At 39.0% G+C, this 115,343-nt stretch carries 107 protein-coding genes, 1 tRNA gene and 2 riboswitches (2 of these 110 running past the window's edge); of the genes, 22 read left to right on the top strand and 86 right to left on the bottom strand.

Features of this window, described 5'->3' with window-relative positions:
• The 16 genes from menE to E7L28_RS04070 all read right to left on the bottom strand — a co-directional run.
• Positions 1-695: the start of an o-succinylbenzoate--CoA ligase gene (menE, locus tag E7L28_RS04145; RefSeq protein WP_316691984.1), read on the bottom strand. 790 nt of this gene lie to the left of the window's left edge; only the first 695 of its 1,485 coding nucleotides appear in the window; its start codon is at positions 693-695; its stop codon lies beyond the left edge, outside the window.
• A gap of 213 nt (positions 696-908) precedes the next feature.
• Positions 909-1,751 (bottom strand): 1,4-dihydroxy-2-naphthoyl-CoA synthase, encoded by an 843-nt coding sequence (gene menB, locus E7L28_RS04140; RefSeq protein ID WP_316589062.1) that lies wholly within the window; start codon positions 1,749-1,751, stop codon positions 909-911.
• Positions 1,752-1,755: 4 nt separating this feature from the next.
• Positions 1,756-2,616 (bottom strand): 2-succinyl-6-hydroxy-2,4-cyclohexadiene-1-carboxylate synthase, encoded by an 861-nt coding sequence (menH, locus tag E7L28_RS04135; protein WP_316691985.1) that lies wholly within the window; start codon positions 2,614-2,616, stop codon positions 1,756-1,758.
• Positions 2,613-4,466 carry a 2-succinyl-5-enolpyruvyl-6-hydroxy-3-cyclohexene-1-carboxylic-acid synthase gene (gene menD, locus E7L28_RS04130; protein ID WP_316691986.1) on the bottom strand — a complete coding sequence of 618 codons (1,854 nt, stop codon included), beginning with the start codon at positions 4,464-4,466 and terminating at the stop codon, positions 2,613-2,615. Before menD ends, menH begins: the two co-directional genes overlap by 4 nt.
• A 40-nt stretch (positions 4,467-4,506) precedes the next feature.
• A complete protein-coding gene (locus E7L28_RS04125) occupies positions 4,507-5,649 on the bottom strand; it encodes an isochorismate synthase (RefSeq protein WP_316691987.1) in 1,143 nt (380 codons plus the stop codon).
• A gap of 263 nt (positions 5,650-5,912) precedes the next feature.
• Positions 5,913-7,175, bottom strand: a complete 1,263-nt coding sequence (gene purD / locus E7L28_RS04120; RefSeq protein WP_316691988.1) for a phosphoribosylamine--glycine ligase — start codon at positions 7,173-7,175, stop codon at positions 5,913-5,915.
• A gap of 146 nt (positions 7,176-7,321) precedes the next feature.
• Positions 7,322-8,851 carry a bifunctional phosphoribosylaminoimidazolecarboxamide formyltransferase/IMP cyclohydrolase gene (gene purH, locus E7L28_RS04115; RefSeq protein ID WP_316711453.1) on the bottom strand — a complete coding sequence of 510 codons (1,530 nt, stop codon included), beginning with the start codon at positions 8,849-8,851 and terminating at the stop codon, positions 7,322-7,324.
• Positions 8,852-8,877: 26 nt separating this feature from the next.
• Positions 8,878-9,501, bottom strand: a complete 624-nt coding sequence (gene purN, locus E7L28_RS04110; RefSeq protein ID WP_316692389.1) for a phosphoribosylglycinamide formyltransferase — start codon at positions 9,499-9,501, stop codon at positions 8,878-8,880.
• Entirely contained in the window at positions 9,494-10,555 is a 1,062-nt protein-coding gene (gene purM / locus E7L28_RS04105; RefSeq protein ID WP_316711452.1) for a phosphoribosylformylglycinamidine cyclo-ligase, read from the bottom strand. The genes purN and purM overlap by 8 nt, the downstream gene beginning before the upstream one ends.
• A complete protein-coding gene (purF, locus tag E7L28_RS04100) occupies positions 10,542-11,960 on the bottom strand; it encodes an amidophosphoribosyltransferase (RefSeq protein ID WP_008602814.1) in 1,419 nt (472 codons plus the stop codon). Before purF ends, purM begins: the two co-directional genes overlap by 14 nt.
• Before the next feature lie 11 nt (positions 11,961-11,971).
• Complete coding sequence (gene purC, locus E7L28_RS04095) at positions 11,972-12,700, bottom strand: phosphoribosylaminoimidazolesuccinocarboxamide synthase (protein WP_004693728.1); 729 nt, start codon at positions 12,698-12,700, stop codon at positions 11,972-11,974.
• Positions 12,701-12,819: 119 nt separating this feature from the next.
• Positions 12,820-13,311 carry a 5-(carboxyamino)imidazole ribonucleotide mutase gene (gene purE / locus E7L28_RS04090; protein WP_287507595.1) on the bottom strand — a complete coding sequence of 164 codons (492 nt, stop codon included), beginning with the start codon at positions 13,309-13,311 and terminating at the stop codon, positions 12,820-12,822.
• A gap of 433 nt (positions 13,312-13,744) precedes the next feature.
• The gene (locus tag E7L28_RS04085; protein WP_316692289.1) at positions 13,745-14,185 is read right to left on the bottom strand and encodes a hypothetical protein; all 441 of its coding nucleotides are present in this window, start codon (positions 14,183-14,185) and stop codon (positions 13,745-13,747) included.
• 11 nt (positions 14,186-14,196) lie between these two features.
• Positions 14,197-14,643, bottom strand: a complete 447-nt coding sequence (locus E7L28_RS04080) for a hypothetical protein (protein WP_278466919.1) — start codon at positions 14,641-14,643, stop codon at positions 14,197-14,199.
• A gap of 27 nt (positions 14,644-14,670) precedes the next feature.
• Complete coding sequence (locus E7L28_RS04075; protein ID WP_004693737.1) at positions 14,671-15,246, bottom strand: xanthine phosphoribosyltransferase; 576 nt, start codon at positions 15,244-15,246, stop codon at positions 14,671-14,673.
• Between the two features lie 254 nt (positions 15,247-15,500).
• Entirely contained in the window at positions 15,501-16,406 is a 906-nt protein-coding gene (locus tag E7L28_RS04070; protein ID WP_316711451.1) for a LysR family transcriptional regulator, read from the bottom strand.
• 267 nt (positions 16,407-16,673) lie between these two features.
• Between E7L28_RS04070 and E7L28_RS04065 the strand changes: the two genes are divergently transcribed.
• From E7L28_RS04065 to E7L28_RS04055, 3 genes are all read left to right on the top strand, one after another.
• Positions 16,674-20,414, top strand: a complete 3,741-nt coding sequence (locus E7L28_RS04065) for a phosphoribosylformylglycinamidine synthase (RefSeq protein ID WP_316692093.1) — start codon at positions 16,674-16,676, stop codon at positions 20,412-20,414.
• A gap of 165 nt (positions 20,415-20,579) precedes the next feature.
• Entirely contained in the window at positions 20,580-21,815 is a 1,236-nt protein-coding gene (locus E7L28_RS04060; protein ID WP_004693743.1) for an FprA family A-type flavoprotein, read from the top strand.
• Positions 21,816-22,040: 225 nt separating this feature from the next.
• Positions 22,041-22,131: transfer RNA gene (locus E7L28_RS04055), tRNA-Ser, on the top strand.
• A 96-nt stretch (positions 22,132-22,227) separates the two neighbouring features.
• Here the strand turns inward: E7L28_RS04055 and mmuM are convergent.
• From mmuM to E7L28_RS04040, 3 genes are all read right to left on the bottom strand, one after another.
• The gene (gene mmuM / locus E7L28_RS04050; protein ID WP_083791386.1) at positions 22,228-23,253 is read right to left on the bottom strand and encodes a homocysteine S-methyltransferase; all 1,026 of its coding nucleotides are present in this window, start codon (positions 23,251-23,253) and stop codon (positions 22,228-22,230) included.
• 76 nt (positions 23,254-23,329) lie between these two features.
• On the bottom strand, positions 23,330-24,115 hold the full coding sequence (locus E7L28_RS04045) for a basic amino acid ABC transporter substrate-binding protein (protein ID WP_004693747.1): 786 nt from the start codon (positions 24,113-24,115) through the stop codon (positions 23,330-23,332).
• A gap of 351 nt (positions 24,116-24,466) precedes the next feature.
• Entirely contained in the window at positions 24,467-26,404 is a 1,938-nt protein-coding gene (locus tag E7L28_RS04040; protein WP_004697976.1) for an OPT family oligopeptide transporter, read from the bottom strand.
• 249 nt (positions 26,405-26,653) lie between these two features.
• On the opposite strand from E7L28_RS04040, the gene pepT reads away from it, so the two are divergent.
• Positions 26,654-27,877 carry a peptidase T gene (pepT, locus tag E7L28_RS04035; RefSeq protein ID WP_004693751.1) on the top strand — a complete coding sequence of 408 codons (1,224 nt, stop codon included), beginning with the start codon at positions 26,654-26,656 and terminating at the stop codon, positions 27,875-27,877.
• Between the two features lie 77 nt (positions 27,878-27,954).
• Here the strand turns inward: pepT and E7L28_RS04030 are convergent, their stop codons facing one another.
• From E7L28_RS04030 to yedE, 13 genes are all read right to left on the bottom strand, one after another.
• On the bottom strand, positions 27,955-29,241 hold the full coding sequence (locus tag E7L28_RS04030) for an MFS transporter (RefSeq protein WP_155086384.1): 1,287 nt from the start codon (positions 29,239-29,241) through the stop codon (positions 27,955-27,957).
• A 223-nt stretch (positions 29,242-29,464) separates the two neighbouring features.
• Positions 29,465-30,058, bottom strand: a complete 594-nt coding sequence (locus tag E7L28_RS04025; protein ID WP_008602839.1) for a DNA glycosylase — start codon at positions 30,056-30,058, stop codon at positions 29,465-29,467.
• Between the two features lie 148 nt (positions 30,059-30,206).
• Entirely contained in the window at positions 30,207-31,145 is a 939-nt protein-coding gene (locus tag E7L28_RS04020; protein WP_039965362.1) for a hypothetical protein, read from the bottom strand.
• Positions 31,146-31,199: 54 nt separating this feature from the next.
• Positions 31,200-31,931, bottom strand: coding sequence for a sortase (locus tag E7L28_RS04015; RefSeq protein ID WP_119562270.1), 732 nt, complete (start codon positions 31,929-31,931; stop codon positions 31,200-31,202).
• 252 nt (positions 31,932-32,183) lie between these two features.
• Positions 32,184-32,840, bottom strand: a complete 657-nt coding sequence (locus tag E7L28_RS04010; RefSeq protein WP_316692183.1) for a hypothetical protein — start codon at positions 32,838-32,840, stop codon at positions 32,184-32,186.
• An 8-nt stretch (positions 32,841-32,848) separates the two neighbouring features.
• Complete coding sequence (gene floA, locus E7L28_RS04005) at positions 32,849-33,805, bottom strand: flotillin-like protein FloA (protein ID WP_129823811.1); 957 nt, start codon at positions 33,803-33,805, stop codon at positions 32,849-32,851.
• A 36-nt stretch (positions 33,806-33,841) separates the two neighbouring features.
• Positions 33,842-34,306 carry an NfeD family protein gene (locus E7L28_RS04000; RefSeq protein WP_060923822.1) on the bottom strand — a complete coding sequence of 155 codons (465 nt, stop codon included), beginning with the start codon at positions 34,304-34,306 and terminating at the stop codon, positions 33,842-33,844.
• Between the two features lie 239 nt (positions 34,307-34,545).
• Positions 34,546-35,829: a uracil permease gene (uraA, locus tag E7L28_RS03995; protein WP_287499181.1), complete on the bottom strand. Its 1,284-nt coding sequence runs from the start codon at positions 35,827-35,829 to the stop codon at positions 34,546-34,548.
• A gap of 128 nt (positions 35,830-35,957) precedes the next feature.
• A complete protein-coding gene (locus tag E7L28_RS03990; RefSeq protein ID WP_316692159.1) occupies positions 35,958-37,283 on the bottom strand; it encodes an FtsW/RodA/SpoVE family cell cycle protein in 1,326 nt (441 codons plus the stop codon).
• A 1-nt stretch (position 37,284) separates the two neighbouring features.
• Positions 37,285-37,944 (bottom strand): tRNA (guanosine(46)-N7)-methyltransferase TrmB, encoded by a 660-nt coding sequence (gene trmB, locus E7L28_RS03985; RefSeq protein ID WP_316692160.1) that lies wholly within the window; start codon positions 37,942-37,944, stop codon positions 37,285-37,287.
• 201 nt (positions 37,945-38,145) lie between these two features.
• Positions 38,146-38,832, bottom strand: coding sequence for a carboxymuconolactone decarboxylase family protein (locus E7L28_RS03980; protein WP_021147750.1), 687 nt, complete (start codon positions 38,830-38,832; stop codon positions 38,146-38,148).
• Positions 38,833-39,180: 348 nt separating this feature from the next.
• Positions 39,181-39,429 carry a DUF3343 domain-containing protein gene (locus E7L28_RS03975; RefSeq protein ID WP_101928944.1) on the bottom strand — a complete coding sequence of 83 codons (249 nt, stop codon included), beginning with the start codon at positions 39,427-39,429 and terminating at the stop codon, positions 39,181-39,183.
• 110 nt (positions 39,430-39,539) lie between these two features.
• The gene (gene yedE, locus E7L28_RS03970) at positions 39,540-40,601 is read right to left on the bottom strand and encodes a YedE family putative selenium transporter (RefSeq protein WP_101928943.1); all 1,062 of its coding nucleotides are present in this window, start codon (positions 40,599-40,601) and stop codon (positions 39,540-39,542) included.
• A gap of 120 nt (positions 40,602-40,721) precedes the next feature.
• On the opposite strand from yedE, the gene E7L28_RS03965 reads away from it, so the two are divergent.
• Positions 40,722-41,879 (top strand): aminotransferase class V-fold PLP-dependent enzyme, encoded by a 1,158-nt coding sequence (locus E7L28_RS03965; protein WP_101928942.1) that lies wholly within the window; start codon positions 40,722-40,724, stop codon positions 41,877-41,879.
• Between the two features lie 48 nt (positions 41,880-41,927).
• On the opposite strand, the gene E7L28_RS03960 is transcribed toward E7L28_RS03965, so the two are convergent.
• From E7L28_RS03960 to E7L28_RS03930, 7 genes are all read right to left on the bottom strand, one after another.
• Entirely contained in the window at positions 41,928-42,758 is an 831-nt protein-coding gene (locus tag E7L28_RS03960) for a radical SAM protein (RefSeq protein WP_101928941.1), read from the bottom strand.
• Between the two features lie 2 nt (positions 42,759-42,760).
• Complete coding sequence (locus E7L28_RS03955; RefSeq protein ID WP_101928940.1) at positions 42,761-43,567, bottom strand: 4Fe-4S binding protein; 807 nt, start codon at positions 43,565-43,567, stop codon at positions 42,761-42,763.
• A complete protein-coding gene (locus E7L28_RS03950) occupies positions 43,560-44,423 on the bottom strand; it encodes a substrate-binding domain-containing protein (RefSeq protein ID WP_101928939.1) in 864 nt (287 codons plus the stop codon). The genes E7L28_RS03955 and E7L28_RS03950 overlap by 8 nt, the downstream gene beginning before the upstream one ends.
• 437 nt (positions 44,424-44,860) lie before the next feature.
• The gene (gene rpsR / locus E7L28_RS03945; protein WP_004693795.1) at positions 44,861-45,091 is read right to left on the bottom strand and encodes a 30S ribosomal protein S18; all 231 of its coding nucleotides are present in this window, start codon (positions 45,089-45,091) and stop codon (positions 44,861-44,863) included.
• Between the two features lie 39 nt (positions 45,092-45,130).
• A complete protein-coding gene (locus E7L28_RS03940; RefSeq protein ID WP_004693797.1) occupies positions 45,131-45,529 on the bottom strand; it encodes a single-stranded DNA-binding protein in 399 nt (132 codons plus the stop codon).
• 19 nt (positions 45,530-45,548) lie between these two features.
• The gene (gene rpsF / locus E7L28_RS03935; RefSeq protein ID WP_004693799.1) at positions 45,549-45,833 is read right to left on the bottom strand and encodes a 30S ribosomal protein S6; all 285 of its coding nucleotides are present in this window, start codon (positions 45,831-45,833) and stop codon (positions 45,549-45,551) included.
• Positions 45,834-45,974: 141 nt separating this feature from the next.
• Positions 45,975-47,159: a multidrug effflux MFS transporter gene (locus tag E7L28_RS03930; protein ID WP_021147747.1), complete on the bottom strand. Its 1,185-nt coding sequence runs from the start codon at positions 47,157-47,159 to the stop codon at positions 45,975-45,977.
• A gap of 451 nt (positions 47,160-47,610) precedes the next feature.
• Here E7L28_RS03930 and E7L28_RS03925 point away from each other — a divergent pair, with 451 nt between their 5' ends.
• A complete protein-coding gene (locus tag E7L28_RS03925; RefSeq protein ID WP_008602874.1) occupies positions 47,611-48,840 on the top strand; it encodes an LL-diaminopimelate aminotransferase in 1,230 nt (409 codons plus the stop codon).
• A 265-nt stretch (positions 48,841-49,105) separates the two neighbouring features.
• On the opposite strand, the gene E7L28_RS03920 is transcribed toward E7L28_RS03925, so the two are convergent.
• Positions 49,106-51,328: an autotransporter outer membrane beta-barrel domain-containing protein gene (locus E7L28_RS03920; RefSeq protein WP_287540764.1), complete on the bottom strand. Its 2,223-nt coding sequence runs from the start codon at positions 51,326-51,328 to the stop codon at positions 49,106-49,108.
• Between the two features lie 291 nt (positions 51,329-51,619).
• On the opposite strand from E7L28_RS03920, the gene E7L28_RS03915 reads away from it, so the two are divergent.
• The 4 genes from E7L28_RS03915 (at position 51,620) to E7L28_RS03900 (ending at position 55,690) form a co-directional block, all read left to right on the top strand.
• Positions 51,620-52,591, top strand: coding sequence for a diaminopimelate dehydrogenase (locus E7L28_RS03915; RefSeq protein WP_004698002.1), 972 nt, complete (start codon positions 51,620-51,622; stop codon positions 52,589-52,591).
• Between the two features lie 204 nt (positions 52,592-52,795).
• Positions 52,796-53,896 (top strand): ABC transporter substrate-binding protein, encoded by a 1,101-nt coding sequence (locus E7L28_RS03910; RefSeq protein WP_004697978.1) that lies wholly within the window; start codon positions 52,796-52,798, stop codon positions 53,894-53,896.
• A gap of 13 nt (positions 53,897-53,909) precedes the next feature.
• A complete protein-coding gene (locus E7L28_RS03905; protein ID WP_024062076.1) occupies positions 53,910-54,917 on the top strand; it encodes a FecCD family ABC transporter permease in 1,008 nt (335 codons plus the stop codon).
• Complete coding sequence (locus E7L28_RS03900) at positions 54,914-55,690, top strand: ABC transporter ATP-binding protein (protein WP_316711450.1); 777 nt, start codon at positions 54,914-54,916, stop codon at positions 55,688-55,690. Before E7L28_RS03905 ends, E7L28_RS03900 begins: the two co-directional genes overlap by 4 nt.
• 170 nt (positions 55,691-55,860) lie before the next feature.
• Here E7L28_RS03900 and E7L28_RS03895 read toward each other — a convergent pair whose 3' ends face one another.
• Positions 55,861-57,033, bottom strand: coding sequence for a cyclopropane-fatty-acyl-phospholipid synthase family protein (locus tag E7L28_RS03895; protein ID WP_316692131.1), 1,173 nt, complete (start codon positions 57,031-57,033; stop codon positions 55,861-55,863).
• A 354-nt stretch (positions 57,034-57,387) separates the two neighbouring features.
• Between E7L28_RS03895 and ychF the strand changes: the two genes are divergently transcribed.
• On the top strand, positions 57,388-58,494 hold the full coding sequence (gene ychF, locus E7L28_RS03890; protein WP_101928938.1) for a redox-regulated ATPase YchF: 1,107 nt from the start codon (positions 57,388-57,390) through the stop codon (positions 58,492-58,494).
• A gap of 77 nt (positions 58,495-58,571) precedes the next feature.
• Here ychF and E7L28_RS03885 read toward each other — a convergent pair whose 3' ends face one another.
• The 7 genes from E7L28_RS03885 to E7L28_RS03855 all read right to left on the bottom strand — a co-directional run bounded on the left by E7L28_RS03885 (position 58,572) and on the right by E7L28_RS03855 (position 62,428).
• Positions 58,572-58,826, bottom strand: a complete 255-nt coding sequence (locus E7L28_RS03885; RefSeq protein WP_287509264.1) for a CsbD family protein — start codon at positions 58,824-58,826, stop codon at positions 58,572-58,574.
• Between the two features lie 60 nt (positions 58,827-58,886).
• Positions 58,887-59,126 (bottom strand): GlsB/YeaQ/YmgE family stress response membrane protein, encoded by a 240-nt coding sequence (locus tag E7L28_RS03880; RefSeq protein ID WP_012863894.1) that lies wholly within the window; start codon positions 59,124-59,126, stop codon positions 58,887-58,889.
• A gap of 157 nt (positions 59,127-59,283) precedes the next feature.
• On the bottom strand, positions 59,284-59,991 hold the full coding sequence (locus tag E7L28_RS03875) for an NAD(P)H-dependent oxidoreductase (RefSeq protein WP_021147739.1): 708 nt from the start codon (positions 59,989-59,991) through the stop codon (positions 59,284-59,286).
• Positions 59,992-60,108: 117 nt separating this feature from the next.
• The gene (locus E7L28_RS03870; RefSeq protein ID WP_012863892.1) at positions 60,109-60,366 is read right to left on the bottom strand and encodes a DUF3343 domain-containing protein; all 258 of its coding nucleotides are present in this window, start codon (positions 60,364-60,366) and stop codon (positions 60,109-60,111) included.
• Positions 60,367-60,481: 115 nt separating this feature from the next.
• Positions 60,482-61,081: a sulfurtransferase-like selenium metabolism protein YedF gene (gene yedF / locus E7L28_RS03865; RefSeq protein WP_012863891.1), complete on the bottom strand. Its 600-nt coding sequence runs from the start codon at positions 61,079-61,081 to the stop codon at positions 60,482-60,484.
• Between the two features lie 102 nt (positions 61,082-61,183).
• Positions 61,184-62,215, bottom strand: a complete 1,032-nt coding sequence (gene selD / locus E7L28_RS03860) for a selenide, water dikinase SelD (protein ID WP_021147737.1) — start codon at positions 62,213-62,215, stop codon at positions 61,184-61,186.
• A gap of 9 nt (positions 62,216-62,224) precedes the next feature.
• Positions 62,225-62,428 carry a DUF951 domain-containing protein gene (locus tag E7L28_RS03855; protein ID WP_004693828.1) on the bottom strand — a complete coding sequence of 68 codons (204 nt, stop codon included), beginning with the start codon at positions 62,426-62,428 and terminating at the stop codon, positions 62,225-62,227.
• Between the two features lie 751 nt (positions 62,429-63,179).
• Here E7L28_RS03855 and rbr point away from each other — a divergent pair.
• Positions 63,180-63,725: a rubrerythrin gene (gene rbr, locus E7L28_RS03850; RefSeq protein WP_012863888.1), complete on the top strand. Its 546-nt coding sequence runs from the start codon at positions 63,180-63,182 to the stop codon at positions 63,723-63,725.
• Positions 63,726-63,987: 262 nt separating this feature from the next.
• Here the strand turns inward: rbr and thiM are convergent, their stop codons facing one another.
• From thiM to thiW, 3 genes are read right to left on the bottom strand one after another with little or no spacing between them, the layout of a single operon-like run.
• Positions 63,988-65,505, bottom strand: a complete 1,518-nt coding sequence (thiM, locus tag E7L28_RS03845) for a hydroxyethylthiazole kinase (protein ID WP_316692151.1) — start codon at positions 65,503-65,505, stop codon at positions 63,988-63,990.
• Between the two features lie 13 nt (positions 65,506-65,518).
• Positions 65,519-66,352, bottom strand: coding sequence for a bifunctional hydroxymethylpyrimidine kinase/phosphomethylpyrimidine kinase (gene thiD, locus E7L28_RS03840; protein WP_021147734.1), 834 nt, complete (start codon positions 66,350-66,352; stop codon positions 65,519-65,521).
• Entirely contained in the window at positions 66,352-66,831 is a 480-nt protein-coding gene (gene thiW / locus E7L28_RS03835) for an energy coupling factor transporter S component ThiW (protein WP_101928937.1), read from the bottom strand. The genes thiD and thiW overlap by 1 nt, the downstream gene beginning before the upstream one ends.
• A gap of 63 nt (positions 66,832-66,894) precedes the next feature.
• Positions 66,895-66,989, bottom strand: a riboswitch (TPP riboswitch).
• Between the two features lie 81 nt (positions 66,990-67,070).
• A riboswitch (TPP riboswitch) is annotated at positions 67,071-67,176 on the top strand.
• A gap of 52 nt (positions 67,177-67,228) precedes the next feature.
• Between thiW and cytX the strand changes: the two genes are divergently transcribed.
• Positions 67,229-68,428, top strand: a complete 1,200-nt coding sequence (gene cytX, locus E7L28_RS03830; protein WP_101928936.1) for a putative hydroxymethylpyrimidine transporter CytX — start codon at positions 67,229-67,231, stop codon at positions 68,426-68,428.
• 135 nt (positions 68,429-68,563) lie between these two features.
• On the opposite strand, the gene E7L28_RS03825 is transcribed toward cytX, so the two are convergent.
• From E7L28_RS03825 to modA, 3 genes are all read right to left on the bottom strand, one after another.
• Positions 68,564-69,193 carry an ATP-binding cassette domain-containing protein gene (locus tag E7L28_RS03825; RefSeq protein ID WP_316711449.1) on the bottom strand — a complete coding sequence of 210 codons (630 nt, stop codon included), beginning with the start codon at positions 69,191-69,193 and terminating at the stop codon, positions 68,564-68,566.
• A gap of 8 nt (positions 69,194-69,201) precedes the next feature.
• On the bottom strand, positions 69,202-69,870 hold the full coding sequence (gene modB / locus E7L28_RS03820; protein ID WP_101928934.1) for a molybdate ABC transporter permease subunit: 669 nt from the start codon (positions 69,868-69,870) through the stop codon (positions 69,202-69,204).
• Positions 69,871-70,108: 238 nt separating this feature from the next.
• Positions 70,109-70,897, bottom strand: coding sequence for a molybdate ABC transporter substrate-binding protein (gene modA / locus E7L28_RS03815; RefSeq protein ID WP_077708076.1), 789 nt, complete (start codon positions 70,895-70,897; stop codon positions 70,109-70,111).
• 391 nt (positions 70,898-71,288) lie between these two features.
• Here modA and E7L28_RS03810 point away from each other — a divergent pair, with 391 nt between their 5' ends.
• Positions 71,289-72,278 carry an AEC family transporter gene (locus E7L28_RS03810; RefSeq protein WP_077708075.1) on the top strand — a complete coding sequence of 330 codons (990 nt, stop codon included), beginning with the start codon at positions 71,289-71,291 and terminating at the stop codon, positions 72,276-72,278.
• A gap of 57 nt (positions 72,279-72,335) precedes the next feature.
• On the opposite strand, the gene E7L28_RS03805 is transcribed toward E7L28_RS03810, so the two are convergent.
• The 10 genes from E7L28_RS03805 to glmS all read right to left on the bottom strand — a co-directional run bounded on the left by E7L28_RS03805 (position 72,336) and on the right by glmS (position 81,854).
• On the bottom strand, positions 72,336-73,211 hold the full coding sequence (locus E7L28_RS03805; protein ID WP_232054999.1) for a DMT family transporter: 876 nt from the start codon (positions 73,209-73,211) through the stop codon (positions 72,336-72,338).
• 119 nt (positions 73,212-73,330) lie between these two features.
• The gene (locus E7L28_RS03800; protein WP_004693850.1) at positions 73,331-73,621 is read right to left on the bottom strand and encodes an ArsR/SmtB family transcription factor; all 291 of its coding nucleotides are present in this window, start codon (positions 73,619-73,621) and stop codon (positions 73,331-73,333) included.
• Between the two features lie 185 nt (positions 73,622-73,806).
• Positions 73,807-74,253, bottom strand: coding sequence for a universal stress protein (locus E7L28_RS03795; RefSeq protein ID WP_004693853.1), 447 nt, complete (start codon positions 74,251-74,253; stop codon positions 73,807-73,809).
• A 169-nt stretch (positions 74,254-74,422) separates the two neighbouring features.
• Positions 74,423-75,694 (bottom strand): hypothetical protein, encoded by a 1,272-nt coding sequence (locus tag E7L28_RS03790; RefSeq protein WP_077708073.1) that lies wholly within the window; start codon positions 75,692-75,694, stop codon positions 74,423-74,425.
• A gap of 8 nt (positions 75,695-75,702) precedes the next feature.
• Complete coding sequence (locus tag E7L28_RS03785) at positions 75,703-76,458, bottom strand: amino acid ABC transporter ATP-binding protein (RefSeq protein ID WP_077708072.1); 756 nt, start codon at positions 76,456-76,458, stop codon at positions 75,703-75,705.
• 153 nt (positions 76,459-76,611) lie between these two features.
• Positions 76,612-77,268, bottom strand: coding sequence for an amino acid ABC transporter permease (locus tag E7L28_RS03780; protein ID WP_077708071.1), 657 nt, complete (start codon positions 77,266-77,268; stop codon positions 76,612-76,614).
• A 123-nt stretch (positions 77,269-77,391) separates the two neighbouring features.
• The gene (locus tag E7L28_RS03775; RefSeq protein WP_316692194.1) at positions 77,392-78,204 is read right to left on the bottom strand and encodes an amino acid ABC transporter substrate-binding protein; all 813 of its coding nucleotides are present in this window, start codon (positions 78,202-78,204) and stop codon (positions 77,392-77,394) included.
• Between the two features lie 259 nt (positions 78,205-78,463).
• Positions 78,464-78,940 carry a hypothetical protein gene (locus E7L28_RS03770; RefSeq protein WP_008602920.1) on the bottom strand — a complete coding sequence of 159 codons (477 nt, stop codon included), beginning with the start codon at positions 78,938-78,940 and terminating at the stop codon, positions 78,464-78,466.
• Positions 78,941-78,976: 36 nt separating this feature from the next.
• Positions 78,977-79,963, bottom strand: coding sequence for a tryptophan--tRNA ligase (trpS, locus tag E7L28_RS03765; protein WP_101928933.1), 987 nt, complete (start codon positions 79,961-79,963; stop codon positions 78,977-78,979).
• Between the two features lie 58 nt (positions 79,964-80,021).
• Complete coding sequence (gene glmS, locus E7L28_RS03760; protein ID WP_012863873.1) at positions 80,022-81,854, bottom strand: glutamine--fructose-6-phosphate transaminase (isomerizing); 1,833 nt, start codon at positions 81,852-81,854, stop codon at positions 80,022-80,024.
• Between the two features lie 524 nt (positions 81,855-82,378).
• Between glmS and E7L28_RS03755 the strand changes: the two genes are divergently transcribed.
• Positions 82,379-83,776 (top strand): hypothetical protein, encoded by a 1,398-nt coding sequence (locus E7L28_RS03755; protein WP_101928747.1) that lies wholly within the window; start codon positions 82,379-82,381, stop codon positions 83,774-83,776.
• A gap of 119 nt (positions 83,777-83,895) precedes the next feature.
• Here the strand turns inward: E7L28_RS03755 and E7L28_RS03750 are convergent, their stop codons facing one another.
• The 14 genes from E7L28_RS03750 to E7L28_RS03685 form a co-directional block, all read right to left on the bottom strand.
• Complete coding sequence (locus tag E7L28_RS03750; protein WP_101928746.1) at positions 83,896-85,008, bottom strand: tetratricopeptide repeat protein; 1,113 nt, start codon at positions 85,006-85,008, stop codon at positions 83,896-83,898.
• A 239-nt stretch (positions 85,009-85,247) separates the two neighbouring features.
• Positions 85,248-85,943 carry an aspartate/glutamate racemase family protein gene (locus E7L28_RS03745; RefSeq protein ID WP_101928745.1) on the bottom strand — a complete coding sequence of 232 codons (696 nt, stop codon included), beginning with the start codon at positions 85,941-85,943 and terminating at the stop codon, positions 85,248-85,250.
• A 216-nt stretch (positions 85,944-86,159) separates the two neighbouring features.
• Positions 86,160-87,512, bottom strand: a complete 1,353-nt coding sequence (gene glmM / locus E7L28_RS03740) for a phosphoglucosamine mutase (RefSeq protein ID WP_101928744.1) — start codon at positions 87,510-87,512, stop codon at positions 86,160-86,162.
• A gap of 186 nt (positions 87,513-87,698) precedes the next feature.
• Entirely contained in the window at positions 87,699-89,297 is a 1,599-nt protein-coding gene (locus E7L28_RS03735) for an NAD(P)/FAD-dependent oxidoreductase (protein ID WP_221741365.1), read from the bottom strand.
• Between the two features lie 216 nt (positions 89,298-89,513).
• Positions 89,514-90,440 (bottom strand): CdaR family protein, encoded by a 927-nt coding sequence (locus tag E7L28_RS03730; protein ID WP_012863867.1) that lies wholly within the window; start codon positions 90,438-90,440, stop codon positions 89,514-89,516.
• The gene (cdaA, locus tag E7L28_RS03725; protein ID WP_012863866.1) at positions 90,437-91,249 is read right to left on the bottom strand and encodes a diadenylate cyclase CdaA; all 813 of its coding nucleotides are present in this window, start codon (positions 91,247-91,249) and stop codon (positions 90,437-90,439) included. The genes E7L28_RS03730 and cdaA overlap by 4 nt, the downstream gene beginning before the upstream one ends.
• A 116-nt stretch (positions 91,250-91,365) precedes the next feature.
• On the bottom strand, positions 91,366-91,680 hold the full coding sequence (locus E7L28_RS03720) for an XdhC family protein (RefSeq protein WP_012863865.1): 315 nt from the start codon (positions 91,678-91,680) through the stop codon (positions 91,366-91,368).
• Positions 91,670-92,398, bottom strand: coding sequence for an XdhC family protein (locus E7L28_RS03715; protein WP_012863864.1), 729 nt, complete (start codon positions 92,396-92,398; stop codon positions 91,670-91,672). The genes E7L28_RS03720 and E7L28_RS03715 overlap by 11 nt, the downstream gene beginning before the upstream one ends.
• A complete protein-coding gene (gene yqeB, locus E7L28_RS03710; protein WP_101928742.1) occupies positions 92,382-93,194 on the bottom strand; it encodes a selenium-dependent molybdenum cofactor biosynthesis protein YqeB in 813 nt (270 codons plus the stop codon). Before yqeB ends, E7L28_RS03715 begins: the two co-directional genes overlap by 17 nt.
• Positions 93,191-93,913: a nucleotidyltransferase family protein gene (locus E7L28_RS03705; RefSeq protein WP_101928741.1), complete on the bottom strand. Its 723-nt coding sequence runs from the start codon at positions 93,911-93,913 to the stop codon at positions 93,191-93,193. Before E7L28_RS03705 ends, yqeB begins: the two co-directional genes overlap by 4 nt.
• 6 nt (positions 93,914-93,919) lie before the next feature.
• Positions 93,920-94,678 carry a selenium cofactor biosynthesis protein YqeC gene (yqeC, locus tag E7L28_RS03700; RefSeq protein WP_101928740.1) on the bottom strand — a complete coding sequence of 253 codons (759 nt, stop codon included), beginning with the start codon at positions 94,676-94,678 and terminating at the stop codon, positions 93,920-93,922.
• Between the two features lie 41 nt (positions 94,679-94,719).
• Positions 94,720-97,017 (bottom strand): xanthine dehydrogenase family protein molybdopterin-binding subunit, encoded by a 2,298-nt coding sequence (locus tag E7L28_RS03695; protein ID WP_316691945.1) that lies wholly within the window; start codon positions 97,015-97,017, stop codon positions 94,720-94,722.
• Positions 97,017-97,469, bottom strand: a complete 453-nt coding sequence (locus tag E7L28_RS03690; RefSeq protein ID WP_004693892.1) for a (2Fe-2S)-binding protein — start codon at positions 97,467-97,469, stop codon at positions 97,017-97,019. The genes E7L28_RS03695 and E7L28_RS03690 overlap by 1 nt, the downstream gene beginning before the upstream one ends.
• On the bottom strand, positions 97,469-98,251 hold the full coding sequence (locus E7L28_RS03685) for an FAD binding domain-containing protein (protein WP_278618451.1): 783 nt from the start codon (positions 98,249-98,251) through the stop codon (positions 97,469-97,471). Before E7L28_RS03685 ends, E7L28_RS03690 begins: the two co-directional genes overlap by 1 nt.
• Positions 98,252-98,406: 155 nt before the next feature.
• Here E7L28_RS03685 and E7L28_RS03680 point away from each other — a divergent pair, with 155 nt between their 5' ends.
• Positions 98,407-99,291 carry an epoxyqueuosine reductase gene (locus E7L28_RS03680; RefSeq protein ID WP_316691946.1) on the top strand — a complete coding sequence of 295 codons (885 nt, stop codon included), beginning with the start codon at positions 98,407-98,409 and terminating at the stop codon, positions 99,289-99,291.
• 195 nt (positions 99,292-99,486) lie between these two features.
• On the opposite strand, the gene yfbR is transcribed toward E7L28_RS03680, so the two are convergent.
• Genes yfbR through E7L28_RS03665 form a run of 3 tightly spaced genes read right to left on the bottom strand, consistent with a single transcriptional unit; the run spans position 99,487 to position 101,945 of the window.
• The gene (gene yfbR / locus E7L28_RS03675) at positions 99,487-100,077 is read right to left on the bottom strand and encodes a 5'-deoxynucleotidase (protein WP_187002516.1); all 591 of its coding nucleotides are present in this window, start codon (positions 100,075-100,077) and stop codon (positions 99,487-99,489) included.
• 25 nt (positions 100,078-100,102) lie between these two features.
• Positions 100,103-100,960: a D-alanyl-D-alanine carboxypeptidase family protein gene (locus E7L28_RS03670; protein WP_316691948.1), complete on the bottom strand. Its 858-nt coding sequence runs from the start codon at positions 100,958-100,960 to the stop codon at positions 100,103-100,105.
• Between the two features lie 25 nt (positions 100,961-100,985).
• Positions 100,986-101,945 (bottom strand): mechanosensitive ion channel family protein, encoded by a 960-nt coding sequence (locus E7L28_RS03665; RefSeq protein ID WP_012863855.1) that lies wholly within the window; start codon positions 101,943-101,945, stop codon positions 100,986-100,988.
• 175 nt (positions 101,946-102,120) lie between these two features.
• On the opposite strand from E7L28_RS03665, the gene E7L28_RS03660 reads away from it, so the two are divergent.
• A complete protein-coding gene (locus E7L28_RS03660; RefSeq protein WP_012863854.1) occupies positions 102,121-102,897 on the top strand; it encodes an adenosylcobinamide amidohydrolase in 777 nt (258 codons plus the stop codon).
• Between the two features lie 271 nt (positions 102,898-103,168).
• Here E7L28_RS03660 and E7L28_RS03655 read toward each other — a convergent pair whose 3' ends face one another.
• The 3 genes from E7L28_RS03655 to E7L28_RS03645 all read right to left on the bottom strand — a co-directional run bounded on the left by E7L28_RS03655 (position 103,169) and on the right by E7L28_RS03645 (position 106,560).
• Entirely contained in the window at positions 103,169-104,146 is a 978-nt protein-coding gene (locus E7L28_RS03655; RefSeq protein WP_004697824.1) for an asparaginase, read from the bottom strand.
• A gap of 186 nt (positions 104,147-104,332) precedes the next feature.
• The gene (gene nadE, locus E7L28_RS03650; protein ID WP_316711448.1) at positions 104,333-105,100 is read right to left on the bottom strand and encodes an NAD(+) synthase; all 768 of its coding nucleotides are present in this window, start codon (positions 105,098-105,100) and stop codon (positions 104,333-104,335) included.
• An 8-nt stretch (positions 105,101-105,108) separates the two neighbouring features.
• Positions 105,109-106,560 carry a nicotinate phosphoribosyltransferase gene (locus E7L28_RS03645; RefSeq protein ID WP_118091037.1) on the bottom strand — a complete coding sequence of 484 codons (1,452 nt, stop codon included), beginning with the start codon at positions 106,558-106,560 and terminating at the stop codon, positions 105,109-105,111.
• 301 nt (positions 106,561-106,861) lie between these two features.
• Here E7L28_RS03645 and E7L28_RS03640 point away from each other — a divergent pair, with 301 nt between their 5' ends.
• The 4 genes from E7L28_RS03640 to E7L28_RS03625 all read left to right on the top strand — a co-directional run bounded on the left by E7L28_RS03640 (position 106,862) and on the right by E7L28_RS03625 (position 111,959).
• Complete coding sequence (locus E7L28_RS03640; RefSeq protein ID WP_118091038.1) at positions 106,862-108,310, top strand: aminoacyl-histidine dipeptidase; 1,449 nt, start codon at positions 106,862-106,864, stop codon at positions 108,308-108,310.
• A gap of 424 nt (positions 108,311-108,734) precedes the next feature.
• On the top strand, positions 108,735-109,604 hold the full coding sequence (locus tag E7L28_RS03635; RefSeq protein ID WP_004693915.1) for a CobW family GTP-binding protein: 870 nt from the start codon (positions 108,735-108,737) through the stop codon (positions 109,602-109,604).
• The gene (locus E7L28_RS03630) at positions 109,601-111,136 is read left to right on the top strand and encodes a permease (RefSeq protein ID WP_004697932.1); all 1,536 of its coding nucleotides are present in this window, start codon (positions 109,601-109,603) and stop codon (positions 111,134-111,136) included. Before E7L28_RS03635 ends, E7L28_RS03630 begins: the two co-directional genes overlap by 4 nt.
• A gap of 58 nt (positions 111,137-111,194) precedes the next feature.
• Entirely contained in the window at positions 111,195-111,959 is a 765-nt protein-coding gene (locus E7L28_RS03625) for a TIGR03943 family putative permease subunit (protein ID WP_004697866.1), read from the top strand.
• A gap of 180 nt (positions 111,960-112,139) precedes the next feature.
• On the opposite strand, the gene E7L28_RS03620 is transcribed toward E7L28_RS03625, so the two are convergent.
• Positions 112,140-112,706, bottom strand: coding sequence for a biotin transporter BioY (locus E7L28_RS03620; RefSeq protein ID WP_004693921.1), 567 nt, complete (start codon positions 112,704-112,706; stop codon positions 112,140-112,142).
• 394 nt (positions 112,707-113,100) lie between these two features.
• Here E7L28_RS03620 and E7L28_RS03615 point away from each other — a divergent pair, with 394 nt between their 5' ends.
• Positions 113,101-113,688 (top strand): PepSY domain-containing protein, encoded by a 588-nt coding sequence (locus E7L28_RS03615; protein ID WP_004693923.1) that lies wholly within the window; start codon positions 113,101-113,103, stop codon positions 113,686-113,688.
• A 481-nt stretch (positions 113,689-114,169) separates the two neighbouring features.
• Here the strand turns inward: E7L28_RS03615 and E7L28_RS03610 are convergent, their stop codons facing one another.
• Positions 114,170-115,343, bottom strand: the 3' portion of a protein-coding gene (locus E7L28_RS03610) for an O-acetylhomoserine aminocarboxypropyltransferase/cysteine synthase family protein (RefSeq protein WP_004697757.1). The gene runs 98 nt beyond the window's last position; 1,174 of the gene's 1,272 nt are visible here — the last part of the coding sequence; its start codon lies beyond the right edge, outside the window; it ends in the stop codon at positions 114,170-114,172.

The raw sequence follows: 115,343 nt of genomic DNA, 5'->3' as shown, positions 1-115,343 counted from the left end.
TTGTAAAGAGACCTCATCAAGATAGATAAACCACTTACATGAAACAGAGGCAGTACCATTAGCCAATTATCCTGCTCCGTTTTTCCTAGTACCTCTTGAGAAGCTTGTACATGAGCTTTAATTTGCCCCCATCGAAGCGGTACAGACTTAAATTGCCCCGTAGTAGCGCTCGTATTCATGATAGCAGCTATGTCTGTGTCCACAAAGACCCAATCAAAGGAGTCCTCGACCGCTAAATCCGATAGAATTCTTTCTAGAGTTTCAAACTCAATTGTAACAATTGGATTAGAAGCCTCCAAACCAACGGAATGAGATAATTGATTTTCAATAGAATCTGATGCTATAGGTTCAACTAAACTTAATACTTGAGTTTCGATAGTATCGGGCAATTGATTACGTCGTTCTTTACTATGTAGTACGGTGGTAACACCTAATTGATCCAATTGGTTTTCTATTTCCTTTGGCTTAAGATGTACATTGAGTAGAAGTACCTCTTTATGAACTAGCATAGCAGCCAACACATACATTGCCATGGTCAGAGAATTATCGGATAAGATAGCCACACGAGATGCATCTAAAGGCACTAAATTACGAGCTACATGGAGTACGCCACGGTATATATCGTTATAGGTGTATTCATTTATGCATATACGATTAGGGTAGTGCTGTGCACCATAACGTAACCACTCCATCATCTCACCTCGTATCTAAACCTAATCACTAATAAGTAATCACTAATTACCAATTACCAGTAAATAGTAAATAGTAAATAGTAAATAATAACTAAAAAATAATAATTGAAATATGATAAATAAAGAGATATTACAAGAAAGGCGCCTCCTATAGAGGCGCACTTGTCGTTTTAACCGTTAATATAATCCGTCATATAGGACTGTATCGACTCCCGATTAAGGGAATTTAGGGAATTGTTTGAAGTTAGGTTTCCGTTTTTCTTTGAACGCGTCGCGACCTTCTTTTGCTTCATCAATTGTATAGTACATCAATGTAGCGTCCCCTGCGAATTGTTGTAAACCTGCAAGGCCATCTGTGTCGGCATTAAAGGCACCTTTCAACATGCGCAAAGCCATTGGAGATAATTCAAGGATTTCGCTACACCATTGAACTGTTTCTTCTTCCAATTTGTCGAATGGTACCACAGTATTAACCATGCCCATTTCATACGCTTGAGCTGCTGTGTATTGACGACACAAGAACCATACTTCACGAGCGCGTTTGTGACCAATCATGCGAGCCAAGTAACCTGCACCATAGCCAGCGTCGAAGGAACCTACACGAGGACCAGTTTGACCGAATTTAGCATTTTCAGAAGCGATGGTAAGGTCACACACGATGTGCAACACATGACCGCCACCGATAGCATAACCATTAACCATAGCGATAACAGGTTTTGGAATAACGCGAATCAAGCGTTGTAAATCGAGAACGTTCAAGCGAGGTACATTATCGTCACCTACATAACCACCGTGACCACGTACGCTTTGGTCACCGCCGGAGCAGAACGCTTCTTTATCTTCGCCCTTACCATGGTTAGCACCAGTCAATACGATTACGCCTACTTCGTTATCTTCACGAGCTACTGTGAAAGCATCAATTAACTCCATAACCGTTTTAGGACGGAACGCATTACGTACCTCTGGACGGTTAATAGTAATCTTTGCAATGCCATTATATGTTTCGTAAATTACATCTTCATAATTACGATCCAATACTTTCCAATCAAATTTGCTCATGGACTTAACCTTTCTTCTGTAAAAAATCTAACACCGCTCGTTCAAAAATCTGCGGTTTCTCTATATGTACATTATGTCCCGCCCCTTCGACGATGACATGATTAAAACTTGGCAACTTGCCAAATACATCTCTTCCTATTGTAGTATATTTTGTATCTAATGCGCCACTCACATATAAACCTTTGACAGAGAATTTTTCTATTTTATCGCCTACATAAGGCATTACGCCCTGCCCTGAGCCACGCAATGTACAGGCTAAGGCGTATGTACTATTATTGGATCGACGTAGATAGATTAATTCCTCTACTCCTTCTGAAAGCTGTTTTTGACTCTCAAAAATAGGAACCTCCGCCCATCGTGTAGCAAACCAAGCGCCATCATGCTCTTCGATGTGACTCGCTAAGTCTTCATCAGCCTTACGGCGTTCAGCTCGCTCAACATCAGAAGCGATACCTACAGAGCCACTTTCAAGAACGATACCTTTGATTTCACGTTCGTAGTGCAAAGCATAAGAAAGCGCAATACGCGCACCCATGGAGTAACCCATGAGGTAATAACTTTCACCAACCATATGATAAATAACTGTATGCAAATCCTCTATCATTTGAGGAATTGTATAGGCCTTATCCTCATCAGGAATATCTGAATCACCATGGCCGATCAAATCGATACGGACCACACGATACCCCGGCAGATTAATAGAATCCCAAGTGTAGCTTGATTCAGAAAAACCATGGAAACATACAATGGGTTCACCTTCTCCAACCACAGTCAAACCGTAGCGGTACTCGCCCAAGTCAAAATACATACGCTGAGCTGGATTACATAAAGCATTATCTACAATACTGCAAAAATACTGACTCATAGTAATGCCTCCATATCAACTGAAACTTTTGTATATTTCTTATGTAACTGTCGACTATATTCCCGGTCTGTAGGTATTTCAATGATATGAACGCCAGATTCCGTGCTAACTTTAGCTAATACAGTGCTCAATTCATCAGGACCTGAGATTTTAGTGTACCCACAGCCATAGAGTTTAACGGCCCCACTATAATCTAAACCTTGTGATGTAGAGAACAAGTAATCAAAATGCTTTGTCCCCTTTTGCGGTAAGTATTCAAAAATACCGCCTCCATCGTTATTATGTAAAATAATCGTCAAATTTAGATTTTGCGTTTTAGCGACCGCTAAGCCGTTTAGATCATGGAACAAAGACAAATCTCCCGTTACAAGATATGTAGACTTACCATTTGTGGCAAGACCTAGTGCAGTTGAAACGGTGCCATCGATACCATTAACACCACGATTACCGTAAAGAACGGCATCGGATTCACCAGAGAACCAGAAATAATCAAAGTCGCGAATGGTCATACTATTCGCCACAAGCAATTGGCTATTGTCAGGAATATGTTGTTGTAACTCGCGTATCGTGCGACCTTCAAAACAACTTGGTTCTTCTATGGCTGTACTTAGTTGAGCTTTGCCAGCTACTTCTAAACTTTGCCAACTATTAAGATATGCATTAGATTCGTTCTTTACAGCGTACAAATGCGTAAACATATCGATGCTTGCTTGCATGTGTATGGTGGTTTTCCCCGTTGGATTCATGGAGTCCATTGTGGGATTTACCTCAATATACTCCACACTATTCCAACTTGCCACCATTTGCTGTACCCGTTTCGACACAACGATTTGGCCAAACTGAATCACACAATCCGGCTTTAGTACAGGCCATAGGTCTTTATCCGCTAAAAATGCATCATACGTTGAAATCACAACATCAGGAGACTGTTTTTCCTGAGTCATATCTGTATCATTACTACGATTGATATTAAATTCATGATTATCATCAATAGCATCAGTCTTATGCCAGCGTCTTACATTGGACAATGGATCCGCCAAGATAGGAGCTTGTAAGTTCTCCGCAAAGGAGTGAATAGATTCAACTTCGTTTACATCGATTTGTGGACCAGCTAAAATAAGAACTTTCTTATATTGCGCAAGCAATCGATTAGAGTTATTAGGGTTATTAGTGTTATTATCAGTAGTATTTTTAGTATAGCTTACGTTACTTGCTTTACTTACGTTACTTGTATTATTACTTCTATTCTGATAGCTAAATACATCACCGTAATTAGGTTTAAATACTTTGTAAGGGCTACGTCCCACTTCAAAGTGCTTACGATCCAGTTCAGGCACTAATGGCTCAAAGAGGGGTACATTGATATGCACTGGCCCCTTTTTGATGTCCATAGCTTTCATATACGCCTTGCGAGCTACTTGGCGTGGATATGTGTAGTAATGGTCCTCTTGCGGCACCACTAATTCTTCGTAATAGTTTACGGCTGTACCAAAAATCTTTTGTTGATCTACTGTCTGTGGAGCCCCTACATGCAACAAGGTATGAGGTCGATCAGCAGACAATACGATAAGAGGTACCCCACTATATTGAGCCTCTAAAATAGCGGGCAAATAATGAGCCACTGCCGAACCAGATGTACAAACTAGTACAGTTGGTTCTTTATGAGCCTTTGCAATGCCAAGCGCCATAAAGCTAGCAGAGCGCTCATCTATATTCATATATGTTTCAAAGCCTTCATACTCCGTGAAAAGCATAGCCATCGTCGTAGAACGCGATCCAGGGCTAAACACTGCATGACGGACGCCGAGTTGGTAAAACTCATCTACCAAGGCAGCAATATATTCGTTCATTATATTCCCTTTCAACAACTCCTAAGGGTTTGGAAATGTATTATAACGCATCCAAAATGGTGCGCATTTTATTATTAGTTTCTGCGTACTCTTCATCCGCATCAGAATCGGCTACGACGCCACATCCTGCATAGGCATAAAGAACATTATCCATGATGAGTGCAGATCGAATGGCAACGACGACGATGCCGTCCCCCATATCTTTCATAAAACCAAAAGGCGCTGCATACATACCGCGCTCGTGGGCTTCGTATTCTTGTAACAGAGCCAATGCCTTTTCTCGCGGTTCACCGCCGAGAGCTGGTGTAGGATGTAGCAACTTTGCCCATTCCACGAGGGATTTTGTGCTATCCTTTGCAGTAATAATGGTGCGCAAGTGATAGAGATGAGCTAGCTCCATGATATCCGTTTCACCTATGGTAACATCAGGTGTTATAGACTCCATTGTTTTCACGATACGATCGCGCACGATATTATGTTCAAAGAGATTTTTCTTATCTGTTAACAGTTGTTCCTTAGTCCACGCATTTGGTCCATGTTTAGGAGCAGTACCCGCTAAGGCATAACTGAGAATTTCACTACCTCGATGGCGAACTAGAATCTCTGGCGATGCGCCCACAAAGGTACGTCCATCCTTTTCGTAACCAAAGATAAAGCAATTTGGATTATTATCTACCAAATTCGCCAAAATACTCGCCACATTGTATGGTATTTCGCTAGTGAACTGTACCTCTCGAGAAGAAACGACCTTTGTCATTTCACCACTGCTAATGCCGTCAGCGATAGCATTCATCAAACTATCCCAAGCAGCCTTATCATCACTGGTTTCCTTGTAGTTATGGCGAACTCGAGGCACCTCGAAATCTGTAATAAGGACGCTTTCACCAGCGTGCAAGTAGAAAGATTCCCCATTTTCTACGATGTAGTAATGGGTGAAAGCAATCATTTCATGGCCCATACCAGCCCATTTGGGGTCCTTGGAGTTCTCAAAAAAAGTATCCCCATAAAACACGTAAGCGTAATTATGGCGGTCCTCATCATCTTTAACCGTCGCCAGCCGTTTAGCGCCTACAACGATGCGGTTACTTTGACGATCCACCCAGAATACGCGTTCTTCGTTGGGGAAATTCAGCCAAAAGGCTACCGGACTATTCAGTTCTAACGGTTCTTTATTATATATCATAGTTGTATATCGCTATTAAAAAATAAAATAGACTATAGTAAAAACACCTAACGTGTAGAAGATTTGCTTCTACACGTCAGGCGTCATCAATAAGTTTCCAAATTTTTGAGATGAGCCTAACGCCATCACACGTCGATGGGCCCTCTTTATATCTAATTTATTATATCACAGGTAACCATTAAAAGGTAGAAAATAAAAACCTCTACACCGCATGCGTTATGCATGAATGTAGAGGTTTTCATTATATTTAAAATGTTGTTACTTTATTTGAAAGCCTTAGCCCCAATATCTGTACGATATTGCATGCCTTCAAAGTCGATATGCGCTATACGTCCATAGGCTCTATCAAGTGCCGTTCTAAGGTCTTTGCCAAGACCAACAACACCGAGCACACGGCCGCCATTAGTGACATAGTTTTCACCAACAAGCTTTGTACCAGAGTGGAATACGATGGTTGTGTCATATTGTTTAATATCCCCACTGATGACATCGCCCTTTGATGAAGTTTCAGGATAACCCTTAGAGGCAAGGATAACGCAGGCCGCCGAGGAGTCTTTCCATTTCACCATATCAGCTGTTAATGTGCCCTTAGCACAAGCCATCATGATTTGACCTAAATCACTATCTAGTAGAGGCAATACAACTTGCGTTTCAGGGTCTCCAAATCGTGCATTGAACTCTACCACCTTAGGACCTTCGTCAGTAATCATAAGCCCAGCGTAGAGGCAGCCCACATACGGCATACCTTCCTTTTCCATGGCCGCTACTATAGGCTCCAAGATAGTTTTCATCGCTTCGTCCCGCAATGCATCCGTAAGAACTGGTGCCGGTGCATAGGTCCCCATGCCACCAGTATTAGCCCCTTTATCACCATCAAAAATACGTTTATGATCTTGAGAGGCAATCATAGGAACTACGGTCTTGCCATCTACAAAGGCTAATAAACTAGCCTCTTCGCCTTCCATAAACTCTTCAATAACAACAGTGCTGCCTGCATCTCCGAATCGATTACCACTGAGCATATCTTCTACGGCTACATTCGCTTCATCGATGGTCATGGCTACTACAACACCCTTCCCTGCCGCCAAACCGTCAGCTTTAACAACGATAGGAGCTCCTGTTTGAGCAATAAAAGCTTTTGCTTCATCTACCTTGTGGAATACACCATACGCAGCAGTTGGTATGTTGTATTTTTTCATGAGATCCTTGGCAAATACCTTTGAGCCCTCTAGTTGAGCGGCTGCTTTAGATGGACCAAAAACTGGAATTCCCGCCTTATTGAGTACATCCGCTAAGCCTGCTACCAAAGGAGCCTCAGGCCCAACAACAACTAAATCAACTTGATTCTCTTTCAAAAAGCTAATCAAATGATCACTTTGTTGCCAATCGATGCCAACTAGCTCTGCACAATCTGACATGGCTGCGCTACCAGGAATAGCATATACCTTTGTTACGCTAGGGCTGATGGACAATCGCCACGCCAATGCATGTTCGCGGCCGCCGTTACCGATTACACATACTTTCATAAGTCCTCCATCGGCGCCTAAACGCCATTAAGTTTATAATAATATAAACACATAACGAGACTACTCCAAACATCAATAATTGTTGACTATACAATAGATATTTTGCCCTGATAGTGTTTAACAATCCGCTAAAAGTTCTTAACCAATTAATGTTTAAAGTGACGAATATTTGTAAATACCATGGCAATGCCCGCTTCGTCAGCCGCTTTGATGGATTCTTCATCGCGAATAGAGCCACCTGGTTGAATAATAGCTGCAATGCCATGTTTTGCCGCTGTTTCTACGGTATCGCCAAAGGGGAAGAATGCATCGGATGCCAAAACAGCACCTTTTGCGGCTTCCCCGGCTTGTTCAAGGGCAATTTTTGCAGAGCCTACGCGATTCATTTGACCGGCCCCAACTCCAAGGGTACGCTTTTCATTAGAAATCAAAATAGCATTGGACTTTACATGTTTTACAAGTTTCCATGCAAATTCAAGGGCTTTCCATTGTTCCTCTGTCGGTTGTACCTTCGTAACAACTTTATAATTGGCGCGGTCTTCTACGAGATCGTCTTCTGTTTGCACTAATAAACCACCAGACACCTTTTTCACTGTCACTTGGCCAGATTCCGGCTTAGATAGCTCGATGAGGCGAATATTTTTCTTTGCTTCAAGGATTTCTAATGCTTCTTTTGTGAAAGCTGGCGCCATAATAACTTCTAAGAAAATTTTGCTCATTTCCTCCGCTGTACTTGCATCTACTTCACGATTTAAGGCTACGATGCCACCAAAGGCAGATACGGAATCAGCTTCATACGCATTTACATAGGCATCATGTAATGTAGATGCAGTAGCGGCACCACATGGGTTTGTATGTTTAATGATACATGCTGCGGGGTCTGTAAATTCCCACACCATGTTCCATGCCGCTTCCATATCTACGATGTTGTTATAGGAAAGCTCTTTGCCATGTAGTTGTTTCAAAGCCCCCATGCCATGAACTGTACCAATTTCTTTGTAGAACGCTGCTTGTTGATGCGGATTTTCGCCATATCTAAGATTTGTTACCTTTTCATAAGCGCTCAAATATTCAGAAGGTGTAGGACCTTCATGCAAGATTCCACTCATATAATTAGCGATAGCCACATCATAAGCCGCTGTATGAGCAAAGGCTTCTTTGGCAAGACCAAGGCGATATTCCTTAGTCAATTCTCCTTGGTCTTTGAGCCTCTCCAAGATTTCATCGTAATGATTTGGATTTACTACGATGCCTACGTACGCATGATTTTTTGCTGCAGAACGAACCATCGTAGGACCACCAATATCGATATTTTCAATGGCCTCTTCTAGGGACACATTAGGTTTTGCAATGGTTTCACGGAACGGGTAAAGATTCACCACAACAAGGTCGATTGGTTCGATACCATGTTCTGCCATAGCTTGTTTATGTTCCGCATTATCACGGATAGCCAAAATACCACCATGCACGTTAGGATGTAAAGTTTTTACTCGGCCATCCATCATTTCTGGAAAACCCGTTAAAGACTCAACAGCATTTGCAGAAATGCCTGCATCGGTAATCGCTTTAAGGGTACCACCTGTAGAATAAATGGTTACACCTAAGTCAACTAAACCTTTTGCAAAATCTACAATACCCGTTTTATCTGAAACACTTAGTAGTGCATTTTTAATCATGTAACCTCTCCATTTGCTTACACATATCAATCTTCAATATAAACCGTACGACCTTTTATAGTGAGCTTATCCTCACAAAATAGACGTAACGCCTCTTTATATGTTTTATGTTCAATAGGCAATAATCTATCACTCAGGATATCCTCTGTATCCTCCGGTAATAAAGGAACCGTATTCTGCATGATAATAGGACCTGTATCCATTCCGGCATCAACAAAGTGTACCGTACAACCAGTTACCTTTACGCCCGCATCGATAGCTTGTTGATGCCCATGTAGTCCCGGAAACGATGGTAGTAGAGCAGGATGAATATTTAATATCTTATGCTCATAGTGCTCAATCAATTGAGTTCCTACAATGCGCATATATCCAGCTAAAACGATGCCCTCTACCTCATATGGTTCTAGTGCATCTAGTTGAGCCTTTTCAAAACTAGCTTTAGAATCATAGTCACTACGTTCGATGACAACGAGCGGAATATTCCAGTTTTTAGAGCGTTCCACTATGCCTGCTGTACCGCAATCTGTAATGATGACTACAAATTCGCCCTTAATAGAGCCTTCTTGCATCGCTTTATAAAGGGCTTCCCCATTGGAGCCTCTACCGCTTGCAAATAGAGCTAGACGCTTTTTAGTTACGGAACTAGTCATTAAATACCGCCCCTTTTACAACAACTGGACCTTCGCCTTTAACGATATGACCAATTTCATATACCGCTTCATTACGACTTTCAAGATTTGCCTTTACTCGATCCACATCCGCAGCGTCCACTATGAGAATCATGCCAATACCCATGTTAAAAGTACGGTACATTTCATGCCAATCTACATTGCCCCATTCTTGTAGCTTTTCGAATACAGGAAGACGAGGCCATGTATCACAATCGACCTCTGCCTTTACTCCTGCCGGTAAAACGCGAGGAATATTTTCATAGAAGCCCCCACCCGTAATATGAACCATACCTTTAAGTAGGCTTTCTTTAATCAACGGCAATACAGCTTTAGGGTATAAGCGCGTTGGCGTTAATAATTCTTCTCCCAGTGTTTTGCCAAATTCAGGAATATCTTGACCAATGGAGAAACCCTTGTGATCAAATACAATTTTACGAACTAACGAGAAACCATTAGAATGAACCCCAGAAGATGGTAACCCAAGAATAACGTCTCCTGCCTTGATACTTTCACCAGTAATCAATTTAGGACGATCTACGATACCAACGGCAAAACCAGCTACATCATAATCCTCATCATCGTAGAAACCTGCCATCTCAGCAGTTTCACCGCCTAGTAAAGCGCAGCCTGATTCTTCGCACGCCTCAGCTACACCGCGTACGATATCCGCCACTTTTACAGGCTCTAGTTTGCCAACCGCAATATAATCAAGGAAGAATAAAGGTGTAGCACCTTGTACAAGGATATCATTAACACTCATAGCTACACAGTCTTGACCGATAGTATCATGTTTATCCATCATGATAGCGAGACGTAATTTGGTGCCCACCCCATCTGTACCAGATACGAGCATAGGATCAGACATAGCATGACCAGCTAAGGAATAGAGTCCCCCAAAACCACCTAAATCACCAACAACACCCGGTGTATACGTCCGTTTAACAGATTCTTTCATCAATTCTACGGCGCGATTACCTGCATCGATATCAACACCTGCATCGCGATAGGTTAAACTAGTTTTATTCGAGCACATATTTGACCCCTTCCTCTTGGTCCGCAGGAACCGCTACACTATAATCACCATTGAAACATGCAAAACATAAATCATCTGGCTTTACATCAGATACAGCACGACATAGGCCTTCACGAGACAAGTAATGTAATTTATCAGCCTTGATAAAATCTCTAATTTCATCCACTGTATGAGTAGCTGCTATAAGTTCTTTACGCACCGATGTATCAATGCCATAGTGACAGGAATACTCAATAGTTGGAGAACTAATACACATATAAATCTCTTTAGCACCAGCCTCTTTTAGCATTTTTACAATGATACCACTCGTAGTACCACGCACAATAGAATCATCAATAAGGACGATACGCTTACCTCCAACAATATGTGGCAATGCATTTAGCTTCATACGAACGGCTAATTCTCGTTCCTCTTGATTTGGTTTAATAAAGGTACGGCCGCTATAACGGTTCTTAACTAAACCTTCCGCAAAAGGGATACCCGATGCGCGAGCATAACCTAATGCAGCTGTTGTGCCGGAATCCGGAATGGACATGACGATATCCGCATCATACTTAGTTTCGTTATATAGTTCGCGACCCATATTTAGCCGAGATTGATATACGGATTGACCATCGATATGACTATCGCCACGTGCAAAATAGATGTATTCAAAGACGCAAAGTTTTTTGTCGATTTTTTCTGGTTCCGCATACATAGTACTACGCACACCAGAGTCATCGATGATAACCATTTCACCAGGATCTATATGACGAATAAACTCTGCCTTAATCGCATCAAAAGCACAACTTTCACTAGAGAGCACATAACCATTTTCAGTTTTACCTAAACAAAGTGGTCTAAATCCTTGAGGGTCTCGTACACCTACTAAAGAGTCGTTCGTAGTAATGACTAAAGAGAACGCCCCTTCAATTTGACGCGCCGCATCGGCAATCCGTTCCGCTTGTGTTTCTGCTTTAGAACGGGCTATCAAGTTCACGATAACCTCAGAATCCATCGTCGTTTGAAAGATGGAACCATCGGCTTCGAGACGTTTTCGAATAGATAAGGCATTCGTTAAGTTTCCATTGTGAGCCACCGCAATTTGACCGCCTTGGTAGTGAATAACCAAAGGCTGGATATTACGCGGATTATTGGACCCAGTCGTAGAGTACCGCACATGACCAGTCCCCATATAGCTTGGCAAAGATGGTAATTCTTTGATAGCCTCGGTCAACAAGCCCATGCCTTTTTTCAGTTCAACATCATGACCATCGGTAACAGCAATGCCCGCACTTTCTTGACCACGATGTTGGAGAGCAAATAACCCCCAATATACATAGCGTGCTACATCAACGGTCCTATCATAGATGCCGAATACACCACACTCTTCGTGCCATTTGTCAAAAACAGAATCGTAGTTCATCTTCCCCCCTATTAGGCACGCTCACCTGTAAGACGGAATAACATTTCCTTATATGCTTCTTCAATATTACCAAGATCTCGACGGAAACGGTCTTTGTCAAGTTTTTCACCAGTTGTAGCATCCCAGAAACGGCATGTATCAGGAGAAATTTCATCACCCAATAAAACTTCACCATTATGGGTACCAAATTCTACCTTGAAATCTACAAGGGTCACATTTTTAGTAGCCAAAAATTTCTTCAATATATCATTTACCTTTAAAGTAATTGTAGAAATTACATCAAGTTGTTCTTGAGTAGCCCAACCAAGTGCTGTGATTTGGGATTCATTGGCAAATGGATCGCCTAATTCATCATTTTTGTAGCAGAATTCAAGGATTGGATGTTTAAGTGGTGTACCTTCTTCAATGCCAAAGCGTTTAGCCATAGAGCCAGCCGCAATATTACGAACAATAACTTCAAGAGGAACTATTTTCAATGCAAGTACTGTTTGGTTGCGATCATCTTCACGACGAACAAAATGAGTTGGTACGCCTTCTTTTTTCAACAATTCAAAGAAGAAAGAGGAAATTTTATTGTTCAAAACACCTTTTCCAAGAATGGTATCATGTTTCTCGCCATTAAATGCAGTGGCATCATCTTTGTAATGAACGATGTACTCATCTTTGTTATCTGTTGCATATACTTGTTTTGCTTTGCCTTCGTATAATAATGTTAATTTTTCCAAATCGATGTTAGCCATGATCTTTCTCCTTTATCATAAATTAATGATACAAACTAATTAATGATACAAACTATGTAATAGATATCTAAATAAACTGTTTTTCTTAACCAATATTTAATCGCCGATGATTTACATGATTAAATATGAATAGCACCTTGTAATTCTACATTGTCTGCTAAGACTTTTTCAGCCATATCTTTACGATATTGTTGATATTGTTCTTTCAGGTCTTTATTGAAAGCTGCTCCAATTTGTACTGCAAAGAGCGCTGCATTTTTAGCACCATCTACAGCCATAGTTGCTACAGGCATACCAGATGGCATTTGAACGATAGCAAGCAAAGAATCAATGCCTTTTAGAGCCGTTGCATTAAGAGGAATGCCGATAACAGGTAATGTAGTGAAGCTCGCCACCACACCAGGTAAATGAGCCGCCGCGCCAGCACCAGCAATAAAAGCGATAGCCCCTTCATCTTCAAGTCGTGTGACAAAGTTCTTCACAGCCTCTGGGGTACGATGAGCTGAGGCAATAACCATTTCATAAGGGATTTTGAATTCATCAAGTACGGCAGATGCCTTTTTCATTGTGTCTAGGTCAGACTTGCTGCCCATGATAATACCGACCTTCATAGATCCTCCTAATAAAAAAGCCCAGCCAAAACAGACTGGGACAAATACGCGCAAATAGCCTCCGTAGACTTGCTTTGAGTTTGTTGATTTGCATAGTTCACGGTGCTACCTCCTTCTTGTACTCAAATTGTAACACCTAACATTTACAAAATCAATACTATTTTCGAATATTTTTTTATTAAATATTTTTATCATTCGTTATATTCCGAACTATCGAAATAATATAGATTGCATCATATAAAATAATTTTAAATAAATCTGTAAAATAAAATACTGCCTTTTCAATCTTATAATAACACAAACTTACTCTATCAATTAAAATATTTATATATTTTTTCTTATCCATACAAAAAGAGGATAACCCATTTATAAACAGGTTATCCTCTTTTCATAATTCCGAACATTAGATCACTTAACTTGTATCTATTATTGATTAGTGAGTACCACTTTCAAAGGCAGCTTTCAATTCACCTACAGATTCAGAAATATAATCTACGATAGAAGACATCAACGCATACATCAATGCAGGCTCGAACGCATCATCACCACACATATATACGCAATCCAAGTATAGGCTAGAATCTTGTTCATCAATATATAGTTTGTAATTTTTATATGTCGCATTGTCTCGATTAATTAATGCATTCAAGGCATTCATATTTTGTGCCGTTACCTTTTCAGGACCTAACACTAAACGAACTACACTATAAATACTGTTATCGAGAATGACGAATAAAGGCATATCCCATAAAGGAGACTTGATATAAGAACGATATACTACTGTACCGTCTTCATCATCAAAATCCTTCCGTTCAAAAGATATGATTTCTTCTTCTTTCAAAAACTTATCAAATAATAAGGATTTAGGATTCATAACAACCTCTATTAAGCTAAGCCAGCTACTTTAAGAATATCTTTATGTACAGCATCTAAATGCGGTTGAATAACTTCAAGCATAAGATTCACTACTACAGTAGGATCAAATTGTTCATTCAAACATGGTATAGACACATCCATATAAATGTTATTGTCTTCATTGCTCACGTAATATTTAGATATCTTGTAATCTTGATTTAACGTGTTAAGTTCTTTCAATACCGCAGGAATCACTTTTCTATCAATAGATGTTGTTGTGATAGCGATGCGTACATAGGTGAACGCAGAATCGTCTACAACGATGAACACAGGCAAGCTATGCTCATGAACATCCAAACGACCATGATATACAACTGTGTTAAGATCGTCTGTCATTTCTTCCTTTGTAAACCAAGTGTTACCGCCTTTATTAAGGTCAGCAACGAGTAAGTCGAATTTTTCTGCTTTTTTATTCATAATTCCCTCTAACAATAATCAGACTAATTAGTCTTCGATAAACACACAACCATTATCTTTGAATTCTTTAATGCGAACTAAAGACTCTACACGGTAGCCCGCATTTTCCAAGCGTTCACGACCAGGTTGGAAGGACTTTTCGATAGCAATCGCCATGCCAACTACTTCATCACCTGCGTCTTGAACCAACTTAGCAAGGCCCATAGCCGCCTCACCAGACGCCAAGAAATCGTCGATAATCAACACTTTTTCACCAGCTGGCAAGAATTTTTTAGAAATAGTGATATCATAATTCTCTTCTTTTGTATAAGAGTACACAACACTATGATATACATCATCTACCATAAGGATGGATTTTTTCTTACGCGCAAATACCAATGGTACGTCTAGTTCAAGCGCGGCCATCAACGCCAACGCAATACCAGATGCTTCGATGGTAACAATACGTTGTACACCTGCATCACGGTAACGATCCGCGATTTCTTTACCAATCGCCTTAAACAATTGTGGATCGATTTGATGGTTTAAGAACCCATCTACTTTCAGCACTCGATTATTGAGGACAATCCCCTCTTCACGAATGCGTTCTTTTAATAATTCCATGTGCTCATACCTCCGCATAACTATCTTTAAATTTTAACGTAAACAACCCCTTAGGGTCAACCTATATCTAGTAAAAGTCTTATAATATAACCCATAAATATCATTGCAAATAAGACTTAAATATTTCATATATGAATTATATAACTCAACTGCTTTATAGGAATATAATATAGCACGGTAAAACTCACACTAATATATAAAAAGACACACTTTAAGAAAGTTTCCTAAAGTATGTCTTTAAACATGTCTTTTTCTTATAAAACTTTATCTCGAGTACTTTCACGATTAACTAGTAAGGACGTAAATCTTGCAGCCCCTTCAGATTGAGGAACCAAACGTGAACGCACAAGCACAATGTCGCGTGTTGGTACCGGAATATCTGTATCGATGCGCACAATAGTCCCTTCTTGCATTTTTTGTTGTACCACATGATTAGGCAACATGGAAATACCCATATTGATTTCTACAAGATCTAGTAATACATCGACGCTACCCAATTCAAAGCGAGGCTTACGACAAGCACCATGTGTTACATCGTCAAAGAATGTACGACTAGCAGAGCCTTTATGCAAGAGTAAAATAGGCTCGTTAAGAAGGCGCCCTTGATCAAAGAATCCTGCCCCTTTATAGTCAGGGCCCCCAACAAAGACGTCTTGAATGGTAGCTAACGTAGTTACCTCTAGCTGAGGATTATCTCTCAAGCCCTCATAATCATTAACCACAGCTAATTGCGCCTCTTTATTGAGTACTAATTCTACACAATCAGGAGACGGACGATTGATAATATGTAAGCCAATTTCACTTTCTTTTAATTGCCATTTGTGGAAATAAGGCAATAGGAAATGGCGACACAAAGTATCTGTGGCAGCCAAATTTAAACTTTCATAAGCTTGGCTAACCCGTTCTTGTAATTGGGTAACACCATTATCAAGAATAGAGAAAGCTTTAGCTACCGTATCAAACAATTCTTTACCTTCTGGCGTGAACCCTACAGATTTTGTAGTACGCACGAAGAGAGGCATATTAAGTTCTCCTTCTAATTGTTTAATACTTTGACTGATGGCGGATTGGGACACGCCTAATTCTTTTGCGGCACGGGAAAAAGATAAATATAAGCCTACCCCTAGAAAGGTTCTATATAAATCTGCAGATACTGCCATTTTATTCACCTCTGTTATATACTAATAGTAACGTCTTACTTTTAAATACACATATCATTACCTTATTATAACTATAGACTCTCAATATATAATGAATATGTAGAAATCTTCATGAAAGTTAGGTCTTATGACCTTCATGAACTTTTCATATTTATTAGTATTTCTAATCTTTTCATTAGTAAGATTATCTTTACTTATAAGTCTAGACCGACTATACTTAATTTGTCAATATCCCATAGGGAATTATATACATTACAGGAGGCTACAATGGCTATACAACGATTATTCGTAACAAAACGAGAATCTTTCAACCTAGAAGCGCAACGCATGTTACAAACCTTACAACAGGAATTATCTATGCCTGCTACAGATGTGACAATCTATGAGCGATACGACATCGAAAATTTAGATGCAAAAGATCTAGAGTCTGCTAAAAATTTAATTTTTTCTGAACCTCCTGTAGATACTGTATTAGAAGAAATTCCAAGTGTACAAGGCTTTGTATTTGCTGTTGAATATGTGCCAGGTCAATACGATCAACGTGCTGATAGCGCAGAGCAATGTATTTCTATGCTCACCCTTACATCTGGCCACATCGTACGTTGCGCTCGCGTATATGCTATCGACGGCACTTTCACAAAAGAACAGGAAAATGTCATCAAATCATACTACATTAACCCTGTTGATTCCCGCGAAGCGAGCCTTGACGTGCCAAACACCTTAGCTCTCGATTTAGAAGATCCAAAACCGGTGGCAACAATCGATGGATTTACTACGATGAGCGATGATGATTTAGAAGCTCTCATCAAGAACTATAGCCTTGCTATGACATTGGCAGACCTTCAAATGATTAGACAACAATACGCAGAGGTGGAGCACCGCGATCCTACGATTACAGAAATTCGCCTCTTTGATACATATTGGTCTGACCACTGCCGTCACACTACCTTTATGACAGAATTGACGGATATCACTATTGAAGACAGTCGCTTTACAGGCTCTATAAAGGAAGCCCTCGAAGAATATATGGAAGGCCGTGCTGAGCTCTACACGACTAAGAAAAAAGCTCGCTCCCTCATGGACATGGCTACATTGGCTGTAAAAGAATTGCGCCACGCTGGAGGACTTACAAATCTCGATGAATCTGATGAAATCAATGCATGTACAATCATCGTCCCTGTCGATGTAAATGGCAAGACTGAAGAATGGTTGTTACTATTCAAAAACGAAACCCATAACCACCCTACTGAAATCGAGCCATTTGGTGGCGCAGCTACCTGCTTAGGTGGTTGCATTCGCGACCCATTGAGTGGTCGCGCTTATGTATACCAAGCTATGCGCATCACAGGCTCTGGCGATCCACATACAAAACTTGAAGATACATTGGAAGGCAAATTACCACAAAGAAAGATCACCCAAGAAGCAGCTCGTGGTTACTCCTCTTACGGCAACCAAATCGGCCTTGCTACAGGTGAAGTAAAAGAATATTACCATCCTGGCTACGTAGCAAAGCGCATGGAAATCGGCGCAGTTATCGGTGCTGCACCTCGCAACCAAGTTCGCCGTGAGGTACCAGTTGCAGGCGATGTGGTAGTATTGCTAGGTGGTAAAACTGGCCGTGATGGCTGTGGTGGCGCTACAGGTTCCTCTAAAGAACATACCGTTGAATCTCTCTCCACATGCGGTGCAGAAGTCCAAAAAGGCAATGCTCTTACAGAGCGCAAAATCCAACGCTTATTCCGTCGTGGCGAAGTAACGACACTTATCAAACGTTGTAATGACTTCGGTGCAGGTGGTGTATCTGTTGCTATCGGTGAACTAACTGATGGTGTATCAATCAATCTCGACTTAGTCCCTAAAAAATATGCTGGCCTCGATGGTACAGAGTTAGCCATCTCTGAATCCCAAGAGCGCATGGCCTGTGTCATCGATGCTTCTGATGTAGAGGCATTCAAAGCATACTGCGACGAAGAAAACTTGGAGTGTACAGTTGTGGCAGAGGTAACTGATACAAATCGCCTTGTTATGAACTGGAATGGCGAAGCAATTGTAGATATTAGCCGCGACTTTTTAAATACAAATGGTGCTAGTCAACAACAAGAAGCTATCGTAAAAGCACCTACAGATCGATCCTACTTCTTACGTGGTTCAGCTAGTGCAGATAACTTCAAGGAAAAATGGATCGCAGCCGTATCCGATTTAAATGCAGCATCCCAACAAGGCTTAGCAGAACGCTTTGACAGCACTGTGGGCGCCAATACAGTCCTCATGCCATTCGGTGGCAAATTCCAAAAAACGCCTACCCAAGGCATGGTTGCTAAATTACCGGTTCTAAACGGTGAAACTACAACGGCTAGTATTATGACTCATGGTTTTGTGCCTGAGTTATCTGCATGGAGCCCTTATCATGGTGCGCAATATGCAGTACTTTTATCTGTAGCAGAATTAGTAGCTCTTGGCGGTCGCCGAGAAGACGCATACTTAACATTACAAGAATATTTTGAACGCCTCAACTCTAAAGAATCTTGGGGTAAGCCAGTAGCAGCTTTACTTGGTGCTTATAAAGCACAAAAAGAACTTGAAATCGGCGCTATCGGCGGCAAGGACTCTATGAGCGGTACATTTATGGATCTTACCGTTCCCCCTACCCTCGTATCCTTTGCAGTTGGTACAGCTCATGTAGATAATATCGTGAGCCAAGACCTTAAAGGCGTAGATCACCGCCTCGTATTCTTCGATGTACCTCGTACATACGATGACACCCCTGATTGGGATCGATTCAAAGAAAACTGCGATACACTACAAGAACAAATTGAAAAAGGTCGCGTTTACTCTGCCTATGTAGTTGATCAAGGCGGCATTCCTGAAGCAGTCACAAAAATGGCCCTTGGCAACAATATCGGTGTTAAATTCGATAAATACGCTGAACGTGGTATCTTCCAACCAGCCCTTGGTTCCTTCATCGTTGAAGTAGATATTACGGCTGTTAATTATCTTTTAGAATTACCTGATGTGAAAGTTATCGGCGTAACCCAAGCCACACCTGTTATCGAATGGGAAGGTCAATCCGTATCGCTCAAAGAAGTACAAGCGGCCTATGAAGCACCTCTAAACGATATCTTCCCAATGTACGCATCAAACGGCTTTGGTGAAGCAGTCGCTTACATCCATGACCAACACGCTAAGCCTCGTAGCACATCCTTAGGTGCAAAACCAAAAGTTCTCATCCCAGTATTTCCTGGTACAAACTGCGAATTTGACTCTGCTCGTGCCTTTGAACGAGCTGGTGCAGAAACAGATATCGTGCTCATTCGCAACCAAACTCCAGAACAATTAAAAGAATCTATCGACGTAATCAAAGCTAAATTAGCAGAGTCTCAAATTCTTATGTTCCCAGGAGGTTTCAGTGCTGGTGATGAGCCAGATGGTTCTGGTAAATTCATAGCCACCCTCTTCCGCAACCCATACCTTGCAGAAGGTTTAGAAAACCTCTTGTATAAACAAGATGGCCTTGTATTAGGTATTTGTAACGGCTTCCAAGCGCTCATCAAGTTAGGCTTGTTACCTGGTGGACATATTGAAACGTTAACTGCAGATCATCCTACATTGACATACAATACTATTGGTCGTCACTTATCTCGCATGGTTAATACGAAAGTTATTTCCACAAAGTCCCCTTGGATGAGTGATGCTAAAGCTGGAGAAATTTACACGGTACCAATTTCTCACGGCGAAGGTCGCTTTATAGCGTCTCCTCAACAAGTGTTGGAGTTCAATAAAACTGGCCAAATCGCTACACAATATGTAGACTTTGATGGTATCGCCTCCATGGATAGTCACTTCAATCCTAACCAATCTGTAGCTGCTATCGAAGGTATTTATAGCCCTGATGGTCGCGTATTCGGCAAAATGGCACACTCCGAACGCTGTGGTGCAGGCATCAGCAAAAATATTCCTGGCCAATTAGAAATGCCAATCTTTACATCTGGTGTAAAATACTTCAAATAATTGGTCACTATGAACTTTCATGTGAAAGCCTACTTCTTCAAGTAGGCTTTTTCAATATTGATTTTTTTCGAAAATATTAGTATTATAAATTGATACTATATTTACAGACATGAGTTCTCATGTAAAGCTATACATACCTAGTGTGGGTTAAGAAAGGATTTTATTATGCATTGTGCTCAGAAAATGACTCATAATATCTACTGGATTGGTAGTAATGACTGGACAACAGAACGTTTCGAAAACTTATTCCCTATTCCAAATGGTGTTAGCTATAACAGCTATTTCATCGACGATGAAAAGACTTGTGTGGTAGACTCCGTAGATGCTGAAATTCGCGAAGAGTACTTCGACAACTTGACTCACCTCTTAAATGGTCGTGAACTTGATTACATCGTCGTAAACCATATGGAGCCTGATCATTGCCAAACATTATTGGAAACATTGGAACGGTATCCAAATTGTAAAATGGTAGGTAATGCTACAACATTCCGCATGTTTGAGCAATTCTATAACACTCCAAAACCAGAACAATACCATCAAATTAAAGAAGGCGATGAAATCTGTTTAGGTAAACATACTTTGGTTTCTTACACTATGCCTATGGTTCACTGGCCTGAAGTAACTTGTACATACGAAAAATCTACAGGCACATTGTTCTCTGCAGATGCTTTTGGTACATTCGGTACAGTTAATGGTAATATCTTTGCTGATCAAACCGATTTCGTAGCTACATACGAAGAAGAAGCTCGCCGTTACTATACAAATATCGTTGGTAAATACGGACCGCAAGTACAAAATGCACTTCGCAAAATTTCTAGCCTTGATATCAAACGCATTGCTCCACTTCATGGTCCAATCTGGCGCACCCCTGAATCTATCCAATATATCACGCACAAATACTTACATTGGTCCAGCTATACAGCCGAGCAAAAAGGTGTTGTCATCGCTTTTGGTTCCATGTATGGCAATACTCGTGCTATTGCTCAACAATTGGCTAAACAACTCTCCAAACGTGGCGTTACAGATATCAAAATTTACGATGTTTCCAAAACTAATGCTTCCTACATCATCTCCGATGCTTGGAAATATACTAACTTGGTAACTATCGCACCTACATATAACTTGAATCTATACCTTACTATGGAAAACTTTATCCATGAATTAAAAGCCCTTAACTTCCAAAACCATAAGGTATCCATCATCGGTAACCACTCTTGGGCTTCCGCTGCGATGAAAACAATGGTTTCCCATTTCGAAAATGACTTCAAAGACATTGAAATCGTTTCCGAACCACTAGATATCAAATCCTCTTTGAAAGAAGAAGATCTTCCATTAATTGAAAAAATGGCAGACGATATCAAAGCATCCATTGAAGCTGCTGAAATTAAAGACGTATTCTAATACCTAATACAAGAGCCGCCTATTTAGGCGGCTTTTTTCTTTTTATATACTAGATTTTATACGCCTAAAACCAGGCTATGTTTTTTGGTTTATATCCATTTATTGAGATCAAATACTATATTTTAAAAGCCTTGTAAATATGCAATAATTCTACTATTTTTTTGCTTGACATAAATCTAACTTTTTCATATACTATACAAGTACCTGTTACACAACAGAATACATGGAGAGGTGTCCGAGCGGCTGAAGGAGCATGATTGGAAATCATGTGTGCGGTTATCCCGTACCCAGGGTTCAAATCCCTGTCTCTCCGCCATAGTAAAAGCAGTGCTTTCGCACTGCTTTTTTATTTGCATATAAAGAAAAAGCTATTCGAATTATACTCGAATAGCTTTTTGTATGTCACACTATATTAGTTGTGAATTTTCTTTGCAATATCACCGATAATTTCAGGTGTCGTTCTACAACAGCCACCAATGATTTCAGCTCCAGCTTTTCGCCATACCTCAACGTAGTCTACAAATGATGCAGCATCGCCATACCAAGTTTTAGTTTTACTATCATAGCTTTCACCAAGATTAGGATATACAGCAATTGGTTTATCTGTAACGGTACGGATATCTTTTATCAATGATTCTACATATTCCGGTTTACTACAATTAATGCCAATCCCCGTAATAGGATGTACCTTATCGATCATTTGTGCACATTTAATAATGGTTTCGCCACTAGAAACATGGTGCCCATCTTTACAGGAAAAAGCAATCCATCCGGGAATACCTTTTGATGTAAATGGATCAGACATAGCTCTCGCAATAGCAATCGCTTCAGCATAAGACGGTATAGTTTCAAAGGATAATATGTCTGGATGTTCTTCGCAGAATAATGCTAGCCGTGGAATATGGAATATCTCTAGATATTCTGTTTGCACATCAGGATAACCACGGTATTCAGAGCCATCAGCCAAGAAAGCGCCATAAGGTCCTACAGAGGCTGCCACCAACGGTTTAGGTAAAGCACCTTCAGAAAAATATCTAACCCCCTCAGGAGTCTCTTCACCGAGCTTAATACCATGCAATGTAAGCGCCCCACTCGCCTTTGCTTCTAAAAACTCATTACGAGCTTGCACGGCTAAACGAACAGATAGTTTAACGAGCTCTATCGCTTCTTCCGTTCCATAACCTAAACCTTTAAAGCCTGCTACTGTCGCTTGATAGCCAGAGCTTTGAATGATATCGGCACCCGCAGCTAAATAAGAAATATGTATTTTCTTAATGATATCTGGCTGATCCATGAGAACCTTAGCAGACCACAACTTATGTTGAATATCACAGCCATAACGCTCTAATTCGGTCCCTAAAGCTCCATCTAAGACGAGGGCGCCCTTTTCCTTAATAATATCTAAAAATGCACTTCGTTTAGCCATCATACCACCCATTCTATACATACCTCTTATAACACGAGGCTTACCTAGCATATTATATCAAATAATACATTCTGGTACTATCTACAAACTATCTTAATACCTCTGCTGGAGGCTCCTTACCAAACCATTTCTTATAAATTTCTGCGTATTTACCGTTTGCTTTGATCTTAGCCAAACCATCATTGATTTTGTTAAGCAATTCTGTATTGCCTTTTTTCACAGCAATACCTAGTGGTGCCGCATCATAGTCCTCTCCAGTAACCTTTGCGATACCTTTGCCCTTACCATTAACATAATATTCGTTTACTGGTGTATCATTGATAACTACATCGACGCCTTTATTTTGCAATTCTAAGAACGCATCGACAATTATATTAAACTGATGTACATCGGCATTGGGAATCTTGCTAGCAATCTCTGCACCAGTAGAGCCGATGGATACACCAATGCGTTTACCTTCTAGATCCTTAAAGCTATTAATATTGGTGTTATCTATGTTCACAACGAGACCATTACCTGCAATATAGTACGGTTTACTAAAATCAACGGATTTTGCTCGTTCTTCAGAAATAGTCATATCCGAAATAGCGATGTCGATGGTATTACTTTGTAATGCTGGTAAAAGCGCATCAAAGTTTAGATTTTGAATATCTGCTTCTATACCCTCTTCATTTGCAATCGCATTGATAATATCAATATCAAATCCAGCTAATTTACCACTATCTTTGTCTTTAAAACCAAATGGTGCATAGGTCGCATCAGTACCTACGCGCCATGCCTTCTGACTATTCCCCTCCTGACCACAGCCTGCGATTAATAAACTACTAGCAATGGTGAAAGCCCCTAATAGAGCTGCTATTTTCTTAAATTTCATATTATTATCCTTACTTCTCTCTGTTCTATCTAGAAACAGAGTTCTTCTTAATCAACTAATATATCTATACTTACACTTATGAGCATAATAAAAATAATACCTCTAAAGGTATTATAGTTTTATGATAACATTCGATATAGTACGGGTCAATAAATCCAACTATACCAATAGGTATTGAATTGATATAGTTTTTAGCTATATCGAAAATAACATTCCTAAGTATATAAAAAGACCGCCTTTACCAAGCATAGATGAAACTTGATAAAGGCGGTCATCTCCAAAATGGAGGATTCCTGGTTATTTATAGAATAAATAAGCTATTCAATTCATTTAGGATATATAGTATGTAATTTATTTAGCATGTTTAGCTTTTATATACATAGCTACCTTGTACAAGAACGTACAGAGTAATAAATACATTACGATACTGAGATATGTCGCTTCAGGTGTTTCTACCCAAGCTTGAGCAAATACATCAACACCTGCAATACGAAGCACTGCACTAAACAAGGAGCCAATAGCACCACCAGCTACGAGACCAGAGGCAATTGTACTACCTTTGGAGAAGCGAAGATCTGCCAATTCTTTGTCTTTTGTACTATTTTGTACAAGATACGCAATCAAACCTCCGATAAGTAATGGTGTATTAATTTCCATTGGCAAGTATGTGCCCAAGGCAAATGCCAACGGTGGAACTCTTACCATCCACAAGATAATTGCAAATAATGCACCAGCCATGTATAGAGGCCATTGAGCACTACCACCAGTCATCATTGGCTCAATGATGGCAGCCATAGCGTTCGCTTGAGGTGCATTTAATGCGTGATCTCCTACAAATCCATAAGCATCGTTCAAAAGAATCATAACACCTACAGAAAGTACGGCACAAAGAATAGTACCAACGATTTGCCATTGTTCCATTTTCTTAGGTGTAGCACCTGTCATATGTGCCACCTTAAGCTCAGACATGAAGTTACCAGCCATCCCAATAGTAGTACCAATAAAGGATGCCATCATGAGGACTGCTATCATACCGACCTTACCAGTCATACCTGCTGCGGTTAAGCATACAGCGGAGATAATAATCATAAAGATTGTCATACCTGAAACCGGTTCTGTACCTGTATAAGCGATGGAGCTAATCCCCACTACAGACAATAGGAAGGACATAATAAGAACGATTAAGAACGCTACAATTGTTTGTCCGAAGCTTTCAGCATACATAAAATGGAAATATGCTGCAAATAAAACTGTACATAACAAGATACCAGCACCAATCCAAGATGTAGGTACGTCACGTTGTGTACGAAGCAAATTAACATCTACAGTTTTAGAACTAAAGATGTCAAGCACTGCATTTTTAACAACATTTGCTACCACTTTAGACATTGTAATTAGACCGATGATGCCTGCCATAGCGAGCATGCCGATACCAATATGACGAACATAATCAAGGAATACCTTGCGAATTGGGGCCTCCCCTAATGGAACTGCATGGCCGCCAATTTGCATGATATGTTCAGGCGCTAAATAGTACACAATCGGAATACATACAAACCAAGAGAAGAAAGAACCGGCTGCAATGATAGCCGCATAGCGAAGTCCCGTAAAATAACCAAGGCCAAGCAATGCTGCATCAGTATCTACCGCTGCGGTTAGCTTAGTTTGATCTGCAAGGGCTGCCCCCCACTTAAAGGTAGCAGTGCGAATAACCTCTTGCCACCACCCCAAACTATTAAGAATAAAGTCATACACGAGAGCAATTAAACCAGAGCCAAGCATAAGTTTTGCTTTGCTACCTTCATTACTCATCAATACTTCCGCTGCAGCACGACCACTTGGGAACGGATACACATAGTGCATTTCCTCAACGAAATAGCGACGGAACATAACGCATAATAAAACACCTAAAACGCCGCCAAGAATGATAGGAATCGCCATTTGTACAAAGGATACATCTGTTACATTCCAGATGTAAAGGGCTGGCAAAAAGAACATAGCCCCTGCTAATGTGTTCGTACTAGAACTAGCGATAGCTTGAATGTGTACCGTTTCGGCAAAAGCATTTTGCCGCTTTAAAATAACTGCTGTACCCATAGCAAGTACAGATACTGGTGCAAAAGCATCTACTGTTTGACCGATTTTCAAACATAAATAGCCAACAGCCAGTGTGAAAACTGCCGCATAGAACAAGCCCCAGAAGACTACATATGAGTTAATCTCTACGTAATCTTTCTTAGGATCTAACACCGGTTCTATGGGTGGAATGGAACGAACCTCGTCCGACATAGTAAAACCTCCTCACAGAAAAAGTACAAACGTATAACTATTCACCTTTATACTAACACGGTACTACACATGGTTCAATGGTTTTCTATGCACTATGCGAATAAAACAATACACCCTCTATAAATAATTATTTTGCATTTTTGGCGTCCCTGTTCTACAATGAAAGTATATTAAGAATCTCTATTATTATGTAACGGTATCGTATACTGCCCTGTATAACACGTATGTTTACTTACGAGGAGGCTCATTATGGAATCAATGGTCGAACGTTTTGTACGCTATACGAGCATAAATACACGGTCTAATGAGGAAAGTACAACCATTCCTAGTACTCAAACTCAAGTAGACTTTGCTACGAATGTGCTCGTTCCCGATTTAAAGGCAATAGGTTTAGATGAGGTTATTTACAATCGTGAAAATGGTTTTGTCATCGGCACATTACATGCTAACACTGATGAGAAAGCTCCTTCCATCGGCTTCATTGCCCATATGGATACAGCTGATTATAATGCAGAAAATATTAAACCTCGTATCGTAGAAAACTATGATGGTAGTGATATTTGCCTCAACGAAGAACACCAAATCTTCACCCGACGTGCCGACTTTCCAAATCTAAAAAATTACATTGGCAAATCTTTAGTCGTAACTGACGGTTTAACACTCCTCGGTGGTGACGACAAGGCTGGAATCTGTGAAATCATGGAAGCTCTCGCCTATCTCGTATCTCATCCAGAAATCAAACACGGTAAAATCATGTGTGCTTTCGGTCCAGACGAAGAAATCGGTACTGGTGCAGACCACTTCGATGTTAAACAATTCCCTGTAGACTATGCTTACACTATTGATGGTGAAAGCCTAGGTCAACTCGAATACGAAACCTTTAATGCCGCAGGCGGTACCGTTATCCTTAAAGGCGTTTCTGTTCACACAGGAACAGCCAAGGGCATTATGATTAACTGTGCTAAACTAGCTATGCAATTTGACGCTTTATTACCAGGAGCAGCTGTTCCTGAACACACCTGCGGTCGCCAAGGCTTCTTTATGCTCATGAGCATGGAAACACAAGTAGATACCGGTAAAATGAACTACATTATCCGCGACCATGATAAGGAATTGTTTGAAGCGAAAAAAGCATTTTTCTTACAAGCAGGTCAAACATTGAACGAAATATATGGTCGTGAAGTATGTGAAGTATCTGTAAAAGACCAATACTACAACATGTACGATGTCATCAAAGATAATATGGAATGTGTAAATGTAGCCAAAGCAGCAATGGAAAAAGCTGGGATTACACCTATTTGTGATCCTATTCGCGGTGGCACAGATGGATCCAAAATCTCCTTCATGGGCATTCCTACACCAAATATTTTTACAGGCGTAGAAAACCTACATGGCCGTCATGAATTCGCATGTATCGATGATATGAAAAAAGCTGTTGAAGTTATCGTTAATATTGTAAATATTGAAAAATAATAGCATTAGCAAAGCAGTAGTAGATAACCAAAAGGACTATACGAGCCTAGGCTCGTATAGTCCTTTTAATTTACATATTACGCAAGCTTATTATTACGCTTACGATTTCTAATTTCTTCCTCTTCAGCGCGAGCTTTTAAAGAAAGATCTCTTTCAGTCCCCACATAACGACCATATAATAAATAATAAGCAACTAGTGCAAGGAGCGCCACAACAACGGTTACATGGAACATACTAGTATAACCTACAACCTCTTTAACAGCACCTAAAATATAGGGGCCAAAGCCTAGCCCCATGTCCAAGGCAATGAAGTATGTGGATGTAGCAACACCAATACGATGAACAGGTACTATTTTAACAGTAACAGCTTGTCCGTTGGACATAAATGTACCATATCCAAGACCAACAAACACAGCCGATAAAAGCACAAGCCATGTGGAGTGAGCGATGGATAATAAGAAAATACCAAGTGCTAAGGATACAAAACAAGGATAAAGAACAAAGTTTTCCCCTTTCATATCAAACACAATGCCAAGCAATGGTCTTGTTATAGTAATAACTACAGCATATACAACAAAGAAGAAGGTACCTGCCATAATAAGATCTAGGTCTTTTGTGTAGGCTGCCATAAAGCCAATAACACCAGAGTAGGCAAAACCGACTAGAATGGAAACAAGACTGATTGAATTCATCCGTGGTTCAATGTAGTCCGAGATTCTAATGCCCTTATGTGCTTCAGATTCGATACCAAGTTTAGGTTCATTAAATTTCATGATTACTGAGCCAATACCACAGAGGATGATAAGTGCAACACAGAATGCGATGATGAAATCATAACCAAGACTATGAAGCATCAAGATACCTAAGAATGGCCCTACTGCAGCTGCTAGAGAGGTAGATAAACCATAATAGTTAATCCCTTCCCCACGGCGTGACGTAGGAATAATAGCAGCTATGATAGTACTTGTAGCAGTAGATGTAATACCATAAGCAAAACCATTTAAGAAACGAACACTATCAAGCATTAGTAAATTAGGTGTGTAGAAATACATAGCCGTTGAAATCAAGTAAATCAATAACCCTAAATAGAGCATCTTGCGACACCCTAGGATACTGATAAACCGCCCTGCCAACAAACGGGCTACAACGGTGCCAATAATATATATACCAACAGCAAGTCCCGCTTGACTAGCCGTAGCATGAAGATTATCTTTTGCTACAACCGCAATAATAACGATTAATAAATAATAAATTAAAAATACTAAGAAATTAATCAAAGTATCAAGGACAAAGGATTTTGTCCACAAGGCCTCCTTAGCCTTATCCATATTATCAACTCCATTTTTTAAATTATTGTCAACCAGTTTGCGACAACGGTTAATTATAAACCTCTCATTATAAAAAACAAGAATTAAAATATTATATATCTCATCAATTTTATTTATAACAAACTACATATTCACAATAAATATGCATTAATTTCCATTTTAATACCTCATATATTTTTACGATATAAAAGCACCTTCAATAGCGACAGATGAGACCAAAAGACTCAAAGCCAACTATTAAAGGTGCTACTTTAAATATTTATTTTGTTTTTAGACCACAAGCTTTGAAGAAATTCTTGTACGCTTCAGCCTTTTTCGGTAGGCTCAACGGATAGGCACGTGATGTAGATGGCAAACGTGTCAATGTCAATTCCCGACCATTAAATACAAAAGGAATTGTTTCACCAGTTTTAGGTAATTTAACCTTTTCTGGTAAAAGGCTCAATAAAATCTCCGTAGCCTTGCCGCCTGTTGTACCAATATGCTTACAGTCAGGGATTTGCTCCAGTACGTCCGCAAGTGGAACTGGTTCAACGACCTTAAGAAATGCATCAGATGCATTCCCTTTTTCGCGAATAGCTTTCAAAACAGTAGGACAAGATGCAATTCCAGCTTCAGACAAAAAGGCTTTAATCTTCTCAGGATCCATCGCTTTTTCCTCACCATTTCTAAAATGATCCTTTTCATCAAAGAATACGAGGCCAAAAACACGCCACATATCATTTTGGAAATTTGGATAATGGAATTCCATAGCACGTTTTGATTGTTCTGGAGGAAATGTGCCCATCATCATGACTGTTGCCTTCTTTGGTAAGAATGGAGGGAATGGTCTTGTTTCAATTGTTTCTGCCATATAGCATCAACTCCTTTCACATTCTAATATGAACTTAATTTTCAATACAATATATGAGATATATCACACATTATAATCCAATTAGCTCCTAGGTGAAAGCAACTAAAGAACTTATTAAAATATATCAACAGACTTACATTATCTATTATTATTGGCCAATTGGTTGAGAAACTAAGGTATTAATATGATCAAAACCAACTGGTGTCGGAGATACGAGATACAAGCAAATTACAGCAGCCACGGCAAAACCGATTGCTAAATAAGAGAAACTGCCATTCCGAGGAAATTCATACATACCAAAGAGGCGTATCCCTATAGCAGCACCAATAGCTGTAATCAAAGACGGTATAGAAAAAATGTTATAAAAGCCGAATACTACCATAAGGCCTGCATAGCCACCTACTACAGTAACCATAGGCAACATGCGATCCATTGGATTTGGAATAGATCGCGTAAGTGCAGCTGGATAATATGAAGCCTCTACGCCAAACATGCCTAAGAATATATTAAAACCAGCCCAAATGCTATCCCATACGCTTCTAAAAGCATCTCTATGCTTGCCGGCATACCATGCAAAGTCCGTAACGATTAAAATGGATAAGCCTACACAGACAAAATAGAATTCACTAGGAATTTTAGGACCTATATAAGCACCTACAGCTGTTGCAACAGCACTCAAAATCGATGCTACTATTACGCGCTGTAAACGAGGTCGTTTATTTTCAGGAATGCGTTTATACACAGTAGCCAATAACTCTAAAACAAAGCAAGCCATAAAAACAGCAATGCCTGCAGCAGGAACAAAGAACGCGCTTACCAAACTCAAAATGAAGGGAATGCACAAGCGCCATTTAGGGAATAAAACAAGATCTTTATAATCTAAACGAATATCTTGTGTTTCCATAGTGAAGTTATTGTACACCACAAAGAGCAACATAAAGGCGATTACGTCAACCGCAGTTGCACCCCAAATCAATAAAGTTGGTACTACAACCATAGATAAGGCTACCCCAGAAAGGCGAGATAAACCAGCAGCCACTAAGCCCAGTAATAAAAACGGTGTTAAAGCAGATATAATTTCGAGCATAATATTCCTCCCATCATTGTATAAATTTAAGTATATAGTATCTACCACACTACATCAAGGAGAGATATATTTTTTCATAGCTAGACGCTTTCGCACAGCAGAGGTAGAGCATCCCATCACCTGTGCAATCTTTGCAACTCCATAACCTTGTGCACGGAGTTTTTTAATCTTATTTTCGTCTAGATCAAGAGTATTTGCCCTTATTTCTATACCTTGCTCTCGCAAATACATCGCCACTGTAGAACCACGTATCCCATAAGCCAGTCCAATGTCATCTGTACTCATGTGATGATGAATATATAAATAAGCCATCTCTTCTACGCGCATAGGCTTTCGAACTTTAGGAAGTAAGCAATTCCCCATATGCCGCAATACATGGTGAACTTTCCATCGCGATATACCATACATACGAGCAATGGCATCTGTACTATTTCCACTTTTATAAGACCTACATATACGTACTACATCTATAGAGACGTTTTTATTTGATTGCTGACAAACCAATCCATATTCCTTCAAGCGATTCGCCATCGTCGTAATAGACACATCATAACGCTTTGCTAATGAATGGAGCGACCACTTACCGGTCTCATACAAAGCTTGTACATGAACCATATTGATTTCTTTCTTCAGAGGCCTCCGTTCGATATCGTACGCTTTCATACGGCGCATGATGGTATCAACACTACATTGAAAATAATCCGCCACATCGCGAACGCTCCATTGTTTCTCTATATATAATTGCTGCAACAGCTGTTTTGGTATAACACGCACATTTCGATACATAATTTTACCTTTCCTTATGAACGAACTCCTTCCCCTATTATTGTGAAAGTTTCACTAGGAAAAAACAATAAAAAAGAGGTTCCTAATAGTCACATAGGTGACCAATAGGAACCTCTTTCAATATGTAATTATATACCCCACATTATGATATGTGACAGTATGGTTGCTATACCACATCAGTGCACAATCCGTTATTATTTATGTTCTAATAAAACCATAATTAGTTTATACGCTTATAAATAGATTGCTTCATTAGCGGTATCTACGTTCAAGAGCTTTAGGTTTACTTAAAATGATCGACCATTTCATGCCCTCTTTTAAAGCATGATTAGATTTACGATCGCGAGTTGAAGTCGTAGCTAGAGCAGTAGACGCGGTTGTAATGCCTACATTTTCAACAAGAACTCGTCCCTCTTTAGCTGCTTTATCTCGTTTAAACTCAGCTAGTCTTTCACTTAAGGTCGGCCCCGTAACAGCTTCTCTATCTAAGCGAGTCTTACTGATAGTATAACTCGGAGTGCTACTGGAACTTTTCATTGATAAGGCTTCAATATCTCGTTGAGCTGCTGCAGCCTCTTCATTGAAATGTATGTCCTCCATAGTTTGCGATGGAGCTTCTGGTTGCTGAGTTACAATCGGTTTATCTTCATAAGAATCCCGATAAAAGTCATCAACCTTAGACAAATCACCCGTAGAGGGTTCATCTACCTTGCGTTCTATGGAGATGCCATATTCGCGCTCCATATCTTCCCAAGTTCCGCCACCAGAGCTTTCATACTCATCATATTCTTCAGACTCTTCTGTATTCTTACTTTTTATAATCGAAAAAGCAATATACGCGATGATACCTAGAACAAATATAGGGTTATGCGAAAAGATAGATAGCACAGAAGACAAAATAGAGTCCATAGCTACTCCTATTCACTATCTGCTAAGTTTTCACGCATTTTAGTGTCTGCAATAATATTGTTCATATTGTAGTAATCCATAACGCCAAGATTACCGTTTCTGAAAGCTTCTGCCAATGCTTTAGGTACTTCAGCTTGTGCTTCCACAACCTTAGCTTGCATGTCTTGTGTTTTTGCACGCATTTCTTGTTCTGTCGCAACAGCCATGGCACGGCGTTCTTCCGCACGAGCTTGAGCGATTTTCTTATCCGCTTCTGCTTGGTCAGTTTGCAATTGAGCACCGATGTTACGACCCACATCTACGTCCGCAATATCGATGGACAAGATTTCGAATGCAGTACCCGCATCAAGACCTTTACCCAATACAGTACGAGAGATGTGATCTGGATTTTCTAGTACATCTGTATGCTCTTCAGAGGAACCTACAGTTGTTACAATACCTTCACCAACACGGGCGATGATTGTCGCTTCACCAGCACCACCAACGAGGCGGTCAATATTAGCACGTACAGTTACACGAGCACGAACCTTGAGTTCGATACCATTTTTTGCCACTGCAGAGATGATTGGTGTTTCAATCACTTTAGGATTAACGGACATTTGAACCGCTTCCAATACGTCACGACCTGCAAGGTCAATAGCTGCGGAACGTTCGAATGTCAAAGGAATAGATGCGCGTTCAGCGGCAATCAACGCATCTACGACGCGGTCAACGTCACCACCTGCAAGGTAATGCGCTTCTAGCTGATTTACATTTACATCAAGGCCTGCTTTATTAGCTTTAATCAAAGGCATTACAATTTGGGATGGATTTACACGACGCAAGCGCATACCTACGAGTGTAAAGATACCAACATTAACGCCCGCTGCAAGAGCAGATACCCAAAGGCCTAATGGCACAACATACAAGAACACCATAATCCCAATCAGTAGAATGGGAATCAAAACTAAAATACCTACATCCATAATAACCTCCATTATATACGACGATGTGGTGAAAGCTTAATCACGCTTTCTAACAATATTGCGGCCGCCTACAACACGCAGAACCACAATAGGTGAACCGGCATCGATGAAGTCCCCTTCGGTCACAACATCCACCAAATTACCATCAATTTTAGCAATACCTGCAGGGCGCAGTGTAGTATGAGCTACGCCTTCTTTACCAACTAAGTCATCTAATACATCATTAGATACATAGCCAGCTTTTGTCGTAGATCGTTGCCCTAAGGTAAACAATTTGCCTATCCAAGTCTTTTCAAAGTGATTAAAGAACACGATGATAAGGACAATTAGTAAGGCCGTTAATCCTAGTACTGCATACAGCGCTACCGTTCCTTCTCCAAGAGCTACAAAAACGCCCCAAAGAAATGCACAATAACCGATGAGTCCTAAAATACCGCCCGGTACAACGAGTTCTACCGCCATCAGGGCGATCCCTATAGCCATCCAAATTAAAAACTCCATAGGCCCTCCTCTCTATAATTAATTTTATGCAACTTATATATTCATTATACAATATAAAGAATAAATTATAAAGAAAAATGAAAACGACTACTTTCACAGATTACACCTGATTCAGTAGTCGTTGTTTATAAAGTATATTAGTTCAAAGTTTTAATGTTGTAGTTATCCTCTATTAGAAGTTGTCCTCTATTAGAAGTTATCATCTTAAGATACTATTTCATTAATAGACTTGAATTAAATTATACTTCTGTTTTTTTCAATTGGTCATTACCAACGCCTGTTTTTTGAAGGATCAATAAGATAATACTCATTGCCATGCCTACTACAGTAGCAAGACCCATGCCTTTCAATACAACAGGACCTACAGCAAGTTCTGCACCGCTAAGACCTACAACGAGGATAACAGATGTTAAGATCATGTTAACAGGGTTTGTATAATCTACCTTGCGTTCTACAAGCATGCGCAAACCAGATGCTGCAATGATACCGAATAAGAGAACGGATACACCACCCATAACTGGAACTGGAATAGCATGAATAAGAGCTGCTACTTTACCTACAAAGGAGATAATCATCGCAAGAACTGCAGCACCACCAATTACCCATACGCTAAAGCAACGAGTAATAGCGAGGACACCGATATTTTCACCGTATGTCGTATTTGGTGTGGCACCAAAGAGACCAGAAAGGATGTTCGCAAGGCCATCACCTAGCAAGGAACGTTGTAGACCTGGTTCTTTCATCAAGTCTTTTGATACAATGTTGCTCGTTACAACTAAGTGACCTACGTGCTCAGCAAATACTACAAAGAGTGCTGGCATAATCATAATAATGGCATTGATATCAAATACAGGCATGCCATAGAACTGTGGTAAAGAGAACCAAGGAGCAGCCTCTACAGCAGAGAAATCAACAACTCCCATGAAGGCAGACAAGATATAGCCGGAAACAACGCCAATCAAAACAGGGATTACAGCTAAGAAGCCACGGAACACAACAGTACCAAGCAAGGTAACAACTAAGGAAAACATAGAGATAAAAATAGCTTGGCTGTGGCTCATGCCTAAATCTTGATTACCAATAAGGCCAGACATACTCATCGCTACTGGCGCTAATTCCAAACCGATAATAGCTACGATAGCCCCCATCGCTGCTGGAGGGAATAACTTATCGATCCAACGAGTACCAATATAACGAACGAGAATAGATAAAATCACAAAGGATAGACCAAATACAACGAAGGCGCCCTTTGCTGCTTCATAGCCAAGACCAGCAGATAATACACCTGCTACAGGCGCAATAAAAGCAAAGCTAGAACCAAGATATGCAGGAATCTTACCCTTACACACAAATAAGTACAATAATGTACCAATACCATTCATAAACAATGCTGTTGCAGGGTCTACTTTTAATAAATACGGTACCAATACAGTAGAGCCAAACATGGCAAATAAATGTTGAAAACTAAGTGGTAACATTCGGCCCCATGATGGGCGTTCTTGAATATCAATATAATCTTTCATCGTTTCTCCTTACACACAATATAACGATGCTAAGTTCATATAGTACAATACTTAAATATACTCTATGAATTTACACAAATAGATTCATCTTATGATACATAAGTTAGATATTAACGTTCAAATTTAGTCTACCTACGAGTCGACTTTTTAGAAGGCCGTGGTTTAAACGGTCCAGGCATATTTGTCTTATTAGTACGAGCCGTAGCAGAAGGCTTGAAACGACTTTGTGTTTCTTCACGCAAAGATGGTAATGGTTCAGCTGTACCAACTTGTTTTACCCCTTCTACATTACGACGACCAATGCTTGCCAACAACCCAATAGCCATGAAATTCATCAACAATGAAGAGCCACCATAACTAACAAACGGTAATGGTACCCCTGTTACAGGCATGATACCGCATACCATGGCGATGTTAAACAAGGCCTGACCACTGATAAGCAATGTTATGCCCATTGCTAACCATTTCCCGAATTCATCACGAGCCTTATTAGAAATGCGGAACCCAAAATAGGTAAAAGCTGCAATCAGAACGACAACAAAGACTGCACCAATGAAACCCATTTCTTGGGCCCATACAGCAAAGGCAAAGTCCGTATGTGCTTCTGGTAAGTAAAAATACTTTGATGTACCTTGCATAAAGCCTTCGCCTAAAATACCGCCAGAACCTACGGCCAACAGCCCTTGAACTGTTTGATACCCCATATCCTGCGCATGAGGCCAAGGATCAAACCAAGATTGAATACGTTCCCAGCGATATGGCGACATACGAGCTGCAATAAAGCCAAGAAATCCAGCTATCACAAAAGCTCCGCCAAAGAATTTTCCATCAAAGCCCGCTAAGTAAATGAGCACAAAGGAAAAGCCAAAAATCAATACGGTCGTGCCCATATCTGGTTGCAAGATTGTTAAGCCTGCAAATATAATTGGCCATATTAACATTGGCAACATATAACTTATACGTTCACTAAAATAACCTTGTAAATTAATGAGAGGGTTAGTATGCTTTGGTTTTCCCCATTTCCGCATGGTACTCAATTTAGCCGACGTCCATATCAAGGCAGCCAATTTCGCAAATTCTGAAGGTTGAATCGATACAGGCCCAATAACAATCCAACGACGTGCACCATTAATGACTGCACCAATCACAAGAACCAAAATCATACCAATTAGTGTAGCAATCATAATTCTTTGCAACATGTGAGGTTTCTGTAACTGACGGTAATCGTAACGATACAATATAACACCTGCCGCCATAGACAAGAACAAGAATGTCATATGTTTTAAAAAGTATCCTAATAATCCCGTATTTTCATAGATAGAGCTGATATACGTAGCACTAAAGATATTTACACTGCCTATAATTGTAATGAGAAGAATAGGTAAGAGCATACCTTGTAAATCATTTTTAAAGAGTGAGCCCCACCGACTATCCCCCTTATTCGGTGTTTGCATGTTAAGCCTCCTTTTGAACTTTTGGCTTAATTGCTTCTAAGCGAAAAATAGGTTGTCCTTTTTTACTAAATTTCTCTTCATACTCAGTTTTTACATTTGGAAGGTCCGTGCTATGTAAATCATACGTTACATTTTTAAGCTCCCAACCACACGCTTTAAACTCTTCAAGAGAGAACATGAACAACCCTTCATTATCTGTCTTAAAGTGAACTTCTCCACCATCTTTCAAAAGGCGGGCATAACGATCGAGGAATGTGTGATATGTAAGGCGGCGTTTTGCATGTTTAGCCTTAGGCCAAGGATCACAGAAGTTAATATAGAAACGATCAACTTCTCCAGGTGCCACTATCTCTTCGATACCTGCAATATCAAATAGAGAGACCTTTGCATTGTTTCGCTCTCCTTCAAAGATTTTTTGTGCTGCATAATAGATAACACCCATTTGTACTTCAAAACCTACGAAGTTAGCATTTGGATACGCTTCAGATATCCCCGCAATAAAGCGACCTTTCCCCGTCCCTAGTTCCATATATAATGGGTACTCAGGATGTTCAAATAATTCACGCCACTTGCCTTTAAACTCTTCTTGGCCAGACAAAATGATGTGAGAGTCATATTCGTGGATAGCTTCATCAATCCATGGTTTTCTACGAAGGCGCATACTTTCTCCTTACATCTATTTTTAATAATATATTTATATTTGTTTATATTTATTATTACAGGTCATATACCTATCTTATTAATTATAGAAAAGGGGACCTCAAACGTCAATTACATTCTATGGATTTAACCCTAATCATTAAAACTGTGAAAGTAGAAGCCATAAAAAAAGACCTACTTCCGAAAGAAGTAGGTCTACATTTTATTGGAAAATCATAGCTTCTAAATTTTCAATTTGATATTGACTTAAGCCAAGTTCAGATAAACTCTTTTCAGCTGCAGTAAAAAGATTATTTTTACCAACTCGAGTACCTAGTGCTGCCGCAGCGACCAATTCACGGTCCAATTTACCTAAACGTGAACGATTACGATTTTGAGGTTTTGGTTTTTTCATACGGAACGTATTATATTGAACCCCCTCTTTTGTTTCCTCAGCTTTCGGCTTTGTTAAAGGTGCCCCATTAGTGCCATTCCCCAATAAAGCACTAAGTCCTGTTTGCTTTGGTACCAATTTTTCGTACTCATCGCCAAACTCAGGGCGTTCATCACGTAATTGATCAAATGTAGCTAAAGCAGCATTCATTTGTTTCAAGCCCGCAGCAGAGTAAAGCTGACGAATGGCAATACTCACCTCTTGTGGCGTCAACGTGCCTCGCTCAATAGCAGATGCAATTGCACTCTTTAATGCACCTTGATCACCAGACGCAGTATAGCGGCCGATTTCAACCAAGTCTTTCTGACGTGCATTAAGCTCTTTTGGCGTATATATATTTATCTCAGATATAGATGGTGCCTGTTTAGAAGGTTGTTCTCCCGCCCCATTAGCCTCAAACATATAGCCACCGGCAACGATGGCCACGGCTAATGTTAAGGTTAATACTCTTTTCAAAGTCTTACAATCTCCCTTATCATTAATACTAATTGTATAATACTGCAATAGTAGCGTACATTATCAATGGATTTATTTTACTGTTCTACTGTAATACATACTGTAGATATTATTATATAATACTTCATCTAATTTTTATAGTCCTATTCGAAAAAAATCTATAATCTTTTAATAAATTATATATATTTATCTATAAAAATTATATATTTATAAACCACACTTAACAATGCATCAAAATGCACTTCTACTATTTTATCAAAGAGATTAATGGCTATCGTAATAAACTAAGAAAGAGAATTCGAATCATACCAACTATGCATCAATACTGAACCAAACAGTCTATATAATTTACTCATTTGAGCTTTCAAATATAGTTCTATAACCTTCAACTGTAACAGCCACTATTTGTTCAATTTCCTCTGTAGGATCCTCCATGAAAGTAAAACTTTCATCAGCCTCAAAGGAAGCACTCGTTCCACAGGACGAACTAAGATTCCGTGGTACAGGACGTAGTTCTATATTAGTTACCCCTTCTGGGGCTTCACGCTTGAAGCGAATCGCTCCAAAATGAGAGTAAAAAGTGGCAATATATTTCATAGACACTCAATTCTAGCTATCAATAACGAATAAAATAGTAAAATACATTCATACTATATGTTGATCATACCATACATGATCTAAACATTTCCAAGTTAACCATCTGCAGGCTAAGCATTTGAACGTTTTGTATTAAGTACAGCAATAATGAACGCTACCACAAAGCCAACACCTACAGCAATTTCACCATTTAGTGTAGGACCAGCACCAGAGGCAGCTAAGCCGAAATTATGAGCAAATGCTGCGCCAGCCGCAAGGCCAAGCACTGTAACAGCGGAATCAGAATTACCTTCACCAGTCATGATTAATTGACGTAATGGACAACCCCCAAGCAATACGCTACAGAAACCTGCAAGCGCCATACCTAGGAAGTTCCACAATCCATCTGTATGTGCAATTGGTTGGTTTTCAAAGCCAAGATGGAAATTACCAAAGCTAATATTCACAACGAATACACCAATGAGAACCGCTAAATAACCAAAGATAAGAATGGATTTTTTGAACAAGAATAAATCCCGAAAACCACCAACGGTACAAAGGCGACTAAATTGAGATAAGCCACCTACCACAAGGCCTGCTGCCAATGAAATTAACCAAGGTGCATGCATAGCGCCTGGTCCTTTTTGACTAAATAAGATAAATGCCGGAGCAGTTACTACTAACACTAATAGCCCAACTTGGATGGCAGGCATCATAGCAGACTCTAACTTACTCAATGCGTAAGTTCGTTGTAAAGAATAGCCTTTTTTCAAGAATATTGTACCGACCCCAATACCACCAGCAAAACCAGCAATACCGAACAAAGCATTTAAGTCACCGCCACCAAGTCGCAAAATCATACGAATTGGGCAACCGAGGAACATCAAAGCACCAATCATAACAAAGAAACCAAGAATAAATCGAATAATTGGAGAGGAACCACCTTTACTTTGGTGTTCGCCACGAATCATGGACAATACATAGGCCCCTAAAATAAGACCGATAATTTCTGGACGAATGTACTGTACCGGTGCAGCACGATGTAGACCAAGAGCACCTACGGTGTCACGAACAAAGCAAGCAATACAGAAGCCCATGTTACCTGGATTTCCGGCTAATACGAGAAAACCCGCAATAACACCAATTATAAGGCCTGCAATAATTAAATTTCTTTTTTCATGAGACCCACTCATAATAAACTCCTTTCAAACTACAAGAACTAAAACTATATAAGTATGTGCTCCTACCCGATCAAGCACAATACTCATGATATAATAACCATAAATACATCTTGTTATTCATGGAGATTACCTATGAAGTATATCTATTTAGACAATGCTAGTACCACATTTCCAAAGGCACCAACTGTGGCTAGTGCTATGTCAGACTATATAACAAATAGAGGCATCAATATCAATCGTGGCTCCTATGCCCTCGCCTATGATGTAGAGGATATTATCTATACAACACGGCAGCGATTAAACAGCTTATTTAACGGACACGATCCTTCTCATGTCTTTTTTACTCAAAATGTGACGATGAGTTTAAACATGGTTATCAAGGGGCTATTCAAAGCAGGAGACCATGTACTGATTAGCTCTATGGAGCATAATGCTGTCATGAGACCGCTCACTCAACTACTCAATGAAGATATTACCTTTGATACTATCCCTTGTGATACTACAGGTTCTATCAAATTAGACGCTATTGAGTCACTCATTCGTCCAAATACAGTAGCTATAATTATTAATCACGCGTCCAATGTATGTGGAACCATACAACCCGTTAAAGAAATCGGTATAATCTGCAAAGAGCATAATCTACATTTTATTGTAGACGCGGCACAAACGGCTGGTATCATGCCTATCGATGTAAAAGAATCTCAAATAGATGCCCTCTGCTTTACAGGTCACAAAGGCTTATTAGGCCCTCAAGGTATTGGTGGCATGATTTTAACCAAAGAAATGGCTCAAGCCTTAACCCCTCTTATTGCTGGTGGCACAGGTAGTTTCTCACATTTAGAAACAATGCCTACTAATATGCCTGATGCCTTCGAATCAGGCACATTAAACCTACCAGGCATCATAGGTCTCAACGAAGGTCTCGCCTTTATTGAATCGAAGGGTATGGAAAACATTCATAACCACGAGCTCGCATTGACAGAAGCCTTCCTCAAAGGCTTACGACCGATAGATGGCATTAATATCATTGGCAAGCAAAATGTTCAGGACAGAACTGCTGTCGTATCGATTACAATTGATGGAGCTGATGCTGCGAGCGTTGCTTACGAACTAGAATCAACCTATCACATCATGACGCGCGTTGGACTCCACTGTGCACCACGAGCACACCAAACGCTAGGAACCTATCCAGAAGGAACAGTACGCTTCTCCTTTGGCTATGCCAACACACATAAAGATGTGGAATCTGCATTATCTGCTCTACATAAAATCGTTAAAAATACTAAATAATACATAACCATTAAGGCTATATACTTCGGTATATAGCCTTTTATGCTTCTACGCTTCGCATAAACGACCGATAGCATCAGCTCTACAGCGTTTGCAGTGTGTCATTTGCGGCACATAGTGACCAATAAATTGACGCATGTTATCGATTTCTTCTGAAGTTGGGCCTCGGTGATTTTCAAAGACCGTATCGTGAACTGGAATCATAGCAATACAGTTCATCAAATCGACACCCCAAGCTTCTGCTTGTTTAGCGATTGCTGGCACATGGTCCATATTTACATCAGGCACTACTACAGTATTAATCTTAACAATAATATTCTTTTCCTTTAGTTTTCGGATACTTTCAGCCTGACGCTCTAATAAAATACGGGCCCCATCGATTCCTTTGTAAATATTACCCTCATAGCGAACCATGGAATATACATTTTTTGCAATCTCTGGATCAATAGCATTAGCCGTAATCGTTACATGCGTAATTCCTAAGTCAGCAATGTCATTAACATAATCAGGCACTGCCAAACCATTACTAGATAAACAAAGCATGACATGAGAAAAATCCTTTTTCACGAGGCGGAAGGTTTCAAGTGTCTTGTCTGCATCACACATAGGATCCCCAGGACCTGCAATACCTACTACAGAGATATCCTGACGAGCATCAAACACCTTGCGCACAAAGGCAGCTGCCTCTTGTGGCGTATATACATGTTGCGTCACGCCTGGTCTATTTTCATTCGCACAGTCGTACTTACGATTACAATAATTACATTGAATATTACAATTGGGAGCTACTGGTAAATGTAAACGACCCCAATTAGCAGAAGCGGCCTTGTTGTAACAAGGATGATTTTGTAGGAAACTTTGTCCTTGAATTTCTTTCATAGTTAACCTTTCCGACCAAATCTAATGGCATCTTTATGGCATACATGTAAACAGTCACCGCAGTTTGTACAGTTCATTTCATTTGGTCGTGTCCCCATTTCACAAACGCGTAAACACGCATCACAGTTGTCGCACTCATTCGTTTTATAAATTCTAAAAATAGAAATCTTACGAAGCAATTCCATGATGCCACCGAAAGGACATACAAATCGACACCATGCATTAGCAATAATAAGGGAACCAGCAATGATGGAAACTACAGTTATAGTACGAGCCGCCCAATACCATTCGGAGAACTGCATAGATAAAATAACAGCATTAAAATATTCATCGCTCGTCCGAATTGGGATCATAATGCGAGGATTACCAAATTTAAAATATACTACGAGCCCTAAAATTATAGTTGCTACCATGCCGAGTTGAAGGAAACGCATATAGTTTTTACGATTTCTTAGTGGTCCCATAGATATTTTTCCGAGCATTTGGTTCACCCACCCACTTGGACAGAACCAGCTACAGAAAGCACGTCCAAAGAATACGACCATAATCGGTAAGATAATCCACCACGCATAAAAGTACGTCGTGATGCGCCCCCAGCAAGAAATCATAGAGCAACTTTCACAGTTCACAAACGGAACAATATAAGGACAACGGAATACACCAAAGTACACCCATTTCCCCATAATAAAGAGGAAGATAAACTGTACAAACCGACGCCAAAGCGTTAAATTCTTAGGAGCCTTAGTTCCAGATATACCAGAGCTTGTTTGAGCCCCACAGGTTGTAGATGATGGACATTGATTACACATCTTTTACACCAAACCTTTCTATCAAATCGAGACCTCTCGCACTATGAACGGATGTAAATCCGTGATTTTCTAAGATTTGTTGTCCTTCTTGGGAACGTGTAAATTCAATATAATCGGCAGCCAACGCACGATCTTGTACATATTTCATCGTGTTAATAGTGAAAGTCAGCGGTGCAGGCGGCACAAACTGTGCAGGTATGTCGAAATATTCGATACAATCCTTAAACCGGTCATGTGTGGTAAGGCGTTTTTCAATGATGGACACATCGGCCTTGCCTTCTACGAGGTCACACATCATGGAGATCACACAAGCATTTTCAGCTATCATGTTCTTCATAATGCCATCGGTTAATCCTGACAGTTTCATAATCCCCTTTACAGAGGCACTGCCTGGAGGAGATGCACCCAACGGCAACATGACGCGTACACCGGGCTCCGCCATATCTTTAAGATCACGAATACCGGCAGGATTACCTTTAGGTGTGACTATGACGTAGTCTGTAAAACATAGCGGCTCAAAAGCGATACTTATCCCTTTTTTGCGCATATTTTTTGCTAACTCTAATCCGCGAGCTCCAAAGATTTCGGTGCGACTTTTTTCTGCTAACAAAGATTTACCAATAGCCCCTGCAAAAGCACCGGTGTACTGAATATTGTGACCTGTGTGCATCGTGTAGACTTGGTTTAAATCAAGAAATGCTTCTGACAAGCCTCCACAAGTCCATACTTGTAACGAATCAGATTGTGTTGGCTTATAAGCACCTCGTATAAACGACGGCACTGCTGATGCAGCCGCTAAAGCTAAAGCACCACCAATAAACTGGCGACGGGATATATCCTTTTTCAAAAATCCCATGTACTTACCACCTTTCACTGAACTTTACAGCTATATATGTATATTTGTATTATAGTATAAATATTTCTAATCGTATGCATAAGATTGATTAACTAATCTATATAGATTAGTCATATAAAACCTATTATTTATTAAATTATTCAATTTTTAACTTCAAATAACTATATCTATTTTTATGAATATTTATTACAACAAGTAACTACGATAATTAATGAGAATCAAAGGAAATAGATAGGACCTATGCTCTAAACGCATAGGTCCTATCTATTTTTATTCTATACCTTTATACAACAATCTATACAATAAGCTTCAATCCCTAATATAGCCTTCTAACATCTCCAGTTAAATAAATTCAAAGATATACACTTCCATGTGAATCATGGACCAAACGCAAAAAGGCGGCACAACCAAATGGTTGTACCGCCTTGATTCATCAATTATTCAGCAGTGAATGGCAATAAAGCAATTGCACGTGCACGTTTGATAGATGTAGTCAATTTGCGTTGATGTTTTGCGCAAGTACCGGAAATACGACGAGGTAAGATTTTACCGCGTTCAGTCGTAAAACGACGAAGTTTAGCAACATCTTTATAGTCGATTTGATCGATATGGTCTGCACAGAAAACGCATACTTTTCTTCTTGGCTTTCTGCCTCTATCTCTTCTCATTGCGAATCCTCCTTTTCGAATTAGTAGGAGTCCCTGACACTAGAACGGAATGTTTTCGTCATCGCCGCCTGTACTGAAACTATCAAAATTGGACCCACCTTCGAAAGAATTAGTATTCATATCAAGGGATTGGCCCACAAAGTTCGCTACCACTTCAGTAACGTACCGTTTTTGACCGTCCTGAGTCTCGTAAGAACGAGTTTGCAAACGACCTTCTACAAAGCAACGACTGCCTTTACGAAGATTGCCTGCCGCTTCACCAAGTTTACCCCAAGCAACGCAGTTGATGAAAGCAGTTTGTTCTTTCGTCTCATTTGTTGTGGAATCAATATAGGTGTTTGTGGCAGCTACTGTGAAAGTTGCTACAGCACGACCAGTTTTGGTATAGCGTACTTCAGGATCACGAGCTAAATTACCTAGAATTTGTACAGAGTTCATGTTTTCCTCCAGGCTTTAATTATGCTTCGTGTTTAACAATTAGATGTCTTAGGACTTCATCGTTGATTTTCAATACACGATCGATTTCTTTGATTTCAGCAGGAGCTGCCTCAAAGTTAATCAATACATAGAAACCGTCAGTGAATTTCTTCACCGCGTAAGCAAGACGACGCTTGCCCCAACGATCTACCTTTTCTACTGTGCCGCCTACACGAGCAATTAAAGCTTCTACTTTTTCAATAACAGCGTTAGTTGCTTCCTCTTCAGCTGGTTTCACAATAAACATGACTTCGTATTTGTTCATACAAAATCACCTCCTCTTTCGGACTAATGCCCCTATCGACACATAGGGGTAGGAAGTGCTTACCATCAATAAGCCTTACTATTATAACCTAAAAAAATGATGAAAGCAAGGGCTCAGTTTAAGTCCTTGCTTTCACAAATATTATATACGATTATATTTTTCATCCTCAGGAAAGGCAATAATAGCACAGATAATTACAAATATGGCTATTACCCCCATCATAGGATAGGCCGTATCATTTGGTAAGAAGGTAAGTATCAACGATGACACAATACCACTACCATATTGCATGGCGCCTAATAGTGCCGCCCCAGATCCAGCCATTCTACCTGCTCTATCTAAAGCTAATGCATTAGTTACAGCGGCAATGATACCATTCATGGAGAAGAATAGAAAACAGCCAATAACAATTAACCACAATGAATGGTAACCTAAGAACATCAAGCCCATAACAATGGATACACAAATAGCAGCAAATAGTGTGGCATATTTCAATAGTCTATCGAGGCGTATAGCACTAACAATACGACGATTAATAGCACTTAACAACATAACACCAATAATATTGACAGAAAAGAGATAACCAAAATATTCTTTAGGCACTTCATACACATCTATATATACATAAGGCGATCCCGTTAAAAACGCATAAATGGCAATATAAAATGAGCTAACACATAGGGTATATTTCATAAAACCTTTGTTGCGCAATAAAATCCAATAATTATTATAGGTATGACCTATAGACTTTTTACTACGCTTTTCTAAGGGATGTGTCTCAGGAATCACCAATACGGCAACGAGCATTAAAATACCGATAGCAACAAGCAACCAAAATATGGAATGCCATGTATACCATACGAGTAAATGCCCTGCTAACATTGGCCCTGCTATAGGAGCTATGGCCATGACAATGGCTAATGTAGATAACATTTTAGCCGCCTCAGTCCGACCATATAAATCCCGAATCATAGCCCGCGACAGCATCGGTCCTACACAGGCACCAAATGCCTGAAACACACGCCAAGCCAATAACTCCATCATAGAGGAACTCAAGGCACAGCCTACAGAACCAATAATAAATAAAACTATCCCTATAATAAGTGGCTTCTTACGACCAATTTTATCGCTAACGGCGCCCCAAAAAAGCTGAGCTAGCGCAAAGCCAATTAAGAACCCTGTCAACGTAAGCTCCGCATCACCATTGAGGTCACGCCCCATCTCAGGCATAGCTGGCAAATAAATATCCGTTGACAACGATGTAAACGCCATCAAAGCACTTAATATAGACGTAAAAAGCCATCCCTTATTGCTAATCGTCAGCATAAAGACACCACTTTCATATAAAACCACACTATAATATGTATTTATTTAGATTATATCAAAAACAATGTTAATGCTATATAGTTTTGATATACTTTCATCAAAAAAGCATAGTAAAATACTATGCCCAAAGTAGAGTAAAGATAAAAGCCTAACGCAACAGAGTATTCAAAATACTCGCACGCTAGGCAATCCTAAAAAATGTTTATAAGATGAGCCTAACGCAACCACACGTTGATGGCTCTCTTTTTACTTATTATACAACATAAACAGAATTTCTAAAAGAAATTATAAAACAAATGATATGACTAATAAATTCCTCATAATACGACCTTTTATAGTAATAGACTTAAACAATATTTACATAAATCAGAAATTCTATAGAAAATCCTTGCGTCATTATTCTATATAATTTACTATATATAGAGAAATCTGATTATAAAAAGGAGTCATTATGGCTAATATCAATGAAAACTACTTAAACCTTCAAGGTTCTTATTTATTCGCTAATATCGCTAAAAAAGTAAATGAGTACCAAACAGCTCATCCAGATGCAGATATCATTCGTCTTGGTATCGGCGATGTTACATTACCACTTGCTCCAGCAATTATCGATGCTATGAGCAAAGCTGTTCAAGAAATGGGAAAAGCTGAAACATTCCGAGGTTATGGCCCTGAACAGGGATATGATTTCTTACGTCAGGCTATTGTTGATGGCGATTACAAACCATTGGGCGTAGATATCGCTATTGACGAAGTATTCGTTTCCGATGGTGCAAAATCTGACGTTGGTAATATTCAAGAATTATTCAGCGAAGATAACATCATTGCCATTACTGATCCTGTATACCCAGTATACCTTGACTCCAATGTTATGGGTGGTCGTACTGGCGAAGCTGTAGATGGCATCTTCCAAAAGGTTGTATACCTCCCTACTTATGCAGAAAATAACTTCTCTCCAGAATTCCCGTCTGAACGCGTAGACATCGTATATCTTTGCTCGCCTAACAATCCCACTGGTACTGTTTTGAGCCGTGCTCGTTTGGCAGAATGGATCAAATGGTGTAAAGATAATGATGCCATTTTGATGTTTGACTCCGCTTACGAAGCTTTCATCAGCACAGAAGATACTGTAAAATCTATCTACGAAATCGAAGGCGCTCGCGAAGTGGCTATCGAGTTCCGGTCCTTCTCTAAAACTGCAGGTTTCACTGGTACACGTTGTGCTTATGCAGTAGTACCTAAAGAGGTCACTGGCAAAACTAAATCTGGTGAACGCCAACCGCTAAACCCTATGTGGAACCGTCGTCAATGCACTAAATTCAATGGTGTTCCTTACATCATCCAACGTGGTGCAGAAGCAGTATACACAAAAGAAGGACGTGAACAAACACGTGCAAACATTGCGTACTATAAAGAAAATGCCCGCATCATCAAAGAAGGTCTTGAATCTATCGGCCTTACTGTATACGGCGGTGTTGACGCTCCATATATTTGGCTAAAAACACCTGGCAACATGACTAGCTGGGAATTATTCGACATCTTGCTCGAACAAGTTCAAATCGTATCTACACCAGGCTCTGGCTTTGGCCCTCATGGTGAAGGTTACCTTCGTTTAACAGCATTCGGCAGTCGTGAAAATACAATTCGCGCCGTTGAAAGAATCAAAACATTACAATTCTAATATGATTATGTCTATATTTAGGTTTAGATTTATATCTTGATTTATATCTTGATTTATATTTAGATTACATTAAATCTGGATTATGTGATTTAAAATAGTTTATATCTATAAAACCAAAAGACCGATTACAGTCCTTCAATAGGAATGTAATCGGTCTTTTTATATACCCTTACATATATGAATATTTAATTCTAGTATTCCTTAACACTATAGTACTAACAAATAACATCCCCATATTATTTGTGTCCGCTATATTTACCATTAATTAAAAGTTATGACGAATCCCTGCGTCAATGCGATAGGAATTGTCTACGATAGCACCAAAGTTTTTAGTGAAAGTCCCATAAATATATGTATTAGGACGTACACTCCATGAACCACCTAACTCAAGATCTAACCATGTATCTTTAAGGTTCACTTCACTGCCTGTAGTTGGCTCACCGGTCATGCTATAAGTAGCTTTCATTTTACCAGAGAATTCATGCGCTAATGCTGCTTTGAGGAAAAGGTTACTATTCTTACTTTCCTTGCCAATGCCTACACCAACACGACCAATAACGGAATTCACCGCATCAGAGTTAATGTGCACTGTGCTACCTGTATTTGTACGAGCATCAAAATTTACACTAGACAATCGACTAAGTGTCAATTCTGCGTTAGGATCGATGTAGAAACCATTATCTTTCTTAATCCGTTTACCATATTCAACGCTCAAAGAGGTACCTGTATTGCGGTAATCTCCGCTCAAGCTTGTACCCAAGCTATTGCGCACAGTGAAATCATTTTTCAAACGACTTAATTTACCAATCACATCGAAGTAACGACCATCATTGTATTGTTTTGCACCGTATAATGCTAAACCTGCGGTTTTACCGGATCCAGTACCTAGAGCGTAATCGCTATTGCTTGTACCATATAACAACGCTCCACCAATAGTCCAATCGCCGTACAATGTATCATAGCCTACTTGCGCCATGTTATAGGTTTGATTTACATAGGCGCTGTCCGTAATTTTAGATTTACCACCGATGTATTTCCCCCATACACCATGCTTATTGGAGTTAAGTCGCACATCACCGAGGCGACGTTGTAAATCATTCGTATCAGCTCTCATTTGCATCACAGAGGAGGCTAACGCACTCTTAGCACCAGAAACAGCTTCGCTTTCACGAGCTGTCACAACCGCTTGGTCAGTAATACTAGGTTTCCCATCAACAGTAAAGCTATCTGTACCGAGTTTAGTAGAATATGCAGGACTAATAATGCCTGAATCGACTTGAACATTTACATCTAAATTACGCTCACCCTTAGTAAAGCCAGCGTATGTTAATTTATTAGCCAACTGCTGCAAAGTACCTCGTGGGTTATCTACATTTACAGACCCTTTAAGTGCATCTGCCGAACTGCGCATAGTCACAGAAGACCCTTTATCAGCATAGTTGATAACGACTTCGCCCTTACCTTGTGCAGTCGCAGGGGCTCCCTTTTCATAGTCGATAGCTGCATGACCAGCATAGTTGTTAATAGTAATAGGTCGTGGATCTACGGCTTGGATAATACCTTGACTATTTATATCTTTACCACCAATAAAATGTTCTACACGACTACCAGTATATAAATAGTTTGCATTATTAGGACGACCTTGTGTAGGATATACGCGTTCAGCTCCTAACCATTCATTGCGCCAAGTCGCACCATTTTGTAAGTACAATCGTAGACCACCATGGTACGGATTATTGTTGCTTTCATCAAATTCATTCAACACACCACCTACCAATTTAGAATTTGGTGTTGTTAAACCTAAAGAAATTTCAGATCCATGATTATGTGGGTTCTTTTCAATACCATAGTTTTTATCTAAGAATCCTATATTACCGTACATCTTCACATCATTAGTTCCCGGATGTAAACCATCCATACCTGTATTTACATAAACAAAACCTTCTTCAGATAATGCAGAGTAGGTATCGGATGTGTCTAACGGATATGTTTTTACATCGGCCCCTCCTAGTATGCGAATATATCCATCTTTATTGGCTTGTAAGCCAACGCCAACAGCATCGACTTTAGCATTTCCTTTTATGGTGACTCGAGTATCATCGTTATTGCCATCACTAGTAAGTCCACCATAACCAGCATAGATCCCGCTCATATAATAATGTGCCAAATCAGGTCTACGTTTCGCACCACTTTCAGCAGGCGCTGGATTTTTAACTGTTACAGTTACATTTTTATCAATAGCAACTTGTGTCCCATCAAGGGCATAAATACCTGTAACATTATTATGATATTTTGTACCATTTACACCCAAGCCTGATACATTAACAGTTAAGTCATCTGTATAATGTCTCTTTTCACCCCACAAGTTAAGACCAATGGATTTCCCATCTGTATGACTTTCCACAGTTGTGGCTGATACCATGGTAAAAGCATTAGCACCTGTTACGATTAATGCAGCAATAACAGCAGCTTTTACATTTCTTCTCATGTTATACCTCCTTAACACTTCAACTATGAACATAACTAACTAACATAACCAATTTAATTGTATCTAGATTCAGGGTATATGTGTCAATTTCTACTCATATGATTTTTTATTTGTCCCCTATAACAACACGCTATGTATCGATATAGTTGTGCACAAATTACTTGTTTAAATTAAATATGAATTATTCTCTATACCATCTAATAAATTCTATAGAAAAATATTAAAAGCTATTAATTTTATGCTATAATAAATATGTTAATTATTAAATTTCAACTTATATAGGAGGCTAATATGAATATTCGTATTGGTATCGTTGGTTACGGCAACTTAGCTCGTGGCGTAGAAGCATCTGTTCAGTTACAACCTGATATGGAGCTCATCGGCGTATTTTCTCGCCGTCAAGGTATTGAAACTGTATCTGGTGTACCTACTTACACGATGGAAGATATTCCTAACTTTAAAGGCAAAATCGATGTAATGGTTCTTTGCGGTGGTTCTGCAACAGATCTTATCGAACAAACACCAATGGTAACAAAATACTTTAACTGTATCGATTCCTTCGATACACATGCACGTATTCCTGAACACTTCGCTAATGTAGACAAAGTAGCTAAAGAGGCCAAAACTGCTACATTAATTTCTTGTGGTTGGGATCCAGGCATGTTCTCTTTGCAACGCGTTTACGCGGAGGCAATCTTGCCAAAAGGTAAATCCTACACATTCTGGGGCCGCGGTGTATCCCAAGGCCATTCCGATGCCATTCGCCGTATCGATGGTGTTCTTGACGCTCGTCAATACACTGTTCCTAAAGAACAATACCTAGAAGCTATCCGTAATGGCGAAACTCCAGATGTTGATGGCTATAAAGGTCACCTTCGTGAGTGCTACGTAGTAGCTGCTCCTGATGCAGACAAAGCTAAAATTGAAAACGAAATCAAAACTATGGAAAACTACTTCGTAGGTTACGAAACTGTAGTTAACTTCATTTCCCAAGAAGAACTTGATCGCGACCATAAAGGCATTCCACATGGTGGCTTCGTTCTTCGCTCTGGTGAAAGTACAAAAGGCACACGTCACGTTATCGAGTACTCTTTGAAACTTGACTCTAACCCTGAATTCACAGGCTCTGCACTTGTTGCTTACGCTCGTGGTCTCTACCGACTTGCTAAACACGGCGGCACAGGTTGCTATACAGTATTCGACATTCCACCAGCTTGGATTTCCACACAATCTGCTGAAGAATTAAGAGCACATTCTCTATAATAGAGCGAGGTCCTCATCGACTTAATAGATGAGGGCCTTTTTTATACCAAAAAATACTATCAGAAACTCTATTACCGGATATTTTCTACATATTTTAACTTTATAATATTCTTCTATATGTACATAAAAATTAGGAATTAGAAGTTTATTTTTTTTAATGCTAGGATAAGTTTATTTAATTTATATCCATCATGGAGGTGCCGTATGAAACTGAAAAATTTTATACACAATAGTCTTATAGCAGGATTATTAATATGTCCTCTACTATTTGCCGGTTGTACTAATTCTGTTGGTCCAAACGATAAACCCAACGATAATATAAAAGTCGTTACAGATTTAACCGGTACAGACGTATCTATGAAGAAAGAAATTAATCGTATCGCTATCGTCCCTATCCCTTGGGCCTCTATTGTATATGCAGTTGATGGTAGCGATAAAAAAATAGTAGGTATCCATCCATCAGCTAAAAAGTCATATGAAGCCAGTATATTTAAGACGTTAGCGCCTGATTTAGAAAATGTTAATTCATCATTTGTAGACAACAATTTCAATGTTAATTTTGAAGAAGTTGCTAAGTTAAAGCCTGATGTCGTCATCATTTGGGATTATCAACCAGAGGTAGCAAAAAAACTTAAAGAGCTAGGTATACCTGCTGTATCCATAAAGTATGGAACATTGGATGATATTCAAAACGGAATTCGTCTGTTAGGCAAGATTCTAGATAAACCAGAACAAGCTGAAGCCTTAATCTCATACCATAAAGATTCAGAAGCATATTTTAAACAAAAAAATGCTTCTGCGTTACCAAATAAGCCAAAAGTATTATATTTGCAAAATAAGAATCTAACTGTTGCAGGTAACGAATCAGTCAATCAACTCATGATTACTATGACAGGTGGTGAAAATGCCGCAAAAGATACAAAAGGTAGCTGGACTAAAGTCTCAATGGAAGAAATCATGACCTGGAATCCAGATATAATTATATTAAGCAACTTTGATTCTATTACACCTGATGATATTTATCAGGATAAGCTTGAAGGTCAAAATTGGAGTAACATAAAAGCTGTAAAAAACCATCGAGTTTATAAAGCACCTATGGGAATCTATCGTTGGGATGCACCTAATGTGGAAACACCATTAATGATGAAATGGATGGGACAACTCATTCAACCTGATACTTTTAATGACTATATATTACGTGACGATTTAAAACAGTTTTACAATACCTTCTACCATTACAGTCTCACGGATAGTGAAATTAATACCATCTTAAATATTTCTATAAATAACACTCCCACATTTTAACTAAGGAGTAATTATGAAATCTCAAAATAAATATCTAGTTATATTTTTCTGCCTTTTAGTATTTCTCGCTCTTACTGTATTAATATCCTTAATGACTGGGCGATATATGCTAATGCCCACACAAGTTATAAATATTTTATCAAACGGAAACTCTGCAGCTGCATTTGATATGGAATCAGCCGTAATTTGGAATCTTCGTATTCCTCGAATTTTACTAAACATACTTGTCGGTGGAGCTCTTGCAATAGCTGGAACCGTTTTTCAAGGTATTTTCAGAAATCCATTAGTCAGTCCGGATATATTAGGTGTCAGTTCTGGTGCAGCCTTCGGCGCTGCACTGGGAATATTAATTTCCGGTATAAATATATACGCTACGGGATTTGCACTTATCTTTGGTATTGCCAGTGTTTGCCTCACATATAGTCTAGCTCGCCTAAGAAATCAAATCACATCATTATCACTGGTTTTATCAGGAATGATTGTTTCTGCTATTTTCGGAGCATTGATAGCTTTAATTAAATATATAGCTGATCCATATGACAAATTACCGGCAATCACATATTGGTTAATGGGTAGTTTTTCTACAGCTTCCTACGAAAATGTTTCACTCGTCTCTATTCCTATCATCTTTGGATGCGCTGTGCTATACTTTTTACGTTGGAAAATCAACATTCTCTCTATGGGAGATGAGGAAGCTACAGCACTTGGGGTGAACCCTTTTAAGTTACGCCTAATTATCATTGCTATGGCCACGTTAATAACTGCAGCCTGCGTAACTATCACAGGAATTATCGGTTGGGTAGGACTTGTCATTCCACATATTTGTCGCATGTTAATAGGTGTAGATCATCAGAAACTACTTCCTATCTCCATCATTGTCGGAGCTATTTTCATGATTATCGTGGATTTAATCGCACGCTCAGCTATTGCTGCAGAAATACCAATAGGAATAATCACCGCCTTAGTAGGGGCCCCATTCTTTGCTTGTCTTTTTTACCGAACACGAGGTGATTGGAAATGATTTTTGAATTGAGAAACGGCTCATTTGCTTATAATAAAAAAGATTATATTTTCAAAGACATTTCTTTCACAATAAAATCGGGCGAAATATTGACTATTTTAGGCAGGAACGGGATTGGAAAAACAACATTAGTAAAATGTATCTCCCATATACAGCAGTTGCAAGAAGGCAACATATACATAAATAATAAACTAGTTAGTCCACATGATAATGCTCCTATTGGCTATGTTCCGCAAGCAAGAGAATTATCATTTCCTTATACGGTAGAAGAAATCGTATTAATGGGACGCAGTAGACATATTGGTATGTTTTCTGTACCTACAGATAAAGACTATGAAATAGTCCACTCTGTCCTAAAAAGAATAGGTATTTCCTCACTCGCTTCCAAAACAGCATCAAGCTTAAGTGGAGGTCAGTTGCAATTGGCATTTATTGCCAGAGCACTAGCGAGTGAACCGCAACTGCTCATTATGGACGAACCAGAATCACATTTAGATTTTAAAAATCAGTATACCATGCTTTCACTTATTCGAAACATCGTAGATGAATCTAATCTTGCTTGCATTATGAACACACATTATCCTGATCATGCACTTCAAATATCTGATAAAACTTTAATGCTAAAACCTAATAACTATATTTTAGGTACCACCAAGAATACTGTAACAGAAAATAATCTGAATGATTTCTTTGATGTTCGTACCAAAATCATTGTAGGAAAAGAGGATAATAAATCCTATTCAGGGTTTATAGTACTTGGCACTAAAGAATGATAAAGTTCTTTTACAATTATATATGATATTCATTCAATAAAATTTTTAACGAAACTTACAGAACGTGCTTTCGGTAATCTACAAATATAAAATAGTTACAATGCCGCTAATTAAAAGAGACCATCTTAAGATGGTCTCTTTTTTGTCCTATAAACTTTTTTTACACTTACTTAATACCAACGTGTTAATGGCAACTCGTTCGTAACACCTTTTGTCATCAGAATTTGATGCAAGTCCATATTACCGATGTAGAAACCTGCCGCACATCCACAAAGATACAGATCCCACATGCGTACGAATTCACTGCCTCGTTTCGCTTCTACTTGCTCACGGACGCCTTGGAAATTGTTATACCAATGCATTAAAGTCTTATAATAGTGATACCGTAAACTTTCAACATCGATGACATTCATATCATAGTCATAAGCGAGGCTGACCATTTCGCGAAGGGACGGCAAACATCCACCCGGGAAGATATATTTACGAATCCAGGCACTTGTTTCCTTTTCAGAGGGGTCACTGATGTAGTGAAGCAGGAACAAACCACCGTCTTTAAGCATATCCGATGCGTCCTCCATATACAGAGGAAAATTAGGCCGACCAACATGTTCAAGCATGCCGATGCTGACAATACGGTCAAAGGTACGTCCGGAAGCTGCTACGTCGCGATAATCTATAAGCTCAATCTCAACCTGTCCTTCAAGGCCATATTCTTTAATGCGTTCCTGTCCTTTTTTCCATTGTTCTTCGGAAAGAGTACACCCATAACCCTTAACACCGTATTTACGAGCCGCCTCAATGAGAAGGAATCCCCATCCGCAACCGATATCAAGTAAAGTCATCCCTTCTTTTAAATATAATTTATCAAGAATATGATGTACCTTTTGATATTGCGCATCTTTGAGACTATCATTCTCATGCTTAAAATACGCACAGGAATAGCTCATGGTTTCATCGAGCCACAATTTATAGAATTCATTACCTAAATCATAATGGGAAGATACTTGTTGTTTTTGATCTTTCTTTTTAAGACCCGCATTAAAGAGCGAGCTAAGTACCTTACGATTGATAGAGTCCTTACCTACATGACCAAGGACTACACAAAGGGCTTTAAACAAATCCCCTTCAATTTCGATATCTTTACGCATATACGCTTCACCGAGGGCGAGTTCTGCGGATATTAACAAGTCCTTCTTGGGAATACCACGATTAACGATGACGGTAAACTCGGATTCTCCGTCACCGATTGTATATTCATTATCTCCAATTTTTACGGTAAAACAATGATCATTAAAGCGTTCTAAATAATGGACTAAGAAACTATCAAATAGCTTGGAAAACATACTGAACTTCCTTTCCTATTAGCTTTCACTATATAGGTTTAAAAATATATACATTAACATGATTGGATACATTCCATACCCTTATTAATTTATATACCTATAAATTATATCAATATAGTTACGGCGAATAAAAATCTATATTAATCCTATATTTTAATATGAACTTATCACATTATTTAAGTAATATATTTAACTCTATTTATATTATAGCACTTTGAAATAATCTATTTTATATTTATAGACTAACTCCATCCTATTAGTATGGTATAATATTTATTTGATAAGGTTTATAACAAACTATTACTATAAACTTTCACAAAGAACGAAATCAATTTGTTAATAAAAGGTGGTACCATGAGCACAAATTTAGAAGTAGGCATCGTAGGCCTTCCAAATGTTGGTAAAAGTACATTATTCAACGCTATTACAAAAGCAGGCGCTGAAGCTGCCAACTATCCATTCTGTACAATCGAGCCAAACGTAGGTGTCGTTGATGTTCCAGACAATCGTTTAGCTGTATTAGCTGAAATGTTTGGTTCCAAACGCATCCTCCCTGCAGCTATGCGTTTCGTAGATATTGCAGGTCTCGTTGAAGGTGCCTCTAAAGGTGAAGGCTTGGGAAATAAATTTCTTAGCCATATTCGCCAAGTAGATGCGATAGCACAAGTTATTCGTTGTTTCGATGACCCTAACATCACTCACGTAGCAGGTTCTATTGACCCAATTCGCGACATCGAAATCATTAATACTGAGCTCTGCCTTGCTGACCTTGAATCCGTAGAAAAACGAAAACAACGCATCGAAAAAATCGCAAAATCTGGCGATAAAGATGCTCGTGCTGAACTGCCATTATTAGAACGCATCATCGAAGGTTTAGGTGAAGCAAAACCCGTTCGTGCACAAGGTCTTGATGAAGACGAATTAGAAATGATCAAAGAGTTGACATTGCTTACAGCTAAACCATCTCTTTATGTAGCCAATATTTCCGAAGATGAAGTATCTGATTATTCTGCCAACGAATATGTAAAACGCGTAGAGGAATATGCGAAAAACGAAGGCGCTGGTATCGTTGTTGTGTCCGCACGTATCGAGTCCGAAATTGCAGAGTTATCCGAAGAAGAATCCGCTGCATTCCTTGAAGATCTTGGCCTTGAAGAGTCTGGCTTAACTAAACTTATCAAAGCAAGTTATGCACTTTTAGGTCTTATCAATTACTTCACAGCTGGTGAAATGGAAGCTCGTGCTTGGACAATCGTAAATGGCACCAAAGCACCTCAAGCTGCTGGTAAAATTCACTCGGATATTGAAAAAGGCTTTATCCGCGCTGAAATTGTCTCCTTTGATGATCTACAAGCTTGCGGTAGCCAAAACGCGGCTAAAGAAAAAGGCCTTGTACGCCTTGAAGGCAAAGACTACGTTATGAAAGACGGCGATGTAACCCATTTCCGCTTCAATGTATAAACAAACTTATATAACAAAAAGCAGTAAATCTCAGGATTTACTGGTTTTTTATTACTAATTATAACCTTTATATAATATTATTTATCGTCTTTATGAAGAACATTTTTGACGCCACTAATCGCACCATCTACAGCATCTTTAACATCTTCAGCTGCTTTTTTGAAATCTTCAGCAACATCATGTGCAGCGTCTTTAACTTTTGCAGCTGTATTTTCTACAGCACCTTCTGCTTCCAATTCTTTGTCACCAGTTAATTTACCGGCATTTTCTTTTAATGCACCTTTAGCTTGATTTAATTTATCTTCTAATGCCATAATTATGAATCCTTTCATATGAAATCATTTTTAGTTATGTTAGCTATATATGTTAGCTATACTTTTAAAAATAGATTACTATCCCTTTTTCCCGAAGAAAAAAGAAACAACAGCAACAACAATTACAGCGCCAAGAACAGAAGGAATTAATGCCATGCCAGCTAAACTAGGACCCCATGTGCCAAATATTGCTTGACCTACAGACGAACCAACTAAACCAGCAACAACATTGGCAATAATGCCCATTGCTCCACCTTTGTTAGTGATTGCTCCTGCAAGAAAACCGATAAAACCACCAACAATAATTGACCATAACATACGATCACTCCTTCCTATTTAATCAATATATTTATAATATCCTACCAAATTACATGGGCTTTATAAATATAATAAATAATATGTATATTTATAATATACCATTCATTTCTAAAGATTAGATGAAGAAATTTGATGTAGTTATAAAAGTCACAATTGATTAAACTACTGTAACAATTTCATTCATTGTACGACGTGTTTTATTTCGATGTGGTTCTTCATCACGATAACCAAAGGCAGCCATCACAGCAATGCCAAAATGCTTTGTATCAAAAAGACCTAATTCATCACCTAAGAGCACTGTCATCTTATCTTGATTAAAGCCTTCCAATGCACAAGAATCAAGACCTTCATAAGCAGCCATGGTCATCATGTTAGCCATTACAATGTACGCTTGCTTAGAAGACCAATCAAAGGCAGCACGATCAGACTCAAATGTTTTATAGTCTTCAGTTGTGAACTGAGCATATTTTTCTTTATAAATAGCATCGACTTCAGCAGGTAATTGTTTCACCTCTTCTTGAATATAGCGTACATAAGGAGAATCAAATTCCAAATCCACTTTTTTACGTGTTAAGAACACCACGAAATGACTCGCTTCAAGACCAGCTTGAATACCCCAACCATAAGATTTCATCTTTTCACGGATTTCAGGATTTTGAATGACTAATAATTGGTAAGCCTCAAAACCTAAGGAGGTTGGAGACAAGCGCGCCGCCGTTAAAATACCTTGCCAATCTTCATCAGAAATCTTTTTAGCGCTATCAAATTTCTTACATGCGTAGCGATATGTCATAGCATATTCTAAATCCTTACGATCAAATTTAGGGGCTGTTAATTTTACATTTTCTATTTCATATTTACTCATATATACCTCCATAATTAATATCTGCAATTGATAAAATATATCATGTTTCTATAGTACCACACTCATCGTTCAAGTTATATGAAGATGAACACTAAAGTAAAAAAGCCTAGACAACGTCTAGACTTTATACGGTACAGCTAGCTCGCCCTTTTCATACCAAAATAAGCCAGATGTACTAATTTTATGTTCTTTTAAAATGGTCTTTACTTGATCCACTATACTTGAGTCTATTGCAATAGATAAACCGCACATATCGTAAAGCTCTGGGGGGGTAGCCATCAACTGATGAGGCACCTCTAATTCTGTTAATACCTTATCCGCCTTATCTCCAAAATAATAAGAGGTAAAAACTACAAGTAATTTTTTTCGTTCCATTACCTCACCCCTCTGATAACTAGCAAGATCAAATTGCTCATACATTAAACATAAAGCTTGGAGATATAAAAAAATCCATCGAAATTGATAAAAAAAGATACTATACTACTAGAAATTATAGCTTAATAATATTATCCCCTACAATAGAGTCTGTAATAGCATACATATTAGTAATACTACCTACGCCCAGCTCATCTTTCACACCGAAATAATCAAGGCAAATGCCGCATGCTGCAATTTCTACACCAAGCTTAGCTAGTTTCTTTATATTTTCCAAATGAACCGAATCATTAACTACCATCTTAACACTACTATTGATGAAATAAATCTTAGAAGGTTTTACATCGGCTTCAAGCAAGCATACCCAGAAGGTTTTCATCAAATTTCGGCCAAGTTCTTCACTACCTTCACCAAGATAATCCTTCGTCATCAAAATAACCCGATTTCCATAGTTCATAGGCTCACAACGGGCTTCAGTAACTGGATTTGCATCAGGGGTCAGTGTAAGATAGAAATCCTTTCCATCTTGGCGAACTTCTACACCATAACCACGAGACTTCCCAAACTTCGCCACATTATCGCGACTCACTTCATTATCTACAATAGTTGTAATAATAGCACTTGGATTCGCATCACTTACCTTCTTGGTCTCGATAACAGGTTTTGGACATAAGCTACCGCGCACATCTACAGTTAATTCCTTTGTATTGCTCATCATACACCTCTACATACATTATATAATTTGTGAAAGTATCAGCTAATAATATTTTATTTAAATAGCTAAATCAATACCATACAGTACTTATCTTTTATGAGTTTATTTTGTTACTCGTACGGCAAGACCGCTAAAGCTTTCAACAGTGCCCACAATAGCAGCACAGTCAATCCCCGCCTTATAAAAGGCCTCGACAAGTGTCTCACTTTCGCTAGCAGGAACAGAAAATAGTAACCCGCCAGAGGTTTGAGGATCAAATACAATATCCGTCCATACAGGATCCAAGTCCTCATCAACTTGTACTTCAGTTATAGCCTTGCGATTACCATAAGATGCAGCCGGAATTAAGCCCATTTGAGCCGCCTCGATAACATCATCAAAAAGAGGGATATCGTAAGCTTTGATATGAATCGTCACATCAGAAGCACTTGCCATTTCTACGGAGTGCCCCATAAGGCTAAAGCCTGTTACATCTGTACAAGCATGAACTGTAAAGTTATGTGCCACCTCAGCCGCTACACGGTTTAAAGTACTCATACTAGTAACGGCCTGTTCCGTACCTACAGGAAATAAACCTGCTTTCAGAGCATTATTCATAATACCTGTGCCAATGCGTTTTGTTAGCACCAACACGTCCCCTACTTGAGCACCTTTATTTTTCCAAATCTGTTTTGGATTTACTTGTCCTGTCACAGACATCCCAAAGATAGGTTCCTTATTTTCAATGCTGTGTCCACCTACGATGGCTGCACCAGCCTCGGCTACAATCGAACCAGCCCCATTTAACACATCCGTCAAAACACCTTGCTCGACAAGAGGAACCGGAAAGCCTACGATATTCATCGCTGTTAAAGGGGTGCCACCCATAGCATATACATCGCTTAATGCATTGGCAGCTGCAATTTTACCAAATAAATCAGGATCATTAACCACAGGGGTAAAGAAATCTAAAGTTTGCACCAGTGCAAAGGTATCAGAGATTTGATATACTCCAGCATCATCGGCACCAGTCATATCAGCGAGAACATGCTTGTTAGTAACGGGTGTTACAGCTTTTAGCACACGGTTCAATATATGAGGCCCAATCTTACACGCGCAGCCTCCACTTGTAACATAATCAGTAAGTCGCACCATAACTCCTCCTTACTCATTTTCCGGCAATCTAGAGACGATTTTCTTAACAGCCTTTTCAAATTTAGGGCGCGGCATCAAGAGTTGATGACCGCAGCCATTACATACGATGAGAAAGTCTGTGCCGATTCGCTTAACTTCCCACTCGTCACTGCCACAAGGATGCGATTTTTTCATCTTCACTACATCTCCTACGTAATATCTAACAAATGCCATAGCGCCTCCTTTAACTTCTGTCAGTATTTATATATTTATTATACATAAAATAGTTACTTCTATAAATATACCCTAATTCTATAGTTCAATCTTCTATTATATATAACCATAAAATTTTCACCATAAATATATAATGTACAATTTTAATATATCTACTGTTCTTATAATTAAACCATAAATCAAGAGAATTATTATTTTATAACCACCAAAAGGTCACAGAAACTTTGCACTTAATCATTATATTTTATGGGGAAATATTAGTGCATACAACGAAATTAACATTAACAACTAAACAATAATGATTTTTCATTTAGTTATCATTCTCAATATCAAAACAGGGATTTTTTATAAACCCCATATTATTCATTCTTTATAAATCCGCATCTTTACTGCATTGATAATATTTATCATTTAGAAAATTTTCGAAATAAATTTTATAAAAAGACTTGCATTTCTCATTTAGTATGTTACAATATAGTCAACAATGATTATTCGTTAAGTATACGGATAACACATTGTATATAAAACTGTTAAGACGGCAAGTGCCGAAACACACAAATAAGTAAGTACTATTTTAAGAGTTAGGCAAGTGTCTATTTGATCTAAGAATAAGTTTTCTTACTAAGGCGAAGTCGCCCTCGAAATTGATAGAATAAGTATTCTATTCCATTGCATTCACAACCAAGTGGTTATGAATATATACGTTAAGTAACAATTTTGAAAATTATCGTAAGTACAAAGGAGTATTAAAATGGCAGAATTAAAAGGTTCTAACACTGAAAAAAATCTTCAAGCAGCATTTGCTGGCGAATCCCAAGCATTTCAAAAATATACATTCTACGCTAGTGCAGCTCGTAAAGCTGGCATGAACGAAATCGCTGACTATTTCGAAGAAACAGCTCACAACGAATCTGCACATGCTAAATTGTGGTTCAAAGCTCTTCATGGTGGTGATATTTCCGCTGATATCGAAGCTAACCTTCGCGATGCAGCAGCTGGTGAAAACTACGAACATACTACAATGTACAAAGAATTCGCTGACGAAGCTGAAAAAGAAGGATTTGCTAAAATCGCTTTCCAAATGCGCGAAGTTGGTAAAATCGAAGCTCGTCATGAAGCTCGTTACCTTGCATTAGCAGCTCGAGTATCTGGTAACAAAGTATTCACTAACGACCAACCAGTAGCTTGGATCTGCGCTAACTGTGGCTATGTACACGTTGGTGAAGAAGCTCCTAAAGTTTGCCCAGTATGTGCTCACCCACAAGCTTTCTTCCAACGTTTGGTTGAATCCTTCTAATCTGTAAGTGCGACACTAACTAGATTAATAACCTGTAAGTACAGATTTTAATGAAACTATACCTGTAAGTACAATCTAAACTTACAGTAAGTACTGACAACTTCCTTAACAAAAAGACGATGACAAACAAATGTCATCGTCTTTTTTTGCATTCTTTTGCTAGATTTTTATTTTGTCTACTATATTTTATTCTATTCACTATAATATGTTTTTTATTTCCTTTGTATAGTGCTTATTATTTACTATTGAGTTTAAAAACATATCACTTAATATTATCTACTAAATTTTTAAATTCTTGTGCTGCTTCATATGGATTATCTGCATGAGCAATAGCAGATATTACGGCAACTCCACTAGCACCTGCTTGCAAAACAGGCTTTGCATTATTTAAGGTAATACCCCCGATACCAACGCATGGTAATGTTAAACCTTCTGCTCGTAAATCAGCAATGCGCTCAGGTCCGCACGGCAATTGAGCATCAGGTTTACTACTTGTAGTATACATAGGGCCTACACCAACACAATCCGCATAAACTACAGTGGTCTTATGAAGTTCCTCCACAGAATGAATGGATATACCAACAACCTTATTCCCTACAAGATTACGAACGTCTTCTAAACGCATATCTTCTTGTCCTACGTGAACACCATCAGCGTTAACAGCCACTGCTAAGTCTACATCATCGTTAATAATATAAAGCACATTATACATGGCACAGATTTCTTTTAACTGCTGAGCTAATTCTAATTTTTGTTGTCCTTCTAATGTTCCTATGCCCTTCTCTCTAAATTGAAAGCAGGTCGCACCACCTCGACAAGCAGCTTCAACAATGTCCAGTAAATGGCTTTCATTAAAACCTACATCTTGTGTACCACTAATAAAATATACCTTTAATTGATCGGGCACAACTACAGGCCGTATTCGGTTTTCGGATAAAAGCATCGCATCATCGAATTCATATAAGGCATCCATAAATGCCATACTAAAACTACCAGGTTTTACACCGCTCACATTAACCGCACTTTCACCAGCTAGACCATAGTAAGCCAGTGCATACGCAAGGAACTCACCTATAGACATGTTATACATGAATGGACAATAGGAACTAAAAAATGCAGCTAACACAGCACCTAATAAACAACCAGTCCCAGTTACGACTGTCATGATTGGATGCCCATGAGGAACCGCAAATACACGGGTTCCGTCGGATACATAATCCTCTTCGCCCGTTGCGACAACAGGACAGTTAATTTGGCGTGCAAGACGATACGTTATAATTGCGCTATCCTCAACTTGTTCACCATCTACGCCCTTACCAGAGAGAGAATTATTAACCTTATGATTTGTATTAAGAGCATCATAGATGGCTTTGATTTCACTTTGATTACCTCGTAGCAACGAAATAGCATCAGTTTTAATCAAGTCTAAAACTACAGATAATCGATAAGCCCCAGCATGACAGCCCACTGGATCTAAAACAATAGGAACCTCATGTTTCTTCGCCAGTGCTATGGCATCTTTATAGTAACTAACCTTGTCTGGGGTAAGAGTGCCAATATTGATGAGTAGCGCCGATGCATGGGCGATGAGGTCTTTCAAATCTTCGCTACACTCACTCATCACGGGTGATGCTCCGATGGCTAGTAAACCGTTAGCCGTAAAGGTTCGCACTACATCATTTGTAATACAAATAATAAGCGGATTCCCTTTGCGTAGAGTCTCTAATATATTCAGTTCGGTCCAAGTTGAGCTATTTATATATGGATTTTCATAGGTCATATAACTATTTCCTCTACTCATTTTTCAAAAGTTCATCCATCGTTTGAGGGCCATTTACCAATAAACCATAAGCCATATGATTAACAGGACCGCAACCACTTCCAAGCGCTGGATTATGCTTAATAGCCAATGCAATATAGTTCTTTGCAATACCAATGGCATCCATTACATCACGCCCTTTCGCTAGCTCTGCCGTAATAACCGCCGAGAAGGTACAACCCGTACCGTGAGTATGAACAGTATCATATTTAGGGCTTGTCCACGTATGCATATCTCCATCTTTGGTGAAAGCATAATCCGTTGCATCATCTCCAATATGCCCACCTTTAATGATGACCACTTGAGGTCCTAATTCACGTAAAATACGGTTAGCAGCTGTTGTGATGTCACTTTTACAAGAGATAGACATGTCCGCTAACACCTCTGCCTCGCTACGATTAGGTGTAATGACTGTGGCGACCGGAATGAGTTTAGATTTTAAGAAATCGACAGCCTCATCCGATACAAGTCGATCACCGCTGGTGGCAATCATAACTGGATCCATCACATAAGGGATGTTCTTACTTACATAAGGATAAATGAGATCCATCATCTCTGGTAAAGCAATCATGCCCGTCTTAACGGCTTGTGGTGTAATATCTGAATATACATCGTGTAACTGTTTTTCTATGCTTTCTAGCGATAGGTGTTCTACGTGATGTACACCCGTTGTATTTTGAGCCACCACAGAAGTAACAACGGCCATGCCGTATACATTTCGACTTTGGAAGGATTTTAAATCAGCCATAATGCCAGCGCCACCACTAGGGTCAGTACCGGCAATTGTTAATGCAGTATGTAGTTTCATTATGCCTCCTTGTGTAACAGATTACGTCGAGATAAGATTTGTAATACTACAAAGCCAATGCAAGCACCTCCGATAGAGCTCATGGAAAAGGATGTAATCAAGGTCAACAATGCCAATGGTTTGCCTAGTAGGAAATGAGCAATTGGATAACTTACAAGAGCACCAATAAGTCCAGTGCCAATGATTTCGCCTAAAGCCGCTGCCCAGATGGCGTTGTATTTTTTATATAAATACGCAGATAACCAAGCGCCAATCATACTACCTGGAAAGGCTAATGGAGAGCCTAGTGCTAGTACATTACGTAAGCAAGAAGTACTAAAGGCTGCGCCTACAGAGAATCTCGCCCCAACTATAACGGCTAAGATTACATTTATCATATGTTGAAATGGAAAAATACGAGCAGGGCCAATAGGAATCGACGTAGTCGATAAGACGACACCTAAGGCCACACATATGCTAGCAATAATCATTTTTTTCATAATACCTCCAAGTAAATAAAAATGAGACCACCTCAAATGGAATGGTCTCGTAATAGTTTGGTATCATGTTTCATTCCACTTCCCTACGCCAGTATTATCTGGATCAGGTCTAGGGTTTTGAATGGTCAATCTCAGCAAAAGCACCCCTAGTGGCAATATATTTTTATAATCTAGTTATAACATTATTATACAATCTATGCAACAAAATAATTGACGGTTCCCGTAGCACCTCGTATAATGAAGCCATAATGGGGTGCTCACACAAGTGGGCTGAGAGTAAGCTAAAGCTTTAACCCATAACCTGATTTGGATAATGCCAACGTAGGGAACATAGAGGATTAATGGCCGAGTTCCTGTGAGCTCGGCTTTTTCTATGACTTCCTGGCAAGGAGGACGTATGAAAAATACACACATCACGCAACCACAATTTGCCATGATATGGTTCGGTGCCGCTTTATCGATTGCGGAAATTATGACCGGTACCTATCTGGCCCCCTTAGGACTTATACAAGGTCTCTATGCCATCATCTTAGGTCATATTATCGGCGGCATACTACTCTTTGGGGCTGGCCTCATCGGCGGACGCTTACGGCAAGGTAGTATGAATACAACCGCTTTCAGCTTTGGCCCACTAGGGGCTAAAGGCTTTGCCTTTTTAAATATGCTTCAACTTATCGGCTGGACTAGCATCATGATCTACGATGCTATGCTAGCCTTACAAGAGTTAGCACCCCTATCCCCTATGATTTGGACGATAGCTATCGGAGCGCTTGTCATCCTGTGGCTTTTCATCGGCCTCCACAATACGGGCTATATTCAAGCCATCGTATCTATTCTATTGCTAGGCCTCACCCTCTACATGGGCACGCACATGATATCACAGTGGCCTAGTGAAGGTGGCCTTCTAACTAGCGGAAACATGAGTTTCATCGCTGCTCTTGAGTTATCGATTGCCATGCCACTATCTTGGCTACCTCTCATCAGTGATTATACCCGTGAAAGTAAACATCCTCTCACCGCATCACTTACAAGTGCTACAATCTACACGGTAACGAGTATCGTCATGTATACCTTAGGTCTTAGTGCGGCCATCTTTGGTGGTGGAGACTCTATTATTACCATTATGATGAATGCAGGCCTTGGCCTAGCAGGGCTCCTCGTAATTATCTTCTCTACTGTCACTACAACCTTTATGGACGCTTACTCTGCAGGTGTTTCTAGCACCACAATCTATAATAGTGCATCTAGTAAGGGCATTGCAGTTATTGTTACCATCGTTGGCACTATTGCAGCTATCTTGTATCCGATGGACGATATTACAGACTTCTTATACCTCATCGGATCTGTCTTTACCCCAATGATTGCCATCTTGCTAGCGGACTACTTTATGAATCGTCAACAAGTGCAAACTCTATCGGCTTTTTTAGTACGCGGCACAATTTGGGCTGTATCGGTCGGTTTATATCACTATATGTTACACACTGAAAGCACCGTAGGTGCTACATTACCAGCCTTTACAATGGCCTTTATCATAACTACTATCATTGGTTTCGTAAGTAAAACAGTAAAGGTCTCTACAGAAGTTAAACAACCATAATAGGATATATACAACAAGCATCCAAGATAGGAGACTAACTAAATAGGAACTGCTATATAAACAATAAAACCCCTTTAGGAGCAATAACTCGTATGAAGGGGTTTTGTTATTTAGATTCTTTTATTTACATTATTGTTATTTAGATATTTGAATTTGTCCTTCTTCACAGGTCCAGTGCCGATCTCCAACCATTTCGGCTTCGCTTTCATCATGAGTAACCCATACACAAGGTACATCCCACTCGCGAATAATGGACACCAAATCTTCGCGCACATGCTTTCGCAAGTTCCAATCTAAAGCAGATAAAGGCTCATCGAGAAGCAAGATAGTCGGTTTAGAGTATAGCGCACGCCCCAAAGCAACTCGTTGCTGTTCGCCACCAGACAGGCTGCCAGCCTTCGTTTTTCGGTATTTCTCAAGACCTAAACGCTGCAATAGACTATTGCACATGTCAGGTGTGCCTCGTTTGCTATAGGTAATATTATGTTCCACAGACAAATGAGGGAATACGATGTTGCCTTGTGGCATATACCCTACCTGACGTTTTTGAGCGGGAACCCAAATCTTATTATCTCGATCCACCCACGTTGTTTCATTACAATGAATACTACCTGTAGTGGGTTTTACAAGTCCTGCAATGCATTTAATGAAAGTACTTTTACCACTGCCGGATTGACCTGTCAAAACGGTAATACCAGAAAGAAGTACCCCATCGGCTTTCACAGTCACAGAAGGTCTAGCTACGGTAAAGGAAAATGTAATCATCGGACCTCCTAATTATTATCAATGTGATGGAACAAGGACCCCTTTGTGATGAAGTGAATTCCACTCAACAATGCCAATGTGAGCACACAAATATAGATAACTAATTCAAAAGCATCCATGTACTGCCCTGCCTCTACGTAAGAGTAGATAGCAAGTGGCATGGTGCGCGTTACCTTTGGAATATTGCCTGCAATCAAAATGGTAGCACCGAACTCGCCCATAGCACGACAGAAGGCTAAGATACTGCCCGTCAAAATGCCTTTCCAAGCGAGTGGTACGGAGATAGTAAAAAAGATACGTAACTCTGAAGCACCTAATGTACGCGCTACGTCCTCCATATTATGATCGACGGATTGCAATGCTGAACGCACCGTTTGATAAAACAGCGGAAATGCAATTACAGAGGAGGCTATCACGGCACCGGATGCAGCAAAAACAACACTCATACCATGAGCTTCAAGCCAAGCACCAAACGCATAACCTGGAGTAAATACCATAAGTAACGCAAAACCAACAACTACCGGAGGCAGTACAAGTGGCAAGGTAATAAGTGCATCAAGAATGGCAATACCACCCCACTTGCAACGGTTCATCCAGTAACAAGTCGCTAAGCCACTTAAAATAACTATAATAAGAGCTATACTTGCCACCCATAGCGACAGCCATAATGGACTCATGTCACGCCCCCTTTCTATACACAACAACTCTAAAGTATGTGTTATATCCATTAATTCAAAAATACTTTTCAAACAAATTATATGCCCAAAATCATATCATATGTTAGATTATTAAGCACTCATCACTACAAATGAGTAAAAGAAAAGCATACAGTGAGCAATCATAAGATTAGTAATATCAATAATATCTCTATTGTATCATAAGAAAGCGCTAGCCCTGAAAGCTAGCGCTTTACTCTTATTTAGAAGTAGAGAAACCGTATTTTTCTAATACTTTTTGGCCTTCTGGGCTCATTACGTATTGGTAGAAGTCTTTTGCCAATGCGTTGTCATATTTTTTAATAATACCAATTGGATAGATAACTGGATCATGGGAATCAGCCGGTGTTACTGCAGAGATTTCAACTGCATCGCCCGCTGCGATAGCATCAGTTTTATAGATGAAACCAGCATCTCCAGCACCTTGGCTAATGGAAGCTGTTACAGCTTTTACATCTTTAGCGTATACTACATTAGGTTCTACCTGTTCCCAAACGCCTAGTTTTGTTAATACTTGTTTACCATAGTTACCAGCTGGTACTGTTTCAGGATTGCCCAATACGATACGCTTTACTGTAGCGATTTGATTTAGCTCAACCTTAGGTTGACCTTTTGGAACTACGAGAACGAGTTCATTAGTTACGAATGGTTTTACATCAGTTACCAAATCTTTTTCTTGTAACATTTTCATATTTTTCTCGTCAGCAGAAATAAATAAACTAGCTGGTGCACCTTGTTCGATTTGTTGACGTAATGTACCAGAACCAGCGAAGTTAATAGCGATTTGATCATCCGCTAAGTTATGGCTTTTTTTGTAAGCATCAGCCAATTCTGTAAGAGCACCTTTAAGGCTTGCTGCAGCTTGTACAGTAATCTTTTCAGATGTACTTGGTTTAGCTGACTCAGTTGGTTTACTTGCATCATTACCACAACCTACTAAAAAAGCAAGCATGAAAACGCTTATTAATACTAATAAAATTCGTTTCATAATTCCTCCTGTGCATCCCTTAAAACGCCATACTGTAAACGCCATGGTAATACCTAGAGACACTTCGCGTACTAACAAACTGAAATATACAACATATACAACATATACATATTATACTATAAATCAATGATTGAAATCGTATACTAAAATCACATTCTACATAGATATTTCTGATGATTATGATAAGTAATAATAATCAATAAATTTTTAAGCCCCAAACAATAGATACTATGGTATGATAATACTATAAAGGATAAAAATATTTTAGAAAACTTATTCACTTACAGCTTATATAAAACAACTGTATATTTACTACATATAGTTATACGATAAACTAAAATTATGCCTTATATATTAACTAATATATTAAAGAAAAACTCTAGGTGAGATGATGAATCTATTCGAATTAGTAGGCCATATTTTTATGAATTCTATGGTCCCTATCTTAGTACTTATAGGCGTGGGATTTATATTAGATAGAAAATTTAAACTCGATCTATATACGCTGAGTAAACTAAACTTTTATATATTGTTACCTACCTTTATATTTCGAGCGATGTATGAAGCTAAACTTAACTCAGGTACTTTGGAGATTGTATTCTGTGCGCTCTGTGTACTCATACTAAACTCCATCCTTTCAGATGTGGTAGGTAAGATACAAGGATATGATGTGGCTAAGATTGCAACCTTAAAAAACTGCGTTATGTTTAATAACGTTGGGAATATGGGTGTCGCCCTTGCTATCTTTGTATTTACTAACATTCCATATGTCATCGATGGTGCTACCCCCTATGCTAATCTAGGTTTAGTGAGTGTTGTATCTATCATGATCATACAAACTATTAGCAGTAATACCTACGGTTTCTACCAAGCGGGAGCAGGACGATTAACCCCTCGGGATGCACTAAAAGTCGTATTCCACATGCCTATGGTATATGCCATCCCACTGGCACTACTTTGCCACCTACTCCCTTTCGATTTACACGGTCTCTTCTTCTTTGCACCGCTCAATATATTTGCCAATGCCTTCGTTGGCGTCGCTATGATTGCCTTGGGTGTTCAAATTAATAGAACACCGCTAAACTTCTTTAAGATGGATGTCATGCTTGCTACCACATTACGGCTCGTTGTGAGTCCACTCCTAGCAGCTGGTATTACTATATTATTCATTATGTTCTATGGACCTATGCATCCAATAGCGGCGCAAACTATCATCATAACCTACAGCGTACCTACCGCTATCAATATGTCTCTTATTGCTATTGAAATGAAGAATAATCCAGAATATGCTACACAAATCGTAATGGGCACAACTATTTTATCCGCTATAACAATGCCACTGTTTATTACTATAGCCTATTATCTATTCCCATTATATTAAAATAAAAAATCATAGTTATAAAAAATCACTCATAGCCATATGACTATGAGTGATTTTTTATGCCTTAGCATTTAGCCTTGTTAAACAAGTTACACAAGCTGTAACAATTATAGCACCAATAATTTCATTCAAGGCTAAATTATGATTAAGAATAACTACATCTAAAGCTAAAGTAACTATTGGTCCCATTGCACTAATAACGGCTGCAAGAGATGCATTAATTCTTTTAAGACCAAAAGACATCAAGTATGAAGGAATGATAGAACAAAAAATGGCCAAAAATACTAAATAAATCATAGTATGCGTTTGGAGTGTTGAAAATGTAGTAAAATTTTTGCTATCAATTATAAAGCCGAGAAGTAAAAGTACTGTAGTTATACACATATAAGTACTGGTAAAAATAGTAGAACTAATATTCGAAACAGCCCTCTTACTATAAATAATAAACAACGCCCAAAAGATTGCAGAAAGCAAGACTAGTGAAATGCCTATTAAAGTATCTGTAAGGTGGTTATCAACGGTAGGATTAAACATAATTGCTAATCCTAGCACAGTAGATACAATTAAAACTACTTTTGAAAATGTAATGCGTGATAAATCTGATGATAACAGAAAAACGTAAATTGGAAATGTAAATAGAACAGCACGTTCTAATGAGGCAGATATATATAATAATCCTATGAAGTCCGTTATAGATGAAGATACATAAAGAATAGCCCCCAAAAATGAGTATTTAAAAACCTTACTTTTATTCACGCTATTCCAATCAAAGCGAATCATTGGTATAAGAAAAAAAGGTAATGATAAAACAGCCCTACACACAAGAACATTCAAAGGGCTCAGTGAATCTAAATAAATTAGTTTTGCCCATATAGATTTTGTTGATAAGAATACAGTAGCTAAAAACACCACTAATATTCCTATATTTTTCATTAACAGATTCACTTTATATACTTCTCCATAATCAAATACAACTCAAATAAAATATATAAAATATAAAAACACAATTCATCCTAAGTAGGACGAAATGTGTTCATTATAAAAAATTTAAATTATTGATGAGCTACGTGTTCCATCCCCATGCGAACTAAACATTCAACATGATCATCGTTTAGAGAATAATATGCTGTTTTCCCATCTTTACGATATGTAACAAGACGTGCTTGGCGCAATACACGCAATTGATGAGAAATAGCAGATTGTCCCATCTCCATGGTTTCTGCAATGTGATTAACACACATTTCATTTTCTAGTAATAGCTCTACTATTTTAAGGCGTGTAGGATCACCCAAGATTTTAAACAGTTCTGCTAGCTTCAGCAATGATTCTTGTTTGTCGGTCATATAATCCCCCTTTTTTAATCCTATCCATTCTTTTTTGTAGCTCTTCTATGTCACTAATCGATACGTCTTAACGTATAACACCAATATGTATGGCACACATATAGACATTATATCATTTTTAACATAAAAAAGAGACTTTGAGAAACCAAAGTCTCTTTTTTTATCATATCTATATAAGATATAAATTATTTAATGATTAATACAGGGCAAGTGGAGTGGCTAGTTACATAGCTACTTACGCTACCCATGAATAAGCCTTTCAAAGGGCCAAGACCACGGCTACCCATTACGATGAGATCAGCATTATATTTTTTTGCCACTGCAAGTAGTGCAGGTCCAGGGGAGCCAACTTCAAATACGCTTTTAACTTTTACGCCTGCAGGAATTTCTTTCACTACATCATTAAGAATTTCCTTACCAGTTTCTTCCATATCCTCAGCAATTTGCTCAGATACATATCCACCAGAAATTGGTGTTTGATCAAAATTGGAAATAGCAGACACAATATTTGCAACGTGAACAACAATCAATTCAGCTTGGTTGCGATCCGCTACAGCGAGAGCATGTTCCAACGCACGTTTAGCATTTTCAGAACCATCAGTAGGTACGACAATAGTTTTGTAGGTAACCATAATAACCCCTCCTATTCCTAATCCCTCAAAGGGGATATGATCAAATATCGTTTAGCCTATACTAATATATTCTAGACCATCAAGGAAAACTCCTCTTTTTTCTGAGGATTTATTACATTATAGCACAAATCGTACAGAATTATACAAATAAAAGAATATTATGCGTATATTAAAGAACCTGAGACGATTGGTTTGTATTAAGTGTAGTAGTCAATCTAAAACCATCTAATACATCTATAAGTTCCTGAGTAGCAAGATTACTACCGGATGGACCAATCATTCGAGCTACTGCTACATTACCTTCATTGCCAAGAATAATTGTTGCGCCAAAGGATACTGGTTCCGCTACAGCTGTATCAGACGTATTTGGATTTTTCATATGGCCCGCCAAATAGAACATTACATTACCGTCAATGATATGCGTTTCATAACGAGTAATCGTGGCCTTGTTCACATCAACCAATTGTTTAAGATAATAGTCACCAAGCATTTGCTTGCCCATCATTGTCGGCATACCGGAGCTGACAGCTTGTACTGGGATTGTAAAGGACTCAATGTCGAGGCGTATATTATGTTTAGTGAAAGCAATCTTACCCTTTTCATTAAGACGGGTGAAACCTTTTGGATAGGTAAATTTGATACCTTCTGCAACACTGATATCGCTTGTGCCGGTTAATATTTTTTTTACCCCTTTAATAGCATTAGAACCGCGCTTATTGATCAATTCAAAGGATGGAATTGTATGCTCCATCAAACCTAGCTCCATAAACTCTGCACGAACAGGTGCATACGTACTAGACAAATTGTACCGATGAGTTGGATCTTTCTCCATGATAAATTCTGCTTCAAATACAGACTGAACCGGCTCTGTAGATGTCATATCTGCATAAGATTTTGGTGTACTCTTATCCCAGCGTGCGGAAACTGCACCTTTCTTAGCAAAGAACCCACCAACAATATCATTATGCTCAAAGTTATTGCTATGTTGGCGCCAGATATTTAAATACTCCTCATTAGACATGCCCTTAATAGGTACACCATACCAAGTCGTATTCCATTCTTTTTGAGATATTCCTTCTTGTGGTGTATTATTGCGCTTAGTAAAAGATACTGTATAGGAATCCTCTTGCGTAGGGCCCGCTAAATTGAAGGAATACCCTTGAATATGTTCACTTTCACTACGCACATCCATATCTAACATAACGCCATCAGCTACACGCCAAGGAATCGAGAACATATAACCATTTTTGTAATCCTTCACCACCGTGTTCATCTTAGTAGCATAGGATTTGTATTGTTCTGGCAAAATAGATGCGGAATCCTTCTGAGATTCCACAATAGATAAAGGTGTATCAGGCGTCTTCTGTAAATCTTCTGCCATAATAGAAGTCGTTCCCAAAGCCATGACAGCTAAGGTTGCCGCAAATAAACGTAACTTCATAGAACCTCCTATAACATATTATCCAAGAACGCTTTCGTTCTTTCGTTCTGCGGATGACTAAAAATTTGTTCTGGTGTTCCTTCTTCTTGAATAACACCATCAGCCATAAAGATAACACGATCCGATACTTCACGAGCAAAGTTCATTTCATGAGTTACGATAATCATCGTCATGTGATCGTCCGCTAATTGTTTGATTGTCTTAAGAACCTCACCAGTAAGCTCAGGATCAAGAGCAGATGTGGGTTCATCAAAGAGCATAATTTCTGGATTCATCGCTAGCGCACGGGCAATAGCTACACGCTGTTGCTGACCGCCAGACAAGCGAGATGGATACATATCTCGTTTTTCCCATAATCCTACTTTATTGAGTAATTGCTCTGCAATCGGTGAGATTTCGTCATCTTTCATACCTTTTACCATACGTGGAGCAATCATAATATTATCTAATACCGTCATATGCGGGAACAAATTGAAAGATTGGAATACCATACCCATGCGGAGCAATAATTCATGCTGAGTTTGAGGAGAAGCGTATTTTACAACCCCATTTTCAGTACTAGCAAGAATCGTACCATCAACGGTAATAGAGCCTCCATCAATCGTTTCTAACTGACCTAAGCAGCGCAAAAACGTGGATTTACCAGAACCAGAAGGTCCGATAATAGAAACAATTTCTCCTCTATTCATTTTGAGCGACACATCGCGCAATACGGTTTGATTATTAAAGCGTTTTTCAATACGCTCCATATTTACAAATGTCATAAGTACCTCTTACATCGTCATATTAAGTATATAACTAGCGCCTCAAGTAAAGATATCTCATCTATAAAATCGCATCTATAGACATCAAATAAAAGTATCTCACCTATAAAACTAGCTACATCATTACATATGACAAACTACCATAGAATTAGATTAATCTTCGTATACAGCAAATCTTCGTTCTAAGTAGCTGAAGATATTCGTCAAAATAAAGGTAAAGATTAAGTAGAATAATGCTGCCACGAGGAATGCAGAAATATCAAAATCACGTTGTACGATAGATTTTGTAATACGCAAGATATCATTCATCGCCAATACATACACGAGAGATGTATCTTTCAATAAGTTAATCGTCTCATTCGCAAGAGGAGGCAATACACGTTTAAACATTTGTGGCAAGATGATCTTACGCATAGTTTGTGCATAGGTAAAACCAAGAACCTTTGCCCCTTCATACTGACCACGAGAGATAGATTGAATACCACCGCGGAATATTTCACATAAATACGCTGCGTAGTTTAATACGAAGGTAAGAACTGCTGCCGTCGCATCATCCATTTGAATGGCACCGTCTGTGATGATTGGCAATGCATAATAGACGAATAAAATTTGTAGCATCAACGGTGTGCCCCGCATCAAATACACGAAAGCATCAACAAACTTATCTACTAAAGGCAATTTAGATAGACGTAACATAGCCATTAAAATGCCACCAGGAATAGATAAAATCCATACAATACAGAATAGCGATACGGTTACCTTTAAACCATCAGCGATGGTTGGGATAATCTGCAATAAATAATCTAACATGAAAGACTCCTTCAAAACACGACTAGAGAAGGGCCATCTGGCCGCTTCTCTAGTGTACATTTCGTTCTTTAATTATCAGTTGTACCTACTGACCATAGTACTATTAGTATATCACGAATTGTACTATTTAGCATCGCTCTTATCTAAGTCTGCGCCTGAGCCTAACCATTTTTCAGCAATTTTATCAGCAGTACCGTCTTTTTTCATTTCAGCTAAGATACCATTAATTTTGTCACGCAAAGCAGTATCATCTTTACGGAAACCAACAGCGAAATTATCAACGCCGTAGTCAGTACCTTCTACGATTTTGTATTTACCAGGTTCTTTTGTCATAAGATAACGAGCGATTACACCATCAGCAATAACCGCATCAACACGCCCAATACCAAGATCCATAAATGCACTTACAAAATCCGCATAGGATTTTGTTTCTTTAACAGCCTTACCGCTTGGATCGTTTTGCAATGCTGCTTCACCAGTACTAGCTTGTTGCACGCCTACTACCTTACCAGCTAAATCGGCTTTACCTTTAATGGAGTCATCGTCATTACGAACAATAACGTATTGTTTATCCTTCATATATGTATTGGAGAATAAAATATTCTTCTCGCGCTCAGGAGAGACTGTTAAGCCATTCCACAAAGCATCAATTTTTTTAGATTTTAGTTCCGCTTCTTTACTAGACCAGTCGATAGCTTTGAACTCTACATCCATACCAGCACGTTTAGCTGCTTCTTTAGCCATGTCGATATCAAAGCCAACAATTTCGCCTTTTTCATCTTTAAAGCCCATTGGAGGGAAACTATCATCTAAACCGATAACAACTTTCTTAGGCAATTCTGTATTAGCCTTTTTAGTGTCACCACCACAACCTGTTACAAATGCCATCATAGATACAGCTGCAAGGCCAACGGCCATCATCTTTTTCCAATTCATAACTATCCTCCACAGCGATTATCGCCTATTTACCACTTAATAATATGTTCAATATAGATTTAGATTCCGTACTTAATGATTGTATTATACTTTAGTTCATTAAAGTTGTAAATAGTTAATTCGATGAATTTTATATTTTTTATTTTAAAGACTTTCCACATATATAGTTTATGATTCTAGATTCATTTGCTTTATGTTTCTGTAGTCATATATTTATATTTCTGTATACCTATATTGTATGACGCTACGTACTTATACTTTATGACTGCGTATGTTTATGAATGGCCTCAATCATCGCCATTTTATCCTTGTACGCCACCTGATGCAGATCAAGTGGTATCACATAGATCCCACCATGACCATTCATTGCTTGCAACTCACGCCATTCCTCAGTGAATCCAATAATATGCTCATAATCAACAAAGACGAAATATTCATCCCCATAGAATAAACTGTGAAAGTATTCTTTCACAGAAAAAGGCCTACGTTTTAACACGAGGCCCTTTTCACAGATAAAAGCTTGACTTTCACCTAATCTATGAAGGGTCCATAATATCACGAGCAACAACAGATAATACCATACACGTTCCGCCCAGTCTGAGGGCATATATTTTACAATCAACGCACACGCAACTAGACCGATGATGCGACCGGTCCACTGTATACCGCGATGTATTTCTAAGCTCTGTTGTACGGCACCTGATGAAAAGCGTTCCATCGCCTCTTGTTTCGTCATGGTTTACCTCACAAATTGAAAGTCTACTATATGATTTTATTTACGGCACAAGCCCATAGCTTGCTCTACCTTACGGTACATTGTACTTGCTTTAGCATGCGCCTTAGCAGCCCCTTCATCGAGGATTACATCCAATTCAGGGCTTGTAATCAATTCGTTGTAACGTTGTTGAATTGGTTCAAGAGTTGCTACTAATAGATCGGCAATATCGGATTTAAATACACCGTAACCTTTGCCAGCGTACATTTCTTCGATAGCTTCGTAGCTGTCTTTCGTAATGGCACGGTATATTCCCATCAAGTTAGAAATGCCAGGTTTATTCTCTTTATCATAACGCACTGCATTATCAGAATCAGTTTGAGCGCGTTTCAATTTTTTCACAATCAAATCTGGAGCATCCAAAAGACGAATTGTAGCATTTTGGTTGTCGTCAGATTTACTCATTTTTTTGGTTGGCTCTTGTAAGCTCATGACACGAGCACCACCTTCGCCGACCTTGATATCAGGTACTACGAAAGTTTCACCGAATCTACGGTTAAAACGCTCTGCTAAATTACGAGTCAACTCAAGGTGTTGCTTTTGGTCTTCACCTACAGGAACATAATTCGTACCATATAGCAGAATATCCGCCGCCATCAATGGTGGATACGTAAGCAACGCTGTAGGAATAGAGTCACCTTGCTTTTGAGACTTATCTTTGTACTGAGTCATACGCTCTAATTCGCCAACATAGCTAATAGATTGCATAACCCAACCGAGCTTAACATGCTCAGGCACTTCGGATTGTACGAACAATGTTACCTTTTTAGGATTGAGACCAACAGCGAGGTACAACGCAGCCAAATTACGAGTATTTTGGAATAACTCTTTTGGATCTTGCGGTACAGTAATCGCATGTTGGTTAACGATGCAATAGTAACACTCATCAGTATCTTGATAGTCTAAAAAATTACGTAAAGCCCCCAAATAGTTACCAAGTGTTAACTCCCCACTTGGTTGGATGCCGGAAAATATAACTGCCATAATAGTCTCCCTATATTGAAATAAACCAACAGTGCCGAAGCACTGTTGGTTATATATATTATTCTACGGTTACAGATTTAGCCAAGTTACGTGGCTTGTCTACGTCTGCACCACGAGTAATCGCTGCGTAGTACGCCAATAATTGCAATGGTACAACCGCTAAGATTGGAGCGATGAATTTATTTGCACGAGGCACATAGATTGTGTGGTCAACGTGTTTAGATAATTCTTCGTCACCTTTCATACCGATGCCGATTACGATAGCTTCACGCGCTTTTACTTCGCGGATGTTGCTGATCATCTTGTCATAAACATCCTCTTGTGTAGCCAATGCGATAACAGGTACGCCCTCTTCAATAAGAGCCAATGTACCATGTTTCAATTCGCCACCTGCATATGCTTCAGCGTGGATGTAAGAAATTTCTTTCAATTTCAAAGCCCCTTCCATCGCTACTGCGTAGTCGATAGCACGACCCAAGAAGAACGCATCAGATTTGAAGCCATAATGTTTTGCAAAGGCTTTCATATCTTCGTCTACTTCAAAGATTTCATGAATCAAGGATGGTAAGTTTTTAACGCCGCTAAGAATTTCTTCGCCTACAGCTGGATTCATTTTGCCGTTTAATTGGCCAAGGTATACAGCGAACAACAAGCCTGCTACTAATTGAGTAGTGTACGCTTTTGTGGACGCTACAGAAATTTCAGGACCAGCCCATGTGTAAACTTTGTTATCCGCTTCACGAGAAATGCTGGAACCAACAACATTGGTAATAGCCAAGGATTTGGCACCAAGGCGTTTAGCTTCCTTCAAGGCCGCCAATGTATCGGATGTTTCACCGGATTGGCTGATAACGATACATAATGTTTTATCATCAGTCAACGGGTTGCTGTAACGATATTCAGATGCGATTTCCACATCAACTGGAATACGCGCCAAGTTTTCAATATATTGTTTTGTTACAAGCCCTGCATGGTATGCAGTACCGCATGCAACGATGAGAATTTTATTGAAAGCTGCCACATCTTCAGCAGTCCAATTCAACTCATCAAAGATAGCTGTCTTACCGTCTTCAGAAATATGTGTACCAAATGTATCACGAACAGCCTTAGGTTGATCATGAATTTCTTTCAACATAAAGTGTTCATAACCGCCTTTTTCTGCTGCTTCCGCATTCCAGTTAACATGGAATACCTCTTTATCAACAGCTTTTCCTTCACGGTCAAATACGGATACATTATCGCGAGTTACGATAGCTAATTCGCCATCGCTTAAAATATATGTGTCACGTGTGTAATTAATAATAGCTGGAATATCGGAAGCAACAAAGTTTTCCCCTTTGCCGAGGCCGATAACCAAAGGGTTTTCTTTCTTTGTACAAATGATTTTATCCGGTTCATCGGCACAGATGATTTCGAGAGCATACGCACCGTCTACACGATTCAGCATACGACGAACAGTACCGACAAAATCGCCATCGTACATGTCCTCCAATAAATGTGCAACCACCTCTGTATCCGTTTCAGATTTGAAATGATATCCTTTTGCGATGAGTTCCTCTTTTAAAGGCATATAGTTTTCAATAATACCGTTATGTACAACGGCAAATTTACCATCTTCAGATGCATGAGGATGCGCATTCATATCGGATGGACGACCATGTGTAGCCCAACGAGTATGTCCAATACCTACAGTTCCTTCATTAGGATCCGCTTTCACGATAGTCTCTAAATTGGAGAGACGGCCTACCTTTTTTTGAATTTTAATAACATTTTCAGGACCGATAACAGCAATACCTGCAGAGTCATAACCACGGTATTCTAACTTTGCCATACCGTCCAACAAGAAATCAGATGCTTGATTAAAGCCAATGTATCCTACGATACCGCACATGAGTATATCCTCCTATAACTGGGGGTATTTCTAGCCCCAGCAAAAACTAAGGCTAACTAATTAATGTTCTAGATTAATATTCTATTTAATGTATTAATTATTAATTCAATACAATTCATTCAGATATACTTTGTCCCCATCGTTACCGATGGGCTTTTTAATACCTGTTACGACTTGAATATGCCGGAAGAGCATCCGCTGATGACTCGATCACTCTTCACCTCGTCTACCCTAACGACTGCCTTCGTGGGTACTTGCGCTATTCGCCTTTACGAATTCGGAATTCCTTTCTGTGATATATGGCAGAATCAGTACAAAATAAAATATGTACTGAGGTATATTATACTAAAAAAATCGATAAAAAGTAAACCACCTCAGATAATTCAAAAGGAATAAAAAAGATTGTTTCTATGCTTCACGTCCTTTTCATTGTAAGAAATTATACTTCTATCATTCTAAATTTTACACAATTAGATTTTGTTGTATTTTCAAAATGTATGTATATAATTTGGGAGATATTAATCATGAATAAAACAACGATTAAAAAGAAACATAAAAATAGAAAAAATAGTTTGTCCTATAGAAAGTTACGCCGTTGGGTATTACCTGCAGTCCTTGGTGCTGCCCTATCAACGTTAGCTATCATTCCAACCTTAGCAGCAGAAACTCAGCCTAACACTAACATCGCAGTTGTAACCACAACAGAGCAAACCAAAACAGTACCATCCGCACAAGGAAGCACATCTCCAAACGGTGCTCCTAATGGTATGGAACCACAATCCGAAGTAGATCCTAATACTTTCAAAGGCACAACTATCGTTACAGAAAACAAATCCATTGCACATGAGTCGATGACAAACACAACGGCCGATCAGAATGCTTTCATCGGTAAAAATAAAGCGGTAATTGATATTGAAAATAGCGTTTTCGATAAAACAGGCGACACTACAAGCGATGACAATAGCAATTTCCGTGGTCAAAATGCAGTAGTCCTCGGTATCGAGGGTAGCCAAATTAACATCAAGGGTAGCAATATTACATCTAACTCTAAAGGTTCTAATGCAGTCTTTGCCACTGGTGAAGGCTCGGTTATCAACGTAGAAAATACTAATATTCACACAAAAAGCGATTCCTCTCGTGGTTTAGATGCTACTTACAAAGGTACTGTAAATGGCAAAAACCTAACTATCACTACTGAAGGGGCTCACTCTGCTACACTTGCTACAGATCGCGGAGAAGGCACTATCACCGCAGAAGCGGCAAAACTTACGACATCTGGCGAAGGCAGTCCTGTTATCTACTCTACGGGTAATATTATGGTAAACAATGTCAACGGCATAGCGAATAACAGTGAAATTGGCGTCGTAGAAGGTAAAAATTCCATAACTCTTACAAACTCCAATGTAACAGGCTACAAAGATAATGGCTTCATGCTATATCAAAGCTTCTCTGGTGATGCTGAAAACGGTATTGCTCGTCTGAAAGCAGAGAATAACACACTCACAACTCACGCTACAGGTGCGTTCCTCTATGTAAACAACACCACTGCTGAAGTAGACCTTTCTAACAATGCAATCTCTATGCCGAACACATCTACCCTAGTGAAAGCAGCTGCTGACTCCCGTTGGGGAAAAACTGGTGAGAACGGCGGTCACCTTACACTCCGCACATCTAACCAAGAGCTAAACGGTAATATTATGGCTGATTCAATCAGTACCATCGCTCTAGACATGACAAATGGATCTAGCCTTGTAGGTGCTATAAACACAGACAACACGGCTAAAGAAGTAACTGTGAAACTCAGCAAAGACTCCAATTGGATACTCACAGGCGACAGCTATGTAAAATCCTTGAGCAACGAAGACACAACCGGCAGTAACATTCAATTGAATGGATATAAACTTGTTGTGGCTGATAAATAATATCAAAAGCACTACTCTGAATTATTCCAATTTAAAGTAGTGCTTTTAATTTGTTAAACTTACTTGTATATCAGTTTAAATATATAAATCATCTTTATATAAATCTACCAATAAGCAGATTAAAAATTATGAGTTAAACAGTCTATTAAATAGCACCCATATATTGGCCATAGTTTTAATTCAACCATAGGCTTGTAGTTTTCATCTTTAATTTTATGTTCCAACAAATTTAGATTCTCTAAATCATCTTCCCAGCTTTTGATATAGTCCTGCTTTTCTTCTTCGCTATCAAAGTCTTCGTCCATTTTTGCATTTTCAATGCATGCCAATATTTCTGTTCGTTGCTTCTCCACTTCACGATGGAACATATCATGTTGCTTCATAATCCAAAGACCAAAGTAATAAGGGCCATCACTTAAATCACAGTGCTCTTTAGCCTTTTCACATTCATCTAAGAATAGGCCATACTCATCTAATATATAATAGGCGTCAATGATATCAAACTCAAAAACTTCATCATTACTTAAATGATATGCTACATCGCCTCCAAGCTTAATTTGCTTCAAACGATCGAGGGCTTGCTTTTTATTACCTAAATGCACATCACAATAAGCAATACAAACTAGTAACTTCATCCTATTAGGATAGCCTTTTAATAACTCTTCAAAAATGGCCCTTGCTTTCTCATATTCCTTAAGCTCAAACAAACACACTGCATAGCCAAAGTTCATGTCATAATCGTTCGATACTATTATTCCCCTTTCAAAAGCACGTAAACTTTTCTTCAACTCCTCTACAGAACCTTTCTCTCTATAAGCTGAAAAATGATATAAAGCCAACCCTCTGTAAGTCTCTATATATGGAGAATTTAGCTTTACAGCTGCAGATAGATAGTCATATTCTTTTATATTTCCCTCATCGTTATAATAAAAAGCCAAATTAGTGTAAATTCTCGCTTTATCAGTATCACTAAGTTCATTAGTATAAGCTTCAAGGAACCCTTCCAATAGTTCTATTGAATTTTTCTCATCCCTCAACACCTGTTCAACAGTTGCTAAAGTACAGGCCACATCCACATCATTAGAATACTCACACATCAAAGTAATTAAATACGTTCTAAAACGCTCTGCGTATTGCTTTAGCACATCATAATCACTAAATATAGACGCATTATATGTAGCTTCATATTCTACTTTAAGATTTTCCCAATACTCTTTTATAGCAAGCTTCATATTACACCTTTTCTATCGAATATATTTCAGACTATATGGCTATAATAACACAAATTACTTCCTATATACGTGCCTATAGTAACTCCTCTCATATAAATTCAAACCATGTTAAAAGATTTCCTTTAGTCTCTAGCTAGTTCTAATTGCATAAAAACAACCCTCTATTAGATATTCTAAAAATGAATAAAAATATCTAATAGAGGGTTATGTTATTTAAACAAAAATAAAAGCTAATTATATTATGCTCTACCAATAGAAATCAACGCCGCATTTTTTGCATGTATCAATGTAGTATCAAATAAAGGTATATCCGTATCATCTTGTTTAATAAGTAGCCCAATTTCAGTACAGCCTAAGATAACACCTTGTACACCAGATTTTACCAAATCACCAATAATATCTAAGTATTGTTGTTTAGATTCATTAGAAATAACACCTAAACACAATTCATTATATATAATATCATTCACAAGTTCGACTTGATCTTCGTTAGGTATAACAACATGAATCCCCCGATTTTCCAAGATACATTTATAAAAATCTTGTTGCATCGTGTACTTGGTACCGAGTAGACCTACCTTTGTAATACCTGATTTTTCCAACTCTACTGCAGTCATTTCCGCAATATGAAGAAGAGGTATGTGAATATGTCTTTTTATTTCATCCGCTACTTTATGCATTGTATTCGTGCATATAACAATATAATCAGCACCAGCCTTTTCTAAAGATTGAGCAGCATCGGATAAAATTTCAGCGCTTCTATCCCAATCTCCATTTGCTTGACACTTTTCTATCTCTTCAAAATCGACACTATATAAAATACATTTTGCTGAATGTAAGCCGCCCAAAACTTGCTTAATAGTTTCATTCAAGACTTGGTAATACGTAATCGTACTTTCCCAGCTCATTCCTCCAATTAAACCTATTGTTTTCATAATTTCACCCTCTAAACTTAGAATAAACCAAAATAAAAAGATTATTCATTATGATTATTCAATTTTAAATATCACTTATCTCTAAACCTCCTATATATGCTCCTGCAGCGACTTTACGTAGGACGGAGCAAAGGGACATATATAGGAGGGTATACTTTTAATATAAAAGTTGTAGAATGGAACCAAACGGAATGGTATCAAACTACTCATCAAGAGTTATTCAGCTAACCCTTGTTCTCTACCGATAATATCAGCGATTTCTTCACATAATGATTGTAATGTTTCTTGGTCTGGACCTTCTGCCATAACGCGAATGAGTGGTTCTGTACCAGAGGCACGTACAAGTACGCGACCTTCGTCACCGAGCTCTCCTTCAGCTGTTACGATAGCAGCTTTGATAAGGTCATTGTCTTCCCAGCCAGTTTTTGTAGCGATCCGAACATTTACAAGAACTTGTGGGTATTTTGTCATAATGCCCGCCAACTCAGAAAGAGGTTTCTTTTTCTCCTTCATAAGAGCCGCCACTTGAACAGCTGTTAACATACCGTCACCAGTGGTGTTGTGATCTAAGAAGATTACGTGACCAGATTGTTCACCACCAATGGAAAGATTATGTTCACGCATGTATTCCAATACATACCGATCACCAACAGCAGTGGAAACCGTTTTCATACCAAGTTCTTCTGCTGCTTTATGGAATCCGATATTACTCATAACGGTACCAACTATGGTATCACCTTTAAGTTTGCCTTCTTCTTTCAACTTAAGAGCGCATAACAACATAATTTGATCGCCATCGAGAACTTGACCTTTTTCATCAACCAATAAACAGCGGTCAGCATCGCCATCATTAGCAATACCAAGGTCTGCATTATATTGTTGCACAGCTACTTGCAATCCTTCGATATGCGTAGAACCACAGTGATGATTGATGTTCAAGCCATCTGGATTCACATTAATATTGATGACTTTAGCCCCTAGTCCAGACAAAATTTCTGGACCTACACTAGACGCGGCACCATTGGCACCATCATAAACGATAGTCAACCCTTCAAGGGACGTATCAATTGTGTGACGTACAAAGTGAGCATATAAATGAGCCAAGTTACTATTAAACTCAATTTTACCTATACCATCCCCTGTAGGACGTGCTAATTCATTATCTGCACTTTGACGAACATATTTTTCCAATTCATCTTCCACTTCATCAGGTAATTTATAGCCATTGCTATCAAAGAATTTAATGCCATTATCTGGATATGGATTGTGAGATGCAGAAATAACAGCACCCGCATCAAACCCTTGTTGACGTACAAGGTACGCTACTGCTGGAGTTGGGATAACGCCTGCAATCACTACATTACCGCCAACAGAACAAATGCCCGCTGCTAATGCACTTTCAAGCATAGAACCAGAAATTCGCGTATCGCGACCAATCAAGAACGTAGGATGTTCCTTTTCCTTACCAAAATGCGTTCCTGCCGCACGACCTAAATGATAGGCTAATTCTGGCGTTAAAAACTCATTAACAACACCACGTACACCATCTGTACCAAATAAACGAGCCATAATTATCCTCCTCTAAGGATTTGTGAAAGTTTCACAAGTCTATATATCTACCGTGTGTATCATTTCAATAATTACTGTTGTGTATTATATCACAATATAGAAAGCATACCTACTATAAAGTCACATCTATATTACATAAATAGTATGAATCTATACTGTAATTCAATTCATCAGTATAATTCCCCACTAATTAGGTTTAGCGTATTTTGCCATACATAAAATGGCTGTTTCCGCGCCATCAAGGGCAGCACTCATAATTCCCCCTGCATAGCCAGCCCCTTCACCCATAGGATAGAAACCTCCTACAGTAGGAGAAATGCGTTCTTCATTGCGTCCCATACGAAGCGGTGCAGAGGTGCGCGTTTCAACGCCTGTCATACACACCGCAGGATTATCGAATCCACGGATACGACGACCCCAGTATGGCAAGGCCCGCTCTAATACGGATGTGACGAACGGTGGCAAGCAATCATGTAAATCGCAATTCACGACACCTGGCTCGTAGCTATATATACTATTTTGTACACTAGGTGCTTGTGAAAGCCCTAAAAACTGCCCTACTGTTTGTGCAGGTGCATGGAAATTAGATCCGCCCAACTCATAGGCCTTTTGTTCCCATTCTCGTTGGAATGCAACGCCATCTAATGGATGAGTACCAAAGTCATCTGGACCTACGTTAACCACGATAGCACTATTAGCAACACCGCTGTTCCGAGCGTATAAGCTCATGCCATTTACGACAACGCCACCTTCTTCAGAGGCAGATGCTACTACTTGACCTCCTGGGCACATACAGAAGCTATACGCAGTACGGCCTGTTTCTTTATCATGGTACACGAGGGAGTATTCTGCTGCACCGAGGCCCAAGCTAGATGGTTCCACGCCATATTGGGACTCATCGATTACAGCTTGATCATGTTCAATACGAACACCGATAGCAAAGGGTTTTGCCGTCATTTCCACATTGCGTTTATGAAGCATCTCGTATGTGTCACGCGCACTATGTCCTACACCAGACAAAACAACAGTCGTATCAATACGCTCACTACCATTAACTTCAACGCCTACGATACGGTCATTTTCAATAAACAAATCCGTTACCTTAGAACCAAAACGGACTTCACCACCCCATTCGATGATGCGCTCACGCATGGCTTTTACCATAGTACGCAATTTATCTGTACCTACGTGAGGTTTATGTTTATATAATATTTCTTCAGGCGCACCAAACTCAACAAAGTATTTAGATATCTCATGTAAACGCGGATGGGTAATGCGAGTTGTCAACTTACCATCGGAAAAAGTTCCTGCGCCACCTTCCCCAAATTGTACGTTGGATTCAGGTTTAAATATGCCCTTTTTCCAAAATGTTTCTACATCATGACTACGTGTATCTACATCTTGACCGCGTTCAAGCACGATTGGGCGATAGCCTTCACGAGCTAGGTAAAAGGCTGCAAGCATCCCCGCAGGGCCAAAGCCCATAACAACAGGACGATGAGCTAATGGTACGGACCCAAAAACAATAGGTTCTGGATCTTCTGCAGCAAATACAGATACATCCTTTTCTTTACCAAGCTTTTTCATGACTTGAGCTTCATTATGAACCTCAATGAATAGAGTATATACAAAAACAATGTTTGGCTTCTTACGAGCATCTACGGCACGTCGAACAACATGAATCGTTTCGATAGCGCCACGTAACGGGGGATATTTCTTTTCTACAATACTTTTGATATCCGACTTAACCGTAACAGCTACGCGGAGATTTATTATTCTAATCATATCTTTCCTATTAAAGCCTCCCTTTTAGGCGAGCCTACTTCTTTAATCTTTGACCAAAATTCTTTACCACTTGATCTGTAAGAAAATAGTTATACATCTTTATTATACAACACTACTATAAAAGCTAATATATAAATCATAAAAAGGCCCTAATAGAGAAATATTCACTCTATTAGGGTCTTCATCGCAAGATTTCAAAGCCTCATAAAAAACTTATCATCCATTAAGTACTTTCTTTTGTATTTCTACTTTCACCCGTACCGTTGTGGTATTGCTATTAACACCATTCGGTAATACTAAATTATAGTTACCCTGTACAGTTTCAGTAGCACCCGACACATCAATAGGTTCTGTTTGTATTTCTGTAACGGAATCAATCATTTCTTCACGACCAGTAACCGTTAGTTGCGTTGGTGTAGCAGACGTAGATTTAACTTCATAACCCTCTGCTACTGTACCAACAGTCGGAACAGTAATAGGAACCGCCTTTTCTTTACGTAATAAGTTAAGTTCATATTGTGCTTGACCTTGGTTTGGATTAATATGTACATCTAGTACATTACCTGCCGTATCCCAAGCTTCTAAGGTACTAACAGCGCTAAAGTTCTTCGTTTGACCAGCCACATTGACTTTCATGACAACCTTGCTCACTGCATTAACTTGTTGCTTACGACCAGAAACAGTTACCTCTTTCGGCACAATCGTTACCGATTTCAAAGCAATATCATCAGAGAACTTACCGATTGGAACTATTTCAACAGGAATCGTTTTCTCTGCATATTCATCAACATTGATGGTGATGGTATCTGGTTTAACCTCCACAAGATTCATTCCTGCCGGAGGAGTAAAATTAATAGTTACATTATTTTGACCTGGTTTTACACCGGATGCATCAATATAAGCTCGTAAATTATCTGATTTCATAGACATAATGGTATCTCGTGGACCAGCCAGAACAACACGGACCACATCTGGTGCATCTTCTATGATATAGCCAGAATTGAGATTTTGAACCTGTACAGGTATTGTGTAGGTTACTTCCATCACAGGGTTCTGATCGCGCATAATAAAGAACCACATGACGATAGCTGCTAACAAGGATAATAATTTAGCAGGCCAATTGCGTTTCAAATGAATCATCATTTATTTGCCCTCCATTTCCACATACTAGTAATGGTTTGACGAGGGCGTTCCATAAAGGTGCGCAATGCCTCTTTAATTTGATCCTCTGGTAAATGGCGATAAATATGACCGCCATATGTATAAGAAATGGTCCCTGTTTCCTCACTGACAACTATTACAACAGCGTCAGTTTGCTCAGACAAGCCAATAGCTGCACGGTGACGTGTACCTAGTTCAGTACTCAATGTGCGGTCCTCAGTCAACGGCAGCAAACAGCCTGCTGCACGAATTCGCCCATCACGAATAATCAAGGCCCCATCATGAAGCGGTGTACTAGGAACAAAGATATTTTTAATCAACTCGCGGCTCAATACAGCATCGATAAGAATACCAGTATCTACAAAGTCATTGAGACCTACTTCACGTTCAAAAACGATAAGTGCCCCCGTATGTTCACGAGACATAACGCGAGCCGCAGCCATTACTTCATTAATGGCCATATCCATTTCTTCTTCGTTTACATTTTGTGCCTTGCTGAAAATTCGTCCACGCCCCAATTGTTCTAGAGCACGACGCAATTCTGGTTGGAATACAACCGGTAACGCAAAGAGAAGAACGGTCATACTTTGTTGCAAAATCCAGTTGATAACGTATAGATTTAATAAATGACTCAATAAATTTAAAATTGCCAACATGACGAGACCTTTTAAAAGAGAAACGGCCCTCGTATCTTTAAGCAATTTATATAAATAGTAAATACCAATGGCAACGATTATGATATCAACAATATCAAGAAGCCTAAAGGTATGTATAAGTGCGTCAATATGCATAAAAATAGCTCCTTATACAAAATAATAAGGTACAATCAATTCTTTGACTGTACCTTATATTTTAACTCATTTTGAGAGTACTGTAAATTTATAAACAAACGCTGAATGAGATTTTATTAGATGTTTTGTGTTTCAATCCATACATCCATTTGGCCACCACAGACCATGCCTTCTTTAACAGCTACGTCATCATCAAGGAGAACATCAATACGACGGTGAGCTTCTTTTTTATTCAAGGAGTCCACAGCACTTAGGCGGATTTCATTTTCTGCACGACCGCCGCCAATAGTGCCAAAAATAGATCCATCAGGAAATACAACCATAGATGTACCAGCTTTACGAGGTGTGGATCCACGAGTATATAAAATAGTCGCTACTGCTAAGGTTTCGTTTTTACGTTCACTAAGATATTCAATAAACTCACGATTCATGGATCACTCTACCTTTCCGCAATGAGCCGCCTTTTTTACCACGTACCACTGCCAAATATTCACTAACGATAGATAATGCAATCTCCTCAGGTGTTTGTGCACCAAGGTCTAGACCAATTGGAGCATAAATCATATCTAACTCATCTTGGGTCCAACCTTGCTCACGCAACACTTCAAAAGCATGATGAATGCGTTTTTGGCTACCCATAACACCCATATACGTAGGCAAGTAACCACGCAATTGTTCTAAACATATATTATCGTACTCATGAGCACGCGTCACAATGATAAAGCCATTATATTCATCAAGAGGTAAATCATTCTTGAAGTTTTCTAAAGGTAAGCACTTACGTGTAACACGTTCATCAAAGAATTCAGGAACTACATATTCTGGACGGTCATCTACAACTGTAACACGACAGCCAATAAACAACAGCAAATCAGTAATAGCTCGGCTAACATGACCTGCGCCTAATACGAGAACTGACGGATCATTTTCTACAGGTTGTACGAAACACTCCATTTCGCCTACCATGCAGAGAGAATTTAGCTTTGCTTTATCTACAGTAAATCCTTCAATAGGAGTTCCGTATAGAACACTTCCATCTTCAGCATAAATAGTCTTATCCCCTTGACGAGGACCGGATAGAACTGTAACCATCACGGTAGTTTCAGTAACCTGTAGACGATTTTTCATCACATCATAAATTGTTTCCATCTAGATTCCTTTCATAATCCCAAGCGGTAACAGCCTCTAATACACCTCCACCGACAGCAAGGGATTTATCTGAAATACTATAACAATGAGACTCTTCACAACGAGCATCCACATCAGCCAACTTAAAATGATCTGATACGATGAGCCCACTTTTTAAAATTCCTCGTAGAATGCCTGTAATTTTAGCTCGGACTGGTTCTTCATCAACATAACCAATCACCTCATTGGCTTGTACAGAATCCCCAATATGCCGTTTTGCTGTAAATAGTCCAGCCTTTGGAGAATGGATAACGCGCTCATGAGTGTAGCCACCTACATTTCCAGGGATACCTGTATTAGGTTGAGCCGGCCCATCATAGATACAGCGACCTAATGAATGGCCACGCATCGTTTCAATGACCACATCTACATCTTCTCCAGCAGTAAATCCAGGGCCAACACCTATAACGAGCTCTGCATCATCTCGTTTTGTTCCAAGATTCTTTTTACTCAAAATAGCATCGACTACAATCTCTGGTTTTAAAGTGTCCAATAATTCCTCATATGAGCTAGTGACAACGGGAATGATTTTCTGTGCCAATGTATCCTTCACTTCACCAATAGACACATGACGAGCAACAAAACGTTCCAAAATCATTTCTCCACGATGAACCGCATTACCGTAACATACTTCGCGGCGAATCATGGTAGGAATCGCTATTTCACTAATTACAACGGGATAGCCCGCCCGTCTCAATCTATATACAGCACCGGAAGCGATGTCTCCACCTCCACGCATAAGTACCAATGGTTTCATAATGCCTCACTTTCACGATGTTTCAAACGCTCAAAATCATCGGGTGTGTCAATATCGTCGCCAACATCATCACTAATCCATAATTTCACGACATGGGCTTGACCCTCACCACGAATAATGGTCTTACCGCCTTGATCCCCTTGAATCTGTTGTAAAAAATCAAACCAATGGGAACCAAAGAGAACGGGATTTCCCGAATGACAATTCGCCCCATAATGTGGAACAACGATAGTTTTCGGATGAAAGTTATCACTAAATGCACTAATGACCTCATGTACAACAGCACTCGTCAGAAGTGGTTGATCCCCTACTGAACAGAGAATACCGTCTAGCGGTATGGGCGCCGTATTCACCAAATGATGTAATCCCAACGCTATGGATACTCCTTGCCCCAGTTCAGGATGGTCATTTCGAATCGCCTCAAAACCATAGCTTGTGACAATAGATTCTAGTTTCTCATGATCATCACCAGTAACCGCCACAAAAGGTAGTTTACAGGACATAGTTGAAACTACCTGTCCACCCCATCCACATTGAAGAGCCCCACAGACCGCATCTAGAACAGTCTTACCACGCCATGGTAAGAGTTGCTTATTACATCCCATGCGCTTGGATTGCCCTCCCACAAGGAGGACAATGCCAATATGCAAAGGACGACGGTCTATGGGGTCTCTCATGGGAATAAAAGCGGTATCACAATTTGCTTTCATAATAGTCATGAGTACCTACCGACATTGAATAATGCGACGGATTTCACAACTTGCTTTATATCCATCAGCCAAAATGATAGCCGTAATATCGCTATCAACAATATGATCAATAAAATCATCGATAATGCGATGTTGCACTGTTTCATAACCAGTACAGAACAATATTTTCTTGCCTTTACTATATTGGAATAAACCTTGTTTATGCAAAACAAGATCAGCCAACATACGCGGAGTTACAATAGCCCCCATATCGCGTTTTACGATATCTTGAACGAGCTCGATATTATGTACGTGCTCATCATCTAATGGGGCCCCTAGCATTTGTAGATTTACGAGACCAATCGTAGTCTTTGTAAGAGATGGAATGACAGGCTCAGTCGTCTTAGGCGCCTTGAGCCATTTTTCCTTCGCCCCATCGGCTTCTACAACAACTTGCCAATTTGGATGTAACTTGGCTAAACCATCGATAAGATCACAATCTAAGGAGTCTACTTTTGTTCCTGTAATTCCAGCGAACCACGCACCACAATAGCCACGTAAAAGTCGGTCAGTACAATACTCATCAGCTTCATTAATATTACGAGTATAAATCGGTTCATAATGAGCCACCTGAGATTCATAGAGTCGAGTTGTAGTCGTAACTACGATTGGCTGACCTTTCAGCCGTCCATATTCTACTAGTTTTGAAAGCACAGTCGTTTTACCGCCTGCCCCAACAAGGGCAACGATTCCCGGCTGAATCAATCGATTCCAATAGGATGTTTGTGATGTCATAGAACCAGGCCTCCTTAGAAAGTAAAAGGAACTAGAAATCTCTATACTTTATATTTCTCGTCCATAGCCATAAATACCTTCTCAGGTGTCATAGGTAATGTACGAATATCCGCACCAACTGCATTTTTAATGGCATGTTGGATAGCAGGGCACCCCGTATTGATGACAACCTCACCAATAGATTTAGCTCCGAAGCCACCTGTAGGCTCGTAAGATTCTACAAAGTCTGTATGTAATTCACCAATATCCTGACGGGTTGGGATTTTATAAGTCATAAGATTATTTGTTTCCAAACGACCATTGTTGGAATAGCGTACATCTTCATATAAAGCCATCCCGATAGCTTGTACCACACCACCCTCAACTTGAACGCGAGCCAATTTAGGGTTGATAACAGTACCGCAATCAACACAAGAATAGAAATGAAGAGGAATAACCTTACCGGTTTGTTTATCTACCTTTACCTCAGCAATAGATGCCATAAATGGAGGTGGAGACGTATGACTGCCCCATGTAGCGAAACCAGACAATTGCTCCGCATTAGCACCAACTAATAATTTTGGTGCCAATTGATGGATATCCATTGTTTTGGAGCCGTCTTTCGTGGTAGCTACAACGCCGTCAAAGTCAACGTTCTCAACGTCGGTTTCAAAGAATTGAGCAAATTTAGCAATAATCTTAGTGCGTAACTCTTCTGCAGCCATCTTAGCAGCAGTACCCGTTACATAGGTTGTACTAGATGCGTAGGACCCTGGATCGAATGGTACGATATCTGTATCTGATTCAATAACAGTCATATATTCCATAGGACAACCTATTACTTCACAGGCCATTTGAGTTAATACGGTATTAGACCCCATGCCCATATCAGAAGATCCAGTATACAATGTATAATTGCCATCGTCACCAAGTCGGATTTCAACAGATGCTACGTCGATATTTGCGACACCAGAGCCTTGTAGTGCTAAAGCCATGCCAAGTCCACCGCGATAGCGCTCATCGATGTCCCAAGAATGAGGGCGTTCATCCCAACGAGCCATTTCTTTTACACGATTTACAGTATCTTGGAAAAGACCAGAATCAAGATATTCATCTGGAGCATATACTAAGCTTTGTTCACCTTCCGCTATTAAGTTCTTCTGACGTAGTTCAGCTGGATCAATCCCCATTTTGTCAGCCAATTGGTTAACAGCACATTCTAATGGCCACAAGGCTTCTGTTGCACCGTACCCACGGAAAGCACCACCCGGAGTTTGGTTAGTATACACACCTTCTGTACCATAATGAACAGCAGTCGCTTTGTTGTACAACGGTACAGATTTATGTTCACCAGCCGTTGTAGTAGTGAAGCAATGAGTTGCATGTGCCCCAGCGGCTGTGATGGAGTCCATATCAATAACTTTAATAATGCCATCTTTCGTAGCACCTACACGAATTTTCCATTCACGAGCATGACGTGTAGTGGAGCAAGTTTGTGCTTCTGTACGATCGTATAAAAGATAACAAGGTTTTTTCAATGTCCACGCTACGAAAGCTGTCATAATTTCTGTACAAGCCGTTTGTTTAGAACCGAAGCCACCGCCAATACGAGGCTTAATTACACGGACTTTTGTAGCCGGAATACCGAGTGCACGAGCGATGTGACGGCGTACATGGAATACGATTTGCGTAGAGGATACGATAACTACACGACCTAGCGCATCTATATATCCAAAACTTTGGAATGGTTCCATCGTTGTTTGGCGTGTAGCCTGGTCAAAGTATGTACCTTCTGCCACGTAATCACATTTAGCAAGTTCTGCTTCCACATCTCCTACCCGTTTGTGATAGGATACGCAAATATTACGTTTGTAATCTTGACCTACAGGGATATTGTTATGAATATCATCCTCAGGATGTACTATAGTTTCATGATCGATAGCAGTGTGCATATCAAGTACAGGTTTCTGTACTTCGTATTCAACCTTGATAAGCGGCATTGCTTTAAGCGCTGTAGCCTCATCTTTTGCTACGATGAGAGCAACTTCGTCTCCAACATAGCGAACTACAGGGTCCAAGATGAGCGCATCATAAGCGGATGGCTCTGGATATGTTTGACCTGCTAATGTGAATCGCGTATTAGGCACATCTTCATAAGTAAAAATAGCTTCTATGCCAGGGATCAATTTAGCTTTAGATGTATCAATAGATTTGATGCGCGCTTGAGCATGAGGGCTACGAAGAACCTTAATAACAAGCGCATCTTTGGGAACAAAATCGCCAGTATAAGACGGTTTACCAGATAAAATACCTTTTGAGTCAACTTTGTCATAGGATTTACCAATATGCTTGTTCATCATTATAGGCCTCCTTCTAAGAATTTACGAACTCCTCGAAGTTGTGATTCATAACCAGTACAGCGGCACAAGTTACCTATAAGGTATTCGCGAATTTCATCATCGCTAGCCTTTGGATTTTTGCGTTTCAAATTGATAGCACTCATCATCATGCCGGTTGTACAAAAACCACACTGATCTGCGCCTTCACTTGCGATACAAGCCGCCAATAATTCAGCTTCCTCTTGTAAACCTTCTAATGTAGTAATCTTATGGCCTGGCGCACGAAATGTAGGATAAGCACAGGACAAAATGATTTCGTCATCCACCCATACAGTACAAAGACCACAGTTTGTGGTATCACAGCCACAGCGGACACTGTAATAGCCAAGATTACGCAATGTGTCTAGTAACATCTCATCAGTTGGCACATTAACAGTTACATTTTTGTTATTAATATTAAGTACGAGTTCCATTATTGTGCCACCTCCTTAGCTAAGCGTTGAACCATTGCTTTTACCATTTCCATGCGATATTCTTTGGACGCATGAGAGTTAGATTGATACACTAGTTCTTCAGATGCCAATTGACCTGCCTCTTTTGCGGCAGATAATCCTTTTTCTGAAAGCAAAGCACTTGCTTTAACAGCTAATTGAGGTACACCAGGTCTTGTACCGATATACAATTCAACGCCTTTTTCATCATGGCGAAGAGCACCTGTCAACAATGGGAAATCACCACGAGAGATGCGAAGTGCTTCAACAGCTACAGCTGCATCTACTTTAGGGATGCGAATCTCCACGAGAATATCACGTTCTCTATATGTCATATAGTCTTGCATGGACATACGACCACCTTTAAAGGTAACGATGTCTGCATGCACGGCCAATAGCGCAGGAATGATATCAGAGAAGCCAAATTTACTTGCTACAGAACCGCCCATGGTAGCAATATTTCTAAATTGAACGCCAAGAATCTCCTTAACACCTTTAACTACGGCACCGCCGCAGAATTGTTGTAAAGGCTCAAAACGTTCCACATCTCCTTGTGTCGCCATAGCGCCAATTACAAACTCCTTATCTTCTTCACGAACATAACGCAAATCAAGACTCGCCATATCAATCACTGATGGCCAAGTACGTCGTCCTAGACGCAGCCAACAGCCTCCCGCTAGCATAGGAGCCGTTTTGTTCTTTGTGGCTAATTCATAAGCCTCTTCCACCGTCTTCGGTTCTAATACTTTCATAAATGCTAACATAATCTGTCCTCTCAATGGTATACTAATACTAACAGAATTACGGTGCTAACTATAAAAATACAGTTCTCACCAAACTACAAACTTAACAAAAAACTATAGAATCTCATGCATTTCTTATACTTTTATTTTACCAATTATTTACCACTAAATCTACGATGAAAGATATAAATTTACAGGAAATTTGCAAAGAATTACATATTTATGAATTTGGAATTGCCTCATGGCCACTACCTGAACAGGCCAAAACTATTTTATTTGAAAGCAACCCATGCCCCTTTACTGCTGCAGATGTGGAGGCAAGACTACTAGGAACGACTCGGTTTATGCCCAAAAGTGCCATCGTTTGTCTATTCCCGTACCATGTACAACACAAAGGCCATGCCAATCTATCGCGCTATACATGGTCAACAGATTATCACCTGGTCATTAATGAATATTTAGAACGTCTTATTGAAAGATTACAAATAATTGATGACTCGGCTCAGTTTTCCATTCATTGCGATACATCTCCTTTAGCCGATCGATACATGGCCTACTTGGCAGGTCTCGGCTTTTATGGAAAGAACAACTGTTTTATCAACCCTAAATGGGGTTCTTATGTCGTTATTGGTACGATTTTAACAACACTAGAACTCGAGCCAAATGTACCCCTTGAACAGTCTTGTATGGGATGCAATCGTTGTATTACAGCATGCTTAGGGCAATGTTTGGGCCATGACGAGTTTAAATACGCTACTTGTAAAAGCTACTTAACTCAGAAAAAAGGAGAACTCACCGATAAAGAGGAACATATTCTCGCTAAAACTCCACTCGTATTTGGTTGTGATGTGTGCCAAGAGGTATGCCCCCACAACAAAAATATTCCAACTACGCCCATCCCAGAATTCCAACAGATAGAACCGTATGTCAATATAGACGAACTGGAAGCACTAACGAACAAAGAATTCAAAGCAAAATATGGCCATCGAGCCTTCTCGTGGCGAGGTAAAAAAATACTAATGAGAAATCAAGAGATTATAGATAGAAAAAATAAACTATAATATTCAATAAGACATAATAATTAACAAATACGCTTATAATAATTTTTATTAAGCAAACTAACAAAAACTTGATAAAGCATTAGCAAAATAATCTACAAATTTTTAGAATCAAAAAGAGACGGCCAAAATGAACTGCACCCCCAAAATTGTGTCCACTTTTGGGGGTGCAGTTCAAGAAGTCGTCTCTTTTAGTAATTATTTAATTTCGTAATAGTTCAACTCATCCAAACTCTTACCAAGAGCAGGTAGATATATTTCAAGAAACATATCTACCTCAGGCATATTTAGATTTTTCAACTTAGCTAAGATAGAGTCATGTGCCTCTTTAAACTCATCATTCCCTGCCTTGAGCTCTTTGACGCATTTCATATAGGCTGAAATTATATCGGCAGCCTTAACGAGAGGCCATTCTGGACTAGCCTCTGCATCAACAAGTATAGGCTTATAAACAGATTGTAACCGGTCTGGCAAGGTTGATAGCATTTTTTCTTGCGCCAAAGTTTCAACCTCACCATACAGTTCCCGCAACTTTGGATCAAAATACTTGATTGGTGTCGGCATATCTCCTGTAAAGATTTCGCTCACCTCATGATACATAGCTATGACAGCTACCTTATTGATATCTACATTCCCACCGAAGTATTCATTTTTTATGGCCCCTAAGTTGTGCGCTACCATAGCCACTTCAAGGCTATGTTCTTGAATATTTTCTATTTCCGTATTTCGCATGAGGCTCCATCGATTGATAAAGCGCATGCGTTTTAAAAATGCAAAAAATGAACTCATATGTCCCCCATTACACAATAGGTCCTTAAATTACCCCACGGAGTTTAAATCCATAATCAAGGAATTGTACAGCTTCTTCCCAACGATTATCATCATTAAGCATAACTACAATCATAGTATGGCCCTTCCGTGTGGCAGACGCAATCAAACATTCTCCTGCTGCGTTTGTAAAACCTGTTTTCAAGCCATTCGCACCTGGATATTTATTGCGAATAAAATGGTTTGTAGTACGAATTGTTTCTGGTGCACGGTTTTGATACGGCACCTTGTAATAATCATTAGCAACCTTGTCACGGAACATTTGGTATTTCATGCCGTACGCTGCAATCATCGCTAAATCACGAGCCGTAGAATGGTGACCCTTTTGTGTTAATCCATGAGGGTTCAAGAACACACTATTCTTTGCACCCGCTTTTGCAGCAATGCGAGTCATATCCTTAGCAAATTTATCTACAGAACCACTTACATTTTCGGCTACAACAACGGCCGCATCATTACCACTAGCAACCATCATACCTTCAAGAACACCTTCCAATGTAATCTGATCGCCTACGCGAACCCCAAGGTTTGATTCTTCCATGCTCGTTGCATAACTACTTATAGTAGCTAATTCATCAAGCTGTGTGCCCTTCAGTTCTAAAGCAGTTAACAAGGTAACCATTTTCGTAGTACTAGCTGGATGCATCCACTTATCTGGATTCTTTGCAAATAAAATTTCTTTTGTATCTGCATCAATAAGGACTACGGCCTCACCAACAGTAGAAGGAGGTGTAATATATGCAGCTTGAGCAACACCAGCACCTATAAATACGATTCCTATAAAAGTTATGGCCAATACCAATTTCTTATAAAACATATAAATATTCGTCGTTAAAAGTGTCATCACTCTCGTTCTACCTTCCAGTATCCTAACTTTCAAGACTATTATCTATTTCTACATTTGTAGTAGTTGCTTTTTTCTTTGTCCCTTTAATTTCACCTGTCGATGTATCTACATTTTGAATATATACTACATGTTGAGGATCATTTTGAATATATACTACACGCTGAGGATATGGAATGTCGATGCCATATTTATCAAAAGCATCTTTTACATCAGACATAATGCCGTATTGAACAGCGAGGAAATCCTTCGACTTAACACGAGCATAAGCGGCGATTCGTACAGAATTGTCTCCAAATTCAGAGATACCTATTTCCATATTCTTCGGATTAAGGACACGTTTATCTGCTGCAAAAATATTTTTTAAGATTTTTATTGCTTCATGATGATCATTATTATAACCAATGTCAAACGTAAATGGGATAACGCGTTCTGAAGTATAAACAATGTTAGTTACAGCTTGGGATGTAAGAAGAGAATTAGGTATGTATACATTCTTTTGATCTTTTGTAGTAATAACTGTATACATAAATTGGATTGATTTAACACTGCCGACTACATCACCTACCTGAATAACGTGACCCGCTCTAAAAGGCTTGAAGATAAGAATTAATAAACCAGATGCTAAATTAGAAAGGTTATTCTGTAAGGAGAGACCAATACCTAAACCAAAAGCACCAAAAGCAGCTATAAAAGATGTTGTAGGAACACCAATTTGGTTTAAGCAAATCAATACTAACCCTACTAGCAAGGCGTAATTAATAATTTGAGTGATAAAGCTCATTGCTGCTGAGTCATAGGAAGCTTTTGTCATAATGCGAACAGCAAAAGCTTTTACCCATTTAATAGCATATCGCCCTATCCAAAATAAAATTAACGCTAATAAGATATTTCCAGCTTGTGCAAAGAACCAGTCCCTCATTTGAATTAATATATTAGCGTCTTTAAAAAGAAATTCAGAAACAGCACTTAAGAAATTAGCCATAATAACCATCCATAATATAAATCTATACAATAACAAATATACGTCTCAACATAATGTCAATATAATAACAGTAAACATATATGCTATAATTTTACATATGCATTCGCAATACGATAATAAAGATATTATATCGTTATATTCCATATATAACAATCATAAAACTAGGGAGACTTACATGTTCAAAAATCTATACGAAGCACCCCAAGAACTCGCTACTGGAGGCTATGTAACTAGAGAGTTACACTCCGTCACGGTACACTTTGACGATATCCACTATTCTCTTTCGAGCGGACAATTAAATGGTGGCTATCACCATACTCTAGCCGTACGTAATCAACAGCTAACATATCAAATCGAAACAGAAAAAGATTTACCCGGTGGCTCTGTAGCCGATTATTTAGCTCAAGAATTTGAGCACATTGATACACCTGTTCATTTTAGTACAGCCCTCCTCACGTCTGCCACAATGCATCTACACGCCTATGCCAAAGTCGAAGAACATGATACTATCGTAGAAACTATCGTGACTGCAGGCTATGAAAAAACGGCACATCGCGCAGGTACAGGTTATTGTTATGAAGAGCGTGATGGAGACTTCATAGTACCAGGCACAATTAATATCCTCGTATTTACAAATAAAGCTTTAACAGATAGCGCTATGGTAAAAGCTATCATGACGATTACCGAGGCTAAAACCGCAGCCCTACAAGATTGGAATGTTGAAAGCGTACGCCTCCATCCGTTTATTAACGAAGACATTCCTGACGCAATTACGAAAGAACGCAAAACATCTGCCACAGGTACCTCTACAGATGGTATCGTTCTCACCATCGATACAAATGGAGATATCTTAACCGATGCTGGCTCCTTCTCACTATTTGGAGACACTTTAGCCAAGGCCGTCTATGTAGGCGTACAAAGAGCACTAGAAAATGCTATTGGAGCTGAATAATCCTATCTTGTGATATCCAAAAACATCTAGAATGCCCCCAAATTATCATTCAACACCCCACTCATATATGAAAAATATAATACAAATGAAAAACCGCACATCCTAGGCGATCGGAATGTGCGGTTTATTGCATATAAAACTGTTACATATAGTATAATTTTTGAAAATGAATATCAAATTAAAATTTGAGATATTTTCTCAAATTTTTCAAATTAATTATTAGATTCAAAGAATTATTATGTTTCATATGTTCCATGAGTATTATGTGCCTTTAATATTCATGGAAGAATTGTTGTAACTTTTTAAGATTTTTAGTTTTTGTAAGCCCTAGCATCAATAAAATACGCGCTTTTTGTGGACTTAAAGTATCACATACTAGATAGTTTGCCAGTGCATCTTGTGGCACTGCAGATACCATACCACTACCGGTACGAGAAGCACGTACCGTTGGAAACTTTGTATTCTGTGTGATTTGACGTACGTTTTGTGGGATTGTACCATGACCAAGACCTGTTAAAATTAAACCGTCAGGATTTGTAGCAACTACACTCATAGGCACCATATCATCCATACCACCATAGCAGGTCATTATAACTACACGAGGTAACTCAGACAATTTACTCACATCAAATACAGAGTCTTGAGTATGACGTCGAGTAGACACTTTATAATAGTGGGCAACACCATCTTGTACAATACCAAGATGCCCCACTAATGGACTATCAAAAGTCGCTACATTAGTAGTGTTGCATTTAGATACATCCCTTGCCCCATCAATGTAGCCATTTAATACGACTATCACACCTTTACCTACAGACGATGGTGTTCTCGCTACTTGGATAGCTTGCAATAAATTAATTGGCCCGTCTGCACTAATAGCACCTGCGGGTCTCATAGATCCAGTAATAACAATTGGCTTGTCTGTATGAACTGTCAGATTCAGAAAATATGCCGTCTCCTCCATGCTATCTGTGCCATGAGTAATAACAACACCACCGATATCATCTCGATTAACCAATTTTTGCACCAACTTAGAAAGTTCTAACCAGTGATTTACGGTAATATCGGAGCTTTCAATATTACTAAACTGAGTATATGTATAAGGACCATACGGTTTTGTACCAGGTACGGAGGCTAAGATTTTGTCAAGTCCTAACACCCCTGCCGTATAGCCTGTTAAATCAGTATTTGAAGTACCTTTTCCTGCAATAGTTCCTCCAGTACCAATCAAAGCAATTTTTGTATCCATATTACCTCCACTATAAAACTATAAAATAATTATTGTTATTAAATTTAAACTAAGTACGATTCAATAAGGCTGGTCAATAATGGCCAGCCTTATTATATTCTAAAAAATTATTTTATCTTATTTTATGGCTTCGCCCCTATAGATTCATGGATTCATCTCTATAAATCGAGATTTCTGCCTTATCAATTAAAGCTTTGGGTCAAATGATGGCATCAACTCCAATTTATGTTTATTAATTCGATTCAGATAGTCGATTCGCTCTTTTGTTGGCTGATCTTCAATTTCACCAGTTCTGATATAACGATCCAGTATAGCATAGTTAAATCCCAATTTATCCTCATCGGACTGACCACTAAGACCATCACTTGGCACCTTATCAACTAGGTGCAATGGAATATCAAGAAGTTTTCCTATTTGACGAACTTCTTCTACTACGAGTTGTGCGAGAGGGCTAAAATCACCTGCACTATCTCCGTATTTTGTAGAGTATCCTACGTAGTCTTCAGATCCATTACAAGTATTTGCTACACGAGCACCATTTGGTAAATTTTGTCCTACTGCATAGAGAGTTGCCATCCGGAGACGAGGCGGCGTATTAATGGCAGCATCTTTAGATAAATCGGTTCTCCCCGTTACAACATCATACCCCTTAGCCTGAACGATAGCATGAGTTAGCGCCTCATAGGCAGCACCAATATTGACCGTCATGTGCGGAATTCCTAAATAATTTACCACTGCCTGAGCATCATCAATATCCGATTGCACTCCATTTGGCATAAGAACACCAACTACGCGATCTGCACCGAGAGCTTCTTTGCAAAGAGCTGCCACGATAGTCGAGTCCTTACCACCTGAAATACCAACTACAGCACTACAGTTAGGACCATTTTTACCAAAATAATCTCGAATCCATTGAATGAGGGCATCCTTTGTAGCTTGTGGATTTTCTAACATAGGCCCTCCTACTTTTTCCGATAAATACGGTTCAATAAATCCATCTTCAATTGATAGTAGCTAGGACTCATATCAAGGTAGTGACGATGTGGATTTTCAAAGCGTTGCTCTTCAGGCCAAATTTCATTAGCTAATTGATCTTGCACATATGCTCGAATTTCCTCTAGTGTTGGTAAGTCCACAACTAATTTACCATCCTTGATAATAAGCTGCTTCATCTCTTTAAAAGTACAATTTTCAAAATATAATTCACGCCAAGGTTGCTCAGGATCGATATAACGATATGGTTCCTCTGTATCAGGTACCTCTCTCAACAATGTTAATAGATCTGCAATCGCACGACCTTTATCATTATAAACACGATATACCTTTTTAAGACCTGGATTAGTAATTTTTTCTACACTTTCAGAAATCTTGATACGAGGTTCCCACATACCATCTTTCTCGATGCTAGCAATTTTATATACCGCACCAAATACGGGGTCACTCTTAGAGGTAATGAGGCGTTCCCCTACACCAAAAATATCAATAGGGCCACCTTGTATGAGCAAAGATGTGATTGTATACTCATCTAGACTATTAGATGCCATAATTTTACAATCTTCTAAGCCTGCATCATCTAGCATGCGCCGCGCTTTTTTCGCCAAATACGCAAGGTCACCAGAATCTAGGCGAATTCCTTTTAAGCGTTTCCCCATTGGCTCTAATACATCCTTTGCTACCTTAATAGCATTGGGCACGCCAGAGTTTAACACATCATAAGTATCAACAAGGAATACTGCATTATCTGGATACACTTCAGCATAGGCTTTGAAAGCATCGTATTCAGAGCCATAGTACATGACCCAACTATGCGCCATAGTACCGCTGACAGGAATGCCAAATTGTTGCCCTGCTAAAACGGTTGCAGTGGACTGAACACCACCAATATAAGCGGCTCTTGCACCGTATACGGCTGCGTCTACATTATGTGCACGACGAGCACCAAAGTCAGCCACAATACGCCCATCCGCAGCGCGAACGATGCGATTAGCTTTTGTGGCGATAAGAGATTGATGGTTCATCATAGTAAGCACTGCAGTTTCTACGATTTGTGCATCTATGAGAGGCGCCACAATTGTAATTACAGGTTCATTAGGATAGATGATAGAACCTTCTGGGAAGGCATATACATCACCGGTGAAAGAGAAATCTTTTAGATATGCTAAAAATTCTTCACTAAAAATACCCTGACTCCGTAAATAAGAGATATCACTTTCATCAAAGTGTAAATTTAAAATGTACTCAACGATTTGTTCGAGACCACCAAAAATAGCAAAACCGCCCTTGTCTGGATTACGTCTAAAGAAAACATCAAATGCGACGCGATCCACATTTTTTAATTTTGTAAAGTAGCCATGTGCCATAGTCATCTCATAAAAATCCATAAGCATGCTAATATTGCGGCTTTCATGTTGCATTGGTTCACCAACCTTCTAAGATCTATAGAAATTTAGTTAATTGTTATTCGTTATTCGTATACCCTCATTATACAATATTATTCCTATATAGCTAGCACCTAGCATAAGCTATCCTAATAATCTTTATTGTGATATAACTATATATATACAATAATAATTTATATAGTTCGTATGTATGAAAGGACCTAGTCTAGACTGTAAAACAAGCGACCATTACGCTATAATATTTTATTTTATATTGTTTTAAAAGCTTTCAATAATACATACATGTCTATTTTACATGAGAATGAAAGGTACCATTATGGAAACAATCGTTCAAGCAAAACGCGTATTAGAAATTTTTAAAGAAATGAGCCAAATTCCTCGTGAGTCCGGCAATGAAAAAGGCATCAGCGATTACATCGTGAACTTTGCTAAAAATTTAGGTCTTGAAGTTCATCAAGACGAAATCTTTAATGTAGTTATCAAAAAAGCTGCATCTCCAGGTTATGAAAACCGTCCATCCATCATTTTACAAGGTCATATTGATATGGTTTGTGTTAAAGACCATGACTCTAACCACGACTTCTCTAAAGATCCAATCGCTAATATCATCGAAGGCGAATGGATGCACGCAGACCATACAACATTAGGTGCCGATAATGGCATGGGTGCTGCTATGATGCTTGCTCTCCTTGAAGATGAAAGCCAACAACATGGACCAATGCAATTATTATTCACTACCAACGAAGAAACTGGTATGGATGGTGCCTTTGCCATTAAAGAAGGTCAAGTAACTGGTGACTACTTACTCAACCTAGATACAGAAGTAGAACATGACTTCACCGTTAGTTGTGCTGGCGGTTGCCACGTACATGTAAAAATTCCATTGTTACGCGATAACAATCAACCAGGCTATGATGCGGGCTTATCCATTACAGTAACCGGTCTTAAAGGGGGGCACTCCGGCATCGAAATCAACGAGCAACGAGCTAATGCAAACCAAGTACTAACCCGTGTACTCTATGATATTCAACAACAATATCCTATTAGCTTAGCGTCTTTCGAAGGTGGCGTAAAACATAATGCAATCCCGTCTAAGGCAGTAGCTGTACTATCCGTACGCTCTGAAGATGTGGCAGCCATTAAAACATTGCTCGCATACCAAGAAAAACAATACCAACACGAATATAGCGTACAGGATCCAGGCCTTACATTTGTAGTTGAAGATGTTCCTACTCCTGAAATAGTATATGCAGAAGACACAACAGAAGCACTTATTACATATATCTATCTTGCACAAGATGGGGTTCATTCTGTAAGTAAGTCTATCCCAAACCTTGTAGAAACATCTAATAATATTGCTATCGTACGTGAAAATCAACATACCATTGAAATACTCATTTCTATTCGTAGTTCCAATAGCAATAGTCTTGAATTCTTAACGAAAAAAATGATGCTTCTTGCAAAAGCACTTGGCGTAGCTGCAGAGCGTACAGGTGGATATCCAGCATGGGAATACGACAAAGGCTCAAAATTGGAAGAACAAGCGATTTCCTTGCATAACGAAATGTTCGATACACCAGCTAATGTAAATGCTATTCACGCAGGTCTCGAATGTGGTTTGTTAAAAGGCGTATTGCCAAATACACAAATGATTAGCTTTGGGCCTACTATCGTAAGTCCTCATACACCATCAGAACGCGTTCATTTACCTTCTGTTGAAAATGTATATGTGTACCTCAAAGCATTATTAGCAAAATTACAATAAAATAAATAATTACTATATTTTTGATGTATAATTTGTTATACTATAAGCAAATAACACATCAAGTTACGAGACCCATGTAATAGTGACTCTCCAACCCTCCTACAAGTAATTCAGCCATCTCTCCAACTGAATTATCTTGTAGGAGGGATTTTTTTCATAAAAATTTTTCAACTACATAAATAAATATTTATTCATATAGGAGTATTCTTTCATATATGAACAACATGGAATGCATCGTTTTATTTATAAATAATTATGAATATCAACTACATGTGCCAGTATACTCATATATAGTATATAATCTATAAATTTCAGAGAAGACTGTTAAACTCTGAGAAACTTGCTAGTCTCCATATACCCCATAGAGTATTTTCTGTGTTATCCTATAGGTGTATACTGTGTTTACATTACGCAGGAGGTATATATGATTCCAATAGTTATTATATCCGGATTTCTAGGTTCTGGAAAAACAACATTATTACAACATATATTAAAAGAACATACATCGAAAGATAAAATTCTTATTATAGAAAACGATTTTGGTGAAACTAGCCTTGATGCGACTAATCTTGCAAAAACAGGGGCTACAGTTCGCGAAGTAACCTCTGGCTGTATTTGTTGTAGCTTACAAGGAAATTTCCAGCAAGCACTACTTGATATTCTCCAAAATTACAAAATCGATATGATCTACATCGAGCCATCAGGTGTTAGCAAGCTTAGTGAAATCATCCATACTTGTAACGACGAGGACATTGCAAAATCTGCTTACGTTCACGCATCGATAACGACTGTCGATGCTATGCAAGCACCAATGTTTATCAAAAATTTTGGACTTTTCTTCAAGGATCAAATCACTCATAGTGATGCGATTTTTTTGAGCCATACAGAAGATATTCAACAAACAAGCATTACGAAACGTATGATTCGCGACCTCGCGCCACATACACCAATCCATGAAGAAGCATGGGATACCATCAGTTTGCGTGATTACATCAAGCGTCTGTATCATTGTCATGATGATCACTGTTTGCACGATGAACATTTATTTATGAGTCATACCTTTAAGGATTTACGTACTCTCAGTCTCGCACAGTGGAAAACCATTTTAGAAGGCATGCCTGATACAGTGCTTCGTGCCAAAGGGATTGTACCTACTACAGAAGGCCCACACGAACTCCAGTACGGCACACATTATTGTTCGCTTTCACCTAGTGAAACTAATGACTATAGTTTAGTCGTTATCGGAACAGATTTTAATGTACCAATGGTACATAACGAAGTGTGTCAATCATGATTCCTGTTTATATCGTTACAGGGTTTATTGGATCCGGTAAAAGCACATTCATAAACAAACAATTACAATACCGAAAAAAGCTAGGCGGTACCGCAATAATCAGCGCCGAAGGAGGCAGTGAGCATCTTATCAAAGAGCCCTTACAACTCAATGCGGATGAACTCAGTGCTATCGTTCCTAGCGATATCAAGTCTTACGAGTTGATAGCCTGTAAAATCGGGGATTATTTAAAACAAGTACAGCCAAAAGAGCTATGGATTGAGTGGAATGGCATGGTAAGCTTTCATCAACTAGAAGCCTTACTATATAGCGATATGTTAAGACACCTAGTACAAATAGAAAAGGTATTATATATTTGTACCGATCAATTTGTTTCAACCATACTCCCTGGTTTAGGTAATGACGTAATGAGTCAATTATACAGCGCAGATTGTATCATAACAGAGTCCGATACACATCACACTTTATTGCGCACCTACAACGGAGAGGCTAAAATTGTAACCACTCCCACCCCTGAAAAAGTGGAGCAGCTGTGCCGAAATTCTACATGGGGACTCATTCCCAATCTATTAGTTATTGGTGTTACAACTTATATACTGTTGGTCACAGCTTTTCGCCATGATATCCCCTATTCCATCCACCAATGCTTTGCTATAATCACGGGTCTCATCATCGAAGCCATCCCATTCCTATTGCTAGGCACGGTAGGCTCAACGATTATTCGCTATTTCGTACCACAACGAGTGCTACTAAAACTGTTAGGCGACCATTCTTGGAAAAGTTATGGGGCTGCTATGGTCAGTGGCTTTGCCTTGCCAATTTGTGACTGTGCTATCATCCCCTTATTCAAGGCACTAATAGACAGAGGTATCCCTTTATCGGTAGCCCTTTTATTTATGCTCGCTAGTCCGATTATAAACCCTATCACCATTCTTTCTACTTGGTATGCATTTCCAGACAATCCTATGCTCTCCGTATGGCGTATCGTTTTAGGATTAGGTGTTGCCTTGTTAGTAGCCCTATCGTTCCGATTCTGGCCTCCAGCCACATCTATATTGAAAGCAAGAGCACCACAGAGTCTTAGCTACGAAGAAATCGTTTTAGAAACAACTAAAACTAAATATATTGATAAAAAAAGATTGTTAATCCATATGGAACAAGAGTTTTCTCAACTCTTATTCTATTTCTCCATGGCGGCAACTGTACTATCTATAGTTCAAGTGTATGGCAAACCTTGGCTTCTCAATGCAGGATTAACCTTGCCAGAATTTACAGCCATTCCAATTTTGCTGATGTTAGCATTCTTCTTCTCAGTCTGCTCTACATCAGATGCTATCATCGGTAAATCCTTGAGCACTTTATTTCCTATTAGCTCCGTAATGGGCTTCCTCATCTTGGGTCCGATGCTAGATATCAAAAATGTATATATATTAAAACAATATATGCCTGCCTCATTTATCATACGATTAAGTATAACAATTGCCGTTATGTCCTACATAGCAGCATTAGTATTCAAATTTTTTCTTAGCTAATTTACAAATTTTTATAATCATTATCTCAGTTCTTAATTAATTAAAAGGAGATGATTTCATGACATTAGGACTGAAAGATCGCTTTTCTATCGTGAAAGGTCTATTGTATCTCACCTTAGGTATCTGCTGTATTTACCTCATTGTGACAGGTCGTTATTTGAACTATATTGCACCACGTTATGAACTTTTACTAGGTATTAGTGGCGTTGCCCTTATTTTAGGAGGTCTAGCGACGATCATTTGGGCGCCTTCAAAATACTACAAGCATAACTGGAAGTCTATCGTTCCGATTATTATTCCCATTATGTTGCTCATCATTCCTCCCGTTCTTGTACCATCAACAGGCGTTCATGGTGCCGCTCGCGTAAACGATGATACTAACAATTTCGACTTTACAAACGATGCTATTGGAGAGGTTGTCACCGTTAACAGTGAAAGTAAAGAGCCAGGGATTTCCAAGGACAAAAAAGAAATCGTTTTGAACTCAGATAATTTCTATCAAACCATTGTAAAGGTTGGATCTAATGTTGATCAATATAAAGACTACACAGTTTATATGACAGGCTATGTAAACCGCGAAGATAATACATTAAAACCTAACGAATTTACTATTTCTCGTATGGCTATGGCTTGTTGTATTGCTGACGTTGCCCCTATTGGCATGACAGCCTATAAAACAGATGGTGATAGCTTACAAAATGAACAATGGGTATCGATTGAAGGTAAGGTTTCTACCCGAGACTTCCACGGTCGTAAACAACCATATGTAGAGATTACAAAAATCAAATCTGCAGAACCTATATTAGGCTATGTATACCCTTAAGAATTACATAAAAAACGAGGCTTAACGCCTCGTTTTTAATAGGAATGATTCTGTTGAATAAAATAATAACGCATATTTCATAGTTCAATGTCTATATGAATCTACAAAAGATTGATGCTTTATAATAGTTATTATATTTATTCTTGTTATTATAATTATAATAATTATTAAAACGTTCTATTAGTGCTGTAATTCTTTAATAATTCTCTTACCAAGAGATGCTGCTACAGCGCACAAGAAAATATCTGGACCAACGGGGATTAGGAAGCATGTAATAATAACAGCTTCGACACCAATAGGCTTACCTAAATACAGATTCATAATAAAGTATAGGTACACCATGCCAAGACCATATACAATAAATAGATTTAATATGGATCCAGCTAGCAAACGTTTAAACGATAATGTATCCATTGTCTCTGCAATGCGTCCTACTGCATACGCACCAACCATAAAGCCAATTAAATAACCAAAGGTAGGTTGCAAAATATAACTAGGACCACCACCGGACGTAAAAATAGGAACCCCAACAAGACCTAATATAATATAAATGCCAACACTAGCGGCACCTAAACGACTACCTAAAACCATGCCCGCTAATGTAGTAAATAAGATTTGCAATGTAAACGGACAATTCGGTAATGGGACCCGTATGAAAGCACCAACGGCGATTAGCGCAACAAAAAGTGCTGTCATCGTTAACTGACGGGTGGTAATGTGAGTTTGTTTTGATACAGTAGAGCTCATGGTATACCTCCATTCATAACAGACCTAAGCAGGAGTTTGTGCTATCAATGGAGAATAAAAATCCAAGATAACACGAAAACAAACTACTAACTATCTAAATTAAAGCACTTGTATTTTTAATTGTCAACTATAATGATTGACTTTTAGTTTACTATATAGTCTAATATTATATATACTATGTTTTTTGTACTTTTTAATTTTGACTATAGCTAATAGTTATTATCAATAGTTCATAATAACTAAAAGATATACTCATCTTCATACAAAAATCATTTAATTTCATCTTATTTTCATATAACAAGATTAAATTATACGTAAGTAGATTGAGTAAAATCTACTTTCACAAAATCGTAACTAAACGAAAATTATAATTTGGTATCAGGAGGCATTGCTTATGAAAAATGTTAAGAAAGTATCCAAAGTACTATGTGCATTTGGCGTTAGTACAGTATTATTAGCAGGTGTAGTTGGTGCAGCTAGCAACCATGGTTACAACAACCATAGCAACTGGAATGGTGTTGGTAGCGTTGTTCCATCCGCACAAGCTAACTATTCTGTTGATTATATGGGCGCTATTACAGTATTCCAACAACAATTCCCTGGCGCTACTGTAAAATCTATTTCCTATGACGCAAAACACAATCCTTACTATGAAGTAGAAGGTTATTATGGCAACCGTGAAGTAGAAATTAAAGTAGACGAAGCATCTGGTCAAATCGTTGGTAAAGAAGTAAAAGGTTACTCCAAAGCTTCTAAAACAATTAACGTTCAAAACATCATCATTCCTGAAGTAGCTGAAACAAAAGCTATGGAAAAAGTTGGTTCTGATTTCCAAACTATGGATTGGACTGTTGAACGTGAAAACGGCAGAGTTGTATATGAATTCGATATGACAACTGGCGGCGGTAAAAATGCTGAAGTAAAAGTAGACGCTACATCCGGTAAAGTTATTAGCGCTAAAGTTAAAAACACAAAATACTAAGATTTTTCTTTCATCAAGTGAAACCCTATCCTAACCCACTTAGATGACACACTACACATATAACACACATACTATACACACTGTATCCTTTGGATACACTCTCTAACACACTCTCAGAGAGCCCGTAACACTAACCACGGGTTCCCTAAAATCCTATCTCACACAATAGGAAAACGGTCTGTGCTCACACACCACAGACCAAACGTTACACACACTATACTCCCTTAAAGACCTTGGATCATTGAATCCAAGGTCTTTTTATATATCCATTCTATCAAGGTTGTATTACACCTATACAACTTTTTATTCTTATAAAATTAGCACATACTTACAAAAAGACCTCCCAACGGGAGGTCTTTTGTATAAGTTTTATAGGTTTGATAGTTATGTGTTCTATTTCTTAAGCAAAGTTCAGCTTAAGGATGTCATTTGTAAGTTCTGAAAGTTTGATCTATAGTTTTCAAACTAAAGGTGTGAAAGATTAAGCTTTATCTAAAGCTTGTGCTAAGTCTTCGATGATGTCATCTACATTTTCAAGACCGATAGACAAACGAATCATGTCTGGTGTTACGCCAGCAGATTTTTGTTGTTCTTCGTTAAGTTGTGCATGTGTTGTGGATGCAGGATGGATAACAAGAGATTTAGCATCTGCTACGTTGGCAAGGTTGGAGAAGATTTCCAAGGAGTCAACAAGTTTAATACCTGCTTCTTTACCACCTTTTACGCCGAATGTGAATACAGCACCAACACCTTTAGGGAAGTATTTATCAGCTAATGCTTTGTATTTGCTGTCTTCTAATTCTGGATAGCTTACCCATGCTACCTTAGGATGTTTGCTTAAGAGATCTACTACTTTACGAGTATTTTCAACGTGACGTTCTACGCGCAAAGACAATGTTTCGATACCTTGCAAGATTTGCCAAGATGCAAGCGGTGTAATGCATGCACCAGTATCGCGAAGTAATTGAGCACGAATTTTTACAGTGAATGGGATTGGCAAATCACCAAATACTAATCCATTGTAGTGTTCGTCACCTTCGGAGAAGCCAGGGTATTTACCAGAACCTTTATAGTCGAATTTACCAGATTCTACAACTACGCCAGCCAATGTTGTACCGTGACCACCAAGGTATTTAGTAGCAGAGTGTACAACTACGTCAGCACCATGTTCTAATGGACGGAATAAGTATGGAGATGCAAATGTATTGTCTACAATCAAGATGATATTGTGTTTATGTGCAATATCAGCTATGGCTTGTACATCGATAAGATTAATACCAGGGTTACCAATAGATTCGATATAAACGGCTTTAGTCTTTTCATCGATAGCTGCTTCAAATTCTTCCAAATGATCCGGATTTACGAATTTAGTTTGAATCCCCAAACGAGGCAATGTAGCAGTAAACAAATTATAAGTACCACCATACAATGTGGATGCAGCAACAATATTATCACCAGCATCTGCTACATTTAAAATAGAGTACGTAACCGCTGCAGAACCAGATGCTACTGCAATACCAGCAGCACCGCCTTCAAGTTGTGCAACACGAGCATCCAACACATCTGTAGTAGGATTACCAAGGCGAGAGTAAATACCACCAGGATTAGTCAATGCAAAACGACCCGCTGCTTCCTCAGCATCTTTAAATACGAAA

The sequence above is a fragment of the Veillonella parvula genome (assembly GCF_032575955.1).
Classification (GTDB): domain Bacteria; phylum Bacillota; class Negativicutes; order Veillonellales; family Veillonellaceae; genus Veillonella; species Veillonella parvula_J.
Note: the sequence above shows the minus strand (reverse complement) of the source record. Positions and strands in the feature narration are given on the sequence as shown.

Excerpts from the sequence above, each read along its gene's own strand:
- menB (WP_316589062.1), bottom strand. The coding sequence starts at position 1,751 with ATGAGCAAATTTGATTGGAAAGTATTGGATCGTAATTATGAAGATGTA.
- menH (WP_316691985.1), bottom strand. The coding sequence starts at position 2,616 with ATGAGTCAGTATTTTTGCAGTATTGTAGATAATGCTTTATGTAATCCA.
- menD (WP_316691986.1), bottom strand. The coding sequence starts at position 4,466 with ATGAACGAATATATTGCTGCCTTGGTAGATGAGTTTTACCAACTCGGC.
- E7L28_RS04125 (WP_316691987.1), bottom strand. The coding sequence starts at position 5,649 with ATGATATATAATAAAGAACCGTTAGAACTGAATAGTCCGGTAGCCTTT.
- purD (WP_316691988.1), bottom strand. The coding sequence starts at position 7,175 with ATGAAAGTATGTGTAATCGGTAACGGCGGCCGCGAACATGCATTGGCG.
- purH (WP_316711453.1), bottom strand. The coding sequence starts at position 8,851 with ATGATTAAAAATGCACTACTAAGTGTTTCAGATAAAACGGGTATTGTA.
- purN (WP_316692389.1), bottom strand. The coding sequence starts at position 9,501 with ATGACTAGTTCCGTAACTAAAAAGCGTCTAGCTCTATTTGCAAGCGGT.
- purM (WP_316711452.1), bottom strand. The coding sequence starts at position 10,555 with ATGTGCTCGAATAAAACTAGTTTAACCTATCGCGATGCAGGTGTTGAT.
- purF (WP_008602814.1), bottom strand. The coding sequence starts at position 11,960 with ATGAACTACGATTCTGTTTTTGACAAATGGCACGAAGAGTGTGGTGTA.
- purC (WP_004693728.1), bottom strand. The coding sequence starts at position 12,700 with ATGGCTAACATCGATTTGGAAAAATTAACATTATTATACGAAGGCAAA.
- purE (WP_287507595.1), bottom strand. The coding sequence starts at position 13,311 with ATGAAGGTCGGTATTATCATGGGCAGCAAGTCTGACCTAGACACAATG.
- E7L28_RS04085 (WP_316692289.1), bottom strand. The coding sequence starts at position 14,185 with ATGAATCCTAAATCCTTATTATTTGATAAGTTTTTGAAAGAAGAAGAA.
- E7L28_RS04080 (WP_278466919.1), bottom strand. The coding sequence starts at position 14,643 with ATGAATAAAAAAGCAGAAAAATTCGACTTACTCGTTGCTGACCTTAAT.
- E7L28_RS04075 (WP_004693737.1), bottom strand. The coding sequence starts at position 15,246 with ATGGAATTATTAAAAGAACGCATTCGTGAAGAGGGGATTGTCCTCAAT.
- E7L28_RS04070 (WP_316711451.1), bottom strand. The coding sequence starts at position 16,406 with ATGGCAGTATCTGCAGATTTATATAGAACCTTTCTAGGGGTAGGCTTA.
- E7L28_RS04065 (WP_316692093.1), top strand. The coding sequence starts at position 16,674 with ATGGCTATACAACGATTATTCGTAACAAAACGAGAATCTTTCAACCTA.
- E7L28_RS04060 (WP_004693743.1), top strand. The coding sequence starts at position 20,580 with ATGCATTGTGCTCAGAAAATGACTCATAATATCTACTGGATTGGTAGT.
- mmuM (WP_083791386.1), bottom strand. The coding sequence starts at position 23,253 with ATGGGTGGTATGATGGCTAAACGAAGTGCATTTTTAGATATTATTAAG.
- E7L28_RS04045 (WP_004693747.1), bottom strand. The coding sequence starts at position 24,115 with ATGAAATTTAAGAAAATAGCAGCTCTATTAGGGGCTTTCACCATTGCT.
- E7L28_RS04040 (WP_004697976.1), bottom strand. The coding sequence starts at position 26,404 with ATGTCGGACGAGGTTCGTTCCATTCCACCCATAGAACCGGTGTTAGAT.
- pepT (WP_004693751.1), top strand. The coding sequence starts at position 26,654 with ATGGAATCAATGGTCGAACGTTTTGTACGCTATACGAGCATAAATACA.
- E7L28_RS04025 (WP_008602839.1), bottom strand. The coding sequence starts at position 30,058 with ATGGCAGAAACAATTGAAACAAGACCATTCCCTCCATTCTTACCAAAG.
- E7L28_RS04020 (WP_039965362.1), bottom strand. The coding sequence starts at position 31,145 with ATGCTCGAAATTATATCTGCTTTAACACCGTTTTTATTACTGGGCTTA.
- E7L28_RS04015 (WP_119562270.1), bottom strand. The coding sequence starts at position 31,931 with ATGTATCGAAATGTGCGTGTTATACCAAAACAGCTGTTGCAGCAATTA.
- E7L28_RS04010 (WP_316692183.1), bottom strand. The coding sequence starts at position 32,840 with ATGGACTCTATTTTGTCTTCTGTGCTATCTATCTTTTCGCATAACCCT.
- floA (WP_129823811.1), bottom strand. The coding sequence starts at position 33,805 with ATGGATGTAGGTATTTTAGTTTTGATTCCCATTCTACTGATTGGGATT.
- E7L28_RS04000 (WP_060923822.1), bottom strand. The coding sequence starts at position 34,306 with ATGGAGTTTTTAATTTGGATGGCTATAGGGATCGCCCTGATGGCGGTA.
- uraA (WP_287499181.1), bottom strand. The coding sequence starts at position 35,829 with ATGAAAGATTATATTGATATTCAAGAACGCCCATCATGGGGCCGAATG.
- E7L28_RS03990 (WP_316692159.1), bottom strand. The coding sequence starts at position 37,283 with ATGCAAACACCGAATAAGGGGGATAGTCGGTGGGGCTCACTCTTTAAA.
- trmB (WP_316692160.1), bottom strand. The coding sequence starts at position 37,944 with ATGCGCCTTCGTAGAAAACCATGGATTGATGAAGCTATCCACGAATAT.
- E7L28_RS03975 (WP_101928944.1), bottom strand. The coding sequence starts at position 39,429 with ATGAAATATATTGCCACTTTTTACTCTCATTTTGGAGCGATTCGCTTC.
- yedE (WP_101928943.1), bottom strand. The coding sequence starts at position 40,601 with ATGAGTGGGTCTCATGAAAAAAGAAATTTAATTATTGCAGGCCTTATA.
- E7L28_RS03965 (WP_101928942.1), top strand. The coding sequence starts at position 40,722 with ATGAAGTATATCTATTTAGACAATGCTAGTACCACATTTCCAAAGGCA.
- E7L28_RS03960 (WP_101928941.1), bottom strand. The coding sequence starts at position 42,758 with ATGAAAGAAATTCAAGGACAAAGTTTCCTACAAAATCATCCTTGTTAC.
- E7L28_RS03955 (WP_101928940.1), bottom strand. The coding sequence starts at position 43,567 with ATGTGTAATCAATGTCCATCATCTACAACCTGTGGGGCTCAAACAAGC.
- E7L28_RS03950 (WP_101928939.1), bottom strand. The coding sequence starts at position 44,423 with ATGGGATTTTTGAAAAAGGATATATCCCGTCGCCAGTTTATTGGTGGT.
- rpsR (WP_004693795.1), bottom strand. The coding sequence starts at position 45,091 with ATGAGAAGAGATAGAGGCAGAAAGCCAAGAAGAAAAGTATGCGTTTTC.
- E7L28_RS03940 (WP_004693797.1), bottom strand. The coding sequence starts at position 45,529 with ATGAACTCTGTACAAATTCTAGGTAATTTAGCTCGTGATCCTGAAGTA.
- rpsF (WP_004693799.1), bottom strand. The coding sequence starts at position 45,833 with ATGAACAAATACGAAGTCATGTTTATTGTGAAACCAGCTGAAGAGGAA.
- E7L28_RS03930 (WP_021147747.1), bottom strand. The coding sequence starts at position 47,159 with ATGCTGACGATTAGCAATAAGGGATGGCTTTTTACGTCTATATTAAGT.
- E7L28_RS03925 (WP_008602874.1), top strand. The coding sequence starts at position 47,611 with ATGGCTAATATCAATGAAAACTACTTAAACCTTCAAGGTTCTTATTTA.
- E7L28_RS03920 (WP_287540764.1), bottom strand. The coding sequence starts at position 51,328 with ATGAGAAGAAATGTAAAAGCTGCTGTTATTGCTGCATTAATCGTAACA.
- E7L28_RS03915 (WP_004698002.1), top strand. The coding sequence starts at position 51,620 with ATGAATATTCGTATTGGTATCGTTGGTTACGGCAACTTAGCTCGTGGC.
- E7L28_RS03910 (WP_004697978.1), top strand. The coding sequence starts at position 52,796 with ATGAAACTGAAAAATTTTATACACAATAGTCTTATAGCAGGATTATTA.
- E7L28_RS03905 (WP_024062076.1), top strand. The coding sequence starts at position 53,910 with ATGAAATCTCAAAATAAATATCTAGTTATATTTTTCTGCCTTTTAGTA.
- E7L28_RS03900 (WP_316711450.1), top strand. The coding sequence starts at position 54,914 with ATGATTTTTGAATTGAGAAACGGCTCATTTGCTTATAATAAAAAAGAT.
- E7L28_RS03895 (WP_316692131.1), bottom strand. The coding sequence starts at position 57,033 with ATGTTTTCCAAGCTATTTGATAGTTTCTTAGTCCATTATTTAGAACGC.
- ychF (WP_101928938.1), top strand. The coding sequence starts at position 57,388 with ATGAGCACAAATTTAGAAGTAGGCATCGTAGGCCTTCCAAATGTTGGT.
- E7L28_RS03885 (WP_287509264.1), bottom strand. The coding sequence starts at position 58,826 with ATGAAAGGATTCATAATTATGGCATTAGAAGATAAATTAAATCAAGCT.
- E7L28_RS03880 (WP_012863894.1), bottom strand. The coding sequence starts at position 59,126 with ATGTTATGGTCAATTATTGTTGGTGGTTTTATCGGTTTTCTTGCAGGA.
- E7L28_RS03875 (WP_021147739.1), bottom strand. The coding sequence starts at position 59,991 with ATGAGTAAATATGAAATAGAAAATGTAAAATTAACAGCCCCTAAATTT.
- E7L28_RS03870 (WP_012863892.1), bottom strand. The coding sequence starts at position 60,366 with ATGGAACGAAAAAAATTACTTGTAGTTTTTACCTCTTATTATTTTGGA.
- yedF (WP_012863891.1), bottom strand. The coding sequence starts at position 61,081 with ATGAGCAATACAAAGGAATTAACTGTAGATGTGCGCGGTAGCTTATGT.
- selD (WP_021147737.1), bottom strand. The coding sequence starts at position 62,215 with ATGGTGCGACTTACTGATTATGTTACAAGTGGAGGCTGCGCGTGTAAG.
- E7L28_RS03855 (WP_004693828.1), bottom strand. The coding sequence starts at position 62,428 with ATGGCATTTGTTAGATATTACGTAGGAGATGTAGTGAAGATGAAAAAA.
- rbr (WP_012863888.1), top strand. The coding sequence starts at position 63,180 with ATGGCAGAATTAAAAGGTTCTAACACTGAAAAAAATCTTCAAGCAGCA.
- thiM (WP_316692151.1), bottom strand. The coding sequence starts at position 65,505 with ATGACCTATGAAAATCCATATATAAATAGCTCAACTTGGACCGAACTG.
- thiD (WP_021147734.1), bottom strand. The coding sequence starts at position 66,352 with ATGAAACTACATACTGCATTAACAATTGCCGGTACTGACCCTAGTGGT.
- thiW (WP_101928937.1), bottom strand. The coding sequence starts at position 66,831 with ATGAAAAAAATGATTATTGCTAGCATATGTGTGGCCTTAGGTGTCGTC.
- cytX (WP_101928936.1), top strand. The coding sequence starts at position 67,229 with ATGAAAAATACACACATCACGCAACCACAATTTGCCATGATATGGTTC.
- E7L28_RS03825 (WP_316711449.1), bottom strand. The coding sequence starts at position 69,193 with ATGATTACATTTTCCTTTACCGTAGCTAGACCTTCTGTGACTGTGAAA.
- modB (WP_101928934.1), bottom strand. The coding sequence starts at position 69,870 with ATGAGTCCATTATGGCTGTCGCTATGGGTGGCAAGTATAGCTCTTATT.
- modA (WP_077708076.1), bottom strand. The coding sequence starts at position 70,897 with ATGAAACGAATTTTATTAGTATTAATAAGCGTTTTCATGCTTGCTTTT.
- E7L28_RS03810 (WP_077708075.1), top strand. The coding sequence starts at position 71,289 with ATGAATCTATTCGAATTAGTAGGCCATATTTTTATGAATTCTATGGTC.
- E7L28_RS03805 (WP_232054999.1), bottom strand. The coding sequence starts at position 73,211 with ATGAAAAATATAGGAATATTAGTGGTGTTTTTAGCTACTGTATTCTTA.
- E7L28_RS03800 (WP_004693850.1), bottom strand. The coding sequence starts at position 73,621 with ATGACCGACAAACAAGAATCATTGCTGAAGCTAGCAGAACTGTTTAAA.
- E7L28_RS03795 (WP_004693853.1), bottom strand. The coding sequence starts at position 74,253 with ATGGTTACCTACAAAACTATTGTCGTACCTACTGATGGTTCTGAAAAT.
- E7L28_RS03790 (WP_077708073.1), bottom strand. The coding sequence starts at position 75,694 with ATGAAGTTACGTTTATTTGCGGCAACCTTAGCTGTCATGGCTTTGGGA.
- E7L28_RS03785 (WP_077708072.1), bottom strand. The coding sequence starts at position 76,458 with ATGACATTTGTAAATATGGAGCGTATTGAAAAACGCTTTAATAATCAA.
- E7L28_RS03780 (WP_077708071.1), bottom strand. The coding sequence starts at position 77,268 with ATGTTAGATTATTTATTGCAGATTATCCCAACCATCGCTGATGGTTTA.
- E7L28_RS03775 (WP_316692194.1), bottom strand. The coding sequence starts at position 78,204 with ATGAATTGGAAAAAGATGATGGCCGTTGGCCTTGCAGCTGTATCTATG.
- E7L28_RS03770 (WP_008602920.1), bottom strand. The coding sequence starts at position 78,940 with ATGACGAAACAAGAGGCGATGGAACGCTTTTCATCAGGTGCCGTACAA.
- trpS (WP_101928933.1), bottom strand. The coding sequence starts at position 79,963 with ATGGCAGTTATATTTTCCGGCATCCAACCAAGTGGGGAGTTAACACTT.
- glmS (WP_012863873.1), bottom strand. The coding sequence starts at position 81,854 with ATGTGCGGTATCGTAGGATACATTGGCTTTAATCAAGCATCTGATTTC.
- E7L28_RS03755 (WP_101928747.1), top strand. The coding sequence starts at position 82,379 with ATGAATAAAACAACGATTAAAAAGAAACATAAAAATAGAAAAAATAGT.
- E7L28_RS03750 (WP_101928746.1), bottom strand. The coding sequence starts at position 85,008 with ATGAAGCTTGCTATAAAAGAGTATTGGGAAAATCTTAAAGTAGAATAT.
- E7L28_RS03745 (WP_101928745.1), bottom strand. The coding sequence starts at position 85,943 with ATGAAAACAATAGGTTTAATTGGAGGAATGAGCTGGGAAAGTACGATT.
- glmM (WP_101928744.1), bottom strand. The coding sequence starts at position 87,512 with ATGGCTCGTTTATTTGGTACAGATGGTGTACGTGGTGTTGTTAATGAG.
- E7L28_RS03735 (WP_221741365.1), bottom strand. The coding sequence starts at position 89,297 with ATGATTAGAATAATAAATCTCCGCGTAGCTGTTACGGTTAAGTCGGAT.
- E7L28_RS03730 (WP_012863867.1), bottom strand. The coding sequence starts at position 90,440 with ATGATGATTCATTTGAAACGCAATTGGCCTGCTAAATTATTATCCTTG.
- cdaA (WP_012863866.1), bottom strand. The coding sequence starts at position 91,249 with ATGCATATTGACGCACTTATACATACCTTTAGGCTTCTTGATATTGTT.
- E7L28_RS03720 (WP_012863865.1), bottom strand. The coding sequence starts at position 91,680 with ATGAATCGTGAGTTTATTGAATATCTTAGTGAACGTAAAAACGAAACC.
- E7L28_RS03715 (WP_012863864.1), bottom strand. The coding sequence starts at position 92,398 with ATGGAAACAATTTATGATGTGATGAAAAATCGTCTACAGGTTACTGAA.
- yqeB (WP_101928742.1), bottom strand. The coding sequence starts at position 93,194 with ATGAAACCATTGGTACTTATGCGTGGAGGTGGAGACATCGCTTCCGGT.
- E7L28_RS03705 (WP_101928741.1), bottom strand. The coding sequence starts at position 93,913 with ATGACTATTATGAAAGCAAATTGTGATACCGCTTTTATTCCCATGAGA.
- yqeC (WP_101928740.1), bottom strand. The coding sequence starts at position 94,678 with ATGACATCACAAACATCCTATTGGAATCGATTGATTCAGCCGGGAATC.
- E7L28_RS03695 (WP_316691945.1), bottom strand. The coding sequence starts at position 97,017 with ATGATGAACAAGCATATTGGTAAATCCTATGACAAAGTTGACTCAAAA.
- E7L28_RS03690 (WP_004693892.1), bottom strand. The coding sequence starts at position 97,469 with ATGGAACTCGTACTTAATATTAATAACAAAAATGTAACTGTTAATGTG.
- E7L28_RS03685 (WP_278618451.1), bottom strand. The coding sequence starts at position 98,251 with ATGTTAGCATTTATGAAAGTATTAGAACCGAAGACGGTGGAAGAGGCT.
- E7L28_RS03680 (WP_316691946.1), top strand. The coding sequence starts at position 98,407 with ATGAAAGATATAAATTTACAGGAAATTTGCAAAGAATTACATATTTAT.
- yfbR (WP_187002516.1), bottom strand. The coding sequence starts at position 100,077 with ATGAGTTCATTTTTTGCATTTTTAAAACGCATGCGCTTTATCAATCGA.
- E7L28_RS03670 (WP_316691948.1), bottom strand. The coding sequence starts at position 100,960 with ATGACACTTTTAACGACGAATATTTATATGTTTTATAAGAAATTGGTA.
- E7L28_RS03665 (WP_012863855.1), bottom strand. The coding sequence starts at position 101,945 with ATGGCTAATTTCTTAAGTGCTGTTTCTGAATTTCTTTTTAAAGACGCT.
- E7L28_RS03660 (WP_012863854.1), top strand. The coding sequence starts at position 102,121 with ATGTTCAAAAATCTATACGAAGCACCCCAAGAACTCGCTACTGGAGGC.
- E7L28_RS03655 (WP_004697824.1), bottom strand. The coding sequence starts at position 104,146 with ATGGATACAAAAATTGCTTTGATTGGTACTGGAGGAACTATTGCAGGA.
- nadE (WP_316711448.1), bottom strand. The coding sequence starts at position 105,100 with ATGTTAGAAAATCCACAAGCTACAAAGGATGCCCTCATTCAATGGATT.
- E7L28_RS03645 (WP_118091037.1), bottom strand. The coding sequence starts at position 106,560 with ATGCAACATGAAAGCCGCAATATTAGCATGCTTATGGATTTTTATGAG.
- E7L28_RS03640 (WP_118091038.1), top strand. The coding sequence starts at position 106,862 with ATGGAAACAATCGTTCAAGCAAAACGCGTATTAGAAATTTTTAAAGAA.
- E7L28_RS03635 (WP_004693915.1), top strand. The coding sequence starts at position 108,735 with ATGATTCCAATAGTTATTATATCCGGATTTCTAGGTTCTGGAAAAACA.
- E7L28_RS03630 (WP_004697932.1), top strand. The coding sequence starts at position 109,601 with ATGATTCCTGTTTATATCGTTACAGGGTTTATTGGATCCGGTAAAAGC.
- E7L28_RS03625 (WP_004697866.1), top strand. The coding sequence starts at position 111,195 with ATGACATTAGGACTGAAAGATCGCTTTTCTATCGTGAAAGGTCTATTG.
- E7L28_RS03620 (WP_004693921.1), bottom strand. The coding sequence starts at position 112,706 with ATGAGCTCTACTGTATCAAAACAAACTCACATTACCACCCGTCAGTTA.
- E7L28_RS03615 (WP_004693923.1), top strand. The coding sequence starts at position 113,101 with ATGAAAAATGTTAAGAAAGTATCCAAAGTACTATGTGCATTTGGCGTT.